Raw genomic sequence first — 111,531 nt, 5'->3', positions numbered from 1 at the left:
GGCCTGAACCCGCAGGAAACCGAAGCCCTCAGCCGCATGATTCGAGTGCTGCGTGACGAGCATGACATCACTGTGGTGCTGATCGAGCACGACATGGGCATGGTCATGAGCATTTCCGACCATATCGTGGTGCTGGACCACGGCAACGTGATTGCCGAAGGCGCACCGCAGGAAATCCGCCACAACCCGACGGTGATCGCCGCCTACCTGGGTGCAGATGAAGAGGAACTGGTATGAGTGCACCCATTCTCGAACTGAAGGACCTGGACGTGTTCTACGGGCCGATCCAGGCGCTGAAAAAGGTTTCGATGCACATCAACGAGGGCGAGACGGTGAGCCTGATCGGTGCCAACGGTGCTGGCAAGTCGACCCTGCTGATGTCGATCTTCGGGCAGCCGCGGGCAGCGTCCGGGCATATCGTCTATCGCGGCACCGACATTACCCGCAAATCGTCGCACTACATTGCTTCCAACGGCATTGCACAGTCGCCGGAAGGGCGCCGGGTGTTCCCCGACATGACCGTCGAGGAGAACCTGATGATGGGTACCATCCCCATCGGTGACAAGCATGCTGATGAAGACATGCAGCGCATGTACGAGCTGTTCCCGCGGTTGAAGGAGCGGCGTAACCAGCGAGCCATGACCATGTCCGGGGGGGAGCAGCAGATGCTGGCGATTGCCCGGGCGCTGATGAGCCGACCGAAGTTGCTGTTGCTGGATGAGCCTTCGTTGGGGCTGGCACCGATCGTGGTCAAGCAGATCTTCTCGACCCTGCGTGAGCTGGCAAAGACCGGGATGACCATTTTTTTGGTGGAGCAGAACGCCAACCATGCGCTGAAGCTCTCCGACCGGGCCTATGTGATGGTCAACGGGGAGATCCGCATGACCGGGACCGGGCAGGAGCTGCTGGTCAACGAGGAAGTGCGCAACGCCTATCTGGGCGGGCACTGAGTTACATTCGGGGCTGCAAAGCAGTCCCATTTCCAATGTGGACAACTTACCCCGCGATACTCTCGATCCACGCTAATAGTCTCTCGCAACCCCTTGTTTCCACAGGCTTGATCTTGTCCACGGATAATGTGGAACTGCCTGTGGAAAACATGGTGGCATCTCGCTCCAGCCCTTTGATATCAGGCCCTGCATCGATGCGATCATTTTTTGATCACATCCTTCCTGTGGATGATTTTTCAAGGTTTTTCACAGATCCGAAAGCACCTCGAAACCAGCATCAAGGCTGTGGATAACTCTGTGGGAAAACCTTGGACAGACTGCTGCAGGCAGCATGTTTGAAAGCTTTGCACCATCACCAAAAAACTATCCACCGACCCTGCATCGCTGAAAGGGTTCCGCACAGTAGACAAGTTGCCCCCAATCCGTGGGGAAAGCCTTGTGGATAACATGCGCATAGCTGGCGCCGAGCCTTCTGCCGCAAGGGTTTGCCGGATATGAACAAAAAATGTACAGCGCCCCGAACGGCTTGCTGCCAGCGCGCGGCGCGGGCATGCTGCAAAGCTGCCGATGACAACCTACCGTGAGGAACAGAGCATGACGTCCACCGTATTCATCACTGGCGCCACTTCCGGTTTCGGCGAGGCCACCGCCCGCCGTTTTGCCGACGCTGGCTGGAAGCTGGTGCTCACCGGCCGCCGCAAGGAGCGCCTGGACGCCCTGTGCGCTGAGCTGTCGGCCAAGACCGAGGTGCACGGCCTGGTGCTTGACGTGCGTGATCGCAAGGCCATGGAGCAGGCGATCGCCGGCTTGCCGACCGGGTTCGAGAAGCTTCGCGGCCTGGTCAACAACGCCGGCCTGGCACTGGGGGTGGATGCGGCGCAGAACTGCAGCCTGGACGACTGGGAGACCATGGTCGACACCAACATCAAGGGCCTGATGTACACCACCCGCCTGCTGTTGCCACGGCTGATCGCCCACGGTCGTGGCGCGTCGATTCTCAACGTAGGTTCTGTGGCGGGCAACTACCCGTACCCGGGCAGCAACGTGTATGGCGGCACCAAGGCTTTCGTCGGCCAGTTCTCGCTGAGCCTGCGCTGCGACTTGCGCGGGACCGGCGTGCGCGTGAGCAACATTGAGCCGGGGCTGTGCGAGAGCGAGTTTTCGCTGGTGCGCTTCGGCGGCGACCAGGCCAAGTACGACGCCACTTACGCGGGTGCCGAGCCGATCCAGCCGCAGGACATTGCCGAGACCATCTTCTGGATCCTCAACCAGCCGGCGCATATCAACATCAACAGCCTGGAGCTGATGCCGGTGAGCCAGGATTGGGCAGGGTTCTCCATCGACCGTTCGGTCAAGGGCTGAAAATAGTCACCGGGGCCGCTGTGCGGCCCATTCGCGGGGCAAGCCCGCTCCCACAAGGTAATTCACTAGCCTAAGGGCGGTGCAGTACCTGTGGGAGCGGGCTTGCCCCGCGAATGCGTCAGCTCAGGCGCTGCAACCCTTCCAGGCAGGTCGCCAAATGATAGGGCGTAGTAGAAGGCATATCATGCCGGCTGACGTTGCCTTCACCATCCCGGCACTCATACCAGCCCGCTTCCCGCAAGAACTGCGCTTCCAGCAGCTGCAACTGCTCCCGCAACTTCGCCTCGCCGCCAGCACGCAGCACCAGCGCTCGCAGGTACTCCGCCTGTGCCCATACCCGTTGTGTGGCATCCAGCACCTGGCCATCCACATCCAGCATCGCCAGCACTGCCCCGTTCTTCACCCCGAACTGCTCGGCAAAGCCGAACGCCCGGTCAATGGACGCATGCAGCGGCGTGTCACGCAGCAGCGGTGAGGTGTGCAGCAGGTAGAACCACTCGAACTGGTGCCCCGGCTCGAACCAGTTATCCACAGCCCCGCGTGGCTTTTCCAGCATCAGGCCATGGGCTGGTTCAATGAAGTGAACCTGCAGCGCTTCACACAACTGCAGCAGCGACTGCTGGGTATGGCTATCGTCACGCACTGCCAACACCTGCAGGAACGCCTCGGCCAGGTGCATCTGCGGGTTCTGCAGCGGGCCGCTGGCGAGGTCTGCCCAGTCTTCGCCCAGGCTGGCTTCGTACAGGCCGTCGTCACGGGCGAACTGCTGGTCGATGATGTCCAGCGCGGCATTCAAGGTGGACTCCACCAGGCTTTCGCGCACCTTGCCCCAGTAGTGCGCGCAGGCAAAGACGATGAACGCATGGGTGTACAGGTCCTTGCGGCGGTCCAGCGGTTTGCCTTGGGCGTCGATGCTGTAGAACCAGCCACCGTGCTCGGCGTCGTGGAAGTGCTTTTGCAGCGAGCGGAACAACGCTGCTGCGCGCTCGGCCGCGCCCGGTTGCCCGATACGGCTGCTGAACAGGTACAGCTGGCGTGCGCAGGCCATTGCCCGATAGCGCTGCACAGGCAACGGCTGGTGGTGGGCGTCCAGGGCCTCGTAGGGCAGGGCCATGTCGGCATTCCAGCCCGGGCCTTGCCACAACGGCACGATGCATTCGGCGAAGTGCTGGTTGAAGCGGGCCAGTTCAGGCAGGGTGGGGCGGGGGTCAGACATTTCGGCGCTCGTCGCTGTCGGGCAGGGCGCAATGGTAGCAGAACTACGGTTGTGGGTTGCCCAGCCCTTGCCAGTGACGGGCGCCAACAAAGATGAAGCGCAATTGCTGAGTGATCTTTTCCTGCGCCGTCAGTGCTTGTGGATAACTTGAGTCGGGGCTGTCGATAAGCTCGGGCAGGGTAGCGAACACGGTCTTCACCACCAGGTCGGCCATTACCGCCAACGCGGCGCTGTCCAGGTGCTGCCAGCGCTTCATGCGCGCCAGGTCGGTGGCAAGGTCGTCGCTTATGTCCTGGCGCAGCCGGGCAATGGCCTGGCGGACGGCTTGTGAGCCCCCGTACTGTTCGCGGGCCAGAAACAGGAACTGCGCGCGGTGAGCGGCGACCACGTCGAGGAAGATGCGCACCGAAGCATCGGTGATGCCGCCCAGCTCGAATTCGTTCTGGCGCACCAGGCGGATGGTCTGGCGGAAGGTGGTATCAATTTCGGCCACAAGCGCCAGGCCCAGGGCGTCCATGTCGGGAAAATGCCGGTAGAAGCCGGTCGGCACGATGCCTGCGGTCTTCGCCACTTCGCGCAGGCTGACACTGCCGAAACCACGGCCACTCTCCATGAGCAGGCAGGCGGCATCGAGCAGGGCCTGGCGGGTCTGTAGCTTCTGTTCGGCGCGCGGCAGCATGATGCGGGCTTCTGTGACGGTAAGGCTGGGCACTCTAGATAAAAAAACAAAGCCCGGTCAATGGACCGGGCCTGGAGGGGAGCAAGCGATGTGACAGAGGTTGTTCTTTTCGGCCATGGTGATCAGCTCACACGGCTGAATTCAACCAGGCGATCCGAGCCACCTTCAGCAACGCGGCCACTGCGTTCGATCAGGCGATCAGAACCACCTTCAGCTACACGGCCAGAGCGTTCGATCAGGCGATCAGAACCACCTTCGGCTACGCGGCCAGAGCGTTCGATCAGGCGATCAGAACCACCTTCGGCTACGCGGCCAGCGCGTTCGATCAGGCGGTCAGAACCCCCTTCGGCAACGGTTTTCAGCGGCTGGGCGATTTCGGCAGCGCTGGAGCGGGATTCGGCGGTCAGGTGCTGTTCGTCGGCTGGCAGGGCGAAAGCGTTGGCAGCCAGGATGGACAGGGTCAGGGTCAGCAGGTGGCGTTTCATGATTTCGGTGCTCCTCTCGGGGGCTGGAAAGTGGGTACGGAGCCAATGCTACGCTCGGTAACGCCAGAGAGAAGTTCATACGGGTAATGGTAACAATCGACCGCATTGATAGAGGTCGGCAACCGCTCTGGAAAGCGCTTTACAGGTCTGCGCAGGATGACGTGAAGGTCCTGATGCCGGGTAGCGGGCAGCGCCTGACGCGACGTATTGCTGAGCAAAAGGCCAGGAAAACTTCGCTATGATGCCGCTCTCGATAAAACCCCACGGGTTTTCCACAGTCCGACATATTGACTGCCATCGCTGCACCCGTTTTGTGCCATACCGCAAGGAGAATCACGCAATGACGCGTCCCGCCAGAATCCTCCTCTGGGCCCTCGCCACCCTCCTTACCCTGCTGGCGATTCTGGTGGTGGTGATTGCCACCTTCGACTGGAACCGCGTAAAGCCCCTGCTCAACGAAAAGGTGTCCGAGGCCCTGCACCGGCCCTTCGCTATCAACGGCAACCTTGCCGTTCACTGGCGCACCGAGCCTGAAGAGGGTGGCTGGCGTGCCTGGGTGCCATGGCCGCATTTCATTGCCGAGGACCTGACCCTGGGCAACCCGGAGTGGCTCAAGGAGCCGAAGATGGTCGGCCTGGAGCGCGTGGAGTTCCGCCTGGCGCCTCTGCCGCTGGTGTTCCAGCAGATCAGTATCCCGCGCATCGACCTGACCAAACCCACTGCCAGCCTTACCCGTCTGGCCGATGGCCGTGCCAACTGGACGTTCGACTTCGGCCCCAAGGATGAAAACGCCGAACCTTCCAAATGGCAGCTGGATATTGGTGCGATCGGTTTCGACCAGGGCAATGTCAGCTTCGACGATCAAACCCTGAAAACCAGCATGAAGGTGCAGATTGACCCGCTGGGCAAGCCGATCCCGTTCAGCGAGATTGTCGGCAAGGCCAGCGCCGAGAAGGCGGGTGGTGCACAGGACTACGCCTTCGGGCTCAAGGCACAAGGCCGCTACAAGGATCAGCCGGTGTCCGGCACCGGCAAGATCGGCGGCCTGCTGGCGCTGCAGGACGCCCGCCAGCCGTTTCCGCTGCAAGCCGACGTGCGCATCGCCGACACCCATGTGGTGCTCGCCGGCACCCTGACCGACCCGCGCAACCTCGGCGCCCTGGACCTGCGCTTGCGCCTGTCCGGTGCCAGCCTGGGCAACCTCTACCCATTGACCGGGGTGACCCTGCCGGACACCCCGGCCTACTCGACCGACGGCCGCCTCAGCGCCAACCTGCATGCGCCACAAGGCGCGACGTTCAACTACCAGGGCTTCAATGGCAAGATCGGTGACAGCGACATCCACGGTGACCTGGCCTTCGTTGCCAGCCAGCCACGGCCCAAGCTGTCCGGCAACCTGGTGTCCAACCAGTTGCTGTTCAAGGACCTGGCGCCGCTGATCGGCGCCGATTCCAACGCCGAGCAGAAGGCCCGTGGTGGTGCCAGCAAGCAGCCAACGGGCAAGGTGCTGCCAGTGGAAGAGTTCCGCACCGAGCGCTGGCGCGCGATGGACGCCGACGTCACCTTTGCCGGCAAGCGCATCGTGCACAGCACGCAACTGCCGTTCAATGACCTTTCGGCCCACGTGATTCTCGAAGACGGTCTGTTGCGCCTGGAGCCCCTGCGTTTCGGCGTCGCTGGCGGCAACCTGGCCTCCAGAATTCGCCTGGACGGTCGCAGCGTGCCTTTGCAGGGCCGCGCCCAACTGACTGCCAGGGGCTTCAAGCTCAAGCAACTGTTCCCGACTTTCGCGCCGATGCAGACCAGCTTTGGTGAGTTGAACGGCGATGCCGACATCAGCGGCCGTGGTAATTCAGTGGCGGCGCTGTTGGGTACGGCCAATGGCGACCTGCGCATGCTCGTCAACGATGGCGCGATCAGCCGCAGCCTGATGGAGATTGCCGGCTTGAACGTGGGCAACTATGTCATCGGCAAGCTGTTCGGTGATGAGGATGTGAAGATCAATTGCGCGGCGGCCGATGTGGGTATCAAGGAGGGGTTGGCAACGACCCGTCTGTTCATCTTCGATACCGAGAACGCGATCATCTACATCAACGGTACGGCCAACTTCAGCAGTGAGCAGCTGGACTTGAAAATCACCCCCGAATCGAAAGGCCTGCGGCTGTTCTCGCTGCGTTCGCCACTGTATGTGCGTGGGCCGTTTGCCACGCCGAGTGCTGGGGTGCAGGCAGTTCCGCTGGCACTGCGTGGTGCGGGGATGGTGGCGCTGGGTGTGGTGGCCGGGCCGGCGGCGGGGTTGCTGGCGCTGATTGCGCCCAGCAGCGGGGATGATCCCAACCAGTGCACGCCGCTGTTGCAGCAGATGAAGGCGGGCAAGGCGCCGGCAGTGGTGAAAGGTCGGAAATAGCAGGGGGCCGCTCTGCGGCCCATCGCGGCACAAGGCCGCTCCTACAAGGGATCGCTTTCCCCTGTAGGAGCGGCCTTGTGCCGCGAAGGGCTGCAAAGCAGCCCCTTGCGATTACAGCCCTTGCAGCAGGTCGGACATGTCGTCCGCGTGCTCTTCTTCCTGGGCCAGGATGTCTTCGAAGATGCGTCGGGTGGTCGGGTCTTTATCACCGATGTACTGGATGATCTCGCGGTAGCTATCAATGGCAATCCGCTCAGCCACCAGGTCTTCCAGCACCATTTCTTTCAGCGAATTACCCGCCACGTACTGGGCATGGGAGTTCTTGGTCAGGTTGTCGGGGTTGAAGTCCGGCTCGCCGCCCAGCTGCACGATGCGCTCGGCCAGCTTGTCGGCATGTTCGGCTTCCTGGTTCGCATGCTCCAGAAATTCCTGGGCAGCCACACTGGCTTTGATGCCGCTTGCCATGAAGTAGTGGCGCTTGTAGCGCAGTACGCAGACCAGCTCGGTGGCCAGCGACTCGTTCAGCAGGCGCAGGATTTCCTGACGGTCGGCGTGGTAGCCCTCGGTCACCGCGCCTTGCTCCACATGCTGGCGGGCACGTTCGCGCAGGGTTTTCACATCGGTCAGTTCAACGTTGCTCATGGTTATCTCCAGGCATATCAGGGTCAGGGTGGGGACGCAGGCTCACGCGCCGGGGACGGCGTCGCTGTCCTCTTGGCGTTGTTTACAAGTCTTGAACCCTTTGGCATCGACGTGGCCAGTGGCGTCGAAGCGCACGTAGTAGGGCTGTTGTTTGCCGTCGCGGTTGAGGATGTAGTCGTTGCAGGTGCCCCCGTGCGGCAGGTCGATCACATTCGATGGGCTGCCACCGATGGCGATGACCTTCTGCATGGTCATGCCGTGCTCCACCTGCTTGACCAGCGGCTCGTCGCGGTAGGTGACATAGTCCGCCGGGTTTTCCGGGCGGCTGCCACAGGCGGCCAGGGTGGCGCTTGCCAGAAGGATTGCCAGGGTCTGCTTGTACATGGTCCCGCTCCTTGCAAAGGGTCTGTGTGGTTTGGAACCACAGCGCGGGCCGGGAGTTCGATTGCGATGGTCATGATTGGCGCTGTAGTGTTGACCGGTCGTCCACGGAAAGGGGCTGGTGCAATGCAACAGGAATTGGCCACGCGATACCCGTTGGTGCTGGTGCCGGGCATGCTCGGTTTTGTCCGGCTAATGCTCTACCCCTACTGGTTCGGCATCGTGCCAGCCTTGCGCAAGGGGGGGGCGCAGGTGTTCCCGGTGCAGGTTTCGCCGCTGCATTCCAGCGAGGTGCGCGGCGAGCAGTTGCTGCTGATCATCGAGGATATCTGCACGCGTACCGGTGCCGAAAAGGTCAACCTCATCGGCCACAGCCAAGGTGCCCTGAGCGCGCGCTACGCAGCGGCCAGGCGGCCAGAGCGCGTGGCTTCGGTCACCTCGGTGGCCGGCCCCAACCACGGCTCGGAACTGGCTGACCACCTGGACCGCACGGCGCCTGGCGATTCACCCCAGGGGCGCATCCTCAAGGCTGTGTTGCAGGGTCTTGCCGTGTTGCTGGTGTGGCTGGAAACCGGCTGGCGCCGCGACCCGCTGCCGGTTGACCTGCACGCCTCGCACCAGTCGATGACCACTGCCGGGGTGGCGCTGTTCAACCAGGCATATCCCCAAGGGCTGCCGCAGACCTGGGGCGGGGAAGGGGCCTATGAAGTCGATGGTGTGCGTTATTACTCGTGGTCTGGCACCTTGCAGCCCGGCCTTACCGACCAGGGTCGCAACCGCTTTGACGGCAGCAATCGCTTCTGCCGCCTGTTTGCCCGCAGCTTCGTCAAAGAAAAGGGGCATTGCGACGGCATGGTCGGGCGTTTCAGTTCGCACCTGGGGCAGGTGATCGGCGACGACTACCCGCTCGATCACCTGGATATCGTCAACCAGTCTCTCGGCGCCGTGGGCAAAGGCGCCGAGCCGGTGCGGTTGTTCACCGAACATGCCGCCCGGCTGAAGGCTGCCGGGCTTTAGCGGCGTATCGGGGTGGTCCAGCGCTCGGCCAGCACTACCCCGGCCAGGGTCAGCAGGCCGCCGACCAGGTGATAGCGCGCCAGTTGCTCATCGAGCACCACGGCGGCGATCAGTGCGGTGACCAAGGGCAGCAGGTTGAAGAATAGCGTGGTGCGGCTTGGCCCCAGGCGATGCACGGCCTGCATCCACACCCGCGGCGCGATCATCGAGGCCAGCACGCAGGCATACAGCACCAGGCCGATATTACGGCTGTTCAGGCCCGTCTTGTCCGACAGCAGGAACAGCGGCAGCAGCACCACGATTGCCACCAGCACCTGCAAATACAGCAACTGCAGGGGTGGCAGGCGCAGTTGCCATTTCTTCAACAGGAAGCTGTACAGCGCATAGGCCAGGGTGGCGACCAGCATCAGCAAGTCGCCGCTGTTCAGGCCCTGCTGCAACAGGCTCGCGGGGTGACCGGCACTGACCACCTCCAGCACGCCGAAGAATGACACCACCGCACCCAGCAGGGCACCGTAGCTCAGGCGCTGGCCCAGCCAGGCGATGGACAGCGCCAGAGACATCAGTGGCATCAGCGAGAGGATGATCCCCATGTTGGTGGCGCTGGTGATGCCGGCGGCAAAGTAGGCCAGGCTCTGGTACATCGCCATGCCCAGCACGCCCAGCACGAACACTTTGCCCAGGTGTGGGCGGATGGCTGCGCGGTTGCGCCACACGGCGGGCAGCAGGAACGGCGTGAACAGCAAGCCGGCCAGCAGCCAGCGGTAGAAGCCGATTTCGGCAGGGTGGATGGCACCGGCGGACATCTTGGTGACCACGGTGTTGCCGGCCCAGATGAGGATGGCGGTGAGGGGGAACAGGTAATTCATGTAGCGGGTTACTCATTGGGGCCTGGATTGGGGCTGCCTTGCAGCCCTTCGCGGGCTTGCCCGCTCCCACAGGGATATCACAGGCCTTGAGGCTGGCGCAGTTCCTGTGGGAGCGGGCAAGCCCGCGAAGGCCTGCAAGGCAGGCCCTCGATAGGCCTGTATTATCGAGTGTCTGTCCACAAGCCTATACTCTTATCCAGACAACCCACCCCGCAAAGCAGACAGCATGCCGCGCAAATACCTCGATATACCCCAATTCACCCAACTGCCGGCGCCGGTGTACTTCCGACACGATGAGTTCGTTGCCGATACCCACAGCGCCGTGCATAAACACGCCTGGGGCCAGCTGAACTACACCGCCCACGGCGTGATGCAACTGGAGGTCGCCGGCCAGCGTTTCCTGTCTCCGCCGCACTACGCCGTCTGGGTACCGCCCGATACCGCGCATGGCTGTTACAACCCCCAGGCCATCGTCTACCGCTCTATCTATCTACACCGCAGCCTGTGCGCAGCCCTGCCACCGCAACCGTGCAGCCTGATGATCAGCGATATCCTCAAGGCCATCCTCGGCGACTTCGCCCGGCGTGACCTCAAGGTGGCCGAGGACGAGCGCGACCAGCGCCTGGTGCAGGTACTGCTCGACCAGTTGCTGCTGGCGCCCGCCCAGGCCTGCTACCTGCCGTTTGCCCAAAGCGATGGCCTGCGCCAGGTACTGGACGCCCTCAGTGCCGAGCCGGGTGACAACCGCCCGCTGGCCGACTGGGCCGCCCGTGTGCATGTTAGCGAACGCACCCTGGCCCGCCAGTTTCTGCGCGAACTGGGCATCAGTTTTGGCGAGTGGCGCCTGCGCCTGCGTTTTCTGCGTGCCATCGAAGCGCTGGAGGCCGGCCTGCCCATTCAGGCCATTGCCTTCGACCTTGGCTACAGCAGCGCTTCGGCGTTCATCGCCATGTTCCAGCGCCAGGCCGAGTGCACGCCCGAGCAGTACCGCCGGCAGGCGCGGGCGGGGCGCTGAAAAATCTTGGCTACACTCAGCTCGACCCCCGTGCGTCGGGCACGGAGCCAAGGAGACTACTCCATGAAAGTGCTGCACATCCCATTACTGGCGCTGGCAGTGTTGTTCAGTGCCCAAGGCTTCGCGGCCAATACCGCGCAGCAGGAAAAAATGAAAACCTGCAATGCCGACGCTACTACCAAAGCCCTCAAGGGCGATGAGCGCAAAGCGTTCATGAGCACCTGCCTGAAGAAGGACGTGCCACACACCCAGCAAGAGAAGATGAAGACCTGCAACGCCGACGCCACGACCAAAGCCCTGAAGGGTGACGAGCGCAAGGCGTACATGAGCGACTGCCTGAAGAAGAAATGACCTGCGCCTATGCCTGCGCCGCCAAGGCTGGCAGACTGCGGGCATTCCCGCTGTCTGCCGTCGAGGCTGTATGACCTTTACCCCCCGTCAGATCACCCTGGCCAGCCTGTTCATCGTCATGGCCGGCCTGCTGCTGGCTTTGCCCCTTAAGTTGTTGCCCAGCCTGCTGGCTGGCCTGCTGGTGTTCGAACTGGTCAACATGCTGACCCCGCGCCTTCAGCCGCTGCTGGCCGGCCAGCGTGCGCGCTGGCTGGCCGTGGCGCTGCTTGGCACGCTGGTGGTCATTACCTTGACGCTGCTCATTGCCGGTGCCTTCAGCTTTTTGCTGCACGAGGCGGAAAACCCCGGCGCCTCGCTGGACAAGTTCATGGCCCTTGTCGAGCGTGCCCGCGGTCAGCTGCCGCCCTTCATCGAGGGCTACCTGCCCGCCAGTGCCGCAGAGTTCAAGGTCGCCATCGGCGACTGGATAAAAAGCCACCTGAGCGATTTGCAGCTGGTGGGCAAAGGCATGGCGCACATGTTCGTGACGCTGCTGATCGGCATGATTCTCGGCGCCATCATCGCCCTGCAGCGTATTCCCGATGTTTCCCGGCGCAAGCCCCTGGCGGCAGCGCTGTTTGAGCGCCTGAACCTGCTGGTGAAGGCGTTTCGCAACATCGTGTTCGCGCAGATCAAGATCTCGCTGCTCAACACGGCCTTTACCGGCATCTTCCTGGCGGTGGTGATGCCGCTGTTCGGCGTGCACCTGCCGCTGACCAAGACACTGATCGTGCTGACCTTCCTGCTGGGCTTGCTGCCGGTGATCGGCAACCTGATGTCCAATACCCTGATCACCATCGTCGGCTTGTCGTTGTCGATCTGGGTGGCGGCGGCGGCGCTGGGTTACCTGATCGTTATCCACAAGGTCGAGTACTTCCTCAACGCGCGGATTGTTGGCGGGCAGATCAGTGCCAAGGCATGGGAACTGCTGCTGGCGATGCTTGTGTTCGAGGCGGCGTTCGGGCTGCCGGGGGTGGTGGCGGGGCCGATATACTATGCCTACCTCAAGAGTGAGCTTAAGCGCGAAGAGCTGGTCTAACAGATTGTCGGGGCCGCGTTGCGGCCCCAAAATAGCTCAGGCTGCGCCGTAACGCTTGCGGGCCTCGATGGCCAGCCCGCTACCAATGCTGCCAAAGATGTTGCCTTCCACATGCCGCGCATTCGGCAACATCGCAGACACACTGTTGCGCAGCGCCGGAATGCCGCTGGAGCCGCCCGTGAAGAACACCGTGTCTACCTGGCTCTCGCTCACGCCAGCCTTGGCCAGCAGTTCGGTCACGCTGCCGCGTACGCGCTCAAGCAGGCCTTCGATGGCGTCTTCGAACAAAGCTCGGGTCAGCTGCGCAGTCAGCTCGGGCTCGACACGGCGCAGGTCGATGTGGCGGCTGTCCTGTTCGGTCAGCTCGATCTTGCTGGCTTCCACTTCCATCGCCAGCCAGTGCCCGGCGCGCTGCTCGATCAGTTTGAACAGGCGGTCGATGCCGAAACTGTCCTCGATGTCATAGCGCATGCTGCTCAGCGCCAACTGCGACTTCTGCGAGTACAGGGCGTTGATGGTGTGCCAGGTGGCCAGGTTGAGGTGGTAGCTGGTGGGCATCAGTGCGCCGCTCTTCATGCGGCTACCGTAGCCGAACAGCGGCATCACGCCCTGCAGGCTTAGCTGCTTGTCGAAGTCGGTACCGCCGATGTGCACGCCGCCGGTGGCGAGAATATCGCTTTGGCGCTCTGCGACCAGGTGGCGCTCGGGCGACAGGCGGATCAGGGTGAAGTCCGAAGTACCGCCGCCGATGTCGACGATCAGTACCAGTTCTTCACGGCTGATGCCCGACTCGTAGTCGAAGGCCGCGGCAATCGGCTCGTACTGGAACGACACATCCTTGAAGCCGATCTTGCGCGCCACGTCGGCCAGGGTGTCCTCGGCTTCCTGGTCGGCAGCCGGGTCTTCGTCGACGAAGAACACCGGGCGGCCCAGAACCACCTGGTCGAACTCGCGGCCAGCGGCGGTTTCGGCGCGCTTTTTCAGCTCGCCGATGAACATGCCCAGCAGGTCCTTGAACGGCAGGGCGCTGCCCAGCACGCTGGTGTCGTGCTTGATCAGCTTGGAGCCCAGCAGGCTCTTCAGCGAGCGCATCAGGCGGCCTTCGTAGCCTTCCAGGTATTCGTGCAGTGCCAGGCGGCCATACACCGGGCGCCGCTCTTCGATATTGAAGAACACCACCGAGGGCAAGGTGATCTTGCCGTCTTCCAGGGCAATCAGCGACTCCACGCCAGGGCGGTGCCAGCCGACCGTGGAGTTGGAGGTGCCAAAGTCGATGCCCAGGGCGCGGGCCGGGGATACGTCAGACATGGGAAATGGGCTTCCGGAGGCAAAACGGCCGCGCAGTGTATGCCAGTTGGCTACAGAATCAAGACCAGTCGTCTGCCTTGAGGCAAACCCAAGTCGGTCTTGAAAGGCTATGCTTGACCCCTATCTTCTGTTGCAACACGCACATTCACATTGGTGATCCACAAATGGACTTCAAAGACTATTACAAGATACTCGGCGTAGAGCCCACGGCGGACGAAAAGGCGATCAAGGCCGCGTACCGCAAGCTGGCGCGCAAGTATCACCCCGATGTCAGCAAGGAGCGCGACGCCGAGGACAAGTTCAAAGAGGCCAACGAGGCCTATGAAGTGCTGGGCGACGCGCAGAAACGTGCCGAGTTCGACGAAATTCGCAAGTATGGCGGCCAACATGGCCGACCGTTCCAGGCACCACCGGGCTGGGAGAGCCGCGGCGGTGGCGGCGGCTTCGAGGGCGGCGACTTCTCCGACTTCTTCAGCTCGGTCTTCGGTGGGCGGGGTGGCAACCCCTTTGGTGGCGCCCGGCAGCAGCAACGCAGTGCCGGCAGGCGAGGGCAGGATGTGGAGCTGGAACTGGCAGTATTTCTTGAAGAGACCCTGAGCAAGGAGTCCAAGCAGATCAGCTTCCAGGTGCCGCAAACCAATGCCATGGGCCAACGCACCGGCTTCACTACCAAGACCCTGAACGTGAAGATTCCGGCCGGTGTTACCGACGGCGAGCGTATCCGCCTCAAGGGCCAGGGCGCGCCGGGCAGCGGTGGTGCGGCCAATGGCGACCTGTTCCTGACCATCCGCATGGCACCGCACCCGCTGTTCGATGTCGAAGGCCATGACCTGATCATTACCGTGCCGCTGGCACCGTGGGAAGCGGCCCTGGGCACCAAGGTGGCGGTGCCGACCCTGGAAGGCAAGATCAACCTCACCATCCGCCCCGACAGCCAGAGCGGTCAGCGCCTGCGCGTGCCGGGCAAAGGCCTGGCGAACAAGCGCGGTGAGCGCGGCAACCTATACGCGCAACTGAAAGTGGTCATGCCGCCGACCTCCGATGAGGCTGCCCGCGAACTGTGGACGAAGCTTTCCGAGAAAGCGGCGTTCAACCCGAGGACACAATGGAGTAAGTGATCATGAGCAGCACCCTGATCGTTCAACTGGACATGCGTACCCTGTGTCAGGAAGCCGATGTCACGGCTGACTGCGTGATCGAAATCGTCGAACACGGCATTGTCGAACCCTCCGGGCGAACGCCTGAGGACTGGTTGTTCGACGATCAGGCGCCGTTGTTGGCCAAACGCGCGGTGAAGTTGCACCAGGAGCTGGAGCTTGAGTGGGAAGGGGTGGCGTTGGCGCTGGAGCTGTTGCAGGAAGTGCAGCAGTTGCGCAGCGAAAACAGCATGCTGCGCCAGCGGCTGGGCAGGTTCACCCAGATATGAGTGTGTTTGCCTGCACCAGCCTCTTCGCGGGACAAGCCCGCTCCCACAGGTACTCCGCTGAATCTCAAGCGAGTGGGGTATCTGTGGGAGCGGGCTTGCCCCGCGAAGAGGCTGGTTCAGCCGGCATCAATTTCAGGTCGGTTCGGTTCCGGGGTTCAGCACCAGTTGCATGAAGGTCAGGTCCAGCCAGCGGCCAAATTTCACCCCCACCTGCGGCATCTGCCCGGTCACCACGAAGCCCAGCCGCTCATGCAGGCGCACCGACGCCGCGTTGCCACTCTCGATGGCTGCCACCATCACATGCTTGCCGCACCCGCGCGCACGCTCGACCAGCGCTGCCATCAATACCGGCCCCAGCCCTTTGCCACGCTGGTCGCCGCGGATATACACCGAGTGCTCCACGGTGTTGCGAAAGCCCTCGAACGGCCGCCAGTCGCCAAACGAGGCATAACCGAGCACGCCACTGTCGTCCACCGCCACCAGTATCGGATATCCCTGCTGCGCCCGTGCTTCAAACCAGGCCTGACGGTTGCCGAGGTCCACCGGGGTTTCGTTCCAGATCGCCGTGGTATTGCGCACTGCGTCGTTATAGATGTCGAGGATGCCCGGCACGTCGGTGGGCAGGGCGTCGCGGATTTGGTAACTCATGACAGGGTCTCGCAGGGTCGTTGCTTGCAGATTAAATGGTTACCAGGCCACGCACACCTTCGGCTTGCATGTTTTCGCCGCGGCCGTGCTGCACGATCTCGCCACGGGCCATGACCAGGTACTGGTCGGCCAGTTCCTCGGCAAAGTCGTAGAACTGCTCCACCAGCAGTATCGCCATGTCGCCGCGCTCGGCCAGGCGGCGGATGACGGCACCGATTTCCTTGATTACCGAGGGCTGGATGCCTTCGGTCGGCTCGTCGAGAATCAGCAGCCGTGGGCGGCTGGCCAGGGCGCGGCCGATTGCCAGCTGTTGCTGCTGGCCGCCAGACAGATCGCCGCCACGGCGCTGTTTCATTTGTTCCAGCACCGGGAACAGTTCGTAGATGAACGCGGGGACTTCGCGGGCCTCACGGGCCGGGAAGCGTGACAGCCCCATCAGCAGGTTTTCCTCGACGGTGAGGCGCGGGAAAATTTCGCGGCCCTGGGGCACGTAGGCGATGCCGGCCTGCACCCGTTGCTGGGGCTTGAGGCTTGTAATGGGCTTGCCCTCCCATTCGATGCTGCCGTCACGGGCGGGTACCAGGCCCATCAGGCAGCGCAGCAGGGTGGTCTTGCCCACGCCGTTGCGGCCCAGCAGGCAGGTGACTTCGCCGACCTTGGCTTCGAACGACAGGCCACGCAGGATGTGGCTGCCGCCGTAGTATTGGTGCAGGGTGTCGATTTTCAGCATGTCATGTCCTTGGTGTTTTTGCTGTGGTTGCACCGGCCCTTTCGCGGGACTAGCCCGCTCCCACAGGTTCACCACAGTTTTGGAATGGGTGATTTCCCTGTGGGAGCGGGCTTGTCCCGCGAAAGGGCCGGTGCAGGCTGCTTGAATCATCGGCCCAGATACACCTCGACCACCCGCTCATCCGCCTGCACCTGCGCCAGCGACCCTTCTGCCAGCACGCTGCCCTGGTGCAGCACGGTCACATGATCGGCAATGCTCCCCACAAAGCCCATGTCATGCTCCACCACCATCAGCGAGTGCTTGCCAGCCAGGCCTTTGAACAGCTCGGCGGTAAACTCGGTCTCGGCATCGGTCATGCCGGCCACCGGCTCATCCAGCAGCAGCAATTGCGGCTCCTGCACCAGCAGCATGCCAATCTCCAGAAACTGCTTTTGCCCGTGTGACAGCAAGCCGGCCTGGCGCTGGGCCAGGGGCAGCAGGCGCAAGGTGGTCAGCACTTCTTCGATGCGCTGGCGCTGCTCACTGCCCAGGCGCGCCGCCAGGCTGGCCCATACCGACTTGTCGGTCTTCAGCGCCAGCTCCAGGTTCTGGTATACCGTCAACGCCTCGAACACCGTGGGCTTCTGGAACTTGCGACCAATACCTGCCTGGGCGATCTGGTACTCGCTCATGCGCGCCAGGTCGAGGGTGTCGCCAAAGAAGGCGCTACCGGTGTCCGGGCGGGTCTTGCCGGTGATCACGTCCATCATCGTGGTCTTGCCGGCACCGTTGGGGCCGATGATGCAGCGCAGCTCGCCCACGCCGATGTACAGGTTCAGCCCGTTGAGCGCCTTGAAACCATCGAAGCTGACGCTGATGTCCTCCAGGCTCAGCACCGTGCCGTGGCGGGTGTCCAGGCCCGCCTCGCGGCGGCTGCCCAGGCCAATGGCATCGCGGCCGGCCCCGAGGTTGTCGAAGATCGGTTCAAGCATGAATTCGGGGTGAGCAGGGGGCACGCCTCTCATGGCTGACTCCTTTTTTTCAACAAGCCGACCACGCCCTTGGGCAGGTACAGGGTGACGAGGATGAACAGCGCGCCCAGGAAGAACAGCCAGAACTCCGGGAAGGCCACGGTGAACCAGCTCTTCATGCCATTGACCAGGCCGGCGCCGAGCAGCGGGCCGATCAGCGTGCCGCGCCCGCCCAAGGCCACCCACACGGCGGCTTCGATGGAGTTGGTCGGCGACATTTCGCTGGGGTTGATGATGCCCACCTGCGGCACATACAACGCGCCCGCCAGGCCGCAGAGTACGGCGCTTAGCACCCACACCAGCAACTTGAAGCCGCGCGGGTCGTAACCGCAGAACATCAGGCGGTTCTCGGCGTCGCGCACGGCGGTGAGCAGGCGGCCGAACTTGCTGCGGGTCAGGCGCCAGCACAGGTACAGGCTGGCCAGCAGCAGGCCGACGGTGAGCAGGAACAGCACCGCGCGGGTCCCTTGGGCGGCAATGTCGAAGCCCAGGATGGTGCGGAAGCTGGTGAAACCGTTGTTGCCGCCAAAGCCGGTTTCGTTGCGGAAGAACAGCAACATGCCGGCGAAGGTCAGGGCCTGGGTCATGATCGAGAAGTACACGCCCTTGATCCGCGAGCGGAAGGCGAACCAGCCGAACACCAGTGCCAGCAGCCCAGGCGCCAGCACCACCAGGCACAGCGCCCAGGCGAAATGCTGGGTACCGGCCCAGTACCATGGCAGCTCGGTCCATGACAGGAAGGTCATGAACCCCGGCAGGCCATCACCGGCCGCCTGGCGCATCAGGTACATGCCCATGGCGTAGCCGCCCAAGGCGAAGAACAGGCCGTGACCCAGCGACAGCAGGCCGGCATAGCCCCAGACCAGGTCCAGGGCCAGGGCGACGATGGCGTAGCAGAGGATCTTGCCGACCAGGGTCAGGGTGTAGGCCGACACCTGTAGCACGTGATCCGCCGGCAGCAGGGACAGCAGCGGCAGGGCCAGCAACAACAGGACGACGATGGCGCCGATGGCCAGGGTCAGGCGTGGCCCGGCCTTTTGCGTAGCGGTGACAAGCAGTGGCTGGTTCATCAGTCGATTACCCGTCCCTTGAGGGCGAACAGGCCTTGCGGGCGCTTCTGGATGAACAGAATGATCAACGCAAGGATGAGGATCTTGCCGAGCACGGCACCGATCTGCGGCTCCAGCAATTTGTTGGCGATGCCAAGGCCGAATGCGGCCCAGAGGCTCCCGGCCAGTTGCCCGACGCCACCCAGCACCACCACCAGGAACGAGTCGATGATGTAGCTCTGGCCCAGGTCCGGGCCGACGTTGCCGACCTGGCTCAGTGCCACGCCGCCGAGCCCGGCGATGCCAGAGCCCAAGCCGAAGGCGAGCATGTCGACGCGCCCGGTGGACACGCCGCAGCAGGCGGCCATGTTGCGGTTCTGGGTGACCGCGCGCACGTTCAGGCCCAGCCGCGTGCGGTTGAGCAGCAGCCAGGTGAGCAGCACCACGGCGAGGGCAAAGCCGATGATGACCAGGCGGTTGTAGGGCAGTACCAGGTTGGGCAGCAGCTGGATACCGCCCGACAGCCACGCCGGGTTGCTGACCTCGACGTTTTGCGCGCCGAACAGCAGGCGGATGGCCTGAATCAGGATCAGGCTGATGCCCCAGGTGGCCAGCAGGGTTTCCAATGGGCGGCCGTAAAGGTGGCGAATGACCGTGCGCTCCAGCGCCATGCCCACGCCGGCACTGACCGCGAAGGCTACCGGCAGGGCAATCAGCGGGTAGAACTCGATAGCGCCCGGGGCGTAGCGCTGCACCAGCACCTGGACCATGTAGGTGCTGTAGGCGCCGAGCATCAGCATCTCGCCGTGGGCCATGTTGATCACCCCGAGCAGGCCGAAGGTGATCGCAAGGCCCAGTGCCGCCAGCAGCAGGATCGAGCCCAGCGACAGGCCACTGAACGCCTGGCCGAGCAGTTCGCCGACCAGCAGCTTGCGCTTGACCTGGGCCAGGCTGGTCTCGGCAGCAGTACGCACGCCCGGGTCGGCTTCTGCGTCGGGTTGCAGCAGCGCTTCAAGGCGGGTGCGGGCCACCGGGTCACCGGTTTCGCCCAACAGGCGCACGGCGGCCAGGCGTACTGCCGGTTCGCTGGCGCCCAGTTGCAGGTTGGCCAGGGCCAGGCCGATGGCGGCGTGTACGGCGGCATCCGGCTCGCTGGCGAAGCGCCGGTCGAGGAAGGCCATTTGCGCGGGTTGTGCGCTTTTTTGCAGTTGTTGGGCGGCGGCCAGGCGCGTTTCGCTGTTGTCGCTGAGCAACTGGTGGCTGGCCAGGGCGTTGTCGATCAGGCCGCGCAGGCGGTTGTTCAGGCGTACCTTGCGGGTGTCGTCAGTGCCAATGCGGCCCTGGCGCAGGTTGTCCAGCAGCGGCACGCGCGCGGCATCGGGTTGCGCCGCCCAGCTTTCGAGCAGGCGAGCCTGCTCGGCGGGCTTGGCAGTGAGGAAGAATTCGCCCTCGCTGGCCTGGGTGGCCATGGGGAGTAGCAGAAGCAGGGTGAGCAGCATTCTGAGCATGCGGGCAATCCTGGAATACAGTGGTGGATTCTTCGCGGGCTTGCCCGCTCCCACAGGTATTTCACTGGTCCAGAGGGCAGTGGGGACCTGTGGGAGCGGGCAAGCCCGCGAATGGGCCGCATAGCGGCCCCAGTGCACTCAGTTACCTTTCACTGCGTAGTCAGGTCGCTTGTCATTGCCTGGAATGAACGGGCTCCAAGGCTGCGCCCGCAGCGGCTGCTCGGTTTCCCACACCACACTGAACTGCCCGTCATCCTGGATCTCGCCGATCATTACCGGTTTGTGCAGGTGGTGGTTGGTCTTGTCCATGGTCAGGGTAAAGCCCGACGGCGCCTTGAAGCTCTGCCCGGCCAGTGCTTCACGCACTTTGTCGACATCGGTGGACTTGGCCTTCTCGGCGGCCTGCGCCCACATGTGGATGCCCACGTAGGTGGCTTCCATCGGGTCGTTGGTCACCGCCTTGTCAGCGCCTGGCAGGCCCTTGGCCTTGGCGTAGGCCTTCCAGTCGGCGACGAATTTCTGGTTCACCGGGTTATCCACCGACTCGAAGTAGTTCCAGGCAGCCAGGTGGCCCACCAGCGGTTTGGTGTCGATACCGCGCAATTCTTCTTCGCCCACCGAGAACGCCACCACCGGTACGTCGGTGGCCTTCAGGCCCTGGTTGGCCAGTTCCTTGTAGAACGGCACGTTGGAGTCGCCGTTGACCGTGGAGATGACCGCGGTCTTGCCGCCGGCGGAGAACTTCTTGATGTTGGCAACGATGGTCTGGTAATCGGCGTGGCCGAACGGGGTGTACACCTCTTCGATGTCCTTGTCGGCCACGCCTTTGCTGTGCAGGAAGGCCCGCAGGATCTTGTTGGTGGTGCGCGGGTAGACGTAGTCGGTGCCCAGCAGGAAGAAGCGCTTGGCGCTGCCGCCATCTTCGCTCATCAGGTATTCAACGGCTGGAATAGCCTGCTGGTTGGGGGCGGCGCCGGTGTAGAACACATTCGGCGACATCTCCTCGCCCTCGTACTGCACCGGGTAGAACAGCAGGCCGGTGAGTTCTTCGAACACCGGCAGCACCGACTTGCGCGACACCGAGGTCCAGCAGCCGAACACCACGGCGACCTTGTCCTGGGTCAGCAGCTGGCGGCTCTTTTCGGCGAACAGCGGCCAGTTGGAGGCCGGGTCGACCACCACCGGTTCGAGCATCTTGCCGTTGACCCCGCCTTTGGCGTTGATCTCGTCGATGGTCATCAGCGCCATGTCCTTGAGCGAGGTCTCGGAAATGGCCATGGTCCCCGACAGCGAATGCAGGATGCCAACCTTGATGGTCTCGGCGGCCTGGATACTCCAGCTCAGGCCCATCGCCGCAATCGATGCGCTGAGGGTAAAGGCCTTGATCAGACTGCGACGCTTCATGTGCTCTCTCCGCTGAGTTTTTTTGGTTTTGGCCAAGCGGGGAGGGCGTTGCAAGGGGTGTGCCTAGTGGCGCAAGGGGCGTGATAGAGGGGTTGTGCGAGGTGTTGGGGCGTTTGCGAGGCCCAGGTTGGTGCCTGGGACATCGATGTGCACAGGATTGGGGCCGCTGTGCGGCCCATCGCGACACAAGGCCGCTCCCACATCTGACGGCGTGTGGGAGCGGCCTTGTGTCGCGATGGGCTGCAAAGCAGCCCCCTAGGCCATCAGCCGTTACGCACAGCCGAACGCGGATGGCGCCTGCTGCGTACAAACTGATACGTCACCGCCAGCAGCACGAACCAGATCGGCGTTACCACCAACGCCGAGCGCGTATCCGCCTCCAGGCTCAGCAACACCAGAATGAAGGCGAAGAACGCCAAACACACGAAGCACATGAAGCGCCCGCCCGGCATCTTGTACTTCGACGCCTGGTGCAGCGCCGCGCGGTTCTTGCGGTACTTCAGGTACGACAGCAGGATCAGCGTCCAGACGAACATGAACAGCACCGCCGAAACCGTGGTCACCAGGGTGAACGCCTCGACCACGTTTGGCACCAGATAGATCAGCACCGCGCCCAGCAGCAGGCAGGTGCACGAGAAATACAGGCCGTTGGCCGGCACCGAACGGCTCGACAGTTTTTCGAATGCCTTGGGCGCGTCACCTTCTTGCGACAGGCCGTAGAGCATGCGGCTGGTGGAGAACACGCCACTGTTGGCCGACGAGGCCGCCGAGGTCAGCACCACGAAGTTGATGATGCTGGCCGCCGCAGGCAGGCCAGCCAGCACGAACAGCTCCACGAACGGGCTCTTGCCCGGTACCACGTCGCGCCATGGGGTCACGGCCATGATCGCGATCAGCGCCAGCACGTAGAACACGATGATGCGGATCGGGATCGAGTTGATCGCCCGCGGCAGGGTGCGCTCCGGGTTCTTGGCTTCGGCGGCGGTGGTACCCACCAGCTCGATGCCGACGAAGGCGAACACGGCAATCTGGAACCCGGCGAAGAAGCCCATCAGGCCATGGGGGAACATGCCGCCGTCATTCCACAGGTTGGCCAGCTGTGCAGTGCGCCCGCTGGGCGAGGTGAAGCCGGTGATGACCATGTACAGGCCGGTAGCGACCAGGCCGAGGATGGCGATGATCTTGACCAGGGCGAACCAGAATTCCATCTCGCCGAACATTTTTACCGTCACCAGGTTCAGCGACAGCAGCAGCCCTACGCAGGTCAGCGCCGGTATCCACTGCGGCAGGTCGGGGAACCAGAATTGTGTATAGGCTGCGATGGCGACCACGTCGGCGATACCGGTGACCACCCAGCAGAACCAGTAAGTCCAGCCGGTGAAGTAACCTGCCCAGGGGCCGAGCAGGTCGGCCGAGAAGTCGATGAACGATTTGTAGTTCAGGTTCGACAGCAGCAGTTCGCCCATGGCGCGCATGACGAAGAACAGCATGAAGCCGATGATCATGTAGACGAAGATGATCGACGGGCCCGCCAGGCTGATGGTTTTGCCCGAGCCCATGAACAGGCCGGTCCCGATTGCGCCGCCGATGGCGATCAGCTGGATATGGCGGTTGGTCAGGTTGCGTTGCAGGTGCTGCTCTTCTTGTGGTTTGGGTGAAATTGCGGTCATAAGCTGCATTCCCTTGAAAGTCGCCGGCTAGGCTAACACGGGCGTTCCAATTCGAGATCGCGACAGATCGACACGATCTTCAGATGGCAGCCGTGCTTTCGCAGGAAAAGTTCGAGACCTTCACCGGCCTCTTCGCGGGCATGCCCGCTCCCACAGGTATCGCGCCACGCCTGAGGGCGGCAGAGATCCTGTGGGAGCGGGCAAGCCCGCGAAGAGGCCAGTGCAGGTTATGCAGGGCTCAGGCGCGGGCCAGCTCCCGGCGGCGGCGCACCACCAGGCTGTCCACCACCCACATCACCACCATCGACACCCCCACCAACGGGAACATCACCCCCAGCACCAGCATCACGCCCACCGCCGCCTTCCAGCGCGGCAGGTCATGGCGCAGCGGTGGCACGCCCAGCCCGCCTTCAGGCCGGCGCTTCCACCACATCACCAGCCCGCTCACCGAACCGAGCAGAATCATCAGGCACACCCCCAGGATGATGATCTGGTTGAACGCCCCGAACATCTTGCCCTCGTGCAGCATTACGCCCATCTCGGTGGCGCGGGCGACCGGGCTGTAGTCTTGCCAGCGCACATCGGCCAGGACCTTGCCGGTGTACTGGTCGACATGCAGGGTACCGTCGTTGCGCGGGTCGTCGGCGAACACGGCAATGGTGAACACGCCGTCTGCCGTAGTCGGCAGGGTGATGCTGTAGCCAGGCTCGACCTGGCGCGAGGTGGCGATGTCTTCGACCTGCTGCACGCTCACCTGGGGTGCTGCGGGCTTGTCCGACATCATGTGGTGCCCAGCGTGCTCGGCGTGTGCGCCGGACTGCGGCATCGGTGTGTTTTCCATTGCCCAGGGCACGGTCTGGCGGTGTGCGTTGTTCAGTTCGCCTGCCTGCTGGTCCGACTTTGGCACGTCGTTCCACATGGCCGCCGGGAAGCGGTTCCACAAATCGGCGTACTGCTTGCCCCATAGGCCGGTCCAGGTCATGCCGCTGACCAGCATCAGCAACAGCAGGGCCGAACCCCAAAAGCCTGTTACCGCGTGCAGGTCGCGCCAGAACAGCCGGCCGCGTGCCGACAGCCGTGGCCACAACACGCCAGCGCCATTGCGCCCGCGTGGCCACCACAAGTACAGGCCCGACACCACCAGCACGATGCCCCAGCCTGCGGCCAGTTCCACCAGGCGGTCACCGACCGTGCCGACCATCAGCTCGCCATGCAGGGCGCGGGCGATGGCCTGCAGGTTCTGCTTGCCGTCCTGCTCGCCGAGGATCTTGCCACTGTACGGGTCAACGAACACGTTCAGTTCGCGCCCGCCGTCATGCACCACGAACTGCGCACTGCGCTCGGCGTTCAGCGGGGGCAGGTACTGGCCGACGTGGCCTTCGGGGTAGGCCTGGCGCACTTCGGCCAGCATCGCATCGGCGCCCTGCCGATGGTGGCCGGCTTCGACCACCATCAGGTCGCTGTACAGCAGCGGGTCGAGCTGCGGCTTGAACAGGTAGATGATCCCGGTAATCGCCAACAGGATCATGAACGGGGCCACGAACAGCCCCGCATAAAAGTGCCAACGCCAGGCCAGGTTATAGAAATTGGTGCGTGTTCCTCTCATGGGAACCTCCTGTTTGACCAGCAGAGGGGCGCAACCGAAGCTGCGCCCGTGGTTGTTGTCAGAAGCTGAAATCGACCTTGGTCCAGAAGGTCCTGCCTGGCTCGTTGACCGGCTGTGGGTCTGTAGCCGGGTAGCCGAACCCGGCGTTCCCGGCCAGGTTCAAGTGCTCGGCGTAGGTTTTGTCGAACAGGTTGTCGACCCCTGCGCTGAGCTTGAGGTTGTTGTTCACCTTGTAGGCGCCGTTCAGGGAGAACACGCCAAAGCCGGCGCTCTTGTCATAGTCCTTGCCGACCACGTTGCCCTGGTTCTCGGCGATGCGGTTCTGCGCAGCCACCAGCCGCCACAGTGCGCCGACGCTCCACACATCGCGGCTGTAGGTCAGGCCCAGGCGGCTTTCCAGGGGCGGCATTTGCGGTAACGCTTTGCCGTCACTGCTGTTCTTGCCCCACGCATAGGCCAGCGTGCCGTCGGCCTTCCAGTTTTCCGTCAGCTGGTAGGCCGCACCCAGTTCGCCACCCATGATGCGGGCGTCGATGTTCTGCGCCTGGGAAGTGCTCATGCCCATCATGCCGGTGCGGTAGTCGAACAGGATGTAGTCGCGGATCTGCCCCACATAACCCGAAGCCCAGGCTTCAAGGCGTTCGGTGCGGTACTGGATGCCGAAGTCGAGCTGGGTGGTTTTCTCTGGCTTGATGCCGTCGAAGGCATTGGCCGAACCGGGTGGCGCCAGCTTTGGCGAGAACAGCTCCCAGTAGTCGGGGAAGCGCTGGGCATGGCCGAGGCCGATGTAGGTGGTGGCCGGGATGGCTGCCAGATCGTGCTCGTAGCGGATAAAACCGCTGGGCAGGGTGTCGGCGCGGGTATCGCCTTCGGTGGCGCTGCCTTGGCGGAAGTCGCGGGCCGAGGCGCGGTCCAGGCGGGCACCGGTGATCAAACGGTCCTCACCGCTGACGTACCAGGTCAGTTCGCTGAAGGCGCCGTAGTTGTGGAAGTCGGCGTCCTTGGTCCAGGCCTGGCCCTTGTGTGCGTCCACACCCATGCCGCCACGTTGGCGATGTTCGTTGGTTTGCGCGTCGATGCCGCTGATCAGCTGCACATCGGCCCAGCGCCAGGTGGCCTTTATGCGTGCACCCAGGGTGCGGCGATCGACGTTGCTGACCATCGGCATGCCCATCATGCCGCTGCCGGACGGGGTACGCAGGCTGTAGTTGTCCATCACATGATCGGCGTAGTTGTAGTAAACCTGCGCCTCGACCTTGTCGAGCACTTCGCCGAGGTTGGACTTTTCAAACCGCAGGCCCAGGCTTTCACGCTTGAACTGCGAGCCGTCCATGCCGCGCCCGGCATAGCGGGCCTCGCCATCGCCCTTGCCGGCGGTGAGCTCCAGCAGGGTGTCCTGGTCGGGCGTCCAGCCGAGGGCAACATCGCCGTTCCATTTTTCCCAGCGTGACGGCACGGTGTCGTCGTTGCCGTCGTGGTAGTCATCCGACCGTGACTGGTTGCCGACGAAGCGGGCGTAGGCCTGGCTGTTGCCGGCGGCGGCGTCCAGCACCTTGTCGAAGCGGCCATTGGAACCTGCCAGCAGGCTGGCGTTTACGCGGCTGCCGAGGGTGCCGAACTTTTCCGGTTCACGTTCGAAGAGGATGGTGCCTGCCGAGCCGCCCGGCCCCCAGATCACGCTTTGCGGGCCCTTGATCACGGTCAGGCGGTCGTAGGTTTCCGGTGAAATGTAGGAGGTGGGGGCGTCCATGCGGTTGGGGCAAGCGCCCAGCATCAGGCCGCCGTTGGTGAGGATGTTCAGGCGCGAGCCAAACATGCCGCGCAACACCGGGTCGCCGTTGGTGCCGCCTGCACGGATCGCCGAGAAGCCGGGGATGGTCTTCAGGTAGTCGGCGCCGTCGCTGGCCGGCACTGGCTGGCGCGGGTCTTTCGGGTTGGTGACCACGGTCAGTGGCGAACTTGGGGCCACGGCAGTTATCACCGTGGGGCTCAGCTCGGGAGCATCGTGCCCATGGCCTTCATGGCCAGGGTCGGCGGCCAGGGCCACGGGCGCGAGCAACGAGCCGCACACGACGGCGAGGGTCCCACGCAGGGACAAGGCGAAAACAGGGGTGCAGCCGGACATAATGATTCCAGTCGATCAGTCATGAATTAGCGCGAAGCCTCCTGGCTTCGTGCACAAAAATGTGGGTTCAGACGCTGATCGAGGAAGGCGGGGCGCGGCTGCGCGCACCGGGGAATACAGCCTGCCGGGCATGGCCCTGGTGCGTTGGTGCAAGCAGGTGGGTGGTGGGGGCGACGCTGCCGGCGCTGAGCGGGCTGAGGGCCTGGGGCAGGGCCGGGCAGTTGAACAACAGGCTGCAATAACCGCACTTTTCCCACATCACATGCAGCTGGCCATCGCCGCCGTGGCCGTGATGGGCGTCGCCGCCATGCTCATGGGCAGCCGCCATCGGCATGTCCATCGGCATGCTCATACCGGCGTGGTGGTCCATCGGCATCGACTGGGAAATCAGCGGGCCGATGAAAATCATCCACATGGCGAACAGGCTCAGCCATCCGCCACCGGCGCGCCTGCGGTCAGGGCGGGTGGTACGGCTGATGCTGTTGCGCGGCAGGCTCATGGCGAGTGCCTGTCAGCAGTTGTCAGTGCGCGTGTTCGTGGGCTTGCGGCTGGTCCGCCGGCGCCTGCTTCTGCACGGCCACTTCGACGGTGATGTCGCCGGCCTTTTCGAAATGCAGGGTCAACGGGAAGCGCTTGCCGTCGCTGAGCAGGCTGCGGTCTTTTGGCTGCATCAGCATCACGTGGTAGGCGCTGGGGGCGAAGGTCAGGTCCTTGCCGGCAGGCACCACCACGCTGGGCACTTGCTGCATTTTCATGGCGCCGCTGGCGCTCATGGCATGCTCGTGCAGTTGCGCGTCATCGCTGATGGGGCTGTCGACGCTCAGCAGGCGGTCATCGGCCTGGCCATTGTTGTGCACCACGAAATACGCGGCGACATTGGGGGCGTTGGGGGGCAACTGCAGCGACCAGGGGTGGGCGATGTGCAGGTCGCCCACGCTGTATTCGTGGGCATTGGCAAAGGCGCCGGGCAGCAGCAGGGCGGCCATGACGAGGGCGTGCTTGAGCATGGTGAATCTCCGTTGTGTTCAGGTTCAGGCAGACAGCGTGATGAACTCAGGCCAGCGGAGAGGCACGGGGGTTTAGCGCGGGCCAGAGCTGGCGCGGCGTGGGTTGGTAGTCGGCGGGGGGCGGCAGCAGGCCGGCAAACAGTGTTGGCGGGTTGTGCAGTTGCGGCGGGTAGCCGGGCAGGGCCAGCAGCGGCGCTGCGCCGGAGCAGCACCAGCAATTCATCATGCTGGCGCTGTCGTCGCTTTGCGGGCCAAGGTCGATCTTGGCCAGGGCCTGGACATCGACCTTGGCTTTGTTGGCCATGCTGGAACAGAAAGCCCCCCACAGCAGCTGCTCTGCCGGGCCCTTGGGCACGGCAGAGGCCAGCGGCATGGCCAGCAGGTTGAACAGCACTGCAAGGCAGGCTATCCAGGCGATGGGCCGACGTGGGGGCATGGAGAGATCCGGTCAGGAATCGTGGTGGCTATTGTAAGGCGCAGTATAGGTAAAAAAGGCAGGGTGCGGTGAAGTGACGCAGGCTGTCGGGTATGGGGGCTGCTGCGCAGCCCATCGCGGCACAAGGCCGCTCCTGCAGAAGTGCCGCAGCCTCGAATACTGCGCTGTCCTGTGGGAGCGGCCTAGTGCCGCGAATGGCCGCAGAGCGGCCCCGGCAATCTCAAGCCTTGTTGCGGCCCATCAGGCCACGGACGGTTTCCTGCAGATCCGCCGGCAACACCACCACCTTGGCGTTGTTGCTGCTCGCCAGGTTCTCCATGGCCCCGACATAGCGCTCACCCAGCAAATACATCGCCGGCACGGTTTCGTTGCCCACGGCCTCCTTGACCAGCGAAATCGCCCGCGCCGAAGCCTCGGCCAGGCTGATCTGCGCTTCGGCATCCAGCCTGGCGGCCTGCAGGCGAGCTTCCGCTTCAAGGATCGCGGCCTGCTTGGCGCCTTCGGCGCGGGTCACATCGGCTTTGCGCTCACGCTCGGCCGCCGCCTGGCGCTCCATGGCCAGTTGCATGTTTTCCGAAGGCTTGATGTCCTGGATTTCCACCGAGCGCACGGTTACGCCCCAGTCTTCGGTCTGCTCCGACATTGCCTCGCGCAGGCGTGCCTTGATCTGCTCGCGGCTAGACAGCGCTTCGTCCAGGTCCATGGCGCCGACGATGGCGCGTAGCGACGTCATGGTCAGGCTGGTGACGGCGAACGAGAAGTTCTGCACGCCATAGGAGGCCTTCTGCGGGTCGACCACCTTGGCGAAGCACAGGGCGTTGGCAACGATGACGGCATTGTCCCGGGTGATGATTTCCTGCTGCTGTACATCGAGGATGATGTCTTTGGTCGGCAGGCGATAGGCGACCACATCCATGTACGGGATGAGGATGTTCAGGCCGGGCTTGAGGGTGCTGTGGTAGCGGCCCAGGCGCTCGACGATCCACTCCTCGCCCTGGGGCACGATGCGTACCCCCTTGAACACGGTGATCAGGACGAACAGGGCGATGGCGCCGACGACGATGAGGCTGGTCATGATGCGAAATTCCTTTTAGTGCGGATTCAGGCCCGGATGACGCGGGCGATGTTCCCCTCGATGGCGGTCAGGCGCACCCGTTCGCCGGCGGCGATCTGGCTATCGGCGATGCAGGTCCATTCTTCGCTGCCAAGGATCGGCTTCTGGAAACGCACGCGGCCTTTCTGGAACTCCGAAACACCAGCGGTCAGCAAGCCCACCTCGCCGATCACGCTGTCGGCGGTCCAGCGCACGTCTGGCTGCTTGCGCCGGAACACGTTGAACCACAGCGCGGTGGTGGCCGATGACAGCACGACCCACAGCAGGCCCTGCATGTCCAGTTGCAGGCTGGGGGCGGCAAGCGAGATGAGAGAGACCAGCACGGCACCGATGCCGAACCAGAGGATGAAGAACGTTGGCAAGACCAGTTCGAGCAGGATCAGCGCGATGCCGAAGACCAGCCAGATCCACCATTGCATTTCCATATGGGTGAAACCTTCCGGGGGAGGGGCGTTGAGTTTACGGCAGCAGTACGACCCAGAGCCACGTGCGGGGTTGAAAGAAAGATCCGAAAGGGCTGTAGGGCAACGGTCATATACAGGTTTCAAGACGGGTACGGTCTTCTGTGGGAGCGGGCGTGCCCGCGCAGAAGACGACTCGATGTATGGCACCGGCTTCGCCGGTGTTCGCGGGCTTGCCCGCTCCCACAGTCATCTCTAGCGTGCTTGCGAGATGTGTTGATGCAGGTCGAGTGCTGCTGCCATGTCAGCCTGCGATTCGAATGCGCGGTCAATATCCGGCAACCCCGGGCGCTTGAGGATCAGCACCGGCAGACCAAGTTCCCGCGCTACCTCGAGCTTCGGCTCGGTCGCCACACTGCCGCTGTTCTTGCTGATCAGCACATCGATACTGCGGCGTTGGAACAGTGCCCGTTCATCTTCAATGTTGAATGGCCCACGCGCGCCAATCACTTCGCAGCGCGCGTTTCCAGGGCACGCTTCCAGCGCCCGCAAGGTCCAGAACTGCTCTGGCGGAATCTCGTCCAGATGCTGTAGTGGCTCACGCCCCAACGTGAACAGCGGTCTGCGAAACGGCTTGAGTGCTTCGATCAGCCCTGCCCAGTCCTCGACTTCGCGCCAATCATCCCCCGCTTGCGCCTGCCAGGCCGGGCGGCGCAAGGCCCAGCACGGGATGCCGGCGCTACGTGCAGCACTGGCAGCATTGCGGCTGATCTGCGCGGCATAGGGATGGGTGGCATCGATCAACAGGGTGATGCCTGCCTCGCGCAGGTAGTTGGCCAAGCCCTCGGCACCGCCAAAGCCCCCGACCCGTACCTGGCATTGCAGGTCCTGCGGCACACGACCGATACCGGCCAGGCTATAGACATGCTGAGGGCCGAGCCGGCGGGCGATGGCGAGGGCTTCGGCGACACCACCCAGTAGCAGGATGCGCGCAGTCATTGCACACCTGCCCGGCCGACGATGCCGCCCTGGCGGTCGATGGCGAACACTTCCACTTGCACAAGCGCCGGCACGACGCTGCGGGCGAAGGCCAGGGCGTGGGCGCACACCGCGTCACCCAAGGCAATGCCGGCCGCATGAGCCAGTGCAAGCGCTTGCTGGCTGGTGTTGGCGCCGATGATGGCTGCCTGCAGTGTTTCGTCAGCGCCAATGTCGGCAGCCCAGCCGGCCAGTTGCGGCAAGTCGATGCTGGAGTGGCGGCTGTGCAGGTCCATGTGCCCGGCGGCCAGTTTGCTGATCTTGCCGAAACCGCCACACAGGGTCAGGCGCGGCACCGGCACCTTGCGCAGGTGCTTGAGCACTGCACCGACAAAATCGCCCATCTCGATCAGGGCGATTTCCGGCAGCCCGTAGACCCGGCGCATGGTGTCTTCGCTGGCGTTGCCGGTGCACGCGGCGATGTGCGTGTAGCCGTTGGTGTGGGCTACATCGATACCCTGGTGGATCGAGGCGATATAGGCCGCACAGGAGAACGGCCGCACGATGCCGCTGGTGCCAAGGATCGACAGCCCGCCGAGGATGCCCAGGCGCGGGTTCATGGTCTTGAGCGCGAGTTGGTCGCCGCCCTGCACATTGACCGTGACCTCGAAACCACCGAGGTAGCCGCACGCGTCGGCCAGGCGTTGCAGGTGTTCAGTGATCATGCGCCGTGGCACCGGATTGATGGCCGGCTCACCCACCGCCAGCACCAGCCCCGGGCGGGTCACGGTGCCGACGCCGGTGCCGGCGACAAAGCGGATGCCCGGCTCGCCCAGCAAGCGCACCTGGCTGTAGAGCAGGGCACCGTGGGTCACGTCCGGGTCGTCGCCAGCATCCTTGAGGGTGCCGGCTTCGGCACGCTCGCCAATCAGGCGGCAGAATTCCAGGCGCATCTGCACCACCTTGCCCTTGGGCAGGGTAATGCTGACGGCGTCGCTGCTTTCGCCGATCAGCAGCAAGCGAGCGGCTGCCAGGCTGGTGGCGGTGGCGCAGCTGCCGGTGGTCAGGCCGCTGCGCAGGGGCGCGGGCTGTTCGCGGGTTTCTTCACGCATCGACGGGTTTCACCACTTCCAGCAGGGTGATCGGCAGCGCCTGGCGCCAGGTGTCGAACGCGCCCAAGGGCTGGGCATGGGCGACATGGATGCGGGTCAGCTCACCACCGTGCTGTTCGCGAAAATGCGCCAGGGCCAGTTCGCTTTGCAAGGTCACTGCATTGGCTACCAGCCGCCCGCCGGGGCGCAGGTTTGCCCAGCACAGGTCCAGCACGCCTTCGCGGGTGACGCCGCCACCAATGAAGATTGCATCAGGCTGCTCCAGGCCTTGCAGTGCTGCAGGCGCCTTGCCGCAGATCAGCTGCAGGCCGGGTACACCCAGCGCGTCACGGTTGTGTTCGATGAAGCCTTGCCGGCCTTCATCGGCCTCGATGGCCAAGGCGCGGCAGGCCGGGTGGGCGCGCATCCATTCGATGCCGATCGACCCGCAGCCCGCGCCCACGTCCCACAGCAGTTCGCCGGGCTGAGGCGCCAGGCGCGCCAGCGTGATGGCGCGGACATCGCGTTTGGTCAGCTGGCCGTCGTGCCGGAAGGCGCTGTCCGGCAGCCCGGCCAGGCGGTGCAGGCGTGGGGCATCGGGCGTGGCCAGGCACTCGATGGCCACCAGGTTGAGCGCAGCGATCTCGGCGTGCGGCCAGTCCTGGGCGGTGCCGGCCAGTTCGCGTTCTTGCTGGCCTCCCAGGTGCTCCAGCACCCGCAGGCGGCTTGGCCCGAAGCCACGCTCGCGCAGCAGCGCGGCAATGGCCGCCGGGCTGTCGCCATCGTTGCTCAGCACCAACAGGCGCACACCGCTGTGCAGGTGGGCATTGAGCGCCGACAGTGGCCGGGCCACCAGCGACACCACCTGCACCTCCTGCAGCGGCCAGCCCAGGCGGGCGGCGGCCAGGGCGCAGGAGGAGGGCATCGACAGCACACGCATCTCACTGGCAGGCACCTGCCGCGCCAGGCTGGCGCCGACACCGAAGAACATCGGGTCGCCGCTGGCCAGCACGCACACTGGCTCGCCGCGCAGGGCCAGCACCGGGCCCAGGGAAAACGGGCTTGGCCAGCCCAGCCGTTCGCCGGGCACGCAGCGCGGCAGCAAGTCCAGCTGGCGCGGGCTGCCGAAGATCCGCGCAGCGCCCAGCAGCGCGCGCCGGGCCTGCTTGCCCAGGCCACTGAAGCCGTCTTCGCCGATGCCTACTACTGTCAGCCAGGGTGCCATGTATTTCATTCCGCCATTTTTTGGGGCCGCTTCGCGCCCTTTCGCGGGCACGCCCGCTCCCACAGGTACAGCGCAGCCATTGAGGGAAGCGATGATCCTGTGGGAGCGGGCGTGCCCGCGAAGAGGGCGACACAGCCCTGAATTTCTCCTCAATCGCTGAGGATGCTCGACCACCGGCTTTTCATGCCGCCGGACAAAGCAGGCATAATACCGCGCCTTCTACACTCAAGCGCATTTTCACAGATTGCCGGACGCCCCTTTGACGCAGGCCCATGCCCCCAACGTTTCGCCCCGCCCCTCGGCCTGCCCGGGGTTGTGGCGTATTGTCAGTGCCCGTGATGGCGGCATCTGCCGCATCAAACTGCCAGGCGGCTTGCTGCTGGCCGACCAGGCCGACGCGGTGGCGACGGCAGCCGAGCGCTTTGCCGGCGGCGTGATCGAGGCCACCAACCGTGGCAACCTGCAGATCCGCGGCATTGGCAACGCACATCGCGCCCTGGTCGAGGCACTGCTCGCAGCCGGCCTGGGGCCGCGCGATGTGGCCGGTGACGATGTGCGCAACCTCATGCTCAGCCCGCTGGCCGGGCATGATCCGGCGATGCTGCTGGATGCACGGCCTTTGGCAGGGCAGATCCTCGACCTGCTGGAAGGCACCCCGCGCTTTCACCAATTGTCGGCCAAGTTTGCCGTGCAGCTGGATGCCGGCGAGCGCCTCGCCATGCTCGAGCACCCCCACGATTTGTGGCTATCGGCCCTGCGTCTGGAGCAGCAGACCTGGCTGGCGTTTGGCCTGGCGGGCTGCCCGGCGGACGGCCAGGTGCTCGGCGCCGTGCCGCTGGCGCAGGGCCTGGCGTTGGTGCGTGCGGTGCTGGAGCGCTTTCTCGACCTGGCCACCCTGACGCAGTCGCGCATGCGCCAGTTGCTCGAGGTGTGCCCGGCAAGCGATTTCGTCGATGGGCTCGGCCTGGACATCCGCCGTGATACCGCCGTGCTCGCCTGGCGCCGTGAACAGCACCGCGCCTCCTGGCTGGGCACGCTGCCGCAGGCAGAAGGCGTTGCCCTTGGCGTAGCCCCGCCGCAAGGCCGCCTGACCCCGGCCATGCTGCGCGGGGCTGCGCGGGTGGCCCGGGAACGGGGCGATGGCAGCTTGCGGCTCAGCCCTTGGCAAAGCCTGGTGCTGACCAACCTGCAAGCACACCACATCGACACCGCCCAGGCCGAACTGTCCGCCCTGGGCCTGCTGTGCCACGACCATGAACCGCTGGCGCGCATCAGCGCCTGCACCGGTGCCAGCGGGTGCGCCAAGGCGCTTGGCGAGACAAAGGCCGACGCCGTTGCCTTGGCCGCGCTGTTGGGCCCTGGCGTGCCCGCCAGCGTGCACCTGTCTGGCTGCCCCCGTTCCTGCGCCGTGGCCCATGTTGCCCCGGCCACCCTGCTGGCCCGCTCGCCGGGCCGATATGACCTCTATCTGCGTGACGCGCGCCAACCGGGCTTTGGCGCCCTGCGCGGCACCGACCTTACCTTGAATGAAGCAGGCGCCATGCTCGACCTGCCGACGGAGCACCTTGATGATTGACTACATCCGCGATGGTCAGGAGATCTATCGCAATTCCTTCCGGATCATCCGTGAGGAAGCCCGACTCGAGCGGATCCCCGCAGACCTCGAAAAGCTCGCCGTGCGCGTGATCCACGCCTGTGGCATGGTCGATGCCATCGATGGCCTGCAGTTCTCCGAAGGCGCCGGCCGGGCCGGGCGCGAGGCGCTGCTTAACGGCGCGCCGATCCTGTGCGATGCGCACATGGTCGCCGAAGGCATCACCCGGGCCCGCCTGCCTGCCGACAACAAAGTCATCTGCACCCTGCGCGACCCCAGCGTGCCAGGCCTGGCCAAGGACGCCGGCAACACCCGTTCCGCGGTAGCCCTGGAGCTGTGGCGCCCGTACCTGGAAGGCAGCGTGGTGGTGATCGGCAACGCGCCCACCGCCCTGTTCTACCTGCTGGAGATGATCGACGCCGGTGCACCCAAGCCTGCGCTGATCCTAGGCTTCCCGGTCGGTTTCGTCGGTGCGGCCGAGTCCAAGGCGATGCTGGCCGCCGACAGCCGCGGCGTGCCGTTCGTGATCATGCAAGGCCGCCTGGGCGGTAGCGCGATGGCTGCCGCTGCAGTCAACGCCTTGGCTACGGAGGTGGAGTGATGGCGCCGCGTGGACGTCTGCTTGGCCTGGGCGTTGGCCCGGGTGACCCTGAACTGATCACCGTCAAGGCCCTGCGCCTGCTGCGCGAGGCGCCAGTGGTCGGCTACTTCGTGGCCAAGGGCAAGCGTGGCAATGCCTTCGGCATCATCGAGGCGCACCTGCAAGCGGAGCAGACGCTGTTGCCGCTGGTCTACCCGGTAACTACCGAAGCCCTGCCGGCACCGCTGTCCTATGAGCAGGTGATCAGCGACTTCTACGACGAAGCCAGCGTGCAGGTGGCCGAGCACCTGGATGCCGGTCGCGACGTGGCGGTGATCTGCGAAGGTGACCCGTTCTTCTACGGTTCCTACATGTACCTGCACGACCGCCTGGCGCAGCGCTATGAGGCCGAAGTGATCCCGGGCGTCTGCTCGATGCTCGGTGGCGCCTCGGTGCTGGGCGCGCCGTTGGTGTACCGCAACCAGAGCCTGTCGGTTTTGTCTGGTGTGTTACCCGCAGAGGAGCTCAAGCGCCGCCTGGCCGACGCCGATGCGGCGGTGATCATGAAACTTGGGCGCAACTTTCCCAAAGTCCGCGACGTACTGGCCGAGCTAGGCCTGGATGGGCGCGCGCTGTATGTGGAGCGGGCTACCATGGCCAACCAGAAGATCGTGCCGCTGGACCAGGTCGACCCTCAGTCGTCGCCGTACTTCTCGCTGATCATCGTGCCGGGGGAAAAATGGCAGGGATGAGCACGCACAATGCCCCGGCAATCGTCATGCTTGGCCCGGGTAGCCTGGCGACGGCGCAGCGTATCCAGCAATGGTATCCACAGGCGACGATCCATGGTCTGGAGGGGCGTGTCGAGGGTGCAGACCAATCGTACCGTTCGTTCGGCGAGACCCTGCGCGGGTTGTACCAGCAGGACACGCCGATCATCGCCCTGTGTGCTGCCGGCATTGTCATCCGCAGCCTGGCCAGCCTGCTCAGCGAGAAAGGCACCGAGCCGCCGGTGCTGGCCGTGGCCGAGGATGGCAGCGCTGTGGTGCCGCTGCTCGGTGGCTTGGGCGGCGTGAACGTGATGGCGCGCGAAATCGCTGACGCACTGGGCGTTGCTGCAGCGATCACCACCAGCGGCGAGCTGCGGTTCGGCACTTGCCTGCTGAACCCGCCGCAGGGTTATGCACTGGCGGACATCGAGCAAGGCAAGCGCTTTGTCTCTGATTTGCTGGCTGGCGAGGCGGTGCGCATCGAAGGTGATGCGCCGTGGCTGCAACAGGTGCAGTTGCCTGCCAGCGATGCAGCACGGCGAACCATTCATGTGGGGCATCAGGCGCGCCCGGCCAACCGAGACGAATTGCTGATCCACCCCCGCTCGGTGGTAGTGGGGGTTGCAGGTGGCAACCTGAACGGTATTCGAGCTGCATTGCAGCAGGCCGGCATCGCTGAGCGATCCGTAGCCTGCGTGCTGGCGGACGAGCAAACCATGGCCGACAGTGCCTTGCACGAGGCCGCGCAGGCTTTGGGTGTAGCCTTGCGCTTCGCTGCCAGGCCAGGCGATGTGGCCAGCATGGTGGCTGCAGCGTTGCCAGGCGCAGAGTTGATAGAACAGGCCGAAGTGGTCATCGCAGTGGCGCCGGCGCCGGTGGATGCCGCGCAGGTCGGCCGCCGTCGTGGCCGGCTGGCGGTGATCGGCCTCGGCCCTGGCGCTGCCGAGCTTATGGTGCCGGCGGTCAAGGCCGAGCTGGCACGCGCCGAGGATATCCTCGGCTACGAAACCTACGTGCGCATGGCCGGGCCGTTCCGTGACGACCAGGTGATGCACTGCACCGACAACCGTGAAGAGATGCAGCGCGCCCGGCATGCCTTCGAGCTGGCGGCACAAGGCCGTTCGGTGGTGGTGGTCTCGTCGGGCGACCCAGGCGTGTTCGCCATGGCCGCTGCAGTGCTTGAAGCGCTGCACGAGTCCAGTGACCCCGCCTGGCATCGCGTCGACCTCGAGATCCTGCCTGGGGTGTCGGCCTCGCTCGCTACCGCTGCGCAGGCGGGTGCACCGCTGGGGCATGACTTCTGTGTGATGTCGCTGTCGGACAACCTCAAGCCCTGGTCGATCATTGAAAAGCGCCTGGACCTGGCGGCCCAGGCGGACCTGGTGCTGGCCTTCTACAACCCGATTTCCAAGTCCAGGCCGCACCAGCTCGGGGTGGCACTGGAGGTTGTGCGTCGCCACCGCGAGGGGAACACGCCTGTAGTCCTTGGCCGCGACATCGGTAGGCCGGGGCAGACGCTGAAGGTAGTCACCTTGGCCGAGCTGCTGCCGGAAATGGTCGATATGCGCACCATGGTTTTGGTCGGGTCCTCTACAACCTGTGTATTCCCTCGCCTGTCGGGTGGGGTGTGGGCGTACACGCCGCGTTGGTACCCCACCGCCAACTAGTTGCGTCGGAAACCCTTCAGCGCGCTTCGTGGCCAACGCGCTGGCTAAGGTGGTTGCCCCTGACTCAAGGGGCAACCATCAAGGAGTTTCCAATGTCCGATGCAACACAAGTCACCACCACCAACGCTGCCATCCTGGTAGAAGGCAACCTGCTTGCCTGCGGCGCGGGCATGTCTGCGCAAAGCCGTCACGATGTGAAGAATGCCTTCCACTTCGCCACGCTGGTCGCCGACAAAGCCTTTAACGCCGAAAAGCAGAGCCGGGAGTGGTACGACAAATTTATCGACGTCATGCGTGACCTTGGCTTCACCATCCCACGCCGTACCTTCGAACTTGAAACTTCGGCGGAACTGTCTGTCACCGTCGGCGCCGTGGCGATCCGCGCGATCGGTGTGGTGGGCAATGCGATGCTGGGCGGCACGAAGTTGGGCGAAGTGGCAAAGCTGGCCTTCGACAAACTGACCACTGTCGAAAACGATGCCAAGGTGCTTGATCACAAGCGCAAGAACAAGGCCAGGGGCATGGTCGGCATGGCGGCCTGCATTGAAACCGAAAACAACGATGTGGTCATGGTGGTGAGCTGCATCCAGGCCTCTGCCCCGCAACTGGACGACGACGTGCTGGGTATCCAGTGGAAGCTGGACAAAACCTCGTACTACGCCGGTACGGCAGTGCTCACGCTCAACAACTTCGTCTACGACAAAGTGCGCGAAACCGTAGAAAACAAACTTGGCGTGCGCAGCGTCGAGAACGTTCTCGAGTACGACATCTGATTGCTCGGCGGCGTCGTCGCAACGCCGCCTTGTTCGGTTCTTTGTGATGAGGTAACACGATGGATAGAGCAGCTGAGCAATTGATGTTGATTGGCGGAACAGCATTGCTGTATTCGCCGGGCACGGTCGAGGCACAACGCCAGGCCGCTTTTGATTCAATCCTTTACGCACAGTTGGTGGCCAACAAGCACGCCGGTTCACGCATCGACAATTATGAACGCTGGTATGCCGCGTATCGCGAGGCTTACCGCCAATTGGGCTGGATCAAGCTGGCCAGCACACATGACCTCAAGCAGTTGGGGCGACCCGTGCGCAACGCGCATATACAGCCACTTGAAGCCTGGCTGAAAATTCGCTCGTTACGCCATGAGGCCGTGCTGGCGGGAATCAAGTCGGGCCTCGCTCGATCTGCTGAGGGCTTGCGGCACCTGCTGAAGTTCAGCGCACACGACCAGGCCCAGTCCTCCACGCTGGTCATCGAACTCGGCGTACTCAAGCCGGGACCGACACTGGACCTGTGCAGCATCTCGATGCAAATCGACCAGCCACTCTCGCTGGTCTCGACGGAGACATTTACGAGCGAACACGTGCTTGATGGCGAAGCCGAGTTCAATGGCGTCTCTCTGGCGTTGGATGAAGGGCGCTTCCAGCACCAGCGTGGTGAATTGCAAGCCTTGATGCAAAGCAAAGACGCACAAGCTGCTTACCGCTTTGACCCTTACGCGCAACCTACAGGAGCAGCATCATGAGTGAAGCCACGTCTGCCGTGATCGGCGCCGGGATCGTTTCCTTTTTGCCAGGCATTGATGCCGCGCAGAAAGACAAGGTGAAGCTGGCCCTGGCGATGGCCGAACGAGCCACCGATACCGCTTACAAGGAGGGGCTGATAAAAGACTGGTTCGCTTATTACCGTAACCAGCTCAAATTCATGGGGTGGGATGCCGTAACGGCCGAGCAGATCCATTGGCCGGACAAGACGCGTACGCAGCAGACGGATCAACTGCTGCAGACGCTGTCCAAAACGGCCGGAGACAGCTTTGCTACATCGGTGAAAGTGTCTATTCAAACATTGCTGAAGAAGCCCTCGGTGCTGAAGGAACTTGAGACAAAGGCATTCGAGAGGCAACACTTTCAAGTGTTGGCCTGCGCGCCGGCTGGCAACAACCGGGTTGATATGGTGGTTTACCACGAAGCGGACAAACAGTCTGTTTTCAGTGCAGGGTTCATCAGCCGCAAGCGCAGTCACAAGAATGTGCGTGCGGAACTGGTACGGTTCAATATTCTGGCCTTTGAGAACAGCGTATTGCCAAAAGTCCAGGAAAGCGTCGTCAAGGTGTCCCAGGCGCGCATTCATGACTATGCCATCTAAGGCACCAGATACCCTTTGATCCCGGTAAAAATGATCTGCGCCGCCAGGGCACAGACGAACAGCCCCATCAGACGGCTGACGATCTGCAGGCCCTGGTCGCCAAGGATCCGCTCGATACCGTGCGACAGGTAAAGCACCAGGCCGACGGTAAAGCTGGCCAGCGCGATACTGACGATGGCCAGCAGTTTGTCGTCCCAGTGCGGTTGGCTCACACCCATCACCAAGAGGGCACCGATGGTACCGGGGCCAACCGTCAGCGGAATGGTCAGCGGCACGATCGTCACGTCCTGCTGCACGTTGTCGGCCTGTACCGCCGGCTTGCCCTGCGCCATCCCCAAAGCCGAAATGAACAGCACGCTGCCGGCCCCGATGCGGAAGGCGTCGGCGGTAATGCCGAAAATACCGAAGATCACCCGACCGAACAGGTAGAGCAGCACGCTGGCGACCAGGGCTGCGAAAGCGACCTTCCAGGCCAGTTGCTTGCGCTCCTTGCTGGAGTGGCCGCGGGTCAGGCTGATGAAGCACGACAGCACGAAGAACGGGCTGTAGAGCACGAGCATTTTCAGGTAGACGCTGAACAACTCATGGAGCATGAGCGCTGGTCCTCGGAAACTCAAAAAGGTTGCGCAATTATTGTGGGAGCGGGCCGTATTGATCTGGTGATCAGTGTTCACTGCACGACAGCGTAGTCTAGGAAGTAGGCGCCGGGTCCACCTTGGCTTCCCGGTGATTGGCCCAGTACTGGATCAGTTCGCGCAATTGCGACAGCTCGACCGGCTTGGCCATGTGCCCGTCCATGCCCGCCAGCCGGGCGCGTTCCTTGTGTTCTGTAAGAATGTGCGCGGTCAGTGCCACTACCGGGGTGCGCTGGCGCTGGTTGGCGGTTTCCCACGCACGCAGCTGCTGGGTGGCCGAGAAACCGTCCAGAATGGGCATCTCGCAGTCCATCAGCACCAGGTCATAGCGCTGGTTTTTCATTGCCTGCAGGGCCTCCTCGCCATTGCAGGCGGTGTCGGGCTCAAGGTTGAGCTTGCCGAGCATGCCGCGTATTACCTTGGTCGAAATGCTGTTGTCCTCGGCGACCAGCACGCGGAAGTCGCCTGGCAGGTCCAGTGCCTGCGGGATACCGGGCAGGCTGGCCGGCACCGCCTGATCGCGGCCGCGCTGAGCCAGTTCTTCGGCCAGGGTGGTTTTGAGTGTGTAGCCGGCCACCGGCTTGGCAAGTATCCGTTTGACCCCGGCGTTGCGTGCGATGACCTTACTCGGTGCATTGCTGATACCGGTGAGCATTACCACCAGAATGTCGTGGTTCAGGCTCGGGTCTTCCTTGATCTTGGCGGCCAGTTGCATGCCGGTCATGCCCGGCATGTTCTGGTCCAGCAGCACGGCGTCGAAGTAGTCACGCAGGTGCGCCTTGGTGCGTAACAGGGCCAGCGCTTCCTTGCCCGAAGGCACCGCGCTGACGTTCATGCCCCAGGCGCTGCATTGTTGCACCAGCACCTTGCGGCAGGTGTCATTGTCGTCCACCACCAGCACGCGGGCATCGCGCAGCGGGCTGTCGAGATCGGTTGGTGGCTGCTCCAGGCGAGAGGGGTCCAGCGGCAGGGTCAGCCACAGGGTGTTGCCCATGCCGGTGCTGCTCTTGATGCCGAACTCGCCCTGCATCAGGCCGATCAGCTGTTTGGCAATGACCAGCCCAAGGTGGCCGCCCAGCTTGTTGCTGGACAGGAAGTGGTGGCTGTGCAGCTCGGCTTGCAACAAGGCTTCACGGTCTGCGGCGGCCAACGGTTCGCCGCTGTCCTGCACAGCGATGCGCAGGCGCGGTAGCTCACCCCGTTGGTCCAGTGCCACTACCAGCAGGATTTCGCCCTGATCGGTGTTTTTCAGGGCGTTTTCCAATAGGCTCGACAAGGCCTGGCGCAGGCGTGTCGGGTCGCCACTGATCACTCGCGGTACCTGCGGCTGTGTGAAGCTGATCAGCTCGATGTTCTGCTGCTCGGCCTTGGCGCGGAAGATGTTCAGGCAATCCTCGATCAGTGCATTGAGGTCGAACTGCACGTCATCCAGCTCGATCTGCCGGGACTCCAGTTTGGAAATGTCGAGAATTTCGTTGATCAGTGTCAGCAGCTCGTTGCCGGCACTGTGGATGGTCTGCACATAGTCGCGTTGCTTGACTGACAGCGGTGTGCCCAGCAGCAACTCCGTCATGCCCAGCACGCCGTTCATGGGGGTGCGGATTTCGTGGCTGATCTTGGCCAGGAACTCGGCCTTGGCGTTCATTTCGGCATCGCTGGCGGCCAAGGCGCGGCTGGCGCTGAAGCGCTCTTCGCTCATGCGGCGCAGGCGTTCGCTGACTGCCAGGTTGAGCAGCAGGCCGCTGGCCACGGCCAGCCCCAGCAGAATGCACAATAGCCAAGGCGTAGCGGTACGGGTCAGGCCCAGCAGTGCCGGCAGCAGCACCAAACCACCCAGGTTGAACACCACCATGGCCAGGCTGAACAGCCGGCCGGGTGCATAGCCCCGGTACCAGTGGTAGCTGCTGACCAGCAGCATGCTCACGCTGCCCAGCGCCAGCAAGGCGTAGGTCATCAGGTTGAGGGGCAGGGTGTCGACGAACAGCAGCACCAGCCCGCTGACCCCGACCACCAGCATTTCGCCCTGCAGCAGGCGGTTGATCCGCGGCGAGTTGCACGGGTTGAAGAAGTGCTGGGTGAAATACAGCCCCGCCAGGCCGGCCAGTACCAGTGTCAGGTAGGCGGCCGGGGTTTGCGCGTTGTGCCACACGTGCCACCAAGGGCCGCTGAGGTTCAGCAGGATCAGGCCGCTGAGCAGCATCAGGCTGTGGTAGAGCGCCAGGATCAGGGTGGTGGTGGAGTGGCTGTAGAGGAAGCGGATCAGGTTATGCAGGATCAGCATGACCAAGCCGCCGAACAGCATGCCGAACAGCAGTGGCTGGCTATGGTCCGAGGCGGCTACGGCCGCAGGTTCAAGGCTGATGGCCGGGCGCAGCTGGTGCTCGGAGACCAGGCGCAGGTAGATGTCCAGTGGTTGCCTGCTGTTGGGCAGGGGCAGTACATGGTCGCTGCCACGCAGGGTCGGGCTGGCATTGCCGGCCTGGCGCCCGTGGTGCAACTGACGCAGAAGTTGGTCGCCCTGGAGGGCGTATAGGTCAAGCCCAGACAGGTCGGGGGCGAATACCCGAAGCAGTTGCTCCTGGTCGCCTGGTTCCAGGCGGTAGTGCAGCCACAAGGCCTGCTCCGGCGGAGCGGCATCCAGTTCGGCAAGTACCAGCGGGCTGAACTGGTTGCGATAGCGCTCGGAGCGTACATCGCTAAGTTGCAGGTTGGCCTGTTCGTCGAGCAGAACGGTCCAGCCTCCGTCATGCTCGGCTGCAGCCGGTAACATGAAGAGCAAGGTCAGCAAGGTGACGATCAGAGCTGAGGCAATCCGAAGCCGACGCACTACGAAATCCCTTCTTAGCCGATGTGCCGGGTACTAACTATGCGCGGCGCGCCAAGTCGAAGGCAAGGCCCGTGCCGGGCCTTGTCGACGAGCCGGATGCCGTGCGCCGGGCGGTTGACAGCCCCGGGCGGCACGGCGTTCCGGTAGTGCTTACTGCTGGTGTTCACCGCGCTCGCGGGCGATGGCCCGGTAGCCGATGTCGGTGCGGTAGAAACTGCCGTTCCAGCTTACTTCCCTGGCCAGGCGGTAAGCCTGCTGCTGCGCATCGGCAACCGTGCTGCCCATTGCCGTGGCGCACAGCACGCGCCCGCCGTTGGTGACCACTTGGCGGTCCTTGAGCGAAGTACCGGCATGGAACACCTTGCCTTCGATCTTGGCTGCTGCGTCCAGGCCGCTGATCACGTCGCCCTTGGCGTAGTCGCCCGGGTAACCGCCAGCCGCCAGCACAACGCCCAGGCTCGGGCGTGGGTCCCACTGGGCTTCGACCTTGTCCAGCGCCTTGGCGAAGGCGGCTTCGATCAGCAGCACCAGGCTCGACTCCAGGCGCAGCATGACCGGCTGGGTCTCTGGGTCGCCGAAGCGGCAGTTGAACTCGATGACCTTGGGGTTGCCCGCCTTGTCGATCATCAGGCCAGCATAGAGGAAGCCGGTGTAGACGTTGCCTTCCTCGGCCATGCCGCGCACGGTTGGCCAGATCACCTGGTCCATCACGCGCTGGTGCACGTCGGCGGTAACGACCGGGGCAGGGGAGTAGGCACCCATGCCGCCCGTGTTCGGGCCGGTGTCCTGGTCGCCGACGCGCTTGTGGTCCTGGCTGGTGGCCATGGGCAGCACGTTGTGGCCGTCGACCATGACGATGAAGCTGGCTTCTTCGCCGTCGAGGAACTCTTCGATCACCACGCGCGAACCGGCTTCACCGAAGGCATTGCCGGCCAGCATGTCACGCACGGCGGCTTCGGCTTCTTCGAGGGTCATGGCGACGATGACGCCTTTGCCCGCAGCCAGGCCGTCGGCCTTGATCACGATCGGCGCGCCTTTTTCTTGCAGGTAGGCCAGGGCCGGCTCGATTTCGGTGAAATTCTGGTAGTCGGCGGTCGGGATCTTGTGACGCGCCAGGAAGTCCTTGGTGAAGGCCTTGGAGCCTTCCAGCTGCGCTGCACCCTTGGTTGGGCCGAAGCAGTCCAGGCCACGGCTGCGGAACAGGTCGACCACCCCGATGACCAGTGGTGCTTCCGGGCCGACGATGGTCAGGTCGACGTTTTTCTCGGCAAAGTCGGCCAGTTGTTCCAGGGCGCATACGTCGATGGCGACGTTCTCGCACTTGGCTTCAATGGCGGTGCCGGCGTTGCCTGGGGCAACGAAGACTTTCTCCACGCGTGGGTCCTGGGCAACTTTCCAGGCCAGGGCGTGCTCACGGCCGCCGCTGCCGATGATCAAAACTTTCATGTCAAAACCTCGAATTCTTTCGGGCGCAAGGCGAAGCCTCACGCTGTACGAGGTCGCAATGAAGCAGGTAGATGCAAGGCGGGGCCGGTTCCGATGAGCGGAGTTGCCTTCTGGCAATGAGCATCAGCGGAACCGGCCCCAACGCAGCAGATGCCTGCTTCAGTGCGGCCGATTGCCGTAAATCAGTGGCGGAAGTGGCGCATACCGGTGAATACCATCGCGATACCGGCTTCGTCAGCAGCAGCGATGACTTCGGCATCACGCATCGAGCCACCCGGCTGGATCACGGCGCTGATACCCACTTTAGCGGCATTGTCGATGCCATCACGGAACGGGAAGAACGCATCCGATGCCATGACTGCGCCCTGCACCTGCAGGCCAGCATGCTCGGCCTTGATTGCAGCAATACGCGCGGAGTTGACGCGGCTCATCTGGCCTGCACCCACGCCGATGGTCTGGCGCTGCTTGGCGTAGACAATGGCGTTGGACTTGACGAACTTGGCCACTTTCCAGGCAAATACCAGGTCGTGGATTTCTTGCTCGGTCGGGGCCCGTTTGGTGACGATCTTCAAGTCATCGGCGGTGATCATGCCGATGTCGCGGCTTTGTACCAACAGGCCGCCATTGACGCGCTTGAAGTCCCAGCCGGCAGCGCGTTCGGCTGGCCACTCGCCGCATTCCAGCAGGCGTACGTTTTGCTTGGCAGCCACCACGTCGCGGGCAGCCTGGGAAATTTTCGGCGCGATGATCACTTCGACGAACTGGCGCTCGACGATGGCCTTGGCAGTTTCGCCGTCCAGTTCGCGGTTGAAGGCAATGATGCCGCCGAAGGCCGATTCGGTGTCGGTGGCGTAGGCCAGGTCGTAGGCCTTGCGGATGCCGCCTTCGTCTTCAGGCACAACAGCCACGCCGCACGGGTTGGCATGCTTGACGATGACACAGGCCGGCTTGACGAAACTCTTCACGCACTCCAGCGCGGCGTCGGTGTCGGCCACGTTGTTGAACGACAGCTCCTTGCCTTGCAGCTGGATGGCAGTGGAAATGCTCGCTTCGCCTTTTTTGGCTTCTACGTAGAACGCCGCGCTCTGGTGCGGGTTCTCGCCGTAGCGCATTTCCTGGGCCTTGACGAACTGGCTGTTGAAGGTACGCGGGAATTCGCTGCGTGCGGAAGTCGAAAGGGTGTCCTTGGCCTGGTCGATGGTGCCCATGTAGTTGGCGATCATGCCGTCGTAGGCGGCAGTGTGCTCGAACGCCTTGAGCATCAGGTCGAAGCGCTGGGCGTAGGTCAGGCCGCCGGCCTTCAGGCCTTCGACAATGCCGGCGTAGTCGCTGGCGTTGACCACGATGGCGACATCTTTGTGGTTCTTGGCTGCCGAACGGACCATGGTCGGGCCGCCGATGTCGATGTTCTCGATGGCGGTTGGCAAGTCACAGCCAGGCTTGGAAATGGTGGCTTCGAACGGGTACAGGTTGACCGCAACCAGGTCGATCGGCTTGATACCGTGCTCGCTCATGATGGCGTCGTCGGTGCCGCGACGGCCCAGGATGCCACCGTGGATTTTCGGGTGCAGGGTCTTGACCCGGCCATCCATCATTTCGGCGAAGCCGGTGTAGTCGGCCACTTCCACCGCGTTCACGCCGTTGTCCTTGAGCAGCTTGTAGGTGCCGCCGGTGGACAGGATCTCGACACCGAGCTGCTGCAGCTCACGGGCGAATTCGAGGATACCGGTCTTGTCGGAGACGCTGATCAGGGCGCGGCGGACTGGCAGGCGGGTAGTCTGGTCGGTCATTTCGGGTTCCAATAACGCGGTGGAGTCTGCAAAAAAGGCGCCTCTGTTCAGGGAGCCGCCTTTTCTGGTTGGGATTCTGGCTTACAGCAAGTCGTACTGCTTGAGCTTCTTGCGCAGGGTGCCTCGGTTCAGCCCGAGCATCTCGCTGGCCTTGGTCTGGTTGCCCTTCACGTAATTCATCACGCTTTCGAGCAGGGGCGCCTCCACTTCGGAGAGCACCAGGTTGTACACGTCCGTGACGGTCGCGCCTTCCAGGTGGGCGAAGTAGTTGTGCAGCGCCTTCTCGACGCTGTCGCGAAGGGTCTGGCCCTCTTCGCTCGGCGTGTTGAGGTGCTGTTTCAGGTTGGCGTTGTCGCTCACGGGCGTTGTTCCACTCACAAATGTCTCTGTCATCATCGTCATGCGGCCACCCCTTGTCCGTCCTCTGTCCCAAGGCTCTGTCGACGTTCACTGAAAAACGCGCGAACGTTGGCGCACTGCGCTTGTGTGTCTTCCAAAGCGTTGAACCGGGAGCGAAACTCCTTGCCGCCGGGTCGTGTTGCCAGGTACCAGCCAACGTGCTTGCGGGCGATACGTACGCCCATCACATCGCCATAAAAGGCATGCAACGCGGCCAGATGCTCCAGCAGGATGCGTTCCACTTCGTCCAGTTGCGGCGCTGGCAGGTGTTCGCCAGTGCGCAGGTAATGCTCGATCTCGCGAAAGATCCATGGCCGCCCTTGGGCTGCCCGGCCAATCAACAAGCCGTCGACCCCGGTGGCATCCAGCACCGCCCGGGCCTTTTCTGGCGAGGTGATATCGCCATTGGCAAAGACCGGGATCGACACCGCTTGCTTGATGGCTGCGATGGTGTCGTATTCGGCTTCGCCGGTGTAAAGATCGGCACGTGTACGGCCATGCACCGCCAGCGCCTGGATGCCGGCCTGTTCGGCAATTTTCGCCACGTTCAGGCCGTTCTTGTTCGCCCGGTCCCAACCGGTGCGGATCTTCAGGGTCACCGGGACGTCCACAGCGCCGACCACGGCGTGGAGGATCTCGCTGACCAAAGCTTCATCTCTCAATAAAGCAGAGCCTGCAGCTTTGTTGCAGACTTTTTTTGCCGGGCAGCCCATGTTGATGTCGATGATCTGGGCGCCCGCTTCGACGTTGGCCTTTGCTGCTGCAGCCATCATCTGCGCGTCACCACCGGCGATCTGCACCGAGCGTGGCTCGGGATCGCCTTCATGGATGCGGCGCAGGCTCGACTTGCGGCTGTTCCACAGGCTCATGTCGCTGGAGACCATCTCCGATACCACCATGCCTGCGCCCAGGCGCTTGCAAAGCGTACGGAAAGGTTGGTCCGTGACCCCGGCCATGGGCGCGAGGATCAGGTTGTTACGTAGTGTGTATGGGCCGATGCGTACCGCCGACATAGGTGATCCCTGTTGTGGGGCCGAATCTTGGAGTTCGAAAAAGGGTGGGCATGATACCCGCTCTCGGTGACCGGATAAAGATGGATTTGGATAAAATCTGAACAGTTGTCGGCTTATGACTTTTGGTATGAGCCAAGATCCGGGTACCGCGCGTACCCTCTGGGAGCGGGCATCCCCGCCTCCACAGGGTTGCTGGCTATTCCGGCGAACGGAAGCTGAGGCTGTAGTTCACGGCCTTCGGCCCCGGGTCGAGGATGTCCAGGGCGATATGGATCGGCGTCTGGCTTGGCATGTCGCCACGCCCGGCCAATTCGCCGGACAGGTACTCGCTGGGTTTGAAGCGCCGGCTGGCGATCAGTTGGCCATTGAGGTCGGCAAAACGCAGTTCCAGCAGCGGGAACGGTTGGGCGAACGGTGCACGGTTGTAAATGATCGCATCGACGATCAGTGCGCCTTTGAAATCCGGGTGGCTGCGCACCACCAGGTTGCTGCTCTTGATTCTTGAGATATCGACGCGGGTCGGTACCTGGCACCCGACCATCGGGCAAATTTGCTGGAAGATCGGCCGGTACTGGTCCTGGCGGGCCATCTCGTCGAAGTGGAACCACACATACTGGAATGCCAGCAGGCCAGCGGCCAGCAGGGTCAGGAAGCCCCACAGCAGGCGTTTGCCCCAGTTGGGTGCGGGTTTTTCCCAGCCCAGTTGCAGTGGGTCGTCGACCACATCGACCAGCGGCTCCTTGCGCAGCGGGCGCTCGGGCTTGCTGGCAAGGGCCGGCTCCAGGCGTTCACCCGGCAGCGGCTCATCAGGGTCATCGTCGCGTGCCGACAGGTGCAGGGCCAGCGGTTCATCATCGCGGGCGCTCAGGCCTTTTTCCGGGGTTTCGTCATCGCTGGCGCGCAGCGGTTCGCTGAATGCGGCCTGGTCATCGATTCCGGCTGCGCGGTGTACGGGCGGCTCGTCATCGTTGTCCAGGTCAAGGTTACTGCCCAGTGTCGGCTCGGTGCGTTCGCCGGGTACAGGCTCCAGGTCCAGCTCCAGGGGCTGCGGCTCCAGCACAGGGGCGGGCTCTGCGGGCGTTTTTGGCTCGAAGGGCTCACCGGTGGCGTTGCCGAACAAGTCGTCCGCGTGCTCGTCCGGACCCGGTTCGTCACGCCGCGCCTGCAGCCCGTCATCCATGTTGGCGGGGCGTGCCTGGGTCGGTTGGCCGCGCCGCTCCAGGCGTGCGAGCTCCTGGTCGAGGTCAAGTGCGTCCAGCGCCTGGGCGGTCAGGGCCCAGTCCTCGTCAGGGGTAATGCTGCGCTCGCGGGGGACAGGCTCGGGCGTGATTGCCGGCGCGGGCACGGGCTCGGCAGGCGCCGCTGGCACAGGCACAGGTGCAGGTACTGGCACCGGCAGCTCAGGTGCGCTGGCACGGTTCTGCTCCAGCAGTTGCTTGGCGGCATTGAACACCTGCAGGCAATGGCCGCAGCGGACTACGCCGCGGGCCACGCTCAACTGGTGGTGGGTGACGCGAAAGCTGGTCTGGCAATGCGGGCACTGGGTGACGAAACTGTCGGTCATGCGGCAATCCGGGAGCTGTGCAGAAGGATATTCTAGGCCCGCTTAGCGGCGGCGACCACTGATGCGCACCCAGCCATCGCGAACGACGATCGGGTCCAGCTCGAAGTCGGCGGCGTAGGCCGCAGCCACGTCCTCACCCTGTTCGGCCAGAATGCCGGACAGCGCCAGCAGGCCACCTGGGCGCACCAGGCCCGACAGCTGCGGAGCCAGCGACACCAGCGGGCCAGCGAGGATATTGGCGACCAGCACGTCGGCCTGCATGGCCGGCATGTGCTCGGGCAGGTACAGCGCCAGCTTCTCATCGGCAATGCCGTTGCGCTGGGCGTTATCGCGCGAAGCTTCGATGGCCTGCACGTCGATGTCGGTACCGACCGCTTCACGGGCGCCCAGCAGTAGCGAAGCGATGGCCAGAATGCCCGAGCCGCAGCCGAAGTCCAGCACCTGGGTGCCTTCAAGTTGCTGGCCGTCGAGCCATTCCAGGCACAGGGCAGTGGTGGGGTGGGTGCCAGTGCCAAAGGCAAGGCCTGGGTCCAGCAGCAGGTTCACTGCGTCCTTTTCCGGGGCGTCGTGCCAGCTGGGCACAATCCACAGGCGGCGGCCGAAACGCATAGGCTGGAAGTTGTCCATCCAGCTGCGCTCCCAGTCCTGGTCCTCGATTACCTCGGCCTGGTGCTGTGGCAGCTCGGCGCCGGTCAGCAGGCGCAGGTGGGCAAACACCTGCTCGGGCTCGGCATCGGCCTCGAACAGCGCCAGCAGGTGGGTGTGCGACCACAGCGGGGTGGTGTTGAGGTCTGGCTCGAAGATCGGTTGATCTTCGGCATCCATGAACGTGACCGAGACGGCGCCTACTTCGAGCAGGGCATCTTCGTAGGTTTCGGCTTGTTCCGGGCTGATGGCCAGGCGTACTTGCAGCCAGGGCATGGCGGGCACCTTTGGTAAATCGACGGGGGCAGCCCTAGGCTGCGCGAAGGCTCGCAGTCTACGCGAGTGCGGAAGATTTGTGGATCGGGGCCGCTTTGCAGCCCATTCGCAGCACAAGGCTGCTCAGGAGCTCGCATACCCCTGCGGGAGCAGCCTTGTGCTGCGAATGGGGCGCATCAGACGAAACAGAGCGAGAGCGACTCAGCTATATAAGCAGGCTTCTCTTCACCCTCGATTTCCAGCGTAGCAATTGCCTTGAGCAGCCATTGCCCCGGCTTCTTCTGCACCACTTCGGCCAGGTCCACCTTCAGCCGCACCTGGCTGTTGACCTTGACCGGCTGGATGAACCGTACGCTGTCCAGCCCATAGTTCACCACCATCTTCAGCCCTTGCGGCAGGACCAGGATGTCCTCGATCAGCTTGGGGATCAGTGACAATGTCAGAAAACCATGGGCGATGGTGCCGCCAAACGGGGTTTCGGCCGCCTTTTCAGGGTCGACATGGATGAACTGAAAATCGCCTGTCGCCTCGGCGAACAGGTTGATGCGCTGCTGATCGATCTTCAGCCAGGCGGAGTGGCCCAGCGCTTTACCAACATACTGCGAAAGCTCTGTAACCGGCACATAGGGCATCGCGGACTCTCCAGGTTGTCAGTTGGTACGAAAGTGCAAGATCAGCACGGCGAACCGTTTCAGTCAAGTTGTCTGTTTTTCGACGAATATCGGTATATCGCTGTGCGTGCTTATAATGGCGGCCGTGCCCGAGGGAGATGCTTATGCTGTTGCGTGGTTTGACCTGGCTGGTGCTGTTCCAGCTGCTGGGGACGGCGATCAACCACTTGTTGGTGCCGTTTCTGCCGGGGCCGATCATCGGCCTGGTGCTGCTGTTGGGCTTCCTCATGGCCCGCGGTGAGGTGGGCAAGCCATTGAACGAGGCGGCCAGCAGCCTGCTGCGCTACCTGCCGCTGTTGCTGGTACCGCCGGCAGTGGGGGTGATGGTGTATGCCAAAGACATCGCCGCCGACTTCTGGGCGATTGCCGGAGCCCTGCTGATCTCCTGCCTGGTGACGCTGGTTTTTGTGGGTGTGCTGATGCAAACGCTCATTCACCGCCAGGGCAAGCGCGAGGAGCGGCCATGATGCCCGATTGGCAAGGCGCGCTGGATGCAGTGGTGCACCATCCTTTGTTTGGTATCGGTATCACGCTCGGTGCCTACCAGGTGGTGCTGGCGGCCTACGAGAAAACCCGCTGGATCTTCCTGCAGCCGGTACTGGTATCGATGTTGCTGGTAATCGGCGTGCTGCTGCTGTGCGGCATTGAATACAGCGAGTATCGCAAGAGCACCGAAATCATGAACATCCTGCTGGGCCCCGCCACTGTGGCGTTGGCCGTGCCGCTCTACCTCAACCTGCGGCGTATCCGGCAGCTGTTCTGGCCCACATTTACTACGCTGGTAATCGGGGGCCTGTTCGCCACGCTCTGCTGCCTGTTGCTAGGCTGGTGGTTCGGTGCAGAACACATGATCCTGATGACCATGGCACCCAAGTCGGTGACCTCGCCAATTGCCATGCTGGTGGCAGAGCAGATTGGCGGTGTGGCGGCGCTGGCGGCAGTGTTCGTACTGATCACCGGGGTGATTGGCGCCATCTTCGGCCCGGCGCTGCTGAGCCGCTTCGGCGTGCATAGCCCTGAGGCGCGCGGCATGTCGCTGGGCGTCACGGCGCATGCGGTGGGGACCTCGGTCGCCCTGCAGGAAGGTGACGAATGCGGCGCTTTTGCCGCGTTGGCGATGAGCTTGATGGGGGTAGCCACGGCAGTGTTCCTGCCGCTGGCGGTCAGCCTGGTAGCTTGAGGAATTGTGATGACACTACCGCTGTTTCCGCTCAATACCGTGCTGTTCCCGGGCTGCTTTCTCGATTTGCAGATTTTCGAGGCGCGCTACCTGGACATGATCGGGCGCTGCATGAAGCAGGGCGAAGGCTTTGGGGTGGTCTGCATCCTGGAAGGTGAACAGGTTGGCAAGGCGCCACCGATGGTCGCTTCGATTGGCTGTGAAGCGGTGATCCGCGACTTTGCGCAGCAGGATAATGGCTTGCTGGGTATTCGCGTTGAAGGGGTGCGGCGCTTCAGTCTGGCAAGCACCGAGGTGCAGAAGGACCAGTTGCTGGTGGGGCAGGTGCAATGGCTGCCGGAGCACGCGGACAGCCCGTTGCTCGATTCCGATGATGACCTGCTGGCGCTGCTGGTGGCGCTGGGTGAGCACCCGATGGTCGAGGCGCTGGACATGCCGCGCCCGGTGGACGGGCGCCAGGCGCTGGCCAACCAGCTGGCGTACCTGCTGCCGTTCATGGAAGAAGACAAGCTGGACCTGCTGACCCTCGACTCGCCGCAGCAGCGATTGGGGGAGATTCAGAAATTGCTGGAGCGGATTCAGGGTGAGCTTTTCGCCTGATCTCTTTGTGCTGCTTGGGCTGGCCTCTTCGCGGGCAAGCCCGCGAAGAGGCCAGTAAGGGCGACATCAATATTGGTATCTGAGCAAAGCCTGCGGCAGCGCATGCATTGCAAAGAACGCCAGCAGCGCGATACATGCCGGCAACACCAGCCACCACACCCGCAGCGGCAGGGCCGGCAGTGTCTGCTGGCGCTGCGCCACAGTCAGGCTAAGCGCGCATACGCAGCAGGCCAGCAGGGCGCCGGCCAGGATGTCGGTTGGCCAGTGCGCCCCCAGGTACACCCGTGACAGGGCAATCGCCAGCGCCGGAATGCAACCCAGCATCACCCAGGTCAGGCGCATGCGCGGCGGCTGTCCGCGCCCTGCCAGCACTGCCATGACCAGAAAGAACGCAAACGACGCCGAGCTGTGCCCGCTGGGCATGCTGTAGCTGGTCAGTGGGTCGGTCAGCACTTCCGGCCGCGCCCGGGCAAACAGCCATTTCAGTGTACCGTTGGCGATCGCTGTGCCCATCAGCGCGCCAGCGGCAAAAAACGCGTGCCGCCACTGGCGGGCAAGCAGCAGCAGGCCGGTCAGCAGGGCGCCGAGAAACAGTTGCGTGCGGAAATCGCCCAGCCGGGTCACCAGTACCACGGCGCCGTCGATGGCCTGGCTGCGATGCTCCTGCACCAGTGTCATCACGCCCTGGTCGAACTCGTGCAGGTAAGGCCAGCCGAGGAATAGCCCGGCCAAGGCAGCGAAGCTCATGCCGGCGATCAGTCGTGTCCCATGGCGCTGGTCGCGAATGCTGGTGGTCAGGCTAAGGCCGATGATGACCGCCAGGGTGCCGGCGATGATGCCGGCGTCCAGCCAGAAACCTTCCGGCAGCGGCAGGCGCATGGCCGCGCCGGTAGCCCAGCCTGGCAGCAGGTAGGCGACCGACCAGCCGGCGCCGGCCACCAGGCTGACTGCGATGAAGCGCGGCAACGGCATGTCGAACATGCCCGCGACCATTGGCAGCATGGGCCGCAGCGGCCCGATGAACCGCCCTACCAGCAGGCTGGCAATGCCGTAGCGCTGAAAATAGGTCTCTGCACTGCCAATCCACTCCGGGTGGTGGCGCAGTAGCGGCAGGCGGCGAATGTTCTGGTGGAAGTACTTGCCCAGTGTGTACGACACGGCGTCGCCCAAAAGGCCGCCAAGAAAGCCCAGCAGCAACGTTTCGCCCAGACTGAAGGCGCCACTGCCGGCCAGTACCGCGACAGCAAACAGCAGCACAGTGCCAGGCACGATGATGCCGGCAATAGCCAGGCACTCAATGCAGGCCACCAGGAAAATCGCCAGGCCAAGCCACTGCGGGTTGGCGCTTAGCCAGCCGGTCAGGCTGTCGAGCCATTGGCCCATGTTCAGCTTCCTTGTTCGAGAATGAAGAAGTCACGGCCTTCGACTTGGCCGCGACGTAACGGGTTCCGCGTGCAGAACCGGGCGTACTCGGCGTCGACGAAGCGGTAGGGCAGGTGCTCGTCGCGCCCGTGCGGGATGCCCAGCCTTGCAGTCTGGATAACCCTTGGTACGGCGTTGCCGCAATCGTCCACATACAGCCGCTCGGCGTCGAAGCGCTGGGCGTCCCACACTGGCACTTTCAGGCCCAGGGCTCGGCACAGCAGGGTCTGGCCGGCGCACAGGCGTTCATCCGGGCGGAGCTTGCTGCAGGCGTCGGGGTTGTTCAGTTGCATCTGCGCCAGGCTGTCGGGGCCCGAGAGGTCGTCCTGCCAAGGATAGGCAGACTTGATCAGCACCGCGTTGCCCGGCCCGTGGGCGCTGAAGTTCAGCGAGTCGCCGCCGCGGGCGTAGTACATGTAGATGTGCCCGCCATCGAGGAACAGCGCCTTGCGCTTTTCGGTGTAGCCGAGCGAGGCGTGGCTGCCTTTGTCGGTGAGGTAATAGGCCTCGGTCTCGATGATGCGTGCGGCCAGCCACAGGTCGCCGTGGCGGTGGCGGATTACCTTGCCCAGCAGGGCCTTGGCCACGGTCTGGGCGTCACGGTCGAAAAAGCTGTCGGGCAGGGCTGGCATGCGGGCAGTTCGTGGCGGGGGACGCGGGGATGATAGCAATGAATGGCTTAATCTTGGCTGAACCTGTGGGGCGATTGATTGGTATCCATATGTTTCATTGGTAGCGGCTGTCAGGGGTTCGCCTTGATGTGTTTGGTGCCTGTGAAATCGAGCGCCGCGCGGGCGGCCCTCGATTTCACAGGCGCAGACAATCGTGAGACGAACACCCATTTTCTACCATCCGCCACCCGCCGCTGGGCGTACACCTGCGCGGCAGTTATAATCAGCCGATTTCCCCTTCGCCAAGACACCGAACCCATGACTGAGTCCGTTCTTGACTACATGACCCGTTTGGGTCGCGCTGCCCGTGAGGCTTCCCGGGTAATCGGCCGTGCCAGCACCGCGCAGAAAAACCGCGCCTTGCAAGCCGCTGCCGATGCGCTGGATGCTGCCCGTGCGGAACTGACTGCCGCCAACGAGCTGGACCTGGCCGCCGGCCGCGCCAATGGCCTGGAGCCGGCACTGCTCGACCGCCTCGCGCTGACCCCTGCACGTATCGATGGCATGATCACCGGCCTGCGCCAGGTCGCCAGCCTGCCGGACCCGGTTGGTGCCATCCGCGACATGAGCTACCGCCCATCGGGTATTCAGGTTGGCAAGATGCGCGCACCGCTGGGCGTGATCGGGATCATCTACGAGTCGCGCCCGAACGTGACCATCGATGCTGCCAGCCTGTGCCTGAAGTCAGGTAACGCGACCATCCTGCGTGGCGGCTCTGAAGCCATCCATTCCAACCGTGCTATCGCCACCTGCATCCAGCGTGGCCTGGCCGCCGCGGGCCTGCCGGCTGCCGTGGTGCAGGTGGTCGAGACCACCGACCGCGAAGCCGTGGGCGCGCTCATCAGCATGCCGCAATTTGTAGACGTCATCGTGCCGCGCGGCGGCCGTGGCCTGATCGAGCGCATCAGCCGCGATGCCCGCGTTCCGGTCATCAAGCACCTGGACGGCATCTGCCACATCTACGTCAGCCAGCATGCCGATCTGGAAAAGGCCTGGAACGTGGCCTTCAACGCCAAGACCTACCGTTATGGCATCTGCGGCGCCATGGAAACCCTGCTGGTCGACCAGCAAGTGGCCGAGCGTTTCCTGCCGGAAATGACCCGCCGCTTCCAGGAGAAGGGCGTGGAACTGCGTGGCTGCGAGCGTACCCGCGCGCTCATCGAGGCCAAGCCGGCCACTGAAGACGACTGGCACACCGAGTACCTGGACGCGATCCTGTCGATCCGCGTCGTCGATGGCCTGGACCAGGCCATCGAGCACATCAACCACTATGGCTCACACCACACCGACTCGATCATCAGCGAACACCAGGGTGAAGCCCGCCAGTTCATGGCTGAGGTGGACTCGGCGTCGGTCATGCTCAACACCCCGACCTGCTTTGCCGACGGTTTCGAGTACGGGTTGGGTGCGGAAATCGGTATTTCCACCGACAAGCTGCATGCCCGTGGCCCGGTCGGCCTGGAAGGCCTGACCTGCGAGAAGTACGTAGTGATCGGCGACGGCCAGCTGCGCGGTCAGGAGTCCTGCTGAGTTGAGCACGGCCCAGGCAGTCCGGCGCATCGGCATTCTAGGTGGCACCTTCGACCCCGTGCATATAGGCCACCTGCGCAGCGCGCTGGAAGTGGCCGAGTTCATGGGGTTGGACGAACTGCGCCTGTTGCCCAACGCCCGGCCGCCGCACCGCGACACCCCGCGGGTGGCCGCGCAGGATCGCCTGGCCATGGTCCGCGAAGCGGTGCAGGGCGTGGCTTGCCTGAGCGTCGATGCGCGCGAGCTTGAGCGGGACAAACCGTCCTACACCATCGATACGCTGGAATCGATCCGCGCCGAACTGGCCGGCCACGACCAGCTGTTCCTGGTGCTGGGCTGGGATGCCTTCTGTGGTCTGCCGGGCTGGCACCGCTGGGAAGAATTGCTGCAACACTGTCACATCCTGGTGCTGCAACGCCCGGATGCCGACGTAGAACCCCCTGACGAGCTGCGCAACCTGCTGGCTGCGCGCTCGGAGAGCGATCCCGCCGCCATGTCCGGCCCGGCGGGAAATATTTCGTTCGTCTGGCAGACGCCGCTTGCGGTGTCGGCTACACAGATCCGACAGCTGCTGGCCAGCGGCAAATCGGTGAGGTTCCTGGTGCCGGACGCCGTACTGGCCTACATCGAGGCGCACGAACTGTATCGTGCGCCTAACTGACGGTGCCTCTGGCGCCTCATCCAACGAGTTGAACGAGTTTTATATGAGCAAGCAGAAAACCAATGGCATCAGTGGCGAAGAACTGGTCAAACTGACCATTAGCGCTCTGGAAGACGTCAAAGCCCAGGACATCCAGGTCATCGACGTGCGCGAAAAGCACAGCCTGACCGACTACATGATCATTGCCACCGGTACCTCCAACCGCCAGATCAACGCGATGCTGGAAAAGGTCCGTGAAGCGGTCAAGAAACAAGGCGCACAGCCGCTGGGCGAAGAAGGCAAGGGTGACAGCGACTGGGTGCTGCTGGACCTGAACGACGTCATCGTGCACATGATGACCGCCGCTGCCCGCCAGTTCTACGACCTGGAGCGTCTGTGGGCGGGTGCCGAGCAGAGCCGTGCTGCTGATGCTAAGCATCACAGCCCGGAAAACGCCAGCGCCTACTTCGATGACAAGATCAAAGACCGGGAATAAGGAAGCGTCGTGCGTCTGCGCCTGATCGCGGTCGGCTCGCGCATGCCGAAGTGGGTCGAGGAAGGTTGGCATGAATATGCCAAGCGCCTGCCCGCCGAGCTGTCGCTGGAGCTGGTGGAAATCCCGCTGAACACCCGTGGCAAGAATGCCGATGTCGCCCGCCTGATCCGTCAGGAGGGCGAAGCCATGCTGAGCAAGGTTCAGCCTGGGGAACGCATTGTCACCCTCGAGGTCCATGGCAAGCCCTGGAGCACCGAGCAGCTGGCGACCGAGCTGGACCGCTGGCGCCTGGATGCGCGAACGGTGAATTTGATGGTGGGCGGCCCGGAAGGCCTGGCGCCTGAGGTTTGCGCGCGCGCCGAGCAACGCTGGTCGCTGTCGCCGCTGACCCTGCCACACCCGTTGGTAAGGATACTGATCGGCGAGCAGATCTACCGCGCCTGGACCGTGTTGTCCGGGCACCCATACCACAAATGAGCCTGTAAGCAGTCAGATGTCGCAGCCGATCCGCCTCAAGGACCACGAGAAAGACGCCCGCCTGGTGCGCAACCGCGTCGTGGTCGGCGCGGTGGCGATCATGCTGCTTATTTGCGTGCTGATCGCGCGGCTGTACTACCTGCAGATCATCCAGTACGACTATCACTCGACGCTGTCGGAGAACAACCGGGTGCATGTGCAGCCGATCCCGCCGACCCGCGGGCTGATCTTCGACCGCAACGGGGTAATCGTTGCCGACAACCGGCCCAGCTTCAGCCTGTCGATGACCCGCGAACGTGCGGGTAACTGGCAGGAAGTGCTGGATACCATCGTCGAAGTACTGGACCTGACGGCCGACGACCGGGCCCTGTTCGAGAAGCGCATGCGCCAGGGCCGTCGGCCGTTCGAGCCGGTGCCGATCTTGTTCGAACTCAACGAAGAGCAGATCGCCCGGGTGGCGGTGAACCAGTTCCGCCTGCCAGGCGTGGAAGTGGTGGCCCAACTGGTGCGGCATTACCCGCAGGGTGCGCATTTCGCCCATTCGGTGGGTTATGTGGGGCGGATCAACGAGAAAGAGCTGAAAACGCTCGACCCGGTGAACTACAGCGGCACCCACCATATCGGCAAGACCGGCATCGAGCGCTTCTACGAAGACGACCTGCACGGCCAGGTCGGCTACGAAGAAGTCGAGACCAACGCCCGAGGCCGCGTGCTGCGGGTGCTCAAGCGCACCGACCCGAAACCGGGCAAGGACATTGTGCTGAGCCTGGACATCAAGCTGCAGGAAGCCGCCGAGGCCGCCCTGGGTGGCCGGCGTGGCGCAGTGGTAGCACTCGACCCACGCACTGGCGAGGTGCTGGCGATGGTCAGTCAGCCCAGCTTCGACCCCAACCTGTTCGTCACGGGCATCAGCTTCAAGGCCTATGCCGAACTGCGCGATTCGATCGACCGGCCGTTGTTCAACCGCGTGCTGCGTGGCCTGTACCCGCCCGGTTCGACCATCAAGCCGGCGGTGGCCATCGCCGGCCTGGACAGTGGCGTGGTCAATGCCAGCAGCCGGGTGTTCGACCCGGGCTATTACCAACTGCCCAACTATGACCACAAATACCGTAACTGGAACCGCTCCGGCGATGGCTGGGTCGACCTGGACACCGCGATCATGCGTTCCAACGACACCTACTTCTACGACCTTGCGCACAAGATGGGCATCGATCGGCTGTCCAGCTATATGAACAAGTTCGGCATCGGCCAGCGGGTTTCCCTCGACATGTTCGAGGAGTCCGCCGGGTTGATGCCGTCGCGCGAATGGAAGCGTGCCACCCGCCGTCAGGCCTGGTTCCCCGGTGAAACACTGATTCTCGGCATTGGCCAGGGCTATATGCAGGCCACGCCGCTGCAACTGGCCCAGGCCACTGCGCTGATCGCCAACAAGGGGGTGTGGAACCGCCCGCACCTGGCCAAGACCATCGAAGGCCAGCAGCCTGTGGACGACAACCCTATGGAAAACATCGTGCTGCGTGACAAGTCCGACTGGGCCAAGGTCACCCATGGCATGGAGCAGGTAATGCACGGCGCCCGCGGCACTGCGCGCAAGGCTGCCGCCGGCGCCCAGTACCGCATTGCCGGCAAGAGCGGTACCGCCCAGGTGGTGGCGATCAAGCAAGGCGAGAAGTACGACCGCAACAAGCTTCAGGAGCGCCACCGCGACCACGCCCTGTTCGTCGCCTTTGCGCCGGCCGAAGCCCCGAAAATCGTGGTATCGGTGATGGTCGAGAACGGTGAGTCCGGCTCGGGTGTCGCTGCGCCCGTGGTACGCCAGATCATGGACGCCTGGCTGCTCGACGAAAATGGCCGGCTCAAGCCCGAGTTCGCGCCTGCCACCGTTACCCAGGAATCGGCCCTGTGATGAACAATTTCGATCGCATGCTCTCCAGTGAGGATGTGATGCGTCGGCGCGCCAGCTTTCTGCAGCGTATCCATGTCGACGGCCCCTTGCTGATCATTCTGCTGACCCTTGCGGCCGGCAGCCTGTTCGTCCTGTATTCGGCCAGTGGCAAGAACTGGGACCTGCTGCTCAAGCAGGCCACCTCGTTCGGCATAGGCCTGGTGTCGATGTTCGTCATCGCCCAGCTGGAGCCGCGCTTCATGGCCCGCTGGGTGCCGCTGGCGTACTTGACCGGGGTGCTGTTGCTGGTGGTGGTGGACGTGATGGGCCACAACGCCATGGGCGCCACGCGCTGGATCAATATCCCCGGGGTGATCCGCTTCCAGCCCTCGGAATTCATGAAGATCATCATGCCGGCGACCATCGCCTGGTACCTCTCCAAGCGCACCTTGCCGCCCCACCTGAAGCACGTGGCGATCAGCCTGGTGCTGATTGGCGTGCCGTTCATCCTGATCGTGCGCCAGCCCGACCTGGGCACGGCGCTGCTGATTCTCGCCTCCGGCGCCTTTGTGCTGTTCATGGGGGGCCTGCGCTGGCGCTGGATCCTCAGTGTGCTGACGGCGGCGGTGCCGGTCGCGGTGGCGATGTGGTTTTTCGTCATGCACGACTACCAGAAGCAACGGGTACTGACCTTCCTCGACCCGGAAAGCGACCCGCTGGGCACGGGCTGGAACATCATCCAGTCGAAGGCGGCGATCGGCTCGGGCGGGGTGTTCGGCAAGGGCTGGCTGCTCGGCACCCAATCGCACCTGGATTTTCTGCCGGAAAGCCACACTGACTTCATCATCGCCGTACTGGGCGAGGAGTTCGGCCTGGTCGGCATCTGCCTGTTGCTGATCGTCTACCTGTTGCTGATCGGCCGTGGCCTGATGATCACCGCCCAGGCGCAGACCCTGTTCGGCAAGCTGCTCGCGGGCAGCCTGACCATGACTTTCTTTGTGTACGTGTTCGTCAATATCGGGATGGTCAGCGGCCTTCTGCCTGTGGTGGGTGTGCCGCTACCCTTCATCAGCTATGGCGGAACATCGTTGGTGACGCTGCTGTCAGCGTTTGGCGTTTTGATGTCGATCCACACGCACCGCAAATGGATCGCACAGGTTTGAATAAGGTGAAGAATTTCATGCAAGCAGTGCGTAACTGGGCTGCCCGTTGTGCGCCGTGGATTGGCGCGGTGGGCCTGTTCGGCGCTGTACAGCTGGCCCATGCCGGCGATTATCAAGGCTCACCGCAGGTGGCCGAGTTCGTTGGCGAAATGAGCCGCGACTATGGTTTTGCCCCGGAGCAGTTGATGAGCGTGTTCCGTGAAGTGCAGCGCAAGCAGTCGATCCTCGACGCCATCTCGCGCCCGGCCGAAAAGGTCAAGCCGTGGAAGGACTACCGGCCGATGTTCCTCACCGACGCGCGCATTGCCCGTGGTGTGGACTTCTGGCGCCAGCACGAAGCCGTGCTGGCCCGTGCCGAGCAGGAATACGGCGTGCCGGCGCAGTACATTGTTTCGATCATCGGTGTGGAAACGTTCTTTGGTCGCAACACCGGCAACTACCGGGTGATCGACGCGCTGTCGACGCTGGGCTTCGACTACCCGCCGCGGGCCGAGTTCTTCCGCAAGGAACTGCGCGAGTTCCTGCTGCTGGCCCGTGATGAACAGCTCGACCCGCTGACGCTCAAAGGCTCCTATGCCGGCGCCATGGGCCTGCCGCAGTTCATGCCGAGCAGTTTTCGCAACTACGCGGTGGACTTCGACGGCGATGGCCACATCAATATCTGGAATAACCCGGACGATGCCATCGGCAGCGTCGCCAGCTACTTCAAGCGCCATGGCTGGGTGGCGGGCGGGGGCGTGGTCAGTCGCGCCTGGGTGGACGGTGCAGGTGCCGAGCAAGGCCTGACCACCGGTATCGAGCCGGTGAAAACGGTAGGGGAGTTGCGCGCGCTTGGCTGGTCGGTTCATGATTCGCTGCGCGATGATCTGCCGGTTACTGCCTTCCGCCTTGAGGGCGACAATGGTCCCGAGTACTGGGTTGGCCTGAAGAACTTCTACGCGATCACTCGCTACAACCGCAGCGTGATGTATGCCATGGCGGTGCATCAGCTTGCGCAACAGCTGGTTCAAGCACGGGGCGTCAAGTAATGCGCGCAATCATCTCTGCCAACTCCTTCAAACTGCTGACCTGCCTCGCCGTTGGCGTGGTGCTGGCCAGCTGTTCATCCAGCCGCCCGACCCCGCAAAGCAGTGGCAACGTGGTGCGTACCCAGCCGGGGCTGGACATCAACCGGGCCCACAAGGACGGCGCGCCCTGGTGGGACGTGGATGTGAACAAGATCCCCGATGCCACGCCGACCGTGCACACCGGCAACTACAAGGCCAACCCCTACACGGTGCTGGGCAAGACGTATTACCCGATGCAGGACTCGCGCAATTACCGCGCCGAGGGCACCGCATCGTGGTACGGCACCAAGTTCCACGGCCAGAACACTGCCAACGGCGAGCTGTACGACCTGTATGGCATGAGCGCGGCGCACAAGACCCTGCCGCTGCCGGCCTACGTGCGGGTGACCAACCTGGCCAACGGCCGTAGCGTGATCCTGCGGGTGAATGACCGTGGCCCGTTCTATTCCGACCGTATTATCGACCTGTCCTACGCGGCGGCGAAAAAGCTCGGCTATGCCGAGACCGGCACCGCGCATGTGCGCGTCGAGGGGATCGACCCGCAGCAGTGGTGGGCCCAGCGTGGGCAGACGCCGCCGATGGTGCTGAAAGAGCCGCAGGTGGCCCAGACCCAGGCGATCCCGGCCAGTACCGGACGTGTCGAGCAATGGACCCCGCCGGCACAGCAGCATGCGGCGCCGGTGGTGCCGGTGCAGGTGGGTGGCAACAATGTGCCTGGCGGTGCGGGTGGCAGCTTCCTTCAGGTCGGCGCCTTCGCCAACCCGGATGCCGCCGAGCTACTGCGCTCCAAACTCAGCACCATGGTCAATGCACCGGTGTTCATCAGCTCGATCGTGCGTAACCAGCAGACCCTGCACCGCGTGCGCCTGGGGCCGATCGGCAGCCAGGGCGAGATCCAGCAAGCACAAGACAGCATCCGCCTGGCGAACTTGGGGCAGGCCAAGCTGGTCACAGCAGACTGACCGCGTCGTCTTCTTCGCGGGCACACCCGTGCCCACAGGGGTATGCGACACCCTGTGGGCGCGGGCGTGCCCGCGAAGAAGGCAACACCAAACTGTCGGTTTTGTCATGAATTGCCGGGCGCGGCCATGTACAATGACGGCTTTTGCCCGCAGCGACATAAAGCCGCACGTTCGCGGGCCAGGCCAACGGCCATAAAACTAGACTGACTGGCGCTGGGCACATGATCTTGCCCAGGGAACATCTCAGACCATTAGCGATTTTCGAGAGACGGATGAACATCACCAACCTTGCCAAACGACTTTGCCTGCCTGTACTGCTGATGATCACGCCTGCCGCCTTCGCGGCAGAGCAGATGACGCCGGCGCCACCGCAACTGGCAGCCAAGTCCTACGTACTCATGGACGCGTCCAGCGGCAACGTGCTGGTCGAGAACAACGGTGACGAGCGCCTGCCGCCAGCCAGCCTGACCAAGCTGATGACCGCCTACATCGCCACCCTGGACATCCGCCGCGGCCAGATCGGTGAGAACGACCCGGTTACCGTCAGCGAAAACGCCTGGCGTACTGGCGGTTCGCGCATGTTCATCAAAGTCGGTAGCCAGGTGACTGTCAGCGACCTGCTGCATGGCATCATCATCCAGTCCGGCAACGACGCCTCGGTCGCTTTGGCCGAGCACATCGCAGGCAGTGAAGATGCCTTCGCCGACATGATGAACAAAACGGCTGCCGACCTGGGCATGAGCAACAGCCACTTCATGAACCCCACCGGCCTGCCAAACCCGGAGCATTACTCGTCGGCGCATGACATGGCGACCCTGGCCCGTGCGATCATCACCGTCGATCCGGCCCACTACGCCATCTACTCGCAGAAAGAGTTCTTCTGGAACAACATCAAGCAGCCTAACCGCAACCTGCTGCTGTGGCGTGACAAGACCGTCGATGGCCTGAAGACCGGCCACACCGACGAAGCGGGCTACTGCATGGTGGCTTCGGCTGTACGCGATGGCCAGCGCCTGATCGCCGTGGTGTTTGGCACCAACAGCGAGCAGTCCCGTGCTGCCGAGACCCAGAAGCTGCTGACCTACGGCTTCCGCTTCTTCGAAACCCAGACCTTCTACCAGAAAGGCACCGAGCTGACCCAGGCCCCGGTCTGGAAGGGCGCCACCAGCCAGATCAAGGCTGGCCTGGCTGACGACCTGACCATGACTATGCCTAAAGGCCAATTGAAGCGTCTGCAAGCTTCGATGACCATGAACCCGCAGCTCACCGCGCCAATCGCCAAAGGTGACGTGATCGGCAAAGTGGAAGTCAAACTGGACGAGAAAGTGGTTCACAGCGCCGACCTGATCGCCCTAGATGGCGTCGAGGAAGGTGGTTTCTTCCGCCGTATGTGGGATAGCATCCGTCTATTCTTCTTCGGGTTGTTCAACTGATACGTGACCTGCATGCCCCCGCGTATCTAGCGGGGGCGTTGTTGTTGCCACGGCTTACGAGGCCGTTTCCGCCATGAGCGAACCAGACGTCAAGTCGCACAAGATCGAATTCCCTTGCGCTGATTACCCGATCAAGGTAATCGGCGATACTGTTGTCGGCTTCAAGGACACGGTGATCGAGATTCTCAGCAAGCACGCCAAGGTCGACCTTTCCACGCTGGCTGAACGCCAGAGCAAGGAAGGCAAGTACACCACCGTGCAATTGCACATCGTTGCCACCAGCGAAGATCAGCTGCACGATATCAACAGCGCCCTGCGCGCTACCGGCATCGTGAAAATGGTGCTCTGATGTCCGCCTGTCTCGGTTTTCGCGAGCTTGGCCTGCAGCCCTATGAACCGGTGCTGGAGGCCATGCGTCGCTTTACCGAGCAGCGCAGCCCGTGCAGCCAGGATGAAATCTGGCTGGTCGAGCACCCCGCGGTCTTCACCCAGGGCCAGGCCGGCAAGGCCGAGCACCTGCTGGTACCGGGCGACATCCCGGTGGTGCAGACCGACCGCGGTGGCCAGGTGACCTACCATGGCCCCGGTCAGCAGGTGGCCTACCTGCTGCTGGACGTGCGCCGGCTGGGCTTTGGCGTACGCGAGCTGGTCAGCCGTATCGAACAGGCCTTGATCGGCCTGCTCGCCAGTTACGACGTGCAGGCATCGGCCAAGCCCGATGCTCCTGGCGTCTATGTCGATGGAGCGAAGATCGCCTCCCTCGGCCTGCGAATTCGCAACGGCCGTTCGTTCCACGGCCTTGCCCTGAACGTGGACATGGACCTTGCGCCATTCCGCCGAATCAACCCCTGCGGCTATGCGGGGCTGGCCATGACCCAGCTGCGCGATCTGGCAGGTCCGATCGAACTCGACGAGGTCAGGACAAGGCTGCGCGGACAGCTGGTCAAGCACCTCGACTACGCTGAGCAGACGACCCTCACGGGCGGAATCGACTGAATATGACAACTGTGCAAGAAGCCGTGCCGAACCTGATATCTACCCAGGATGTCACCCCGCGCCAAGCGCCGAAGAAGGTGGAAGCTGGGGTCAAACTGCGTGGCGCCGACAAAGTCGCGCGCATCCCGGTAAAGATCATCCCTACTGACGAACTGCCGAAAAAGCCTGACTGGATCCGCGTGCGTATCCCGGTGTCGCCTGAGGTAGACCGTATCAAGCAACTGCTGCGCAAGCACAAGCTGCACAGCGTATGCGAAGAGGCCTCCTGCCCGAACCTGGGCGAGTGCTTCTCCGGTGGTACCGCCACCTTCATGATCATGGGTGACATCTGCACCCGCCGCTGCCCGTTCTGCGACGTTGGCCATGGCCGACCTAAACCGCTGGACCTGGACGAGCCGAAGAACCTGGCTGTCGCCATTGCCGACCTGCGCCTGAAGTACGTGGTGATCACCTCGGTAGACCGCGACGACCTGCGTGACGGCGGTGCCCAGCACTTTGCCGACTGCATCCGCGAAATTCGCGCGCTGTCCCCGGGTGTGCAGTTGGAAACCCTGGTGCCGGACTACCGTGGGCGAATGGATGTTGCGTTGGCGATCACTGCGCAAGAGCCGCCAGATGTGTTCAACCACAACCTTGAGACGGTGCCGCGCCTGTACAAGGCCGCGCGTCCGGGTTCGGATTACGACTGGTCGCTGGACCTGCTGCAGAAATTCAAGCAGATGGTACCGCACGTACCGACCAAGTCGGGGCTTATGCTTGGCCTGGGTGAGACTGACGAAGAGGTGATCGAGGTCATGCACCGCATGCGCGAGCATGAAATCGACATGCTCACCCTCGGCCAGTACTTGCAGCCATCGCGTAGCCACCTGCCGGTGCAACGTTTCGTTCACCCGGACACCTTCGCCTGGTTCGCCGAGGAAGGTTACAAGATGGGCTTCAAGAACGTCGCCTCTGGCCCGTTGGTGCGTTCTTCGTACCATGCTGACCAGCAAGCTCACGAAGCCAAGATCAAGCTCTGAACCAAAGAGCAGAGCCACGTATGCCGATGCACGCCGACAGGCGGCGTCGGCATTTTTATTTGCGCCCCACGCGCTGCTAGGAGCTGCGATGAATTGCGCCGAAACCCTCCAACCCAGCCTGCCAGCTGCGCTGCCGGCTAACGCCTGCTTTGCCATTGTCGCGCCGGCGGGCGCGGCGCGTCTGGATACGCACAAGGTCAGCCAGTGGTTCGCTGACCGCGGTTACCGTTGCCGTATCTACCCGGGTGCCCTGCAGGCGCAGGGCTATTTGGCGGGACCGGATCAACAGCGCCTGCAGGACCTGCATGACGCGTTTGCCGACCCGGCCATCGACGCCATCCTCTGCATGCGCGGCGGCTACGGCAGCATGCGCTTGCTCGGCCAGCTCGACTTCGAGCTGATTCGGCGCAACCCCAAGCCGTTGATCGGCTACAGCGACATTACCGCGCTGCACACGGCGATCTACCGGCATAGCGGGCTGGTTACCTTCCATGGGGGGATGCTCAATGCCGACCTGCTGGGCGCCAAGTTGCCGCCGACCGAGTCATCGTTGCTGGCGCAGCTGGGCGGGCACGTACGGGCAGGCGAGCAGCTTGTGCACCCGGCGGGCTATGCCTTGAGCAGTGTGTTGCCGGGTGTGGCCAGCGGCCCGCTGCTGGGCGGCAACCTGTCGATGCTGGGTGCGACCATGGGGACGCTTGCCGAGCTGGAGACCCAGGGCTGCATCTTGTTCATCGAGGACGTCAACGAGCCGTTGTACCGGGTCGACCGGCTGCTGACCCAGTTGCGCCTGGCGGGCAAGCTGGAGGGGGTGAAAGGCGTGCTGGTGGGGGACTTTGCCGGGATTACCACGGCGGCGTTGGCGCCGTTGCTGGAGGAGACCTTCGCGCCGCTGGGTGTGCCGGTGCTGGCGGGGTGGCGCAGTGGGCATTGCGACCCGAATGTGTGCTTGCCGCTGGGGGCTCGGGTCAGGCTGGACAGTGATCGGCAGAGCCTGGTGCTGGAGCAGGACCTGTTCAAGGTTTGAGGTTGTCGGGGCTGCTTTGCAGCCCATCGCGGCACAAGGCCGCTCCTACAGGGGATTGCGATACCTTGCAGTTACGCGGTTGGCTGTAGGAGCGCCCCCAGCATTCTCATTGCTGACGCAGGCTCTCAAGCAGCTTGTGGGTCGGGTAGCCATCTGCTGGCCACCCCAGCCCCTGCTGGGCAGTGCGAATGGCCTTGCGGGTATTGGCGCCGATGATGCCATCGGCATTCCCGGCCTCATGGCCACGGCTGTTCAACAAGTTCTGCAACTCCATGCGCTCGCTGCGACTCAACGGCAGGTCTTCTTTCGGCCAACTGCCGGCAATGAAGCCCCAGCCGCTGAAGCGGTCCCCCAGCAGGCTTACCGCCAGTGCGTAGGACGAAGAGTTGTTGTACTTCAGAATGGCGCGGAAGTTGTCCAGTACCAAAAACGCCGGCCCGCGGGCGCCAGCCGGCAGCAGCAGGGCGGCTGACAGCTGGTTGCTGTTGGCGGGCAACTGCGTGCCTGCAGGCAGTTTCACGCCCATTGCCAGCCACTCGCTCACCGGTTTGCGCAGCGCGCCATCGGCTTGCCAGAAATCGAAACCAGCTGGCACTTGTACCTCGAAGCCCCATGGCTGACCACGCTTCCAGCCCGAGCTTTGCAGGTAATGCGCCGTCGAGGCCAGGGCATCCGGTGTGCTGTTCCAGATGTCGCGGCGGCCATCACCGTCGAAGTCCACGGCATGGGTGTTGTAGGTGGTGGGGATGAACTGGGTCTGGCCCATGGCGCCGGCCCACGAGCCACGCATGGCCTCGGGCTGGATGTCGCCATGCTGGATGATCTGCAGCGCGGCGATGAGCTGGTCCTGGGCGAACTGCGGGCGACGGCCCTCATAGGCCAGCGTGGCCAGCGAGCGAATCACCGACTTGTTGCCCTGGAACTGGCCAAAGTTGCTTTCCATGCCCCACACCGCGACCAGCACCTGGCGATCCACGCCATAGCGTTGTTCGAGGCGGGTCAGCAGCTCGGCGTTCTGCTCCAGCAGCTTCTTGCCGTTGCGTACCCGCAGAGGCGACAGGGCGCCGTCGAGGTATTCCCACACCGGGCGGGTGAACTCAGGCTGGCTGCGGTCGGCCTTGATCACGTCCATGTCGGGGGTGACGCCGAGGAAGGCACTGTCGAACGTGCTCGGCGAGATGCCGGCTTGCAGGGCTTGCTGGCGGAAGCCTGCCTGCCACTGGGCGAAGGTTTGCAGAGGCTGGATTTCAGTGCTGACGTCGGGCGTTGTGCCGGGCACAGTCACCACTGGAGCGGGTTGGGCAGGGGCCAGCGGCAGTGCGTCGGCAGCGGTGGGCTTTTCCGCGCAGGCCACAAGCAGGATGAAGCTGGAGGCCGCGATCAGCTGGCGGGTTTCCCAACGGGGGATAAGACGGAAGAGCATGCACAGATCCAGAATTGCAGGTCAGGTGACGACCATACCATGCCTGCGCTTGCGATGCTTTCATGCTGCCAAAAAGTAGGAAGCCTCCCAATCTCTTGATTGGAAGGCTTCGCGGCGGTAGCTGCCTTTGCCCTTGTCCGGTCGTTCCTGGCGGCAGCGGAACAGGGGTTGGGCAACGATGGACTTGGCCTTGTTGGGGCCGTGCTTTTTCGGCTTTTTGCTCATGGCGGGTTCCCGGTTTGGGTGGGGTTTCGGGGCGCACTGTAGGGCTTGGGCTGCGGGGGAGCCAATTGATTGTGTTTATGGCTGGGATGTTAGGGCCGCTTCTCGGCCCCGGCTATTCCGGAGGTAGCGCCAGGCGCTGGCCTGCCATCAACAGCGACAAGCGCGCAAGACCCGTCCAGGGCGAGCCCTCGGCCTGGCCCTTGATCTGCGCATCGATACGCTGGGCATCCTGCAGCAACTGTGCCCAGCGTCGCGCCGACAAGCGTTGCAGGGCTTTGCTGACCAGCGGTCGGCGTTTGTCCCAGATCGGCGGGCGGGCCTGGCTGAAGGCCTTGTCCAGCGGCACCCCCTGGCTGAACTGTTGGGCCAGCCCGGCCAGTTGGCGCAACTCGCGAGCCAGGGCCCAGAGGATCACTGGCGGTTCCACGCCTTCACCACGCAAGCCCTCGAGCATGCGCAGGGCATGTGCTGCTTCGCCATTGAGAATGGCGTCGACCAGGCCGAAGACATCGAAGCGGGCGCTGTCGGCGACGGCGGCCTGCACGGTTTCCACGGTGATCGGGTTGCCATCGGCGAGCAGCTTGAGCTTTTCGATTTCCTGCGCGGCGGCCAGCAGGTTGCCTTCCACGCGCGCAGCGATCAGGTCGACAGCGTCACGTTGAGCCGACAGGCCGGCTTGCTGCAGCCGCTGGTTGATCCACTGCGGCAGCTGGTGCACATCCACCGGCCAGATCTGGATGAACTGGCAGTGCGCACCCTCGATCAAGGCCTTGCCCCACTTGGTCTTCTGCGCACTGCCGTCCAGCTTGGGCAAGCTGACCAGCAGCAAGGTGTCTTCGGCAGGGTTGGCGCAGTATTCGATGAGCGCAGCGGCGCCTTTGTCACCGGGCTTGCCCGAGGGCAGGCGCAGTTCCAGCAGGCGGCGCTGGGCGAACAGCGACAGGCTGGCGCCAGCCTGGAGCAGGGTGCCCCAGTCGAAGTTGGCGTCGGCACTGAATACCTGGCGTTCGTCGAAGCCTTGCTGGCGTGCCGCGTTACGGATGGCGTCAGCGGCTTCCTGGCACAGCAGCGGGTCGTCGCCGCTGACCACGTAGACCGGTGCCAGGGCGCCTTGCAGGTGCTTGTTGAGTTGGGCGGGGGCGAGTTTCATGGGAAACAGGTGAGGCACCCGAGGGTGCCCCACGCGGGCTTAGTTGCCCGGCACTTCTAGCGGCGACTGCTGAGGCGTTTCGGCCTGCTGTCGGCGAGCGGCCTCCAGTGCGTCGGCTTCGGCCTTGGCACGCTCGTCGGCCTTGCGCTGCAGCTCGTCCAGCTGGGACGGGCTCAGCATCTGCAGGCGGACAACCATGGCGTTGACCAGGTCGCGGCGCATTTCTTCACGGGCGCGGTTGGCTTCCTGCTCGGAACCGGTGACGTTCGAGCCGTCACGCACGTAGATCTTGCGTACCTGCAGCTTGTCGCTCAGCAGCTCCAGGTTGTTCAGGCCCTGGATGCTGTAGCTCAGATCGGTGGTCAGCTCGTACTCGGCGGTACGGTTGCCGCTGTTGTAGGTTGCCGAGCGCTCGCGCTCCTGCTCGTTGGTCAGCACCAAGCGGTAAGGCGCGCCAGCATGCACGTTGACACCGCTACGCTCCAGTACCTTGCGCAGCTCGACCACGGTCGGGCCGTAGGCATTGCGTGCACTGACATCCATTTCCTTCACACTCAGCTCGGTAGAGCCGGTGCCGCGCAGCTGGAAACCGCAGGCGCTGAGCATGACCGCCAGGCCGATTACCAGCAAATTGCGTTTGATCATGTTGTTGCTCCCTTGTGGGCCTGTTCCGCCCACCCGCAGCCACTGCGGGTGGGCGTTTTCATCAGTTGGCGACGATGTTGACCAGCTTGCCCGGTACCACGATGACCTTGCGGATGGTGAGGCCATCGATGAAGCGCAGGACATTCTCGTTGCTGCGGGCGGCGGCTTCGACTTCTTCGCGGCTGGCCGCGGCAGGCATCTCGACCTGGCCGCGCAGTTTACCGTTGACCTGAACCACCAGGGTAACGGTGTCCTGCACCAGTGCCTGTTCGTCGACGCTCGGCCAGGCGGCATCGATCACCGACCCTGCATGGCCGAGGTGCTGCCACAGCGCGTGAGAAATGTGCGGGGTGATCGGTGCCAGCAGCAGGGTGACGGCTTCCAGGCCTTCCTGCAGCAGGGCGCGGTCCTGTTCGCTGGCCTGAGGGGCCTTTTCCAGCACGTTCATCACGGTCATCACCTGGGCGATGGCAGTGTTGAACTTGTGGAACTGGCCTACATCGGTGCTGGCCTGCTTGATGGCTGCGTGGATGGCGCGGCGGATGACCTTCTGTGCGTCGTCCAGGGCAGCGATATCCAGCTTGCCCGGCAGGCCTTGGCTGACGTGAGCCTGGGCCAGGCGCCAGACACGGCGCAGGAAGCGGCTGGCACCCTCGACGCCGGAGTCGGACCACTCCAGGCTCATGTCGGGCGGCGAGGCGAACATCATGAACAGGCGGCAGGTGTCGGCGCCGTAGGCTTCGATCATCGATTGCGGATCGACGCCGTTGTTCTTCGACTTCGACATCTTCTCGGTGCCGCCGATTTCCACCGGCAGGCCGTCGGTCTTCAGGCGGGCGCCGATGATCTTGGCCTTGGCATCGCGCTCGATCTCGACATCGGCCGGGTTGAACCAGTCCTTGCCGCCATTGCTGGCCACGCGGTAGTAGGTTTCGGCGACCACCATGCCCTGGGTCAGCAGGTTCTTGAACGGCTCGTTCGATGTGACCAGGCCTTCGTCGCGCATCAGCTTATGGAAGAAGCGCGCATACAGCAGGTGCAGGATCGCGTGTTCGATACCGCCGATGTACTGGTCTACCGGCAGCCAGTGGTTGGCGGCTTTCGGATCGACCAGGCCCTTGTCGTAGTTCGGCGAGGCGTAACGGGCGAAGTACCAGGACGATTCGACGAAGGTGTCCATGGTGTCGGTTTCGCGCTTGGCTGCAGTACCGCATTTCGGGCAGCTGCATTCATAGAACTCAGGCATGCGCGCCAGTGGCGAACCGGCGCCGTCCGGCACCACGTTCTCGGGCAGGGTGACCGGCAGTTGGTCTTCCGGCACCGGCACGTCGCCGCAGGACGGGCAGTGGATGATCGGGATCGGGCAGCCCCAGTAGCGCTGGCGGCTGATGCCCCAGTCGCGCAGGCGGAACTGGGTACGCGACTTGCCCAGTTCCTTGCGGATCAAGGCGGCTTCGATGGCGTCGAATGCACCGGCGAAGTCCAGGCCGTCGAACTCACCGGAGTTGATCAGCTGGCCGTGCTCGCCATAGGCGGCCTGCCATTCGTTGCCGACTTCATCACCAGCGCTGGTGCGCACCACGGCCTTGACCGGCAGCTTGTACTTGTGGGCGAACTCGAAGTCGCGCTCGTCGTGGGCCGGCACGGCCATTACCGCGCCATCGCCGTAGTGCATCAGCACGTAGTTGGCGACCCATACCGGCAGCTTCTCGCCGGTCAGCGGGTGCTCGACCAGCAGGGAAGTGGCCATGCCCTTCTTCTCCTGGGTGGCCATGTCGGCTTCGGCAACGCTGCCGCTCTTGCACGCGTCGATGAACGCCTGCAGCGCCGGGTTGCCCTGGGCAGCCTGGGTGGCCAGCGGGTGCTCGGCGGCAACGGCGACGTAAGTCGCGCCCATCAGTGTGTCCGGGCGGGTGGTGAAGACCTTCAAGGTGCCTTCGTGGCCGATGCTGGCCTGGTCGTACGGGAACTGTACTTCCATGCCGCGCGACTTGCCGATCCAGTTGCGCTGCATGGTCTTGACCTGCTCAGGCCAGCCCGGCAGCTCGTCGAGGCTTTCCAGCAGCTCGTCGGCGTAGTCGGTGATGCGGAAGTAGTACATCGGGATTTCGCGCTTCTCGATCAGCGCGCCCGAACGCCAGCCACGGCCGTCGATGACCTGCTCGTTGGCCAGTACGGTCTGGTCCGCCGGGTCCCAGTTCACGGTACCGTTCTTGCGGTAGATGATGCCTTTCTCGAACAGGCGGGTGAACAGCCACTGCTCCCAACGGTAGTAGTCGGGCTTGCAGGTGGTCACTTCACGTGCCCAGTCGATGGCCAGGCCCAGGCTCTTGAGCTGGGTCTTCATGTAATCAATGTTTTCGTAGGTCCACTTGGCCGGGGCGACGTTGTTTTTCATCGCCGCGTTTTCCGCGGGCATGCCGAAAGCGTCCCAGCCCATCGGCTGCAGGACGTTCTTGCCCAGCATGCGCTGGTAGCGGGCAATCACGTCGCCGATGGTGTAGTTGCGCACGTGGCCCATGTGTAGCTTGCCGCTCGGGTACGGGAACATCGATAGGCAATAGTAGGTGTCTTTGCCTGGCTGTTCGGTAACAGCGAACGATTGTTGCTCGTCCCAGAAGTTCTGGGCGGCGGCTTCGATATCACGGGGCGTGTATTGTTCGTGCATGGCTACTTTTGGCTGAGAGAGAAGAGACCTTGTTCCAGGCAGCGGAACCTCGCTGCAACCGGTACTCCGGTGTCGTTTAGAGTGAACGCCGTAGCATACAGCAGCGTTGCGTATCGTGGGAAACCTTCGTTGCGAATGCCCGCTGGTCGCGGCAGGCGGCTGCTTTTCATTGCGCCGCTAAGCTCAGGTGTGGGGGGAGATATTCTTTATCTTCAATGAGGTGAACGGATGGGAGAGACGCAGCTACCCGCAATCAAGCCGGAGCTTTACGAGCGCCTGATCGACCGGCTTGGCCTGGCACTGGAAGCGGCCAGGACCTCGGTGCGATTGCGTGACGAGATGCCAGCCGAGCTGGAATTGCGCGGCCTGAGCCACGCCGAGTTCGAAGTGATCAAGGCCTACCTGGATGCAATCCCGGAGCGCCCAAGTGCCTGTGCCGGCAGTTACCCACAAGCGGAGCCGACATCGGCCAAGATCATCTGGCTCAAGGACAAGAAACGCCCCGCCAATGCGGCGAGATCCAGGACGCTGCCACATCGCTAGCCGTTCAGGATGCCAGCCGCAGGCCATCGCGCGCCGGTTCTGCAATATCACACAACCACACAGCTCACGATTGGCGCCGGTCGCACCCTTGTTGACCGGCGTCGATCCTTTTAGGCTGCACCCCTGCCAAGGAGGTGTGGCCGATGCCGATCCGATTCTTCATCAAACAATGGCTGATGCCGCCCGGCATCCTGTTCCTGCTGCTGCTTGCGGCCTGGTGGCTGCGTGCGCGGCGGCCACGATTGGCGGCGCTGTGCTTTGCCGTGGGGCTTGGTGGGCTGTGGCTGATGAGCCTGCCGCTGGTGGTACAGGAAACCGCCCGTATGCTGGAAAGCGAGCCGCCGTTGGCCGTGGGCGACTGGGGCGCCCTGGCGAGCCGGGCGGATGCCATTGTAGTGCTAGGTGCGGGGCGTGAGCGCGGTGACCCGGCCTGGGGCGGTAGCGACCAGCCCACGGCCACGGCGCTGGAGCGTCTGCGCTTTGCCGCGCAGCTGGCCAAAGCATCGGGGTTGCCGGTGCTGACCAGCGGTGGGCTGCACTATGGCACGCCGCCGAGCGAAGCGCGGTTGATGGCTGATCGCCTGCGTGAAGACTTTGCGGTTGCGGTGAAGTGGCGCGAGGAGGCAAGCCGCACGACCTGGGAAAATGCTCAGTTCACCGCCAAGGTGCTGCAACCGTTGGGCATTCGTCGCGTAGTGGTGGTGACCCAAGCCTGGCACATGCAGCGCTCGCGCTGGAGCTTTGAGCAAGCGGGATTCGAGGTGGTGCCGGCGCCGGTGGGGTTCCTGGGGCGCGATCATGCGCGGCCGTTTGCCGGGCTGCTGCCGGAGAGCCGGGCGATGTGGCAGAGCGGGCAGCTGCTTAATGAAGTGGTGGGGTTGGTGGGGTATCGGCTCTTCTATTGAACCTTGTGCTGCCTGTGACGGCCTCTTCGCGGGCTTGCCCGCTCCCACAGAATTAGCGCAGCCTTCGAGGCGTGTGCAGTCCCTGTGGGAGCGGGCAGGCCCGCGAAGAGGCCGTTACAGGCAGCATCATCAGACGGTTTTGGCTATGCGCCCTGCCAGCAACGCCCAGCCCAGCAGCAGCACACAGACGATCGCCAGCGGCCACGAGCGCCATTTCAGGTATGGCGTCAGTTGCTGCATCGGCACCACTTCGCCATACAGCACCGCCTGCTGGAATTGCGGCACTTGCGTGGTAATGCGGCCAAACGGGTCGATCAGGGCAGTCACGCCGTTGTTGGTGGCGCGGATCATCCAGCGGCCGGCTTCCAGTGCGCGCATCTGTGCCATCTGCAAGTGCTGCAAGGGGCCTATCGATTTGCCGAACCAGGTGTCGTTGCTGATGGTCAGCAGCAGGTCGCTGCGTGCGGCCAGGCCTGCGGCAAACTCGGGGTAGACCACTTCGTAGCAGATGTACGGCGCAACCTGATAGCCCTTGGCCTGCAACAGCGGCTGGTCTTCAGGCCCGCGAGCGAAGTCGGACATGGGCAGGTTGAAGAACTCGATCATGCCCCGCAGCATGTCCTGCAGCGGCACGTATTCGCCAAACGGCACCAGCTTCTGCTTGAGGTAGGTGCCATCGCCTTCACCGGTGACGGTAATGCCGTTGTAGTAGCGGCGCTGGTGATGCACCACTTCACGCACCGGCACGCCTGTGATCAGCGCCGAATGACGCTCGGCGGCGAAGCGGCCCATCACGTCGATGTAACCCTGGGCCTGGTCCTTGAGCACCGGCACCGCGGTTTCAGGCCAGACCAGCAGGTCCACAGGTTTGGAGCTGAAGCTCAGGTCACGGTACAGCGCCAGTTGCGCGTCGATGTGTGCCGGGTCCCATTTCAGGTCCTGCTCGACGTTGCCTTGAATGGCTGCCACTTTCAGCGGGTCGCCTGCCGGTTTGGTCCAGGCATGGCCCTTGAGTGCCAGGCCCAGTGCCCACGGGGCCAGTAACAGCAGGCAGGCGACGGCCAGGAACGAGGGGCGGGTGCGCAGGCGGTGCAGGTTGCACAGCAGGGCTGCTGTAAGCGCCAGGGCGAAAGAAACCAGCCATACGCCGCCCAGCGGTGCCAGGCCGGCCAGCGGGCCGTCCAGCTGGCTGTAGCCGGCGTAGAGCCAGGGGAAGCCGGTCAGGAACCAGCCGCGGAAGGCCTCTTGCAGCAGCCACAGGGCGGCGAAGCACAGCGCGTCGGCCAGTGGCGCTTCATTGCGCCTCAGCCAGCGCGCCCACAGCCAGGTGGGCAGGGCAAAGAACCAGGCCAACGCAGCGAAGAACGCCAACAGCAGCAGGATCGCCAACAGCGGCGAGGCGCCGCCGTAGGTGTTCATGCTGACGTAGATCCACCAGGTGCCGGCGCCATACAGGCCGAAACCGAACCACCAGCCCCGCCACATGGCCTGGCGCGGGCTGAGCTCGCGCAGGCCGAGGTAGAGCACGGCGATGGACAATATGGCCAGCGGCCAGATGTCGAACGGCGCCAGGGCCAGAAGGGTGGAAGCACCGGCCGCCAGGGCCAGCAGGTTACCGGGCCAGCCGGGGCGGGTGATCCAACGCATGTTTGTCCTTAACGGGTGATCGGGGTCAGGCGCAGCAAGTGTATCCGCCGGCTGTCGGCGTTGAGAATACGGAACTTGTAAGACCCGATCTCGGTGGTTTCGTTGCGCTTGGGCAGGTGGCCAAAGGCGCTCATCACCAGGCCGCCGACCGTGTCGAACTCGTCATCGGAGAACTCGCTGTCGAAGAACTCGTTGAAGTTTTCGATCGGGGTAAGCGCCTTGACCAGGAAGTCACCGCTGGGCAGCGGCTTGATGTAGCTGTCTTCCTCGACGTCGTGCTCGTCCTCGATATCGCCGACAATCTGCTCCAGCACGTCCTCGATGGTCACCAGGCCTGCCACACCGCCATATTCGTCGATGACGATGGCCATGTGGTTATGGTTGGCGCGGAATTCGCGCAGCAACACGTTCAGGCGTTTGGACTCGGGCACGAAAGTGGCCGGGCGCAACAGGTCCTTGATGTTGAAACTGTCGCCGTTCTCCTTGAGGATCAGCGGCAGCAGGTCTTTGGCGAGCAGGATCCCGAGCACATCGTCGTGGCTTTCGCCGATCACCGGGTAGCGCGAGTGCGCGGCGTCGATCACCGCTGGCAGAAACTCGCGAGGCGACTGGCCTGCCTTGATGCTGTTCATCTGCGAGCGCGGCACCATGATGTCGCGCACCTGCAGGTCGGCGACCTGGATGGCGCCTTCGACGATGGTCAGCGCTTCGCTGTCCAGCAGTTTGTTCTGATGGGCTTCGCGCAGCAACTCAAGGAGCTCCTGGCGGTTTTTCGGCTCATGGGCAAAAGCCTGGGTCAGTTTGCCCAGCCAGGACTTTTGCCCGTTGCTCGATCGATCTTCGCTCATGGCGGTTCTCGTGATCCTTCGTGTTTCAGTGTGTGATTGAGTCGGTTTCATCGTCGGCATACGGGTCGGGGTGACCCAGTTCTGCCAGCAATTCCCGTTCCAGGCCTTCCATTTCTTCGGCTTCCTCATCATCGATGTGGTCATAGCCGAGCAGATGCAGGCAACCGTGAATGACCAGGTGCGCCCAGTGGGCCTCCAGCGACTTGCCTTGTTCGGCCGCTTCGCGCTCGACCACTGCTACACAGATCACCAGGTCGCCCAGCAACGGGATATCGAGCAGGTCGTCGGGTACATCGGCCGGGAACGACAGCACATTGGTCGCGTAATCTTTATGCCGGTAGGTGTGGTTCAGCTCACGGCCTTCGGCTTCCTCGACCAGGCGAATGGTCATTTCCGAGTCGGCGCTGCGCTGGCGCAGGGCCAGTTCGCACCAGCGGCGGAAGGCGGCGTCATCCGGGGCGGCAGCGTCCGTGGCCCGTTGGATATCAAGTTCAAGCATTTTTGCCGGGCGCCTCGGGCTTGGCCTGGTGGGCTTCGAAGCGGTCGTAGGCTTCGACAATACGCTGCACCAGTGGGTGACGAACCACATCTTTGGGCTGGAAGTGGGTAAAGCTGATGCCTGGAACGTCCTTCAGCACCTCGATGACGTGTGCCAGGCCCGACTTGGTGCCGCGTGGCAGGTCGACCTGGGTGATGTCGCCGGTGATCACCGCCGTGGAGCCGAAACCGATGCGGGTGAGGAACATTTTCATCTGTTCCAGCGTGGTGTTCTGGCTTTCGTCGAGGATGATGAAGCTGTTGTTCAGGGTGCGGCCACGCATGTAGGCCAGCGGGGCGATCTCGATCACCTGGCGCTCTATCAGCTTGGCCACGTGCTCGAAGCCGAGCATTTCGTACAGGGCGTCGTACAGCGGGCGCAGGTACGGGTCGATCTTCTGCGCCAGGTCACCGGGCAGGAAGCCAAGCTTTTCGCCTGCCTCGACCGCCGGGCGCACCAGCAGGATGCGGCGCACCTGTTCGCGCTCCAGCGCATCCACCGCGCAGGCGACGGCAAGGTAGGTCTTGCCGGTACCGGCCGGGCCGATGCCGAAGTTGATGTCGTTGGCCAGGATTTCCTTCACGTAGCGCTGCTGGTTGAGCCCGCGTGGGCGGATGTTGCCCTTGCGCGTACGCAGCGACACGCTGACTTCGTTCACGGCCGGGTTGTCGATATTCTCGACAGCCGACTCCTGAAGGTACAGGTGCACGGTTTCCGGCGACAGGTCGGTTGCCTTGGTCTCGCGGTAGAGACGGCGCAGCAACTGTTCGGCCGCAGAGGTGGTCTTGGGTTCGCCGATCAGTTCGAACTGATTGCCGCGGTTGCGGATTTCGATGGCCAAGCGCTGTTCGATCAGGCGCAAGTGCTCGTCGAACTGCCCGCACAGGTTGGCGAAACGGTGGGCCTCGAAGGGCTCGAGGATGAAACGATGGGGTTCTATGGGTGCGTTCAAGGTCGTTTTTAGCCGCTCGACGGCAATGGGTGTGAACTCAAGAATAACCCTTGAATGCCAGTGGCGAAAGCACTGAAACGTTCAACGGTATGTACTGCCTGTTCTGGCCTCTTCGCGGGTGAACCCGCTCCCACAGGTTGTGTGCATGACCTGTGGGAGCGGGTTCACCCGCGAAGAGGCCGGAGCAGGTATCATGCCTGCCTTTTCTTACGCATGTGTTATCCCTCCCATCATGAGCAAACGCGAACCTGCCATCTATAAAGTGATCTTCCTCAACCAGGGGCAGGTCTTCGAGATGTATGCCAAGCAGATCTACCAGAGCGACCTGTGGGGCTTCCTGGAAATCGAGGAGTTCGTGTTCGGCGAGCGCTCGCAGCTGGTGGTAGACCCGAGCGAGGAGAAGCTCAAGAGCCAGTTCGAGGGGGTGATCCGCAGTTTCGTGCCGATGCACTCGATCGTGCGAATCGACGAAGTCGAGCGCCTGGGCACGGCAAAGATCAGCGAAGCCAAGGGCGGCGGCAATGTGATGCCGTTCCCGATGCCAATGCCGGAAAAGTAACCTTCAGGGGAGCGGCGAGAACGGCGTGCGCCCTTCGGTGTTCTGCAGTTCCAGCAGGTATTTGCGGAAAATCTGGCCGAGCACCTGGGTGGCATGCTCCAGCTCGTCGCGGGGCATTTGCTCGGTCACTTCGTCGGCCATGTCCAATGCATCTTCGGCACCGTTGACCGCGGCCATCTTCAGCAGGATGTAGGCCTGCACATTGTTGGCCTTGACCCCTTCGCCATGGAAGAACATGGCACCCAGACGGTACTGGGCGTCGGCCTGGCCTTGCAGCGAAGCCTTCTGGAACCAGTCCAGGGCTTTGTCGAGGTTTTTCGGCGTTTGCGTGTAGTAGTACTCGCCCAGTTCGAATTGCGCCTGGGCATCCCCCGCGGTAGCCGTCTGCTCGCAGGCCTTGAGGGCGTTTGCCAGGTCTTCAGGCTGAACATTCAAGGTGCAGCGGCCCGTCGCCGGAATCAGCAACGAGTTACCGCCCTCCGCCAAGGCCAGCAGGGGCTGAAGAAGCAACAGGCAGCCCAGGGTCAGGGCGCGGCCGGTGCGGTTCATGGGGATCGACTTACCTCTGCAAAGCTGCGGCCAATGTCTCTGGTGGCACATTATGGGATAAGCAGCGCCAACCTTACAAAGTTTTACTCGAATTTCTGCTTGGTTGGGGAAGTCAGCTGATTGTGCATGCGTAATTATTACCTGTACCGGCCTCTTCGCGGGGCAAGCCCGCTCCCACAGAGGCCGGTGCAGGCTGGCAATTACTTCAATGCAGCAAAGGCCTTTTCAGCTGCATCCAGGGTGATCTGCAGCTCCTTGTCGCCGTGGGCGATGGAGGTGAAGCCCGCCTCGAACGCGCTCGGTGCCAGGTACACGCCGCCTTCCAGCATCAGGTGGAAGAAGCGCTTGAAGCGTTCGGCATCGCTGCTCATCACGTCTTCGAACGTGACGATGTCGTCGGCGCCGCTGAAGTACAGGCCGAACATGGCGCCGGCCTGGGTGGTGACGAACGGTACGCCAGCGGCATCGGCACGTTGTTGCAGGCCATCAAGCATGCGGCTGGTGTAGTCGGTCAGCTCGGCGTGGAAGCCCGGGCGGCTGATCAGCTTCAGGGTGGTCAGGCCGGCGGCCATGGCCAGCGGGTTGCCCGACAGGGTGCCGGCCTGGTAGACCGGGCCGAGCGGGGCGATGCAGCCCATGATTTCGCGTTTGCCGCCGAAGCAGCCGACCGGCATGCCGCCACCGACGATCTTGCCGAAGGTGGACAGGTCCGGCTTGATGCCATAGTGGCCTTGGGCGCCGCCCAGGGAGACGCGGAAGCCTGTCATCACTTCGTCGAAGATCAGTACCACGCCGTGTTTGTCGCACTGCTCGCGCAGGCCTTCAAGGAAGCCCGGCGCTGGGGGGACGCAGTTCATGTTGCCGGCCACGGGCTCGACAATGATGCAGGCCACGGTCTGGCCGACCTCGGCCAGGGTTTTTTCGACCGCGGCAATGTCGTTGAACGGCAAGGTGAGGGTGTGCTTTGCAAAGTCTGCCGGCACGCCGGCCGAGCTTGGCACGCCTTGGGTCAGCAGGCCGGAACCGGCTTTTACCAGCAGGCTGTCGGAATGGCCGTGGTAGCAGCCTTCGAACTTGATGATGGCGTCACGGCCGGTGTAGCCACGGGCCAGGCGGATGGCGCTCATGGTGGCTTCGGTGCCCGAGCTCACCATGCGGACCATTTCCATGGATGGTACCAGCGAGCAGACCAGGTCGGCCATGTCGGTTTCCATGGCGGTGGGTGCGCCATAGGACAGGCCGTGTTCCAGTTGCTTGCGTACCGAGTCCAGCACGTCCGGGTGGCCGTGGCCAAGGATCATCGGGCCCCAGGAGCCGACGTAGTCGACGTAGCGCTTGTCGTCCTCGTCAACGACGTAGGCGCCTTCGGCATGCTTGAAGAACAGTGGCGTGCCGCCAACGCTCTTGAAGGCGCGGACCGGCGAGTTGACCCCGCCTGGGATGTGCTTCTGGGCTTTGGCGAACAGGTCTTCGGAACGGGACATGAAAGGTTCTCTCGAAATCAGGATGCGAACAAGGCGTTGAAGGCGCGGGCGCGGCGGGTGACTTCTTGCGCGCTGTCGGCACCGAACAGGCCATGGATCACCGCCAGCAGGTCGGCACCGTGGGCGACCAGCGGGGCGGCGTTGTCGAGGGTGATGCCGCCGATCACGGCAATCGGCAGTTTCACCTGGGCACGCGCCTGCTCCAGCAGTTCAACGTTGGCGGCGGGCGCGCCCGGCTTGGTAACGGAATTGAAGAAGCGGCCAAAGGCGACGTAGCTGGCGCCTTCACTGGCGGCCTGGGCGGCCAGCTCGAGGCTGGCGTGGCAGGTGGAGCCGATGATCGCCCGGCGGCCGAGCAGGGCGCGGGCCGGGGTCAGCGGGCCGTCAGTCTGGCCCAGGTGTACGCCAACGCCCAGGCGCGCGGCCAGTTCGGCGTCATCGTTGATGAGCAGCTGGGTGCCGTAGCGCTCGCAGAGCTTCATCAGCCCTTCGGCTTCACGCAGGCGGCGCGCCGCGTCGTCACTTTTGTCGCGGTACTGCAGCAGGCACACGCCGCCTTCCAGGGCCGCTTCGACATGGGACAGGAAACGGCCAGCGAGCAGCTGGCTGTCGGTGATTGCGTACAGACCGCGTAGCTTCATCGAAGGCCTCGTATCAGGAGCAGAAGTCCAGGGGCAGGCGGCGCGGCACGAACTGGCCCCTGCCCAGCTGTTCGGCGTCACGCAGGGTGCGCCAGGTGTAGTCCAGGGCGCTGCGCACGGCGCTTTCCAGCTGCTCGCCGAGCGCCAGGCGGCCAGCCAGGGCGCTGGCCAGGGTGCAGCCCGAACCGTGGTAGCTGCCCGGCAGGCGCTGGCAGGTCCAGGTGTGGTGCTGACCGTCCTGGGTGTACAGGCGGTTGTGAATTTCGTCTTCGTCGCCGTGACCGCCGGTAATCAGCAGGTGTCTACAGAACGGCAGCAGCTTTTCGGCACATTCGTCGGCGGTGCCTTCAGGCAGTTCGGCGAGGATGCGGGCTTCGGGCAGGTTCGGCGTGGCGATGGTCGCCAGCGGCAGCAGGCGTTCGCGCACGGCGTAGCCGACTTCGTCCTTGCCCAGGCGGCCACCGCCGCCGGCACGCAGCACCGGGTCGCAGACCAGCGGCAGGTGCGGGTGGGCGGCCAGCAGTTCGGCGACGGTGTCGACCATTTCGATCGAACCGAGCATGCCCAGTTTGACTGCGGCCACCGTGGAGTCGGCCAGTACGGCATTGGCCTGGGCCAGTACCCACTCGCGGTCGAGCACGCGGAAGTCGGAAACGTTGACGGTATCCTGCACGGTCAGGGCGGTCACTGCGGGTGCAGCGTGACAGCCTTGCGCGATCAGGGCTTCGATATCTGCCTGCAGGCCGGCGCCGCCACTAGGGTCGTGGCCGGAGAGACAGAGGACAACGGGGCGGGAGCTGTAGGTATTCATGGTCGGCGAGCTTACCACCAAACCTGTTTGGGCGGATCGTCCGACAAACGCGTTTTACTGATCGATTGGTCAGATTTTTGATTGGTGTTCTTCTGAAAGTATTGATTTAGAGCCTTTTCTTCGGTTTTTGAGATGGCCGATTGCCAGGTTGCGAAGCTATGCTAGAGTGCTCGGATAACTCGACAAACGGGTGCTGCCGGATCACGTCGTCTCAAACGGATGGGAGGCTAACGCGACGCGACTGGACAGGCCATGCTGGGGCTGTATGCGCTATTTGCTGATTGTGCTTTTGGGCTTGCTGCCCGTGCTGGCCGGAGCGGTCGATTTCGACGACGCTACCCGGCATCTTCCATTGGGCAAAGCCATGCAGGTTTACGAAGACCTCGATGGCAGTGCCAGCATCGCCCAGGTGAGTGCCCCCGGGTTCGCCAAATACTTCAAACCTCACCACGAAGACGTGCTGAATGCCGGTTACTCCACCTCGGTGTTCTGGCTCGAGGTCGAGCTGCGCCCGGTTGGCGCGCCCAGCGCTGCCCCACGGCAATGGCTGCTTGAGCTGGCCTATCCGCCGCTGGACCACCTCGAACTGTACCTGTCCGACGGCAGGGGTGGCTTTCACCTGGCCCAGCGCACCGGCGATGCCTTGCCCTACGACAGCCGCCAGATCCGGCAGAACAACTACCTGTTCGAATTGCAGCTGCCGCCTGGGCAGGTAACCACCGCCTATCTGCGCCTGCACAGCCAGGGCTCGGTGCAGGCGCCGCTGGCGCTTTGGTCCCCCGAGGCCTACATGGAGGAGCAGCCCACCCGCTTGTATGTGCTGGGAATGATCTACGGCGTGTTGCTGGTGATGCTGGTGTACAACCTGTTCATCTACCTCAGCGTGCGTGACGTCAGCTACCTCTACTACATCCTCTATATTGCCTCGTTCGGTTTGTACCAGGTGTCGGTGAACGGTGCGGGCGTGGCCTACTTCTGGCCCGACAGCCCTTGGTGGGCGAACGCCTCGACGCCGCTGTTCATTGGTGCAGCAGGCCTGTTCGGCTGCCAGTTCGCCCGGCATTTCCTGCAACTGGGCAACATCAGTCGTGGCTTCGACCGGCTGCTGCAGCTACTGATGCTGGGCGGTGCGCTGGTCATGGTGCTGGCGGTGAGCATGCCCTACGGCATTGCCCTGCGCATGGCCACGCTGCTGGCATTACTGTTCACCGTCAGCATCTTCAGCGCTGGCTTGTACGCCTGGTGGCGGGGCTTGCGCGTGGCGCGCTGGTTCATCATCGCCTGGACGGCGTTCCTGCTTGGCGGCCTGGTCAACACCTTGATGGTGCTGGGCTATCTGCCAAATGTATTCATCACCATGTATGCCAGCCAGTTGGGTTCAGCGCTGGAGGTGGCATTGCTGTCGCTGGCGCTGGCGGACCGCATCAACAGCCTGCGTGAGCAGCAGGCGCAGACCTTGCGCGAGACCGGGCGCACGCTGGAGCAACTCAACCTGCAGTTGGCCAGGAGCAACCGCCTGAAAGACGAGTTCCTGGCCAGCGTGACCCATGAGCTGCGCACCCCGATGAATGGCGTGATCGGCTCGCTGGAGCTGATGCACACCCTGCCGATGGACGCCGAAATGGCCCAATACCACCGCACGGCGGTGGGGTCGGCGCAAGGCATGATGGATATGGTCGACGCCATTCTCACCCTGTCCGAACTGCAGGCCGGCCGCCTGCGTGCGCAGCCGACGCCGTTCAGTCTGCGTGCGCTGCTGCAGGGCTTGCGCGCTGGTTATGCAGGGCAGGCCCTGCGCAAAGGCTTGTACCTGAGCCTGGACATACCGGCCGACCTGCCGGACGGGCTGCTGGGTGACGGGCAGAAACTGGCCCAGTGCCTGGGCTGCCTGGTGGACAACGGTTTGAAGTTCACCCATCAGGGCGGGGTGATGATCCAGGTGCGCGGCCGCCGGTTGGGGCCGGGCGACCTGGCCTTGACCTTTACCGTCAGTGATAGCGGGATCGGCTTCGATGACCTGGAGCAGTCGACCCTCTATCAGCGGTTCTTCCAGGTCGACGGTTCGATGACCCGGCGGTATGGCGGTTTGGGGATTGGTTTGTCGATCTGCCGGCAGATGGGGGAGTTGCTGGGGGCGCGGTTGGCGCATGAGTCAACGCGCGGGTTGGGGAGCCGGTTTGAGTTGAGTTTGAACATGGCGATTTCGCAGGTGCAGATGACTCCGAATATCCAACAGACGAGGCGTTCGCTGTAGGTTTTTATTGGGGCTGCTTTGCAGCCCTTCGCGGGCACGCCCGCTCCCACAAGGATCGCGCACAGCTTGGGCTGAGCACAAAACCAGTGGGAGCGGGCGTGCCTGCGAAGGGCCGCAAAGCGGCCCCAAGAGATTCATTGGCTACGATGATTTCAGACTCTTCCTACGGCTCGGGGCTGGCAACTCCACCCTCCTGCGAAATACCCTACAACCTCTGTCGACACGCATCTGATTGTTCCTGCAAATCCCGCCCTCTAGGCTTTGCCTGTCGCTGACGGTTCAGCGATCGGGTGTGGAAACCTGGCAGTACATATGGTGCTTGTTGTCATGACAGCTGTACGCGGGAGGCTTTCGCCTACCGGGTTTGCCATATGCCTGGATTTCCACTCCGTGTGCAGCTGTCACCCCAACGTGTGGAAACTGACGGGTGGCACATAACGATATGGTGCCCAATCGATGACCGACGAAACCAAAACCACCCCAGGCGTAACCTATTTCTACCAAGGCGAAGGCCAAACCCATCCTCTGTTCCGCATAGCCGAAGGCATCCCCTGCCGCAGCGCCCGCGAGCAGGCCTCCGAGTTGATGGGCTATGCACGGGACTTGTCGCTGACCGGTTTGATGGATGGCGACCAGCAAATGATGTGGGCATCGCATTACTTCGCAGCCATGGCCAAGGCGCTGCTGGATGATGCCGAGCTGGGCTTGATGCGCTGACTTTTGTATTGGCTGTACCGGCCCCTTCGCGGGTAAACCCGCGAATTAGCTGTGCGCTCAGCTTTTTCTGAAACATGTTTGTGTCTCATTTGATCAGCTTCATTAGGTAATATGCCGCTACCCAGGCAATGCCAACAGTATTTAGCGAAGATGCAATGAGTATTTTTCTTCTTAAATACCTGGGGAATTGTAAGTGGTCTTGCTCATCCAATAGCCCAAGGCGAATGCTGGAGGCGGGGGATCCAATGGCACCGGCGATTACAGAAATAACTAGAATTCTGGAACCAATTCTTTGCTCTCCCCACATGCCGGTCGCAAATGGAAGGCACGCGCTACGTTGGAGTGCTGAGGTCATTTCTTTATATTGGCGAGAACAGGCGATGTGAAGGTCAGCTACAAGCCCGATTAAAGCGAGGCAGATAGGAGCGCCTAACAGAAATAATCTTATTTTTACGTCAAGGTGATCAATCATCTCCAAAGACCTCGAAGACTAGTTCGCCTAGCTCCTCGCCTGCTTCCATACCACCGATGCTGCCGGCCAAGGCGCCTCCGCCAGTGATCACTATTCCACATGCAACGGCGTAGGGTCCGACTCTCCAGCAAACCTTCGCAGAAATCCTGCCCGCGAGTTTTCCTGCCAACCAGCCACCCGCTAAGCCACCGGAAAAATTACCTGCCTCAGTAACGCTGACTTTTTTACAGGCATGTGTGTTGCCCTCTTTGCACACCTCAGAAATTTTCATAGCAGCTCCGCTACCGCCGATAGCAGTGCCAATACGCCCTCCGGTTTTTAAATATTTAGCCATTTTGGCCAGCTTGTCCAAATGTGTCGAGTAACCAGGGATGTGGCTCGGCGCCCCTGCTTTACTCCAGTGGTGTACTAAGCTTCTTGACGATATACCTAAATCCCGGCGGAGGTTTTCATGATTTCCAAGGTTGAGGCGTTTGTTTAAAAGGGTGGCTTTTAAGTTTGCACTCAGTTGCGTGAACAGTTTTTGACGTTCCGCAAAGAACTCAGGGTGCCTAAGGTGCCCATGCTTGATGAATTGATCTTTATGCAGGTCTTCAATTTTTCGCAGTATGTCGCTGAGTTCATCCAGCGACTTGCCAACCATCGCCTCACTTACCCCCATCGCCAGGCTCACATCGCTGAGCAACCCGGCAATCTCGGCCTGATGGCGCATCATGAACTCGGCCTCTTCTGGCGTCAGGCTCGCCAACGCTTCCCGCGCCTGTTTCGCCGCACTCATTGCAGTCAGTTCTTCACGCGTACACACCGGCCGCTGCAACCCGTCGCCAATGACAAAGATCTCACCTGCCTTGAACCCACGCTGATAGGTCGGGTTCAGTCGTTCCAGAATCGAGCTAGGCAGGTTGGCCTGCGGCGCGCCGAGTTCTGCCAAGACTTCCTGATACGTCATGCAGCGCGGAACGATGTAGAAGCCAGGCTCCATGCCCTGCGCTGTTTTTGAGGGCTGATGTGCCCCAGGTTGATAGCTGCTGCTTACTTGGTTACTCGCTTGGGCCTGTGGTGGTGCCTCATGAACAGGCTCATGTGCAGGCGCCCTGCGCGACGCCGCAGGGGCGTATCCACTTGCAACCAGGCGATTGCTGCCCGATGGGCACCCGCATTGCACCAGCGCTCCATCCAGAGCAGTGGGTATGTCGTCCTGCCGCCAACGAGATTCGCCCTCGATGATGGTGCCCGCTTGTCCACAGAGCGGGCAGGGTGTGGTCGGGTCGCCTTGAAGCAGCCAGTTGCGGCCATGCACGCGGCCCCTGGCCCGGCTGGCAATACAAACAGCGCCTGTGGTGGTTTGGTCGCCCTCAAGGCCCTGGTATCGGCCGAAGATGTTCATGCGCATGCTCATGGCTTGCCTCTTTTTTGAGGATGAAAGCCAGGAACCTAGCAGCCTGTAGACGGGTATTTTCGGAGCAGGGGGGGCTTTAGGAAGCGTCCTACAGGGGATAGAGAATTGGACTACAAGCCTTGCTGGGTGGCACCGCCTGTCAGCCCTGATGCATTCCCAAGGCATGCGCCACCCCCCACTACACGTTTAGTCATTAATGCCCCTTTGACTCCCCGGCAAGCAGTGCTTCACTGGGTCTCTCAAGCCTACCCGGATCCAGGAGCCCCCCGATGAACCTGCACCAGTACGCTGAAACCCACGAAGTCACCAACCAGCCACGGTCCCTCGACGGCGCCAACCTGTACCGCCTCGACCTGCCATTGCAGGAGTGGTCACGGCGTTTCGGCGCGGGCTGGGCCGAGTCGCGGATCGATGCCTATGGCGCTCTGGCGGGGGGGCCGCTGATGCAGGCAGGTTTCCTGGCCAACGCGCACAAGCCGGAGTTCATCAGCCACGACCGCTACGGCCATCGCATCGACCTGGTCGAGTTCCACCCGGCCTACCACCAGCTGATGCGCACCGCCGTCGAGCACGGTCTGCCTTCCTTGCCTTGGGCCGAACCCCGCGCTGGCGCCCATGTGGCACGGGCTTCGATGACCTACCTGCACAGCCAGGCCGAAGCCGGTACCGGCTGCCCGCTGACCATGACCTTCGCCGCCGTGCCGGCGCTACGCCTTCAGCCCGAACTGGCCGAGTACTGGCTGCCGAAAATCCTGGCCTGCGAATATGACCCGCGCAACGTCGGCGACCGGCACAAGGCCGGGGTCACCCTGGGCATGGCCATGACCGAGAAGCAGGGCGGCACCGATGTGCGCGCCAATACCACGCGGGCGTATCCGGTGGGCGCACCTGGCCCGGGGCAGCCGTACGAGCTGGTCGGGCACAAGTGGTTCTGCTCGGCGCCGATGTGTGATGCATTCCTGACGCTGGCGCAAACCGAAAAAGGCCTGAGCTGCTTCCTGCTGCCGCGCCACCGCCCGGACGACAATCGCAACCAGTTCTATATCCAGCGCCTGAAGAACAAGCTGGGCAACAGCTCCAACGCCTCCAGCGAAGTGGAGTTCCGTGGTGCGCTGGCGTGGATGATTGGTGAAGAAGGGCGGGGTGTGCCGACCATCATCGAGATGGTCGCCATGACCCGTTTCGACTGCATGGTGGGCTCCAGCGCCCTGATGCGTCAGGCGCTGACCCAGGCGACCCACCACTGTGCGTACCGCAAGGTCGGCGGGCGGGTGTTGAACGAGCAGCCGCTGATGCAGAACGTGTTGGCCGACCTGGCCCTGGAGAGCGAGGCTGCACTGGCCCTGAGCCTGCGCATGGGGCAAGCGCTGGAGCAACTGGACGACCCGCAGCAGGCGCATTTCGCCCGGTTGGTCACGGCGGTGGGCAAGTACTGGATCTGCAAGCGCGCGCCGGCCATGATCAACGAGGCCGCCGAATGCCTGGGCGGTGCGGGTTATGTCGAAGACAGCATCCTGCCGCGACTGTACCGCGAGGCGCCGGTCAATTCGACCTGGGAAGGCTCTGGCAACGTACAGTGCCTGGATGTGCTGCGGGCCTTGTCCAAAGAGCCGGGCGTGCTCGATGCGCTGTTCACCGAATTGGGCGATGGGCATGGGGATCCGCGCCTGGCGGCGCATATCGGCAACCTCAAGGGGGCATTTGTCGACACCGGCGACATACAGTACCGCGCGCGGCAGCTGACCGAGGATATCGCCCTGGCGCTTCAGGCCAAACTGTTGCTGGAGGCGGGCAATGCGGTGGTCAGTGACGCGTTCATCGGTAGCCGGCTGACGGGTGGTGGACGGGTGTATGGGGCGCTGCCTCGGGGTGCCGATGTGCAGGCACTGGTGAGCAGGGCAACACCTGCCTGGCCGAGTTGAGCTGGCTTTGAAGGGCTCACCGCCGGCAAGCCAGCTGCCACAGGTCATGCACAAGGTTCGATGCCGGTGGAGTACTTGTGGCAGCTGGCTTGCCGGCGATGAGGCCGGTACTGACCGCCGGGGATGTAATTGCCACGAAACGCAGGCAAGATGGCCCACATGCATGTCCAGACAGGAAGCACAGTGTGAGCCACGCTTTTGTAGTCGTTGATACCCCCGAACAGGCCGTCGACCGTCTGGCGGCCCTGCATGAACAGGCCACGGGGGCCCTTAGCCAGGCCCTCAAGCGATACCTGAAGGACCGTACCGAGCCGGGCGCCGACGAGCGCGACCTGTTCCGTTACCCGGCACTGCGCCTGACCTACTACAGCCACGGTGAGGTTGCCGCCACCACGCGGGCCTATGCCAAGGTCCAGGTGGCCGGCACTTACAGCGTCACCGTCACCCAGCCCGCCGCGTTTCGCGGCTACCTGCTGGAGCAACTGCGCCCACTGATGCACGACTACACCGTCACGGTAGAAGTGGGCATCAGCGAGCAGAACATTCCCTACCCTTATGTGGTTGACCAGGGTGACGAACTGGCCGGCAGCGGTATTACCGCCGCGCAGCTGGCACGGGTATTCCCCAGCACCGACCTGTCGGCCGCCACCGACAACATCGCCGATGGCCTTTACGACTGGGACCGTGCCGAAATTTTCCCACTGGCGCTGTTCGACGCCGCGCGCGTCGACTTTTCGCTGCGCCGCCTGGTGCACTACACCGGCAGTGACTGGCGCCATGTGCAGCCGTGGATCCTGCTGACCAACTACCACCGTTATGTCGACCAGTTCATCAGCCACGGTCTTGAGCAACTTCGCGACGACCCGCGCTTCGTGCGCATGGTGCTGCCGGGCAACGTGATCATCGAAAAAGCCATGGACCATGGTGAAACCCAGGCCCTGGTCGCCAGCGTGATCTGGCACCGCTACCAGATGCCGGCCTACCACCTGATCGCCGCCGATGGCGACGGCGTGACCTTGGTCAACATTGGTGTCGGCCCATCCAACGCCAAGAACATCACCGACCACCTGGCCGTGCTGCGTCCGCACTGCTGGCTGATGATCGGCCACTGCGGCGGCCTGCGGCAGTCGCAAACCATCGGCGACTACGTGCTGGCCCACGCCTATATGCGCCGTGACGGCATTCTTGACCGGGTAGTGCCGCCGAACATCCCGATTCCCGCCCTGGCCGAGGTGCAGATGGCCTTGCAGGAGGCTGCCGCGCAGGTCACCGGTGAGCGTGGCGAACAGCTGAAAAAGCGCCTGCGCACCGGTACCGTGCTGACTTACGACGACCGTAACTGGGAGCTGCGCTGGGCGCAGGAGCGTCCGCTCATCAACTTGTCGCGCGCCGTGGCGGTGGACATGGAAAGCGGCACCATTGCCGCCCAGGGTTATCGATTGCGCGTGCCGTACGGCACCTTGCTGTGTGTCTCCGACAAGCCGCTGCACAGCGAGATAAAGCTGCCAGGTTCGGCCAACGCCTTCTACAACCGGGCGGTCAGCCAGCACCTGAAGATCGGCATTGCGGCCCTCGACCTGTTGCGCACCGAGCTCAACTCGCTGCACTCGCGTAAACTGCGCAGCTTCGATGAGCCGCCGTTCCGCTGAGGATCCATGTCACTGCCACCCCGTAACAAGCCGCGCCGTCCCCAGGCGCGGCCTGCCGCCGGCCCGCGTCGCCAGCCCAAGGCGCCACCGGCCGAGCCGCGCCTGATCCTGTTCAACAAACCGTTCGACGTGCTGACCCAGTTCAGCGACGGCGAAGGGCGCGCGACCCTCAAGGACTTCATCGACATCGCAGGCGTGTACCCGGCCGGCCGGCTGGACCGTGACAGTGAAGGCTTGCTGTTGCTGACCAACGATGGCGGGCTGCAGGCGCGTATTGCCGACCCCAGGCACAAGCTGGCCAAGACTTACTGGGTGCAGGTGGAGGGGGAACCGAGCGACGAGCAGTTGCAGCGTTTGCGTAATGGCGTGGAGCTGAACGATGGGCCGACCTTGCCGGCCGAGGCACGGCGCCTGGAGGAACCCGAACTGTGGCCACGCAACCCCCCGGTGCGCTTTCGCAAGAGCGTGCCGACCAGCTGGCTGGAACTGGTGATCCGGGAGGGGCGTAACCGGCAGGTACGGCGGATGACGGCGGCGGTTGGGCTACCGACCTTGCGCCTGGTGCGGGTGCGGATCGGGGATTGGGCGCTGGATGGGCTGGAGCAGGGTTGCTGGCGCGAAGTAGTTCCGAAGCTACAGCGATAAGGGGGGCCGCTTTGCGGCCCATCGCGACACAAGGCCGCTGTGACAGGTACAGGGCCAGCCTCAGGCATGTGTATTCCCTGTTGGAGCGGTCTCGCGTCGCGAAAGGAGCGCAAAGCAGCCTTACACCCCTTCGAGAAACCCCACCACCACGCTCTTGATGATAAAGGCCAGCACCCCCAGCCCCAGCACGAAGAACAGGATCAACGTCCCGAACTTGCCGGCCTTGGACTTTTTCGCCAGGTCCCAGACGATGAAGCCCATGAAACCGATCAATACGGTGACCAGGATGATCATCATCCACTCTTCGAATACGGCGGGATCCATCTGTGTTCTCCAGGCAGGCTGAGCAGCTGATTATACGCGGGCTACCGTGGGTATTTAACGCAGGTGGGTCAATGGCAGCTCGGTGCTGGCCAACACCTGGTTGAGCACAAAGCTCGAACGCACGCTGGTGACGCCCTCGATGCGGGTCAGGCTGCCTAGAAGCAGTTTTTGGTAATGGTCCATGTCTGGCACCACCACTTTGAGCTGGTAGTCGGCATCCATCCCGGTGACCAGGCTGCATTCAAGCACCTGCGGCAGGACACGGATGGCCGCCTCGAAGGTTTCGAAGCGCTCCGGGGTGTGGCGGTCCATGCCGATCAGCACGTAGGCGGTCAGGCTCAGGCCCAGCTTCTTGCGGTCGAGCAGGGCCACCTGGCGCGAGATGTAGCCGTCGTCCTCCAGTTGCTTGACCCGACGCGAGCATGGCGACGGCGACAGGCCGATGCGTTCGGCCAGTTCCTGGTTGGAAATGCGCGCATCGCGCTGCAATTCGGCGAGGATGCTCAGGTCGTAGCGGTCAAGTTTGCTCATGGCATTTGCCTTTTCTGTACGTATTGCGGCGAATTATCAATCCAGGGTGAAAAATTGCGCAAGTGCTATTTATCTGAGCAATCTTCGCAATCCTCTGCCGCAACCTCTCCGGTATCTTTATCAACAGAATCACTGCCCGGACATCAGTCCACGGCGACGCGCTCTAGGCGGGCGGTCGCGGCCAGCCATCCAACAGGATGCGCCAGGCCCCCGGGCTACACACCCTTCAGAAGACGGTGTGAGGTGAGCCGGCGCCACAAGTGCCGAGCACGGACGACAATTTCAGAAGGGAGGCCCTGCGGCCTCCCTTTTTTCTGTCTGGAAATTTAATTGGCCTGGGTGGCCGTCACGGTAGACTGGCTGTGATTGCAGCATTTTCTACCGAGAGGAACACCATGAAGTCGCGCATCTGGCAGTTGGCAGGTGTTGGTTTGCTGGGTTTGAGCATCAGCCTGGGGGCTTTGGCCGAAGGGCCGGGTGAGGGGCATGGCGAACGAGGCCAGCAAGGGCAAGCAGATGGTATGCCCGGCCGCTCGCTGAACTCACGCGACGAAGTGCGCCAGACCCAGCCGCCAAGGCAGGGCTACTACCAGGACATTCCCCGGCGCCATGGCGATAACCGTCAATGGGAAGCCGGCGGCCCTGGGCAACGCCCGGGTGGTGATTGGCAGGGGCGCCCGGATGGCCATGGCAACGGCTGGGGGCCTGGGCCGCAGTATCGCCCGGGGCACACGGTGGATCATTTCCCCGACCGCTACTGGAAAGTGCCCTACCGTGGTGCTGACTACTTCTACTCCGGTGGCTACTGGTATCGCCCGCATGGCGGCAGTTACATCGTGGTGACGCCGCCTTACGGCGTGCGGATCAATTACCTGCCGCCCTATGCGCAGGAGGTATGGCTGGGTGGTGCGCTGTTCTTCCTGGTGGCGGACACCTATTACCAGTATCTGGCTGACAGCCAGGAGTATGTGGTGGTCAACCCGCCCTCCGTCGCGCCGGCACCCGTACCGGTGTCACCGGCCAACGGCGGGTACGACGTGGTGGCTTACCCGATGAACGGGCAGGGGCAACAGCAGCAGGAGCAGGACCGCTACCAGTGCCATCGCTGGGCGGTGAGCCAGTCGGGATTCGACCCGGCGACGGCGACTTACGCACCGGCGGCCAATGTGCTCGACACCTATCGCCGGGCGCTGGGTGCCTGCTTCAGTGGCCGGGGTTACAGCATCAACTAAGCCAGTTGTGCTGTCGGTCCCGGCCCTGTCGCCGGCAAGCCAGCTCCCACAGGTATTGCGCATGCCCTCAGGCCGGTCACGCCTGTGGGAGCTGGCTTGCCGGCGATTTGCAGATTCACACCGGGTCGGCGTGCACCATCACATCCGCTTGTGGATAACGCTGGCGGATCACCCGCGACGCCTCCACACACAACCCATGCGCGTCATGCAGCGGCAACTGCCCCGGCAGCTCCAGATGCAACTGCACGAACCACTGATTACCCGACACCCGCGTGCGCAGGTCATGCACACCTTTCACGCCGGGTATGGCCAGAACCAACGTGCTCATGTCTTCGCCAACATCGCCGGGCAGTTCCTTGTCCATCAGTATCGACGTACTTTCGCGGGCAATCTGCAATGCGCTCCAGAGGATGTAGCAGGCAATGCCCAGGCCGAACAGTGCATCCAGTTGTGGCCAGCCAAAGCGTGCCAGCAACAGGGCCAGCAGAATGCTGCTGTTCAGCAACAGGTCCGAGCGGTAGTGCAGGGAGTCGGCCCGTACTGCGGTGGAGCCGGTCAGGCGAATGACCTTGTGCTGCAGTGCCAGCAAGGCAAGCGTCAGCACCAGTGACAGCAGCATCACTGCAATGCCGACACCGGTGTCGCCCAAAGGCTGCGGCGTGTGCAGGCGTTCGGCCGCCTGCACGCCAATCAGCACCGCACTGACGCCGATGAACAGCGCCTGCGCCATACCGGCCAAGGCTTCGGCCTTGCCATGGCCAAAACGGTGGTCGTCGTCGGCGGGGCGCAAGGCGTAGTGCACGGCGAGCAGGTTGATAAACGACGCGACAGCATCCAGTGCCGAGTCGGTCAACCCGGCCAGCAGGCTGACCGAGCCGCTCAGCCACCAGGCCAGGGCCTTGCTCAGCACCAGGATACTGGCCACCGCCAGTGAGGCGCGGGTGGCCAGGCGTAGCAGGCGCTGGTGTTCGGCTGGGGTGATCATCCGTGGTCAAGTCCGTGTGTGGGGTTCAGGCTGCCGGCACCAGGCCCAGGCTGGCCAGCTGTTCGACGCTGCCGCGGTGCTGGATCAGCCGTGGGTCGTTCAGCGGCAGGCGCTGGCCCAGTTCGCTTTCGAGAATGGCCTGCAACTTCAGGTTGTCGACCTTGCCGTCGGGGCTTACCGCTTCTTGCAGCTTGGCCGGGTCGACCTGGGCGGTGCGGCCACCCGGGTAGTAGATGGCGCCGGTGGCAAAGTCGATGCCGAAGGCAATCAGCCCCGGGATCACGTAGAACAGGATGCCGATGGCGTCCATTGCGGCTACCACGGGGTCGATCTTGCCGCCGATCTGGCCGCGCCGGTCCGGGTAGAAAATGGTGCCGCAGGCCGTCAGCTGGGTCAGCAAGGTGGCGATGAGAGCGCCGCCGATGACGCGGGATGGGATGCGCATGTAAATCTCCGAGAGGGTTTTCAGCAGGGCAAGCGAAGCGCCTGCGCCTGAAGCTTAAGACCATGATAGAGCAGGCTGGGTTCGCCGTTATACTCGCCAGATTGTTCGAGGACCACCATGATTTCATTACCGATCGATGCCGTCTTGCCTGCCTTGCGCCAAGCCCTGGAAAACCGTCACGAAGCCGTGCTCGAAGCGCCACCCGGCGCCGGCAAGACCACCCGCGTGCCGCTGGCGCTGCTGAACGAGCCGTGGCTGGCCGGGCAGACCATTCTCATGCTCGAACCCCGGCGCCTGGCGGCGCGGGCGGCGGCCGAACGGCTGGCCAGTGAACTGGGCGAGCAGGTCGGTGAAACGGTGGGTTATCGCATTCGCCTGGACAGCAAGGTCGGGCCGAAAACCCGTATCGAGGTGGTGACCGAAGGCATTCTTACCCGCCGCCTGCAAGCCGACCCGGCGCTGGAAGGTGTGGGCCTGCTGATCTTCGACGAATTTCACGAGCGCAGCCTGGATGCCGACCTGGCCCTTGCCCTGAGCCTCAATGGCCGTGAGTTGCTGCGTGACGACCCGCCACTGAAGATCATGCTGATGTCCGCAACCCTGGAGGGCGAGCGCCTGTCACGGCTGCTGGATGAAGCCCCGGTGGTCAGCAGCGAGGGCCGCATGCACCCGGTGGATATCCGCTGGGGGCGGCCTTTCCAGCCGGGCGAGTTCATCGAGCCACGGGTCGTGGACAGCGTGCTGCAGGCCTTGGCCGAGCAGACGGGGAGCGTGCTGGTGTTCTTGCCCGGCCAGGCCGAAATCCGCCGGGTGCACCAGAGCCTGCAGGAGGCACTGGGCGAGCGGCCGGAGATTTTGCTGTGCCCGCTGCATGGCGAACTTGACCTCAATGCCCAGCGCGCAGCCATCGACCCGGCGCCCAAGGGCCTGCGCAAGGTGGTGCTGGCCACCAATATCGCCGAGACCAGCCTGACCATCGACGGCGTGCGCGTCGTGATCGATGCCGGCCTGGCCCGGGTGCCGCGGTTCGATCCTGGCAGTGGCATGACCCGGCTGGACACCCAGCGTATCTCCCGCGCCAGCGCCACCCAGCGCGCCGGCCGTGCCGGCCGGCTGGAGCCGGGCGTGTGCTACCGGCTGTGGTCCGAGGCCCAGCATGACCAGTTGGCTGCCCATGGCAGCGCCGAAATCCTCCAGGCCGACCTGGCTGGTTTGGCCCTGCAACTGGCGCGTTGGGGCGTCGCACCTCATCAGTTGCGCTGGCTCGACCAACCGCCCAGCGCAGCGTTTTCCCAGGCTCAGGACCTGCTGGCGTGCCTGGGGGCATTTAAACCGGGCAGCCGCGACAACCTCAGCGATCACGGCCAGGCCATGGCCGAGCTGCCGGCTCACCCGCGTATCGCCCATTTGTTGCTGCGTGGTCAGGGCCTGGGTTTGGCCGCCATGGCCTGTGATGTGGCGGCGTTGCTCGGCGAGCGGGATATCCAGCGTGGCGGCGGTGCCGACCTGCACAGCCGGCTGGCGTTGATCAGCGGCGAGACCAAGGCCAGCCGAGGCGGCCAGGGTGGCGTGCAGCGCGCCCGGCAGCTTGCGCGTCAGTACCGTGGCCTGTTGCGCGGCAAGGCCAAAGCCGCCGTCGCTGACCCTGATCACCCGCGCTGGCTTGGGGCCCTGCTGGCGCTGGCCTATCCCGACCAGGTTGCGCAGCAGCGGCGTGAAGGGGGCGCCGAGTATCGTCTGGCCAACGGCCGTGCAGCCTTGTTCGGTGAGGTCGATGCGTTGATGAAACACCCGTGGCTGGTGATCGCCGACCTGGGCAGCCGCCAGGGCCAGCGCGAAGAGCGTATCTACCTTGCGGCAGCATTCGACCCGGCGCTGCTCGATGATGTGCTGGCCGAGCAGGTAGAACGCGTCGATCTACTCGACTGGGACGAGCGCGAGCAGGTGCTGCGTGCCGAACGCCAAACCAAAGTGGGTGAGCTCATACTAAGCCGCGAACCACTGACCGGCCTGAGTGACGAAGCGCGCGCCAAAGCGCTGCTCGGCCTGGTACGACGCAAAGGTCTGAACCTGCTGACATGGACACCGGAACTGCGCCAGTGGCAGGCACGGGTGGCACTGTTACGCCAGCTGGACCTGGACAGGGGCGGGCAAAGCGAATGGCCCGACCTGGGTGACGAGGCGCTGCTCGCCAGCCTGGAAGACTGGTTGCAGCCCTACCTTGGCAAAGTGTCCCGCCTCAGCCACTTCAGCGCGCTGGACCTGCCGTCGATACTGCGCAACCTGCTGCCCTGGCCGCTGCCGCAACGCCTGGACGAACAGGCACCCGCGCATCTGGCCGTGCCGTCCGGCTCGAACATCCGCCTGGACTACAGCGAAACCCCGCCGATTCTTGCCGTGCGCCTGCAAGAACTGTTCGGCCTTGCCGACACCCCGCGCATTGCCAATGGCCGGCAGCAGGTCAAGTTGCACCTGCTGTCACCGGCACGCCGACCCGTGCAGGTGACCCAGGACCTGGCCAATTTCTGGCGCACCACTTATGCCGAGGTAAAGAAAGACCTGAAAGGGCGGTACCCCAAGCTATCATGTCTCGTTAAATGAAAGTGTTTATCGTGAAACATTCTGACATTGACTGATATCTTGTTTTTCTTACGCATAACATTCAGGCTTGACACTCGAAGAATGGGTGGGGCGGTTTGGTGGCAGCGTTTGAAAATCCGGCACACAAAGGCCGCATTGTAATAATCCCCGAAGTCAGCGAAGTTTTTGCTGAACTGCACGTTAGTAATGAACCTTCTAATTCAATGCCAGTAACTATTAATGGCATTAGTGAAAGTATCATTGCTTATCAAGTAAATGAGGCGGCGCTTCCTGATGCGCTCACTAGGGCTGTATATAATCTGCCGTTTATCTTCATAAAGATGGCACTCCGTGGATAGAGGCAAATTCTTTCCTGCTTAGTTTGATTCAGAACAAGCATGCACAGAATCGCCCAACAGATGATGCGAGAAGAAAGGCAAGTCGCCTTCTCGATTATTTGATGTTTTGTGAAAGCCATGGTATCGACTGGCTGGACTTTTCTGGGCGACGCCTTCCGCAGCGACCAACATACAAATACCACAGATATCTGCTCGATAATCCAAATCGCGGTGCGGCGGTTGCCAATCAATATACGGGTGTGGTTTATCAGTTCTACAAGTATGTGTCTAGATTTTGGCATGATCTAGATATAGAACGTGTTGATACAGTTAAGCAAATAAGTATCTATATTGAAGGGGCTCACGGGTTCCAAAAGAAGGTAACTGTAGAAAAACGTAGCCAAACCAGAGCATTAGCGCCGAAAGCCCCTACGCCAGCTGGATTTGTTAATGATGAAGGTGAGCTTCTACGGCCTTTAACGAATGTTGAGCTAGCGCATGTTGTGAAAGTAATTGAAGGCGACGCTTGGACAGCTCAAGAGCGACTGATCGTCTTGTTCGCGCTTATGACAGGCGCGCGCAAACAAACCGTGCTGACGCTGAGAGTGAGGCATGTTGAAGCGCTAGCGAATGGGTTGCTACAGCCAGATGGCTCCTATCTTTTGAAGGCTGGCCCTGGTACTGGGATCGACACTAAATTTAGTAAGGCTCAAAACCTATATGTCCCTCAGCAATTGGCTCAGGACTTGCTGACGTATTTGCGAAGCCCCTTTGCTATAAAAAGGCGTGAAAAATTCCAATCTGAGTTTACCCTAAACCATCCAGGGCTTGAAAAAATTGATGATAAGGATATGTATGTTTTCTTGTCTGAGCAGTGTAATTGTTATTACATGGCGTCGACGGATCCGAGGTACATGTACGCGAAGTCACGACCAGTAGGTGCTGTTGCGAACACATTGAAGAAAAAACTTTTAAGAAAAGCGAATAAAGAGCTTTCCACGGAATTTACATACCATTGGCTTCGTGCGACGTATGCATATCAGATTTATCAACGACTAGTTCCCCGGATAGCTGACGGTACACTTCAGCCCGGAGAAGAAATCACAATTATTCAAGCTCGGCTTCATCATGAAAGGCGTGAGACGACGGAGAACTATCTTAAATTGTTCTTGATGACGTCCGAGAAGATCAGTGCTCAAGAAAGCTACGAGAATGTGCTTTTCAAAATGTCTGGTTACAGTGACTTGATTTTGGATAATGTTGATGTCGGCTAATCGTGTGCCTCGTAAAATCCACGCTATTGATTTGTCCTATGTTGGTCAAGAACATGAGATTCTCCATCCTGAGAGTTTAGCTCTTTCACTGTCAAATCGAGTTTCGGCCTTAGATATCGGCGTGTTCGTATATTCTGTGCGTGAAAAAATACGGGGAGCTGGATATTGGGTGGATGAGAGCTCGCTGATTCCTAGTCGACGGAAGATGGTCATCGCCTGGCTTGACAAAATGTGGTCGTCAGGCACTAAAGGGAATAGCATTGAGACTGACGTAAAGAATTTTGAGTACGCAATAAATTGGTGCGATGGGTATGGTTACCGTGATGTAATGTGTACGCCTGAAGGCGCTCAGCGTGCATATATGGCGTTCACCAGCTATCTGTATCAGGAAATCGCCAGTGGCCAAGCGAAGCCACTAAGTTGCCAAGCCCGTCAAACTATTCTTCGTAGAGTTCTGGCGTTGCAATTTCCGGAAGACTATGGGTACATAATCGCAAGTGCTCCACCAATAAAAAATCGTCGTGAAGGTCTGGAACCGCCTGATGAAGACGACGTAAAGCTATACATAGACATCACACTAAATATTGCGCTATCTGTATCAAGGTTCTTGGTGGGTTTTCAAGCCTTCCCTCTAAGATTCGATACCAACGAATATCATACGTATTTTTTTCCAGGTACCGGTAAATTCATTACTCCATTGACAGAGGGTGAACATGGTTATTCTGCGTACGATTACCGAGAGGGCCGCCTCCTTACTATCGAAGAGCTAAGTATAGCTAAACCTGAGGCTAGACTAGCTGACCTGCGCGAAACTCTTAAGCGAGCTCAGCGTGTGATTGATGATGCAAATGCGGATTCCCATCATCAATTTAGGGTAAGGCTGGCAGGCCTCGCCATGAAGGCTTACGCGTGTCTTATAAACTTAGTGGTCGGAGCCAACTCCGGTGAGGTTATACAGTTTCTTTACGAAGACGCCCTTGAAGTTGTCCGTTCTCCTTTGAAAAAAGAGCTGTCAGCAGTGAAATTGAGAGCGAAGGGGTTAGTAGTTAACTACTCTATAGGCAGAGGGCCTGGCATGAAGCTTCTGCGCGAATATCTTGAGTTTCGTAGCTGGATCCTGAACGGCCGCTCATCAGAACTGCTTTTCTTTCATGTAGTTGATGGTCGAGGGCTGCCGTCCACTGATTTCCCTAGTCTCGAAAATAATTTCTCCACGAAATTTTATAACAAATTGCAAGGGGTTTTTGTTAGTAATAGTTCGAAGAATATTCCACCTAGGCTTGTCCGCAAGTTTAAGAGTTTGACTCTGCACCATCTGCGTCATTCGCCAATGCTGGTGAGTGCAGTGCTTAACCATACTGAGCGCACGAATGCGCAGTTTTACAGTGGAGTAACTGATAAACAGCAGAAGGAAGAGTTTGGAGGGTTCTGGGCCTCAATGCTGGAAGCAGCCAAGCGCTTTAGTTCTGAAAGCCAAGTGGGAGGGATACCTATTGCTGCAGGCCACTGTGACGGTTTGAATGATCCAGTGGCAGAAATTCCCGTGGTTACTATTGAACCTGATTGCAATAGCCAGTATGGATGTTTGTACTGTATACATTACTTGGTGCACTCTGATGAGGCTGATATCCATAAGCTGATGAGCTTCAAATATGTAGTCGAAGCCATTAGGGAAAATGCTCCGAATTTTGAATTCTCCGAAGAAGTTTTAAAAGGCGTAATCGTCCGTATTAGTTTTATTTTGGAGGGGATTTCAAAAAGATCCAAGAGTGCGTCTGATTTGATAGGGGTTATGAATAAGAAGGTTTTTGAACTGGGTATCCTCACTCCTTTCTGGGAGCGCCGCTTACAACGCTATGAGAAAATGGGGATCTACATCTGATGAAAAACTTTTTTGATGAATTGAATCAGGGGTTACAGGTTGCAGAAGTTATTCAGCAATCGCATGGCAAAAGCTGGAGGCCTTCGGCGGACTTTGTTCTTTGTAGGGATCTTGAGGGAAACCCGACAGCTGTCTTTGGTAAGCCTTATTGGGACTTCAATCCAATGCGGCTTAGAGCTAACAAAATCTGGGCCATTCGCTTTGATGGCGTGTTTGGCACAAGTGGCACAGCTCAAAACTCACTGACCGAGGAGATCAAGTGGATTCTTTTTTGTTTGCTTTTTTTTGTCAGCACTGGCCATATTGGTCGGATGAGCGTAAGTATGCTGTCACAGTATTTTCTAACACTGCGTACCGCTGCGCGATTTTGCTATGAGAAGGGTGCTGGTGAACTGGCGGGAGTGATTTCCCTACAAGAGCTTCTTACCACGCCTGCCTACTTGACGGCATACGCTCGCTGGATGAAGGTTAATGAGGTTGGAAGCACGCAGCGCAAGCTGATGCGAGCCCTTCTCGGCCATCTGGTGAGCGTGGGCGAGGATCGGCTTGGCTATAAGTTACAGGGGGTATTTGATATCGATTTCGATATTGATGAAGACGCTAAACAGCACCCTGTGATTCCGACCAAAATCTATCTTGCTGTAATCAATGCACTTGGTCTGTCTCTTGATGTTCTTTATGATCATCGCGAGCCGCTTGAGCAGTACTTGGGCGAGTTCGATAATCCTCGTTACGGGTATACTCATTATCACCAAAAAAAGGTCAATGGAAACAAAGCCCCTAAATCTTATGAGCCAGTCTTCGAAGAAACTTTGAAGATTCATAAGATAGAGTCTCTGTTCAGTGGTGATTTCTCATGCTCAGGAAGAGGCGTTTTGTCATCAACTGTTTTGAAGATGCAGTGGGTAGCTAAGACGGTTATTCATTTGTATACAGGCATGAGAGACCAGGAGGTGTTGCGATTGCCTTACGATTGTATCGATCAAGACGAAGTGGTGTCAGCTACGCTCGATGAGGGTGGCTTGGCACGGGATAAGCCCATCATAGTCAAGGTTTTGTCTACCACTACTAAGTTTACCGGGTATCGTAAAACAGTATCTTGGTTAGCCACTGATGAAGCTGTTCGCGCGGTAGAGGTGGCCCGTGCCATATGTCGTGGTATTTCCAAGTTGTACGGTGTTGACCCTAAAGCAATGCCGCTATTCTTAAATCCGGCCATCATTAATCGTGCTCAAACTGAAATCGGCGTACCGTTTTGGAATGATGTTTCGAAGCCGGACTTCCTGCTGGAAGGGTTTATTATAACTCCATCTGATTTAGAAGAGTTGCAGCTCACCGACCCCAGTCGTGATTTTTCAAATGAGAAATTTTTCCAGGTAGGGAGCCCATGGAATTTCACTAGCCATCAGTTTCGTAGGTCACTGGCATTCTATGGCAGCAGCAGTGGTTTCATATCCATGCCTAGCCTTAGGAAGCAGTTCAAGCATTTGTGTACTCAGATGACACGTTACTATGCCAATAACTTTGAGCTTCTCAAAACGATATTTGGATACTATGACGAGAAGAAGGGTGAGTACGTACTTCCTAAGACTCACGTTCTCTTTGAGGTGCAGACCGGTGTGCCAATGAACATCGCATATGATCTTTTGGCACATGCATTTGGAGATGACGCTCCTCTGTTTGGTGGAGTTGGTAGCTATATTTCAAATCAACGTGGCAAATTAGAAAGCGGTGATGTGCATATAGTTGACATGCGAAAGGAAACGGAGAGGCAGGCTGCCGATGGCAAGATCTCATACCGTCCGACCTTGCTAGGTGCATGCACACGAACTGGCAAATGTGAGCACTTCCTACTCGGTGCGGCTGTGAGCTGTCTAAGTTGCGCTGATGGCATTATCGAGAAGGAAAAACTCGACGAAGCTATCGAGGATAACGAGCGTGATCTCGAATTGTATGAGCCCGGAAGTGGTGAGTATCAAGTTGTACAGTATGAGCTGAGCAATATGAGAAAATTCAGGGAGCGTCTCATTCCAGCAGTGGAGGTAGCCTGAGATGGCGAGTGATGGTGTAAAAGCCTGCGTAGAGGCATTTGAGCGTCTTAAGGCTGGGAAGCCTCACGTTGCTGCTCACGTTGGACTTGATGGCACGAAGATCACTGCTGGGATCGTCAGCTTTGAGGCCGGTTTCGACAGAGGCTACCTCAAGAGAAAGAGACCCAGTCACCAGGCATTGATTGCTCAGATTGAGGCGTTCCGCACTAGCTTCGGTAACTTGGCTGCCTCAAAAACTCTTCAGATAAAGCGCGCTAACGATAAGGTCGTCAAGGCTCGTAGTGAGCTGGATGTAGTGCGGGAGCAGTTGTATCAAGTGATGACGCACAACATCCAGCTTGTAGAGCGGGTGAGGCTTTTGGAGGATCAGTTGAAGCGTCTATCCAACGTCAAGACCATGCCGAAGCGAGAGTAGCGCCGGCTAGGCGAGGCGCCCCTAGCAAGGTCGCCTTAGCTTTTCCAAGGTCGCCCTTTTTCACCGACTTCACCTGCCCTCTGTCTCCTATCGAACGCTTGTATACTGCCGAGCATTAAGCAGGAGTACACATGAGTTCGTTGCCAATTGACGCTGCGTTGCCAGCTCTTCTCAAAGCCCTTCGCGAACGCAATGAGGTGGTGCTGCAGGCGCCACCTGGTGCAGGTAAAACGACGAAAGTCCCGCTCGCTTTGCTCGAGGAGTCCTGGCTGCAGGGCCAAACGATCATCATGCTCGAACCACGTCGTCTTGCCGCACGCGCCGCTGCGGAGCGAATGGCCAGCGAGCTTGGTGAGAAGGTTGGCGAAACGGTGGGCTATCGGATTCGCCTCGATAGCAAGGTCGGGCCGAAAACCCGTATCGAGGTGGTGACTGAGGGGATTCTTACGCGCCGCCTGCAGAGCGATCCTGCCCTCGAAGGTGTCGGCCTGGTGATCTTCGACGAATTCCACCTTCGAAACTTGGATGCCGATCTCGGTTTGGCGCTGGCGCTCAATGGGCGCGAGCTTTTCCGGGACGATGCTCCATTGAAGGTGCTGCTGATGTCGGCAACGCTCGAAGGTGAAAGGTTGTCGCGCCTGCTGAATGACGCTCCGATCGTGACGAGCGAGGGTCGAATGTTCCCGGTCACCACCATCTGGAGCAAGCCGCAGCAACCGGGTGAGTACATCGAGCCCCGGGTCATCAGCGCATGCCTGGACGCCCTCACCGATCAGGCCGGCAGCCTTCTGGTTTTCCTTCCCGGCCAGGCCGAAATTCGCCGCGTGTTGTCAGGGCTTGAGGAAGGGCTCAATGCCTCACCGTCGCTGCAGAAAAACACGCTGCTTTGCCCGCTGCACGGCGAGCTCGATCTTAATCATCAGCGAGCTGCAATCGATCCCGCCCCTCCAGGCATGCGCAAGGTTGTGCTGGCCACGAATATCGCAGAGACCAGTGTGACCATCGACGGTGTGCGTGTGGTCATCGACGCTGGCCTTGAGCGTGTTCCGCGTTTTGATCCTCGCAGTGGCATGACCCGGCTGGATACTCAGCGGATATCCAAGGCCAGTGCCACCCAACGGGCAGGGCGTGCCGGTCGACTGGAACCGGGTGTCTGCTATCGACTCTGGTCTGAAACCCAGCACGACCAAATGGCGGGTTTCAGTTCGCCCGAAATTCAACAAGCGGATCTCACAGGTTTAGCCCTGCAGCTTGCTAAATGGGGCGTTCATCCAAGTGACCTGAAGTGGCTTGATGCCCCACCTGCAGCTGCTTACTCGCAAGCGAACGATTTGCTTCGACGGCTCTGCGCCTTGCAACCAGATGGGCAACTTACTAAGCACGGCCAAGCGATGGCCGAGCTGCCGAGTCATCCACGGATTGCTCATCTCCTGCTGCGAGGTCACGAGCTGGGACTGACTGAGACAGCGTGCAACATCGCAGCATTGCTCGGTGAGCGCGATATTCAGCGTGGTGGCGGAGCAGACCTTCATAGTCGTTTGGCCATCCTATCTGGTGAGCAACGTGCGCAAAGAGGTGAGCAAGGTGGTGCTCAACGTGCGAAGCAACTCGCCAGGCAGTATCGGTCATTCTTGCGTGGCTCAGGATCGCAATCAGTCGCTGATTCAGACCACCCGAGGTGGGTGGGCTGCCTTCTTGCGTTGGCGTATCCCGACAGGGTCGCTCAACAGCGTCGTGCGGGTGGAGCTGAATATCGATTGGCAAATGGTCGTGCAGCGATGTTCACCGAGACCGATGCACTGATGAAGCATTCTTGGCTGGTGATTGCCGACTTGGGTAGCCGGCAAGGCCAGCGTGAGGAACGTATATACCTCGCTGCCGACCTAGACGAAGCGTTGTTCGACACTGTCTTGAAAGACCAGGTCAGCCAAGTAGATGAACTTGAATGGGATGAGCGGGAGGGGGGACTCCGCGCTGAGCGACAAGTGAAAGTAGGGGAGTTGGTTCTGTCCCGCGCGCCGCTAACGAACCTAGGTGATGAAGCGCGAGTTCAAGCGTTGCTCAACTACGTGCGTCGAAAAGGGCTGGAGCTTCTGCCGTGGACACCTGAGCTCCGTCAGTGGCAGGCGAGGGTCGAATTGCTGCGCGTGCTTGATGAGGAAGCTGGTAGTAAGAGTGCGTGGCCTGATTTACGTGATAAAACATTGCTGCAGTCGCTGGAGGAGTGGTTGGGGCCATACGTGGGAAAGGTGACCCGGCTCAGTCATTTTGGCCAGCTCGATCTGTCCAGCATCATTCGCAACTTGTTGCCCTGGCCTCTGCCGCAACAGTTAGACACACAGGCGCCTCAGACGATTGCAGTACCCTCGGGATCGAACATCCGTGTGGACTATGGTGAGCGTCCCCCTGTACTTGCCGTGAGGCTACAGGAACTCTTCGGGCAAGCGGATACGCCGCGCATTGCTAATGGTCGCCAAGTGCTCAAGCTGCACTTGCTATCGCCTGCTCGCCGACCGGTTCAGGTTACTCAAGACTTGGCGAACTTCTGGGCTTCCACTTACGTTGAGGTGAAGAAGGATTTGAAGGGTAGGTACCCCAAGCATTTCTGGCCTGACGATCCCCTTGTCGCACAAGCAACTGCAAGAGCTAAGCCTAGGGGGACATGATCTAGATGTGAGGCATGACCACGTCTCAATGTCGCATACGTGAAGTGGCGGTCGACCTATAGCGTTCCGCCATCTTACGTCACTGATCTGCAACTGGCATGTGCCAGAACTTGTGGACTGTGGAATATGGCATTTCCAGCTTCACTGAGGTCTCTTTTTGAGTGAGGCCCTCTGCCTTGCAGTCGAGGATTGCTTGAATTCTGTCTGGTGGGATTGGCGGCTTACCTGATTTCGCTGCGATCAATGCTTTACCCGAGAATTGCGCAGGCAGGCTTTCCATCACACGCATCTCACCCAGCTTGCCCAGCTCCGCCCAGAGGTGGGTCATAAACTCTTCGAGTGATTCCTGGCGTTCGTAGGAGGCGGCAGCGGCGAGGAGTGCCACCGAATCGACGTCCAAGCGCTTACTGATGTCTTCGAGCATCTCGAGGCTGACATTGGATTTCGCGTGCTCGATCTTGTGCAAATGACTAGGCTCCACCGTGGAGGCGAGCTGTTCTTGGGATAGGCCACGAGCGGCACGCGTGGTGCGAAGGACTGCTGCCAGAGTGTATCGCGTTGGCATGGGAGAGCTTCCCGCAAAGGGAAGCATAAGGCCACACTGAAAACTCTACATCCACGTACTATAGGCAGTGAATGTGGAATGGTGGTATGGTGGTCTCACTAGCTCCCACAGATGACTTGCGTTCTGCATGGACATTTACTGCTGGGCGCAAAGTTGTCAATTTATATGAATCGTTTCTGGGCGAAGTGCTAGCTAGTTGCCCCGATTGATAGGTGGAGTGTGTTGTGCTGGTCACCCAAAGAACCAAACTCCGAGGGCAGTTTTTAGCTCTGGACAGCCTGAATCTGTTTTGGGATTCAGCAAGTCTCAATCCCGATTGCTATTACTTTGTCGTTGAAGGAAGTGGCTTCGTGAATGGATGCCTAGGCCCGTCTGTGCGTTTGGTGTCGAGCGTTGAGGTGGTTGACTCCCTGTGCAAAGGGGATGCGGTGGATTTCCTGAGTGTCAATCGAGTTCATTTGCTTGCTCCACCGGCGATGACCAATCAATCCGAGTTTTCGATGAAGCTGCTTTCCGAGATTCGGATCAAGGATGGTACCCAGCCGACCCCGGTTTACGAATTTGTCACGTCTGAAGGACACGTCTACTCGAGCGCGAGAGGTTGATTCATGGCGGTCACGTTGGATGAGGTTACAGAGTTTCTTTACGGCGGCGGCGAGGTTGTCCATGGTTGGGCTGACGATAGAGGAGAGCTGGTTCAAGCAGCAGAGCAGCGCTTTCCAGGAAAAGCGTTTTGCTTGGTGAAGCGTTGGATCATCGTTGAGATTCCCGCGAATGAGGTTGAGCCGTTGCCGGACGGGATCGCGCCGATGATTGTGCTCGCTCATGAGGTCATATACGACAGCCGTGGACGGTTCGTACCTGGTTGCTGGGTGAGATCTACGTACGCGATCTCGCATGAGCATCCTTGGATTTTTGAGACTCGCAACACCGTCTATCTGCTTATCGGCGACGGATACAAGAAGCAAGCCTCGCTCGAGATGGTTCTGTCATTTCGTCCGTGATGACCCAGTTCTTGAAGCCCGGGCGTCCGTCGGACGGGCCCGGGATTAGCGACCCAGCCCTTGTATCATGGAGCGAGGTATGAAGATTGCGGTTTACTCCGACCTACACAACGAGTTCTCCGAGTTCGTGCCACCTATGCTGGACGTCGAGCTGGTCGTGCTCGCGGGTGACATCTCTGTGCGCGGTCAAGGGGTCGAGTGGGCAAACGCGGCGTTCGACTGTCCAGTGATCTACGTCCCTGGGAATCACGAGTTCTACCGGGGGCACTTAGACCGAACGCTGACGAAGATGCAACAGGCGGCAGCTGGGCATGTTCATGTTCTGGATAACCATACACTGATCGTTGGTGATGTGAGATTTTTAGCGGCGACGGGGTGGACAGATTTTACGTCCACAGGGGATTACCGCGTAGCGATGTCGTTGTGCTGGGAGTGGATGAGCGACTTCACGCAGATCCGAATCGGCGAGGGCTTTAGGAAGCTTCGCCCTGTCGATCTCATCGCTCGCAACATTTGTGCGCGGGACTTTCTGGCTACGGAGTTGGCTAAGGACTTCGGTGGCAAGACGGTCGTCGTCACGCATCATTGCCCGATTGAAGCGGTCGCTGGTGATGCTCATGAGGGCCACCTCGGTGCTGCGTACTTCAACCAGTGGGGTGACCTAGTTTCGCAGGCTGATGCCTGGATCTTCGGCCATACCCATTACGCGGTCGACACGATCGTTTCGGGATGTCGGCTCATATCGAACCCCAGAGGGTATCCAGGTGAAAAGACCGGCTTTGTACCGGACTTCATCATTGAAATCTAAGCACCTCTAGGAGCGAAACCTCTCAGAGGGGTATTGAATTGGACGCAGGAGCGCATGAACACATGACAGATGAGATCGTCAGGTACCCAGGTGAAGAACCATCGATTTTTCAGCTCACGCGCATCATACAAGCGATGGGTCAGCAGTATTCTGTGCCGATCACTGCCTATCTGAGCGACGTCGAAATTTTGAACGATTGCGCAGTGGGGGTCGTGGTTGGTCAGATCGTTCCAGGGCTTATTGAGAAGCGCACAGGGGCATATTTGCTTACGACCACGCCGATCTTCTCGTTGAAAAGGGTAGGGCGCTTCTGGGTGGTTGATACAAAGGCAGGAAATTTTGTTCTGACTTCATTCAAGCGCGGAGCGGGCCGGAAGAGTCTTCGAGCATTCATTACAAGCGCAGACCAACCTGACGCTTCGCCAACGAGCGAGCCAGGCGCCTTTGCGGGCGCCTGAAAGGTCGATTATGCGGATCAGGTGAGCGTCGCGAGGAGTGTACGCAAAAAATCCTGACGGCGATGAATCGAGCTAAGAATCACGTAGTCGCGTTCGCCATCTGGTGGTAGATGACCACTTTCCATTAGGCCGATGATGTAACCCTCCGCCTTCCCTCGGGCCTCACGCAGGTCTTGCTCTGTCGTGGATTTGTGAATGTCATCCACCAGGCGTTTCCAACGCTCGGCTTGGCGTTTGCCGGCAGGGTCGCTGGAGAAAGTAGGAGCGTGAAGCAGTGAATCGTAGTAGCCGGTAGCAGGTTGCGTGCTCAAGCGGGAAGCTCCACAGATTAAATCTGGAGCGATTTTATCATGCGTACACTCAATCGCCTGTTACTGCTCCGCCAGGGCCTGGCGACCCGTGCCTGGCTTAAAGCTGTGGAGCATTAGGTTGGGGAGTCTGGATGGGTTGAGATCGGGAAGGTGCGACTCATGATGGCAGATGGTGACGGAGGCTCAGAATGAAGGTCACACAAGCAGGTGAGTCCGATGTAGTTGTCGACGTGGTATGCGATGTCTGCGGTATGTCTACGCGAGATGGCGAAGGTGAGCCCCAGTACGGAACGATGCATGCGGCATGGGGCAAAGGCTCAGCGCATTGCGGCCAAGAGTACGAGCTTCACCTCTGCGAAGGCTGCTTTTTCTCTCAAATAGCTGAGATGAAGAGGGCGCGGTGGCTCGCTGTGATGTTTGAACAGGAAGGCGACGCGATTTTAGGTGATGACACCTACGGTCGGATCAGAACACCTATCTCAGATGGTGGTTGCGAAGATACATGACCGTTTGCTCGATCTCGTTTTAGGGCAAATTATGGAATACCAATAATTATTGCCCTAGAATAATTTTCCGTAATTCTGAACCCGTTGTCATGCTTGCGCTCCGCCTTTTGGCTCCACACGGCTGCGTACTGCACTGCTCCAGCAGTGGTTTTACGGAAAATGCGCGGTGAGCCTCACATCTCAAGGGGATGCGGAGCTCCTCTAAAAATGCAGTCAATGGAGTCTTAGCTTGAGCACTCTGCGCACTCTGCTTGCTAAGCCGCTTCGCGAAAATGCGACCCTCATACCTAGCGCGGTTTATCGTTGGGGATGACTGGCGTGGCCAGACCCTCTATTCGCGTTTGACTTCGGAGCACCATGCAGCGTCAGGGGGATTGGGCCTTGGCCTGTTCATCGTCGGTGAAATTGTTGCCCGACATGGTGGTGCCATCGATGTCGAATCCAGTGTGCAGTATGGCAGTGTGTTCCGATTCTCGCTTCCAACCTCATAGTCCACGCGATCCCTGCTCCGGTGGGAGCGACAGCATTTAGCGCCACCGGTCTGCCTCTACCATCAACATGCTGAACGTACTGACGCTGCATTCACCTGAACAGAGTAGGGCGCATTTCTGTAGCCCCTGACGATCGGGAGTTCAGCATGAAAGCAATCGTGTACAACGTAACCGTCTGGCCAACTCACCCCTCAGCACACAGACCAGCTCGGACAAGAACGGGTGGAAAACAAAGCCTTGCCCG

General features: G+C 62.0%; 111 protein-coding genes (1 of these 111 only partly in view). 55 read left to right on the top strand and 56 right to left on the bottom strand.

Features of this window, described 5'->3' with window-relative positions; genetic code table 11:
- The 3 genes from AC07XM_RS09015 to AC07XM_RS09005 all read left to right on the top strand — a co-directional run.
- Positions 1-237, top strand: partial view of an ATP-binding cassette domain-containing protein gene (locus tag AC07XM_RS09015; RefSeq protein ID WP_016489420.1) — the 3' end only. 639 nt of this gene lie to the left of the window's left edge; only the last 237 of its 876 coding nucleotides appear in the window; its start codon lies off the left edge, out of view; the stop codon is at positions 235-237.
- Positions 234-950, top strand: coding sequence for an ABC transporter ATP-binding protein (locus tag AC07XM_RS09010; RefSeq protein ID WP_016489419.1), 717 nt, complete (start codon positions 234-236; stop codon positions 948-950). The genes AC07XM_RS09015 and AC07XM_RS09010 overlap by 4 nt, the downstream gene beginning before the upstream one ends.
- A gap of 594 nt (positions 951-1,544) precedes the next feature.
- Positions 1,545-2,312 carry an SDR family oxidoreductase gene (locus tag AC07XM_RS09005; RefSeq protein ID WP_016489418.1) on the top strand — a complete coding sequence of 256 codons (768 nt, stop codon included), beginning with the start codon at positions 1,545-1,547 and terminating at the stop codon, positions 2,310-2,312.
- Between the two features lie 118 nt (positions 2,313-2,430).
- Here AC07XM_RS09005 and AC07XM_RS09000 read toward each other — a convergent pair whose 3' ends face one another.
- The 3 genes from AC07XM_RS09000 to AC07XM_RS08990 all read right to left on the bottom strand — a co-directional run bounded on the left by AC07XM_RS09000 (position 2,431) and on the right by AC07XM_RS08990 (position 4,692).
- Positions 2,431-3,528 carry an AGE family epimerase/isomerase gene (locus AC07XM_RS09000; protein WP_016489417.1) on the bottom strand — a complete coding sequence of 366 codons (1,098 nt, stop codon included), beginning with the start codon at positions 3,526-3,528 and terminating at the stop codon, positions 2,431-2,433.
- Between the two features lie 43 nt (positions 3,529-3,571).
- Positions 3,572-4,207 carry a TetR family transcriptional regulator gene (locus tag AC07XM_RS08995; protein ID WP_016489416.1) on the bottom strand — a complete coding sequence of 212 codons (636 nt, stop codon included), beginning with the start codon at positions 4,205-4,207 and terminating at the stop codon, positions 3,572-3,574.
- Between the two features lie 122 nt (positions 4,208-4,329).
- Positions 4,330-4,692, bottom strand: coding sequence for a hypothetical protein (locus AC07XM_RS08990; RefSeq protein WP_102689369.1), 363 nt, complete (start codon positions 4,690-4,692; stop codon positions 4,330-4,332).
- A 340-nt stretch (positions 4,693-5,032) separates the two neighbouring features.
- On the opposite strand from AC07XM_RS08990, the gene AC07XM_RS08985 reads away from it, so the two are divergent.
- The gene (locus tag AC07XM_RS08985) at positions 5,033-7,099 is read left to right on the top strand and encodes an AsmA family protein (RefSeq protein WP_102689368.1); all 2,067 of its coding nucleotides are present in this window, start codon (positions 5,033-5,035) and stop codon (positions 7,097-7,099) included.
- 111 nt (positions 7,100-7,210) lie between these two features.
- On the opposite strand, the gene AC07XM_RS08980 is transcribed toward AC07XM_RS08985, so the two are convergent.
- Together AC07XM_RS08980 and osmE are read right to left on the bottom strand one after the other, a co-directional pair.
- The gene (locus AC07XM_RS08980) at positions 7,211-7,741 is read right to left on the bottom strand and encodes a ferritin-like domain-containing protein (protein WP_016489413.1); all 531 of its coding nucleotides are present in this window, start codon (positions 7,739-7,741) and stop codon (positions 7,211-7,213) included.
- 42 nt (positions 7,742-7,783) lie between these two features.
- Positions 7,784-8,125 carry an osmotically-inducible lipoprotein OsmE gene (osmE, locus tag AC07XM_RS08975; protein ID WP_016489412.1) on the bottom strand — a complete coding sequence of 114 codons (342 nt, stop codon included), beginning with the start codon at positions 8,123-8,125 and terminating at the stop codon, positions 7,784-7,786.
- A 123-nt stretch (positions 8,126-8,248) separates the two neighbouring features.
- Between osmE and AC07XM_RS08970 the strand changes: the two genes are divergently transcribed.
- Positions 8,249-9,139, top strand: a complete 891-nt coding sequence (locus AC07XM_RS08970; RefSeq protein WP_016489411.1) for an esterase/lipase family protein — start codon at positions 8,249-8,251, stop codon at positions 9,137-9,139.
- Here the strand turns inward: AC07XM_RS08970 and AC07XM_RS08965 are convergent.
- Positions 9,136-10,008: a DMT family transporter gene (locus tag AC07XM_RS08965; RefSeq protein ID WP_016489410.1), complete on the bottom strand. Its 873-nt coding sequence runs from the start codon at positions 10,006-10,008 to the stop codon at positions 9,136-9,138. The genes AC07XM_RS08970 and AC07XM_RS08965 overlap by 4 nt on opposite strands.
- A 226-nt stretch (positions 10,009-10,234) precedes the next feature.
- Between AC07XM_RS08965 and AC07XM_RS08960 the strand changes: the two genes are divergently transcribed.
- The 3 genes from AC07XM_RS08960 (at position 10,235) to AC07XM_RS08950 (ending at position 12,452) form a co-directional block, all read left to right on the top strand.
- Positions 10,235-11,023: an AraC family transcriptional regulator gene (locus tag AC07XM_RS08960; protein ID WP_095116465.1), complete on the top strand. Its 789-nt coding sequence runs from the start codon at positions 10,235-10,237 to the stop codon at positions 11,021-11,023.
- A 63-nt stretch (positions 11,024-11,086) separates the two neighbouring features.
- Positions 11,087-11,374, top strand: a complete 288-nt coding sequence (locus AC07XM_RS08955) for a PsiF family protein (protein WP_016489408.1) — start codon at positions 11,087-11,089, stop codon at positions 11,372-11,374.
- Positions 11,375-11,444: 70 nt separating this feature from the next.
- Positions 11,445-12,452, top strand: coding sequence for an AI-2E family transporter (locus AC07XM_RS08950; protein ID WP_023046919.1), 1,008 nt, complete (start codon positions 11,445-11,447; stop codon positions 12,450-12,452).
- 36 nt (positions 12,453-12,488) lie between these two features.
- Here the strand turns inward: AC07XM_RS08950 and AC07XM_RS08945 are convergent, their stop codons facing one another.
- Positions 12,489-13,760, bottom strand: coding sequence for an Hsp70 family protein (locus AC07XM_RS08945; protein ID WP_023046920.1), 1,272 nt, complete (start codon positions 13,758-13,760; stop codon positions 12,489-12,491).
- Between the two features lie 164 nt (positions 13,761-13,924).
- Here AC07XM_RS08945 and cbpA point away from each other — a divergent pair, with 164 nt between their 5' ends.
- Both cbpA and AC07XM_RS08935 read left to right on the top strand, forming a co-directional pair.
- The gene (cbpA, locus tag AC07XM_RS08940; protein WP_016489405.1) at positions 13,925-14,878 is read left to right on the top strand and encodes a curved DNA-binding protein; all 954 of its coding nucleotides are present in this window, start codon (positions 13,925-13,927) and stop codon (positions 14,876-14,878) included.
- 2 nt (positions 14,879-14,880) lie between these two features.
- Positions 14,881-15,186 (top strand): chaperone modulator CbpM, encoded by a 306-nt coding sequence (locus tag AC07XM_RS08935; RefSeq protein ID WP_016489404.1) that lies wholly within the window; start codon positions 14,881-14,883, stop codon positions 15,184-15,186.
- A gap of 132 nt (positions 15,187-15,318) precedes the next feature.
- On the opposite strand, the gene AC07XM_RS08930 is transcribed toward AC07XM_RS08935, so the two are convergent.
- The 17 genes from AC07XM_RS08930 to AC07XM_RS08850 form a co-directional block, all read right to left on the bottom strand.
- Positions 15,319-15,834, bottom strand: a complete 516-nt coding sequence (locus AC07XM_RS08930; protein WP_016489403.1) for a GNAT family N-acetyltransferase — start codon at positions 15,832-15,834, stop codon at positions 15,319-15,321.
- Between the two features lie 31 nt (positions 15,835-15,865).
- The gene (gene urtE, locus AC07XM_RS08925; protein WP_016489402.1) at positions 15,866-16,564 is read right to left on the bottom strand and encodes an urea ABC transporter ATP-binding subunit UrtE; all 699 of its coding nucleotides are present in this window, start codon (positions 16,562-16,564) and stop codon (positions 15,866-15,868) included.
- Between the two features lie 146 nt (positions 16,565-16,710).
- Positions 16,711-17,568 (bottom strand): urea ABC transporter ATP-binding protein UrtD, encoded by an 858-nt coding sequence (gene urtD, locus AC07XM_RS08920; protein WP_102689367.1) that lies wholly within the window; start codon positions 17,566-17,568, stop codon positions 16,711-16,713.
- Positions 17,565-18,644 (bottom strand): urea ABC transporter permease subunit UrtC, encoded by a 1,080-nt coding sequence (urtC, locus tag AC07XM_RS08915; RefSeq protein WP_016489400.1) that lies wholly within the window; start codon positions 18,642-18,644, stop codon positions 17,565-17,567. The genes urtD and urtC overlap by 4 nt, the downstream gene beginning before the upstream one ends.
- Entirely contained in the window at positions 18,644-20,131 is a 1,488-nt protein-coding gene (gene urtB / locus AC07XM_RS08910; protein WP_016489399.1) for an urea ABC transporter permease subunit UrtB, read from the bottom strand. Before urtB ends, urtC begins: the two co-directional genes overlap by 1 nt.
- 138 nt (positions 20,132-20,269) lie before the next feature.
- The gene (gene urtA / locus AC07XM_RS08905; RefSeq protein WP_102689366.1) at positions 20,270-21,535 is read right to left on the bottom strand and encodes an urea ABC transporter substrate-binding protein; all 1,266 of its coding nucleotides are present in this window, start codon (positions 21,533-21,535) and stop codon (positions 20,270-20,272) included.
- 263 nt (positions 21,536-21,798) lie between these two features.
- Positions 21,799-23,205, bottom strand: coding sequence for a D-serine/D-alanine/glycine transporter (cycA, locus tag AC07XM_RS08900; protein WP_016489398.1), 1,407 nt, complete (start codon positions 23,203-23,205; stop codon positions 21,799-21,801).
- Positions 23,206-23,443: 238 nt separating this feature from the next.
- A complete protein-coding gene (locus AC07XM_RS08895; protein WP_102689310.1) occupies positions 23,444-24,811 on the bottom strand; it encodes a PepSY-associated TM helix domain-containing protein in 1,368 nt (455 codons plus the stop codon).
- 58 nt (positions 24,812-24,869) lie between these two features.
- Entirely contained in the window at positions 24,870-26,936 is a 2,067-nt protein-coding gene (locus AC07XM_RS08890; RefSeq protein ID WP_070086909.1) for a TonB-dependent copper receptor, read from the bottom strand.
- A gap of 67 nt (positions 26,937-27,003) precedes the next feature.
- A complete protein-coding gene (locus AC07XM_RS08885; protein ID WP_016489395.1) occupies positions 27,004-27,435 on the bottom strand; it encodes a DUF2946 domain-containing protein in 432 nt (143 codons plus the stop codon).
- Between the two features lie 22 nt (positions 27,436-27,457).
- Positions 27,458-27,943, bottom strand: a complete 486-nt coding sequence (locus AC07XM_RS08880; RefSeq protein WP_016489394.1) for a copper chaperone PCu(A)C — start codon at positions 27,941-27,943, stop codon at positions 27,458-27,460.
- A 46-nt stretch (positions 27,944-27,989) separates the two neighbouring features.
- Complete coding sequence (locus AC07XM_RS08875) at positions 27,990-28,379, bottom strand: DUF2946 domain-containing protein (RefSeq protein ID WP_016489393.1); 390 nt, start codon at positions 28,377-28,379, stop codon at positions 27,990-27,992.
- 220 nt (positions 28,380-28,599) lie between these two features.
- Positions 28,600-29,454 (bottom strand): SPFH domain-containing protein, encoded by an 855-nt coding sequence (locus tag AC07XM_RS08870; RefSeq protein ID WP_016489392.1) that lies wholly within the window; start codon positions 29,452-29,454, stop codon positions 28,600-28,602.
- A 26-nt stretch (positions 29,455-29,480) separates the two neighbouring features.
- On the bottom strand, positions 29,481-29,918 hold the full coding sequence (locus AC07XM_RS08865; RefSeq protein ID WP_095116477.1) for an NfeD family protein: 438 nt from the start codon (positions 29,916-29,918) through the stop codon (positions 29,481-29,483).
- A 231-nt stretch (positions 29,919-30,149) separates the two neighbouring features.
- A complete protein-coding gene (locus tag AC07XM_RS08860) occupies positions 30,150-30,893 on the bottom strand; it encodes a cobalt-precorrin-6A reductase (protein ID WP_102689309.1) in 744 nt (247 codons plus the stop codon).
- Positions 30,890-31,984 carry a cobalt-precorrin-5B (C(1))-methyltransferase gene (locus AC07XM_RS08855; protein ID WP_016489389.1) on the bottom strand — a complete coding sequence of 365 codons (1,095 nt, stop codon included), beginning with the start codon at positions 31,982-31,984 and terminating at the stop codon, positions 30,890-30,892. Before AC07XM_RS08855 ends, AC07XM_RS08860 begins: the two co-directional genes overlap by 4 nt.
- Positions 31,977-33,188: a bifunctional cobalt-precorrin-7 (C(5))-methyltransferase/cobalt-precorrin-6B (C(15))-methyltransferase gene (locus AC07XM_RS08850; RefSeq protein WP_016489388.1), complete on the bottom strand. Its 1,212-nt coding sequence runs from the start codon at positions 33,186-33,188 to the stop codon at positions 31,977-31,979. Before AC07XM_RS08850 ends, AC07XM_RS08855 begins: the two co-directional genes overlap by 8 nt.
- Positions 33,189-33,432: 244 nt before the next feature.
- Between AC07XM_RS08850 and cobG the strand changes: the two genes are divergently transcribed.
- The 7 genes from cobG to AC07XM_RS08815 all read left to right on the top strand — a co-directional run bounded on the left by cobG (position 33,433) and on the right by AC07XM_RS08815 (position 39,941).
- Complete coding sequence (gene cobG, locus AC07XM_RS08845) at positions 33,433-34,764, top strand: precorrin-3B synthase (RefSeq protein WP_102689308.1); 1,332 nt, start codon at positions 33,433-33,435, stop codon at positions 34,762-34,764.
- On the top strand, positions 34,757-35,383 hold the full coding sequence (locus tag AC07XM_RS08840; RefSeq protein ID WP_016489386.1) for a precorrin-8X methylmutase: 627 nt from the start codon (positions 34,757-34,759) through the stop codon (positions 35,381-35,383). The genes cobG and AC07XM_RS08840 overlap by 8 nt, the downstream gene beginning before the upstream one ends.
- Positions 35,383-36,114 (top strand): precorrin-2 C(20)-methyltransferase, encoded by a 732-nt coding sequence (locus tag AC07XM_RS08835; RefSeq protein WP_016489385.1) that lies wholly within the window; start codon positions 35,383-35,385, stop codon positions 36,112-36,114. Before AC07XM_RS08840 ends, AC07XM_RS08835 begins: the two co-directional genes overlap by 1 nt.
- Entirely contained in the window at positions 36,102-37,799 is a 1,698-nt protein-coding gene (gene cobJ / locus AC07XM_RS08830) for a precorrin-3B C(17)-methyltransferase (RefSeq protein WP_102689307.1), read from the top strand. Before AC07XM_RS08835 ends, cobJ begins: the two co-directional genes overlap by 13 nt.
- Before the next feature lie 92 nt (positions 37,800-37,891).
- On the top strand, positions 37,892-38,572 hold the full coding sequence (locus tag AC07XM_RS08825; protein ID WP_016489383.1) for a hypothetical protein: 681 nt from the start codon (positions 37,892-37,894) through the stop codon (positions 38,570-38,572).
- Between the two features lie 59 nt (positions 38,573-38,631).
- Complete coding sequence (locus AC07XM_RS08820) at positions 38,632-39,321, top strand: hypothetical protein (protein ID WP_024717366.1); 690 nt, start codon at positions 38,632-38,634, stop codon at positions 39,319-39,321.
- Positions 39,318-39,941 (top strand): hypothetical protein, encoded by a 624-nt coding sequence (locus AC07XM_RS08815; protein ID WP_016489381.1) that lies wholly within the window; start codon positions 39,318-39,320, stop codon positions 39,939-39,941. Before AC07XM_RS08820 ends, AC07XM_RS08815 begins: the two co-directional genes overlap by 4 nt.
- Here AC07XM_RS08815 and AC07XM_RS08810 read toward each other — a convergent pair.
- The 9 genes from AC07XM_RS08810 to AC07XM_RS08770 all read right to left on the bottom strand — a co-directional run bounded on the left by AC07XM_RS08810 (position 39,938) and on the right by AC07XM_RS08770 (position 51,168).
- Positions 39,938-40,534, bottom strand: a complete 597-nt coding sequence (locus AC07XM_RS08810; protein WP_016489380.1) for a MarC family protein — start codon at positions 40,532-40,534, stop codon at positions 39,938-39,940. The two genes, AC07XM_RS08815 and AC07XM_RS08810, sit on opposite strands and share 4 nt — an antisense overlap.
- Before the next feature lie 97 nt (positions 40,535-40,631).
- Positions 40,632-43,403, bottom strand: coding sequence for a hybrid sensor histidine kinase/response regulator (locus AC07XM_RS08805; protein WP_023049271.1), 2,772 nt, complete (start codon positions 43,401-43,403; stop codon positions 40,632-40,634).
- Positions 43,404-43,553: 150 nt separating this feature from the next.
- Positions 43,554-44,849: a phosphoribosylamine--glycine ligase gene (gene purD / locus AC07XM_RS08800; RefSeq protein WP_102689306.1), complete on the bottom strand. Its 1,296-nt coding sequence runs from the start codon at positions 44,847-44,849 to the stop codon at positions 43,554-43,556.
- A 182-nt stretch (positions 44,850-45,031) separates the two neighbouring features.
- Positions 45,032-46,639 carry a bifunctional phosphoribosylaminoimidazolecarboxamide formyltransferase/IMP cyclohydrolase gene (gene purH, locus AC07XM_RS08795; protein ID WP_016489377.1) on the bottom strand — a complete coding sequence of 536 codons (1,608 nt, stop codon included), beginning with the start codon at positions 46,637-46,639 and terminating at the stop codon, positions 45,032-45,034.
- An 81-nt stretch (positions 46,640-46,720) separates the two neighbouring features.
- On the bottom strand, positions 46,721-47,041 hold the full coding sequence (fis, locus tag AC07XM_RS08790) for a DNA-binding transcriptional regulator Fis (RefSeq protein ID WP_012274390.1): 321 nt from the start codon (positions 47,039-47,041) through the stop codon (positions 46,721-46,723).
- Positions 47,038-48,051, bottom strand: coding sequence for a tRNA dihydrouridine synthase DusB (gene dusB, locus AC07XM_RS08785; protein WP_016489376.1), 1,014 nt, complete (start codon positions 48,049-48,051; stop codon positions 47,038-47,040). Before dusB ends, fis begins: the two co-directional genes overlap by 4 nt.
- Before the next feature lie 196 nt (positions 48,052-48,247).
- Positions 48,248-49,615 carry a DUF3426 domain-containing protein gene (locus tag AC07XM_RS08780; RefSeq protein ID WP_102689305.1) on the bottom strand — a complete coding sequence of 456 codons (1,368 nt, stop codon included), beginning with the start codon at positions 49,613-49,615 and terminating at the stop codon, positions 48,248-48,250.
- A gap of 42 nt (positions 49,616-49,657) precedes the next feature.
- On the bottom strand, positions 49,658-50,536 hold the full coding sequence (gene prmA, locus AC07XM_RS08775; protein ID WP_016489374.1) for a 50S ribosomal protein L11 methyltransferase: 879 nt from the start codon (positions 50,534-50,536) through the stop codon (positions 49,658-49,660).
- A gap of 176 nt (positions 50,537-50,712) precedes the next feature.
- Entirely contained in the window at positions 50,713-51,168 is a 456-nt protein-coding gene (locus AC07XM_RS08770) for a MaoC family dehydratase (protein ID WP_016489373.1), read from the bottom strand.
- A gap of 143 nt (positions 51,169-51,311) precedes the next feature.
- Here AC07XM_RS08770 and AC07XM_RS08765 point away from each other — a divergent pair, with 143 nt between their 5' ends.
- From AC07XM_RS08765 to AC07XM_RS08755, 3 genes are read left to right on the top strand one after another with little or no spacing between them, the layout of a single operon-like run.
- A complete protein-coding gene (locus AC07XM_RS08765) occupies positions 51,312-51,674 on the top strand; it encodes a CidA/LrgA family protein (RefSeq protein ID WP_016489372.1) in 363 nt (120 codons plus the stop codon).
- Positions 51,671-52,387, top strand: coding sequence for an LrgB family protein (locus AC07XM_RS08760; protein ID WP_016489371.1), 717 nt, complete (start codon positions 51,671-51,673; stop codon positions 52,385-52,387). Before AC07XM_RS08765 ends, AC07XM_RS08760 begins: the two co-directional genes overlap by 4 nt.
- Positions 52,388-52,396: 9 nt before the next feature.
- On the top strand, positions 52,397-52,987 hold the full coding sequence (locus AC07XM_RS08755; protein WP_016489370.1) for an LON peptidase substrate-binding domain-containing protein: 591 nt from the start codon (positions 52,397-52,399) through the stop codon (positions 52,985-52,987).
- A gap of 66 nt (positions 52,988-53,053) precedes the next feature.
- Here AC07XM_RS08755 and AC07XM_RS08750 read toward each other — a convergent pair whose 3' ends face one another.
- Both AC07XM_RS08750 and AC07XM_RS08745 read right to left on the bottom strand, forming a co-directional pair.
- Positions 53,054-54,370, bottom strand: coding sequence for a bifunctional DedA family/phosphatase PAP2 family protein (locus tag AC07XM_RS08750; protein WP_016489369.1), 1,317 nt, complete (start codon positions 54,368-54,370; stop codon positions 53,054-53,056).
- Positions 54,371-54,372: 2 nt separating this feature from the next.
- Entirely contained in the window at positions 54,373-55,041 is a 669-nt protein-coding gene (locus tag AC07XM_RS08745) for a DNA-3-methyladenine glycosylase (RefSeq protein WP_102689304.1), read from the bottom strand.
- A gap of 297 nt (positions 55,042-55,338) precedes the next feature.
- On the opposite strand from AC07XM_RS08745, the gene AC07XM_RS08740 reads away from it, so the two are divergent.
- The 13 genes from AC07XM_RS08740 (at position 55,339) to AC07XM_RS08680 (ending at position 67,775) form a co-directional block, all read left to right on the top strand.
- Complete coding sequence (locus AC07XM_RS08740) at positions 55,339-56,610, top strand: glutamate-5-semialdehyde dehydrogenase (protein WP_102689303.1); 1,272 nt, start codon at positions 55,339-55,341, stop codon at positions 56,608-56,610.
- A gap of 1 nt (position 56,611) precedes the next feature.
- Entirely contained in the window at positions 56,612-57,271 is a 660-nt protein-coding gene (gene nadD / locus AC07XM_RS08735; protein WP_016489367.1) for a nicotinate-nucleotide adenylyltransferase, read from the top strand.
- A 43-nt stretch (positions 57,272-57,314) separates the two neighbouring features.
- Complete coding sequence (gene rsfS, locus AC07XM_RS08730) at positions 57,315-57,746, top strand: ribosome silencing factor (protein WP_016489366.1); 432 nt, start codon at positions 57,315-57,317, stop codon at positions 57,744-57,746.
- A gap of 9 nt (positions 57,747-57,755) precedes the next feature.
- The gene (gene rlmH / locus AC07XM_RS08725) at positions 57,756-58,223 is read left to right on the top strand and encodes a 23S rRNA (pseudouridine(1915)-N(3))-methyltransferase RlmH (RefSeq protein ID WP_003249722.1); all 468 of its coding nucleotides are present in this window, start codon (positions 57,756-57,758) and stop codon (positions 58,221-58,223) included.
- 16 nt (positions 58,224-58,239) lie between these two features.
- Complete coding sequence (mrdA, locus tag AC07XM_RS08720; RefSeq protein WP_016489365.1) at positions 58,240-60,129, top strand: penicillin-binding protein 2; 1,890 nt, start codon at positions 58,240-58,242, stop codon at positions 60,127-60,129.
- A 38-nt stretch (positions 60,130-60,167) separates the two neighbouring features.
- On the top strand, positions 60,168-61,271 hold the full coding sequence (gene rodA, locus AC07XM_RS08715) for a rod shape-determining protein RodA (RefSeq protein ID WP_049275595.1): 1,104 nt from the start codon (positions 60,168-60,170) through the stop codon (positions 61,269-61,271).
- Between the two features lie 17 nt (positions 61,272-61,288).
- On the top strand, positions 61,289-62,299 hold the full coding sequence (mltB, locus tag AC07XM_RS08710) for a lytic murein transglycosylase B (protein ID WP_016489363.1): 1,011 nt from the start codon (positions 61,289-61,291) through the stop codon (positions 62,297-62,299).
- A complete protein-coding gene (locus tag AC07XM_RS08705) occupies positions 62,299-63,300 on the top strand; it encodes a septal ring lytic transglycosylase RlpA family protein (RefSeq protein WP_016489362.1) in 1,002 nt (333 codons plus the stop codon). Before mltB ends, AC07XM_RS08705 begins: the two co-directional genes overlap by 1 nt.
- A 272-nt stretch (positions 63,301-63,572) precedes the next feature.
- The gene (locus AC07XM_RS08700; RefSeq protein ID WP_016489361.1) at positions 63,573-64,733 is read left to right on the top strand and encodes a D-alanyl-D-alanine carboxypeptidase family protein; all 1,161 of its coding nucleotides are present in this window, start codon (positions 63,573-63,575) and stop codon (positions 64,731-64,733) included.
- A 73-nt stretch (positions 64,734-64,806) separates the two neighbouring features.
- The gene (locus AC07XM_RS08695; RefSeq protein WP_016489360.1) at positions 64,807-65,082 is read left to right on the top strand and encodes a DUF493 domain-containing protein; all 276 of its coding nucleotides are present in this window, start codon (positions 64,807-64,809) and stop codon (positions 65,080-65,082) included.
- Positions 65,082-65,729 carry a lipoyl(octanoyl) transferase LipB gene (gene lipB, locus AC07XM_RS08690; RefSeq protein WP_016489359.1) on the top strand — a complete coding sequence of 216 codons (648 nt, stop codon included), beginning with the start codon at positions 65,082-65,084 and terminating at the stop codon, positions 65,727-65,729. Before AC07XM_RS08695 ends, lipB begins: the two co-directional genes overlap by 1 nt.
- A 2-nt stretch (positions 65,730-65,731) precedes the next feature.
- Positions 65,732-66,748 carry a lipoyl synthase gene (gene lipA, locus AC07XM_RS08685; protein ID WP_016489358.1) on the top strand — a complete coding sequence of 339 codons (1,017 nt, stop codon included), beginning with the start codon at positions 65,732-65,734 and terminating at the stop codon, positions 66,746-66,748.
- An 88-nt stretch (positions 66,749-66,836) separates the two neighbouring features.
- The gene (locus tag AC07XM_RS08680; RefSeq protein WP_060518556.1) at positions 66,837-67,775 is read left to right on the top strand and encodes a S66 peptidase family protein; all 939 of its coding nucleotides are present in this window, start codon (positions 66,837-66,839) and stop codon (positions 67,773-67,775) included.
- A 106-nt stretch (positions 67,776-67,881) separates the two neighbouring features.
- On the opposite strand, the gene AC07XM_RS08675 is transcribed toward AC07XM_RS08680, so the two are convergent.
- The 5 genes from AC07XM_RS08675 to leuS form a co-directional block, all read right to left on the bottom strand.
- Positions 67,882-69,198 (bottom strand): lytic murein transglycosylase, encoded by a 1,317-nt coding sequence (locus AC07XM_RS08675; protein WP_016489356.1) that lies wholly within the window; start codon positions 69,196-69,198, stop codon positions 67,882-67,884.
- 60 nt (positions 69,199-69,258) lie between these two features.
- Entirely contained in the window at positions 69,259-69,423 is a 165-nt protein-coding gene (arfA, locus tag AC07XM_RS08670; RefSeq protein ID WP_016489355.1) for an alternative ribosome rescue factor ArfA, read from the bottom strand.
- 112 nt (positions 69,424-69,535) lie between these two features.
- On the bottom strand, positions 69,536-70,573 hold the full coding sequence (gene holA, locus AC07XM_RS08665) for a DNA polymerase III subunit delta (RefSeq protein ID WP_016489354.1): 1,038 nt from the start codon (positions 70,571-70,573) through the stop codon (positions 69,536-69,538).
- Between the two features lie 39 nt (positions 70,574-70,612).
- Positions 70,613-71,218 (bottom strand): LPS-assembly lipoprotein LptE, encoded by a 606-nt coding sequence (locus tag AC07XM_RS08660; RefSeq protein WP_016489353.1) that lies wholly within the window; start codon positions 71,216-71,218, stop codon positions 70,613-70,615.
- A 61-nt stretch (positions 71,219-71,279) separates the two neighbouring features.
- Complete coding sequence (gene leuS / locus AC07XM_RS08655; RefSeq protein WP_102689302.1) at positions 71,280-73,886, bottom strand: leucine--tRNA ligase; 2,607 nt, start codon at positions 73,884-73,886, stop codon at positions 71,280-71,282.
- Between the two features lie 228 nt (positions 73,887-74,114).
- On the opposite strand from leuS, the gene AC07XM_RS08650 reads away from it, so the two are divergent.
- Both AC07XM_RS08650 and AC07XM_RS08645 read left to right on the top strand, forming a co-directional pair.
- A complete protein-coding gene (locus AC07XM_RS08650) occupies positions 74,115-74,429 on the top strand; it encodes a hypothetical protein (protein ID WP_016489351.1) in 315 nt (104 codons plus the stop codon).
- 143 nt (positions 74,430-74,572) lie between these two features.
- Positions 74,573-75,334: a YdcF family protein gene (locus tag AC07XM_RS08645; RefSeq protein WP_070086617.1), complete on the top strand. Its 762-nt coding sequence runs from the start codon at positions 74,573-74,575 to the stop codon at positions 75,332-75,334.
- A 129-nt stretch (positions 75,335-75,463) separates the two neighbouring features.
- Here AC07XM_RS08645 and lnt read toward each other — a convergent pair whose 3' ends face one another.
- The 4 genes from lnt to AC07XM_RS08625 are packed head-to-tail and all read right to left on the bottom strand — an operon-like array spanning position 75,464 to position 79,319.
- Entirely contained in the window at positions 75,464-76,981 is a 1,518-nt protein-coding gene (gene lnt / locus AC07XM_RS08640) for an apolipoprotein N-acyltransferase (protein WP_016489349.1), read from the bottom strand.
- 8 nt (positions 76,982-76,989) lie between these two features.
- Positions 76,990-77,829, bottom strand: a complete 840-nt coding sequence (locus AC07XM_RS08635; protein ID WP_003249762.1) for a CorC family transporter — start codon at positions 77,827-77,829, stop codon at positions 76,990-76,992.
- Positions 77,830-77,854: 25 nt separating this feature from the next.
- Positions 77,855-78,328: an rRNA maturation RNase YbeY gene (gene ybeY / locus AC07XM_RS08630; protein ID WP_016489348.1), complete on the bottom strand. Its 474-nt coding sequence runs from the start codon at positions 78,326-78,328 to the stop codon at positions 77,855-77,857.
- Entirely contained in the window at positions 78,321-79,319 is a 999-nt protein-coding gene (locus tag AC07XM_RS08625) for a PhoH family protein (RefSeq protein WP_016489347.1), read from the bottom strand. The genes ybeY and AC07XM_RS08625 overlap by 8 nt, the downstream gene beginning before the upstream one ends.
- Before the next feature lie 232 nt (positions 79,320-79,551).
- Here AC07XM_RS08625 and AC07XM_RS08620 point away from each other — a divergent pair, with 232 nt between their 5' ends.
- Entirely contained in the window at positions 79,552-79,878 is a 327-nt protein-coding gene (locus AC07XM_RS08620) for a DUF1820 family protein (protein ID WP_016489346.1), read from the top strand.
- A 3-nt stretch (positions 79,879-79,881) separates the two neighbouring features.
- Here the strand turns inward: AC07XM_RS08620 and AC07XM_RS08615 are convergent, their stop codons facing one another.
- The 4 genes from AC07XM_RS08615 to AC07XM_RS08600 all read right to left on the bottom strand — a co-directional run bounded on the left by AC07XM_RS08615 (position 79,882) and on the right by AC07XM_RS08600 (position 83,363).
- Positions 79,882-80,427: a tetratricopeptide repeat protein gene (locus AC07XM_RS08615; protein ID WP_102689301.1), complete on the bottom strand. Its 546-nt coding sequence runs from the start codon at positions 80,425-80,427 to the stop codon at positions 79,882-79,884.
- Positions 80,428-80,627: 200 nt separating this feature from the next.
- The gene (gene hemL / locus AC07XM_RS08610) at positions 80,628-81,911 is read right to left on the bottom strand and encodes a glutamate-1-semialdehyde 2,1-aminomutase (RefSeq protein WP_016489344.1); all 1,284 of its coding nucleotides are present in this window, start codon (positions 81,909-81,911) and stop codon (positions 80,628-80,630) included.
- Positions 81,912-81,928: 17 nt separating this feature from the next.
- Positions 81,929-82,552, bottom strand: a complete 624-nt coding sequence (gene thiE / locus AC07XM_RS08605) for a thiamine phosphate synthase (protein ID WP_016489343.1) — start codon at positions 82,550-82,552, stop codon at positions 81,929-81,931.
- Between the two features lie 13 nt (positions 82,553-82,565).
- A complete protein-coding gene (locus tag AC07XM_RS08600; protein WP_016489342.1) occupies positions 82,566-83,363 on the bottom strand; it encodes a hydroxymethylpyrimidine/phosphomethylpyrimidine kinase in 798 nt (265 codons plus the stop codon).
- A gap of 265 nt (positions 83,364-83,628) precedes the next feature.
- Here AC07XM_RS08600 and AC07XM_RS08595 point away from each other — a divergent pair, with 265 nt between their 5' ends.
- Together AC07XM_RS08595 and AC07XM_RS08590 are read left to right on the top strand one after the other, a co-directional pair.
- Entirely contained in the window at positions 83,629-85,617 is a 1,989-nt protein-coding gene (locus AC07XM_RS08595) for a sensor histidine kinase (RefSeq protein ID WP_102689300.1), read from the top strand.
- A gap of 456 nt (positions 85,618-86,073) precedes the next feature.
- Positions 86,074-86,334 (top strand): DUF3077 domain-containing protein, encoded by a 261-nt coding sequence (locus AC07XM_RS08590; RefSeq protein ID WP_016501785.1) that lies wholly within the window; start codon positions 86,074-86,076, stop codon positions 86,332-86,334.
- Positions 86,335-86,419: 85 nt separating this feature from the next.
- On the opposite strand, the gene AC07XM_RS08585 is transcribed toward AC07XM_RS08590, so the two are convergent.
- Together AC07XM_RS08585 and AC07XM_RS08580 are read right to left on the bottom strand one after the other, a co-directional pair.
- Complete coding sequence (locus tag AC07XM_RS08585; RefSeq protein ID WP_082422026.1) at positions 86,420-86,806, bottom strand: hypothetical protein; 387 nt, start codon at positions 86,804-86,806, stop codon at positions 86,420-86,422.
- Positions 86,799-88,205, bottom strand: a complete 1,407-nt coding sequence (locus AC07XM_RS08580; RefSeq protein ID WP_102689299.1) for a PAAR domain-containing protein — start codon at positions 88,203-88,205, stop codon at positions 86,799-86,801. Before AC07XM_RS08580 ends, AC07XM_RS08585 begins: the two co-directional genes overlap by 8 nt.
- A gap of 269 nt (positions 88,206-88,474) precedes the next feature.
- On the opposite strand from AC07XM_RS08580, the gene AC07XM_RS08575 reads away from it, so the two are divergent.
- The 3 genes from AC07XM_RS08575 (at position 88,475) to AC07XM_RS08565 (ending at position 92,421) form a co-directional block, all read left to right on the top strand.
- Complete coding sequence (locus AC07XM_RS08575; protein ID WP_102689298.1) at positions 88,475-90,127, top strand: acyl-CoA dehydrogenase family protein; 1,653 nt, start codon at positions 88,475-88,477, stop codon at positions 90,125-90,127.
- A 185-nt stretch (positions 90,128-90,312) separates the two neighbouring features.
- Positions 90,313-91,776 (top strand): AMP nucleosidase, encoded by a 1,464-nt coding sequence (gene amn / locus AC07XM_RS08570; RefSeq protein ID WP_016489333.1) that lies wholly within the window; start codon positions 90,313-90,315, stop codon positions 91,774-91,776.
- 6 nt (positions 91,777-91,782) lie between these two features.
- On the top strand, positions 91,783-92,421 hold the full coding sequence (locus AC07XM_RS08565) for a pseudouridine synthase (protein ID WP_016489332.1): 639 nt from the start codon (positions 91,783-91,785) through the stop codon (positions 92,419-92,421).
- A 120-nt stretch (positions 92,422-92,541) separates the two neighbouring features.
- Here the strand turns inward: AC07XM_RS08565 and AC07XM_RS08560 are convergent, their stop codons facing one another.
- Both AC07XM_RS08560 and AC07XM_RS08555 read right to left on the bottom strand, forming a co-directional pair.
- The gene (locus tag AC07XM_RS08560; protein WP_003249787.1) at positions 92,542-92,745 is read right to left on the bottom strand and encodes a DUF2788 domain-containing protein; all 204 of its coding nucleotides are present in this window, start codon (positions 92,743-92,745) and stop codon (positions 92,542-92,544) included.
- A 54-nt stretch (positions 92,746-92,799) separates the two neighbouring features.
- A complete protein-coding gene (locus tag AC07XM_RS08555) occupies positions 92,800-93,276 on the bottom strand; it encodes an Lrp/AsnC family transcriptional regulator (RefSeq protein WP_016489331.1) in 477 nt (158 codons plus the stop codon).
- 395 nt (positions 93,277-93,671) lie between these two features.
- On the opposite strand from AC07XM_RS08555, the gene AC07XM_RS08550 reads away from it, so the two are divergent.
- The gene (locus AC07XM_RS08550) at positions 93,672-94,508 is read left to right on the top strand and encodes a DUF6515 family protein (RefSeq protein ID WP_016489330.1); all 837 of its coding nucleotides are present in this window, start codon (positions 93,672-93,674) and stop codon (positions 94,506-94,508) included.
- Between the two features lie 115 nt (positions 94,509-94,623).
- Here the strand turns inward: AC07XM_RS08550 and AC07XM_RS08545 are convergent, their stop codons facing one another.
- A complete protein-coding gene (locus AC07XM_RS08545) occupies positions 94,624-95,493 on the bottom strand; it encodes a cation diffusion facilitator family transporter (RefSeq protein WP_023048412.1) in 870 nt (289 codons plus the stop codon).
- Between the two features lie 25 nt (positions 95,494-95,518).
- Positions 95,519-95,938 (bottom strand): periplasmic Zn2+ metallochaperone PmcY, encoded by a 420-nt coding sequence (pmcY, locus tag AC07XM_RS08540; RefSeq protein WP_016489328.1) that lies wholly within the window; start codon positions 95,936-95,938, stop codon positions 95,519-95,521.
- A gap of 117 nt (positions 95,939-96,055) precedes the next feature.
- Between pmcY and hrpB (AC07XM_RS08535) the strand changes: the two genes are divergently transcribed.
- The 7 genes from hrpB (AC07XM_RS08535) to hrpB (AC07XM_RS08505) all read left to right on the top strand — a co-directional run bounded on the left by hrpB (AC07XM_RS08535) (position 96,056) and on the right by hrpB (AC07XM_RS08505) (position 107,144).
- The gene (gene hrpB, locus AC07XM_RS08535; protein ID WP_102689297.1) at positions 96,056-98,539 is read left to right on the top strand and encodes an ATP-dependent helicase HrpB; all 2,484 of its coding nucleotides are present in this window, start codon (positions 96,056-96,058) and stop codon (positions 98,537-98,539) included.
- A gap of 98 nt (positions 98,540-98,637) precedes the next feature.
- Positions 98,638-98,877, top strand: coding sequence for a hypothetical protein (locus AC07XM_RS08530; RefSeq protein WP_256596940.1), 240 nt, complete (start codon positions 98,638-98,640; stop codon positions 98,875-98,877).
- A gap of 101 nt (positions 98,878-98,978) precedes the next feature.
- Entirely contained in the window at positions 98,979-100,130 is a 1,152-nt protein-coding gene (locus tag AC07XM_RS08525) for a site-specific integrase (protein ID WP_256596939.1), read from the top strand.
- The gene (locus AC07XM_RS08520) at positions 100,120-102,012 is read left to right on the top strand and encodes a hypothetical protein (protein ID WP_028698520.1); all 1,893 of its coding nucleotides are present in this window, start codon (positions 100,120-100,122) and stop codon (positions 102,010-102,012) included. Before AC07XM_RS08525 ends, AC07XM_RS08520 begins: the two co-directional genes overlap by 11 nt.
- The gene (locus tag AC07XM_RS08515) at positions 102,012-104,063 is read left to right on the top strand and encodes an integrase (protein ID WP_028698521.1); all 2,052 of its coding nucleotides are present in this window, start codon (positions 102,012-102,014) and stop codon (positions 104,061-104,063) included. Before AC07XM_RS08520 ends, AC07XM_RS08515 begins: the two co-directional genes overlap by 1 nt.
- A 1-nt stretch (position 104,064) precedes the next feature.
- A complete protein-coding gene (locus AC07XM_RS08510; RefSeq protein WP_028698522.1) occupies positions 104,065-104,478 on the top strand; it encodes a hypothetical protein in 414 nt (137 codons plus the stop codon).
- Between the two features lie 131 nt (positions 104,479-104,609).
- Positions 104,610-107,144, top strand: a complete 2,535-nt coding sequence (gene hrpB, locus AC07XM_RS08505; RefSeq protein ID WP_102689296.1) for an ATP-dependent helicase HrpB — start codon at positions 104,610-104,612, stop codon at positions 107,142-107,144.
- 79 nt (positions 107,145-107,223) lie between these two features.
- Here the strand turns inward: hrpB (AC07XM_RS08505) and AC07XM_RS08500 are convergent, their stop codons facing one another.
- Positions 107,224-107,709: a helix-turn-helix domain-containing protein gene (locus AC07XM_RS08500; protein ID WP_028698524.1), complete on the bottom strand. Its 486-nt coding sequence runs from the start codon at positions 107,707-107,709 to the stop codon at positions 107,224-107,226.
- Between the two features lie 224 nt (positions 107,710-107,933).
- On the opposite strand from AC07XM_RS08500, the gene AC07XM_RS08495 reads away from it, so the two are divergent.
- The 4 genes from AC07XM_RS08495 (at position 107,934) to AC07XM_RS08480 (ending at position 109,979) form a co-directional block, all read left to right on the top strand.
- Positions 107,934-108,314 (top strand): hypothetical protein, encoded by a 381-nt coding sequence (locus AC07XM_RS08495; protein ID WP_028698525.1) that lies wholly within the window; start codon positions 107,934-107,936, stop codon positions 108,312-108,314.
- A gap of 3 nt (positions 108,315-108,317) precedes the next feature.
- Positions 108,318-108,713 carry a DUF6957 family protein gene (locus AC07XM_RS08490; protein WP_028698526.1) on the top strand — a complete coding sequence of 132 codons (396 nt, stop codon included), beginning with the start codon at positions 108,318-108,320 and terminating at the stop codon, positions 108,711-108,713.
- 79 nt (positions 108,714-108,792) lie between these two features.
- The gene (locus tag AC07XM_RS08485; RefSeq protein WP_028697835.1) at positions 108,793-109,521 is read left to right on the top strand and encodes a metallophosphoesterase family protein; all 729 of its coding nucleotides are present in this window, start codon (positions 108,793-108,795) and stop codon (positions 109,519-109,521) included.
- 62 nt (positions 109,522-109,583) lie between these two features.
- Positions 109,584-109,979 (top strand): hypothetical protein, encoded by a 396-nt coding sequence (locus AC07XM_RS08480; protein ID WP_042131944.1) that lies wholly within the window; start codon positions 109,584-109,586, stop codon positions 109,977-109,979.
- Positions 109,980-109,996: 17 nt separating this feature from the next.
- Here AC07XM_RS08480 and AC07XM_RS08475 read toward each other — a convergent pair whose 3' ends face one another.
- Positions 109,997-110,290 (bottom strand): hypothetical protein, encoded by a 294-nt coding sequence (locus AC07XM_RS08475; protein WP_042131946.1) that lies wholly within the window; start codon positions 110,288-110,290, stop codon positions 109,997-109,999.
- 188 nt (positions 110,291-110,478) lie between these two features.
- Between AC07XM_RS08475 and AC07XM_RS08470 the strand changes: the two genes are divergently transcribed.
- Positions 110,479-110,796: a hypothetical protein gene (locus AC07XM_RS08470; RefSeq protein WP_102689295.1), complete on the top strand. Its 318-nt coding sequence runs from the start codon at positions 110,479-110,481 to the stop codon at positions 110,794-110,796.
- 272 nt (positions 110,797-111,068) lie between these two features.
- The gene (locus tag AC07XM_RS08465; protein ID WP_080693989.1) at positions 111,069-111,287 is read left to right on the top strand and encodes an ATP-binding protein; all 219 of its coding nucleotides are present in this window, start codon (positions 111,069-111,071) and stop codon (positions 111,285-111,287) included.
- Positions 111,288-111,531 lie beyond the last annotated feature (244 nt).

Source organism: Pseudomonas sp. GW460-LB5 (assembly GCF_059423245.1).
This window is presented reverse-complemented; position numbering and strand designations above follow the sequence as displayed.

Coding starts and splice junctions, on each gene's coding strand:
- AC07XM_RS08970 (WP_016489411.1), top strand. CDS start 8,249: ATGCAACAGGAATTGGCCACGCGATACCCGTTGGTGCTGGTGCCGGGC.
- AC07XM_RS08470 (WP_102689295.1), top strand. CDS start 110,479: ATGAAGGTCACACAAGCAGGTGAGTCCGATGTAGTTGTCGACGTGGTA.
- AC07XM_RS08645 (WP_070086617.1), top strand. CDS start 74,573: ATGCCGATCCGATTCTTCATCAAACAATGGCTGATGCCGCCCGGCATC.
- AC07XM_RS08840 (WP_016489386.1), top strand. CDS start 34,757: ATGATTGACTACATCCGCGATGGTCAGGAGATCTATCGCAATTCCTTC.
- AC07XM_RS08895 (WP_102689310.1), bottom strand. CDS start 24,811: ATGAGAGGAACACGCACCAATTTCTATAACCTGGCCTGGCGTTGGCAC.
- AC07XM_RS08575 (WP_102689298.1), top strand. CDS start 88,475: ATGAACCTGCACCAGTACGCTGAAACCCACGAAGTCACCAACCAGCCA.
- AC07XM_RS08815 (WP_016489381.1), top strand. CDS start 39,318: ATGAGTGAAGCCACGTCTGCCGTGATCGGCGCCGGGATCGTTTCCTTT.
- prmA (WP_016489374.1), bottom strand. CDS start 50,536: ATGCCCTGGCTGCAAGTACGCCTGGCCATCAGCCCGGAACAAGCCGAA.
- AC07XM_RS08810 (WP_016489380.1), bottom strand. CDS start 40,534: ATGCTCCATGAGTTGTTCAGCGTCTACCTGAAAATGCTCGTGCTCTAC.
- AC07XM_RS09010 (WP_016489419.1), top strand. CDS start 234: ATGAGTGCACCCATTCTCGAACTGAAGGACCTGGACGTGTTCTACGGG.
- AC07XM_RS08955 (WP_016489408.1), top strand. CDS start 11,087: ATGAAAGTGCTGCACATCCCATTACTGGCGCTGGCAGTGTTGTTCAGT.
- AC07XM_RS08695 (WP_016489360.1), top strand. CDS start 64,807: ATGAGCGAACCAGACGTCAAGTCGCACAAGATCGAATTCCCTTGCGCT.
- rodA (WP_049275595.1), top strand. CDS start 60,168: ATGCGTCGGCGCGCCAGCTTTCTGCAGCGTATCCATGTCGACGGCCCC.
- AC07XM_RS08875 (WP_016489393.1), bottom strand. CDS start 28,379: ATGCCCCCACGTCGGCCCATCGCCTGGATAGCCTGCCTTGCAGTGCTG.
- AC07XM_RS08560 (WP_003249787.1), bottom strand. CDS start 92,745: ATGGATCCCGCCGTATTCGAAGAGTGGATGATGATCATCCTGGTCACC.
- cobJ (WP_102689307.1), top strand. CDS start 36,102: ATGGCAGGGATGAGCACGCACAATGCCCCGGCAATCGTCATGCTTGGC.
- AC07XM_RS08555 (WP_016489331.1), bottom strand. CDS start 93,276: ATGAGCAAACTTGACCGCTACGACCTGAGCATCCTCGCCGAATTGCAG.
- AC07XM_RS08965 (WP_016489410.1), bottom strand. CDS start 10,008: ATGAATTACCTGTTCCCCCTCACCGCCATCCTCATCTGGGCCGGCAAC.
- pmcY (WP_016489328.1), bottom strand. CDS start 95,938: ATGCGCATCCCATCCCGCGTCATCGGCGGCGCTCTCATCGCCACCTTG.
- AC07XM_RS08985 (WP_102689368.1), top strand. CDS start 5,033: ATGACGCGTCCCGCCAGAATCCTCCTCTGGGCCCTCGCCACCCTCCTT.
- AC07XM_RS08480 (WP_042131944.1), top strand. CDS start 109,584: ATGACAGATGAGATCGTCAGGTACCCAGGTGAAGAACCATCGATTTTT.
- AC07XM_RS08520 (WP_028698520.1), top strand. CDS start 100,120: ATGTCGGCTAATCGTGTGCCTCGTAAAATCCACGCTATTGATTTGTCC.
- osmE (WP_016489412.1), bottom strand. CDS start 8,125: ATGTACAAGCAGACCCTGGCAATCCTTCTGGCAAGCGCCACCCTGGCC.
- cbpA (WP_016489405.1), top strand. CDS start 13,925: ATGGACTTCAAAGACTATTACAAGATACTCGGCGTAGAGCCCACGGCG.
- leuS (WP_102689302.1), bottom strand. CDS start 73,886: ATGCACGAACAATACACGCCCCGTGATATCGAAGCCGCCGCCCAGAAC.
- AC07XM_RS08620 (WP_016489346.1), top strand. CDS start 79,552: ATGAGCAAACGCGAACCTGCCATCTATAAAGTGATCTTCCTCAACCAG.
- AC07XM_RS08945 (WP_023046920.1), bottom strand. CDS start 13,760: ATGTCTGACGTATCCCCGGCCCGCGCCCTGGGCATCGACTTTGGCACC.
- mltB (WP_016489363.1), top strand. CDS start 61,289: ATGCAAGCAGTGCGTAACTGGGCTGCCCGTTGTGCGCCGTGGATTGGC.
- holA (WP_016489354.1), bottom strand. CDS start 70,573: ATGAAACTCGCCCCCGCCCAACTCAACAAGCACCTGCAAGGCGCCCTG.
- AC07XM_RS08580 (WP_102689299.1), bottom strand. CDS start 88,205: ATGAGCATGCGCATGAACATCTTCGGCCGATACCAGGGCCTTGAGGGC.
- urtC (WP_016489400.1), bottom strand. CDS start 18,644: ATGAACCAGCCACTGCTTGTCACCGCTACGCAAAAGGCCGGGCCACGC.
- AC07XM_RS08545 (WP_023048412.1), bottom strand. CDS start 95,493: ATGATCACCCCAGCCGAACACCAGCGCCTGCTACGCCTGGCCACCCGC.
- AC07XM_RS08930 (WP_016489403.1), bottom strand. CDS start 15,834: ATGAGTTACCAAATCCGCGACGCCCTGCCCACCGACGTGCCGGGCATC.
- AC07XM_RS08680 (WP_060518556.1), top strand. CDS start 66,837: ATGAATTGCGCCGAAACCCTCCAACCCAGCCTGCCAGCTGCGCTGCCG.
- AC07XM_RS08615 (WP_102689301.1), bottom strand. CDS start 80,427: ATGAACCGCACCGGCCGCGCCCTGACCCTGGGCTGCCTGTTGCTTCTT.
- lipB (WP_016489359.1), top strand. CDS start 65,082: ATGTCCGCCTGTCTCGGTTTTCGCGAGCTTGGCCTGCAGCCCTATGAA.
- thiE (WP_016489343.1), bottom strand. CDS start 82,552: ATGAAGCTACGCGGTCTGTACGCAATCACCGACAGCCAGCTGCTCGCT.
- AC07XM_RS08675 (WP_016489356.1), bottom strand. CDS start 69,198: ATGCTCTTCCGTCTTATCCCCCGTTGGGAAACCCGCCAGCTGATCGCG.
- arfA (WP_016489355.1), bottom strand. CDS start 69,423: ATGAGCAAAAAGCCGAAAAAGCACGGCCCCAACAAGGCCAAGTCCATC.
- AC07XM_RS08600 (WP_016489342.1), bottom strand. CDS start 83,363: ATGAATACCTACAGCTCCCGCCCCGTTGTCCTCTGTCTCTCCGGCCAC.
- AC07XM_RS08465 (WP_080693989.1), top strand. CDS start 111,069: ATGCGACCCTCATACCTAGCGCGGTTTATCGTTGGGGATGACTGGCGT.
- AC07XM_RS08595 (WP_102689300.1), top strand. CDS start 83,629: ATGCGCTATTTGCTGATTGTGCTTTTGGGCTTGCTGCCCGTGCTGGCC.
- AC07XM_RS09005 (WP_016489418.1), top strand. CDS start 1,545: ATGACGTCCACCGTATTCATCACTGGCGCCACTTCCGGTTTCGGCGAG.
- AC07XM_RS08935 (WP_016489404.1), top strand. CDS start 14,881: ATGAGCAGCACCCTGATCGTTCAACTGGACATGCGTACCCTGTGTCAG.
- AC07XM_RS08510 (WP_028698522.1), top strand. CDS start 104,065: ATGGCGAGTGATGGTGTAAAAGCCTGCGTAGAGGCATTTGAGCGTCTT.
- AC07XM_RS08780 (WP_102689305.1), bottom strand. CDS start 49,615: ATGACCGACAGTTTCGTCACCCAGTGCCCGCATTGCCAGACCAGCTTT.
- AC07XM_RS08885 (WP_016489395.1), bottom strand. CDS start 27,435: ATGAGCCTGCCGCGCAACAGCATCAGCCGTACCACCCGCCCTGACCGC.
- AC07XM_RS08500 (WP_028698524.1), bottom strand. CDS start 107,709: ATGCCAACGCGATACACTCTGGCAGCAGTCCTTCGCACCACGCGTGCC.
- AC07XM_RS08745 (WP_102689304.1), bottom strand. CDS start 55,041: ATGCCAGCCCTGCCCGACAGCTTTTTCGACCGTGACGCCCAGACCGTG.
- AC07XM_RS08755 (WP_016489370.1), top strand. CDS start 52,397: ATGACACTACCGCTGTTTCCGCTCAATACCGTGCTGTTCCCGGGCTGC.
- AC07XM_RS08750 (WP_016489369.1), bottom strand. CDS start 54,370: ATGGGCCAATGGCTCGACAGCCTGACCGGCTGGCTAAGCGCCAACCCG.
- hrpB (WP_102689297.1), top strand. CDS start 96,056: ATGATTTCATTACCGATCGATGCCGTCTTGCCTGCCTTGCGCCAAGCC.
- AC07XM_RS08740 (WP_102689303.1), top strand. CDS start 55,339: ATGACTGAGTCCGTTCTTGACTACATGACCCGTTTGGGTCGCGCTGCC.
- hemL (WP_016489344.1), bottom strand. CDS start 81,911: ATGTCCCGTTCCGAAGACCTGTTCGCCAAAGCCCAGAAGCACATCCCA.
- urtB (WP_016489399.1), bottom strand. CDS start 20,131: ATGCTCAGAATGCTGCTCACCCTGCTTCTGCTACTCCCCATGGCCACC.
- AC07XM_RS08880 (WP_016489394.1), bottom strand. CDS start 27,943: ATGCTCAAGCACGCCCTCGTCATGGCCGCCCTGCTGCTGCCCGGCGCC.
- lnt (WP_016489349.1), bottom strand. CDS start 76,981: ATGCGTTGGATCACCCGCCCCGGCTGGCCCGGTAACCTGCTGGCCCTG.
- hrpB (WP_102689296.1), top strand. CDS start 104,610: ATGAGTTCGTTGCCAATTGACGCTGCGTTGCCAGCTCTTCTCAAAGCC.
- AC07XM_RS08700 (WP_016489361.1), top strand. CDS start 63,573: ATGAACATCACCAACCTTGCCAAACGACTTTGCCTGCCTGTACTGCTG.
- urtD (WP_102689367.1), bottom strand. CDS start 17,568: ATGAGAGGCGTGCCCCCTGCTCACCCCGAATTCATGCTTGAACCGATC.
- cycA (WP_016489398.1), bottom strand. CDS start 23,205: ATGACCGCAATTTCACCCAAACCACAAGAAGAGCAGCACCTGCAACGC.
- AC07XM_RS09000 (WP_016489417.1), bottom strand. CDS start 3,528: ATGTCTGACCCCCGCCCCACCCTGCCTGAACTGGCCCGCTTCAACCAG.
- fis (WP_012274390.1), bottom strand. CDS start 47,041: ATGACGATGATGACAGAGACATTTGTGAGTGGAACAACGCCCGTGAGC.
- AC07XM_RS08825 (WP_016489383.1), top strand. CDS start 37,892: ATGTCCGATGCAACACAAGTCACCACCACCAACGCTGCCATCCTGGTA.
- AC07XM_RS08760 (WP_016489371.1), top strand. CDS start 51,671: ATGATGCCCGATTGGCAAGGCGCGCTGGATGCAGTGGTGCACCATCCT.
- mrdA (WP_016489365.1), top strand. CDS start 58,240: ATGTCGCAGCCGATCCGCCTCAAGGACCACGAGAAAGACGCCCGCCTG.
- AC07XM_RS08835 (WP_016489385.1), top strand. CDS start 35,383: ATGGCGCCGCGTGGACGTCTGCTTGGCCTGGGCGTTGGCCCGGGTGAC.
- AC07XM_RS08490 (WP_028698526.1), top strand. CDS start 108,318: ATGGCGGTCACGTTGGATGAGGTTACAGAGTTTCTTTACGGCGGCGGC.
- AC07XM_RS08765 (WP_016489372.1), top strand. CDS start 51,312: ATGCTGTTGCGTGGTTTGACCTGGCTGGTGCTGTTCCAGCTGCTGGGG.
- urtA (WP_102689366.1), bottom strand. CDS start 21,535: ATGAAGCGTCGCAGTCTGATCAAGGCCTTTACCCTCAGCGCATCGATT.
- purD (WP_102689306.1), bottom strand. CDS start 44,849: ATGAAAGTTTTGATCATCGGCAGCGGCGGCCGTGAGCACGCCCTGGCC.
- AC07XM_RS08585 (WP_082422026.1), bottom strand. CDS start 86,806: ATGATTGATCACCTTGACGTAAAAATAAGATTATTTCTGTTAGGCGCT.
- AC07XM_RS08705 (WP_016489362.1), top strand. CDS start 62,299: ATGCGCGCAATCATCTCTGCCAACTCCTTCAAACTGCTGACCTGCCTC.
- dusB (WP_016489376.1), bottom strand. CDS start 48,051: ATGTCGGCGGTACGCATCGGCCCATACACACTACGTAACAACCTGATC.
- AC07XM_RS08550 (WP_016489330.1), top strand. CDS start 93,672: ATGAAGTCGCGCATCTGGCAGTTGGCAGGTGTTGGTTTGCTGGGTTTG.
- urtE (WP_016489402.1), bottom strand. CDS start 16,564: ATGCTGAAAATCGACACCCTGCACCAATACTACGGCGGCAGCCACATC.
- AC07XM_RS08515 (WP_028698521.1), top strand. CDS start 102,012: ATGAAAAACTTTTTTGATGAATTGAATCAGGGGTTACAGGTTGCAGAA.
- AC07XM_RS08565 (WP_016489332.1), top strand. CDS start 91,783: ATGTCACTGCCACCCCGTAACAAGCCGCGCCGTCCCCAGGCGCGGCCT.
- AC07XM_RS08960 (WP_095116465.1), top strand. CDS start 10,235: ATGCCGCGCAAATACCTCGATATACCCCAATTCACCCAACTGCCGGCG.
- AC07XM_RS08650 (WP_016489351.1), top strand. CDS start 74,115: ATGGGAGAGACGCAGCTACCCGCAATCAAGCCGGAGCTTTACGAGCGC.
- AC07XM_RS08485 (WP_028697835.1), top strand. CDS start 108,793: ATGAAGATTGCGGTTTACTCCGACCTACACAACGAGTTCTCCGAGTTC.
- lipA (WP_016489358.1), top strand. CDS start 65,732: ATGACAACTGTGCAAGAAGCCGTGCCGAACCTGATATCTACCCAGGAT.
- purH (WP_016489377.1), bottom strand. CDS start 46,639: ATGACCGACCAGACTACCCGCCTGCCAGTCCGCCGCGCCCTGATCAGC.
- AC07XM_RS08890 (WP_070086909.1), bottom strand. CDS start 26,936: ATGTCCGGCTGCACCCCTGTTTTCGCCTTGTCCCTGCGTGGGACCCTC.
- AC07XM_RS08590 (WP_016501785.1), top strand. CDS start 86,074: ATGACCGACGAAACCAAAACCACCCCAGGCGTAACCTATTTCTACCAA.
- AC07XM_RS08850 (WP_016489388.1), bottom strand. CDS start 33,188: ATGGCACCCTGGCTGACAGTAGTAGGCATCGGCGAAGACGGCTTCAGT.
- AC07XM_RS08950 (WP_023046919.1), top strand. CDS start 11,445: ATGACCTTTACCCCCCGTCAGATCACCCTGGCCAGCCTGTTCATCGTC.
- AC07XM_RS08995 (WP_016489416.1), bottom strand. CDS start 4,207: ATGCTGCCGCGCGCCGAACAGAAGCTACAGACCCGCCAGGCCCTGCTC.
- AC07XM_RS08525 (WP_256596939.1), top strand. CDS start 98,979: ATGTTTTGTGAAAGCCATGGTATCGACTGGCTGGACTTTTCTGGGCGA.
- AC07XM_RS08820 (WP_024717366.1), top strand. CDS start 38,632: ATGGATAGAGCAGCTGAGCAATTGATGTTGATTGGCGGAACAGCATTG.
- ybeY (WP_016489348.1), bottom strand. CDS start 78,328: ATGCTTGAACTTGATATCCAACGGGCCACGGACGCTGCCGCCCCGGAT.
- rsfS (WP_016489366.1), top strand. CDS start 57,315: ATGAGCAAGCAGAAAACCAATGGCATCAGTGGCGAAGAACTGGTCAAA.
- AC07XM_RS08980 (WP_016489413.1), bottom strand. CDS start 7,741: ATGAGCAACGTTGAACTGACCGATGTGAAAACCCTGCGCGAACGTGCC.
- AC07XM_RS08865 (WP_095116477.1), bottom strand. CDS start 29,918: ATGGAAATGCAATGGTGGATCTGGCTGGTCTTCGGCATCGCGCTGATC.
- AC07XM_RS08990 (WP_102689369.1), bottom strand. CDS start 4,692: ATGAAACGCCACCTGCTGACCCTGACCCTGTCCATCCTGGCTGCCAAC.
- AC07XM_RS08770 (WP_016489373.1), bottom strand. CDS start 51,168: ATGCCCTATGTGCCGGTTACAGAGCTTTCGCAGTATGTTGGTAAAGCG.
- AC07XM_RS08870 (WP_016489392.1), bottom strand. CDS start 29,454: ATGACCAGCCTCATCGTCGTCGGCGCCATCGCCCTGTTCGTCCTGATC.
- AC07XM_RS08660 (WP_016489353.1), bottom strand. CDS start 71,218: ATGATCAAACGCAATTTGCTGGTAATCGGCCTGGCGGTCATGCTCAGC.
- AC07XM_RS08855 (WP_016489389.1), bottom strand. CDS start 31,984: ATGCGTGAAGAAACCCGCGAACAGCCCGCGCCCCTGCGCAGCGGCCTG.
- AC07XM_RS08635 (WP_003249762.1), bottom strand. CDS start 77,829: ATGAGCGAAGATCGATCGAGCAACGGGCAAAAGTCCTGGCTGGGCAAA.
- AC07XM_RS08860 (WP_102689309.1), bottom strand. CDS start 30,893: ATGACTGCGCGCATCCTGCTACTGGGTGGTGTCGCCGAAGCCCTCGCC.